The organism is Halonotius pteroides (genome assembly GCF_003605635.1).
Lineage (GTDB): Archaea > Halobacteriota > Halobacteria > Halobacteriales > Haloferacaceae > Halonotius > Halonotius pteroides.
In genome coordinates this window covers 57672-152400 of the sequence record NZ_QMDW01000005.1, presented here as the reverse complement: position 1 = coordinate 152400, position 94729 = coordinate 57672, and the positions used below count along the sequence as shown (strand labels likewise).

The 94729-nt window shown below is 57.6% G+C and carries 85 protein-coding genes and 3 pseudogenes (1 of these 88 running past the window's edge); 31 read left to right on the top strand and 57 right to left on the bottom strand.

The annotated features are described in order from the left end of the window. The 9 genes and pseudogenes from DP106_RS05205 to DP106_RS05165 form a co-directional block, all read left to right on the top strand. Positions 1-1510: transposase (locus tag DP106_RS05205; protein WP_240625327.1), on the top strand; the 1510-nt coding region annotated here is incomplete at its 5' end. A 390-nt stretch (positions 1511-1900) separates the two neighbouring features. Further along, the gene (gene nrdR, locus DP106_RS05200) at positions 1901-2389 is read left to right on the top strand and encodes a transcriptional regulator NrdR (RefSeq protein WP_120083856.1); all 489 of its coding nucleotides are present in this window, start codon (positions 1901-1903) and stop codon (positions 2387-2389) included. Between the two features lie 133 nt (positions 2390-2522). Then, a complete protein-coding gene (locus tag DP106_RS05195; protein WP_120083855.1) occupies positions 2523-3533 on the top strand; it encodes a ribonucleotide-diphosphate reductase subunit beta in 1011 nt (336 codons plus the stop codon). A gap of 2 nt (positions 3534-3535) precedes the next feature. Further along, positions 3536-5230 carry a ribonucleoside-diphosphate reductase subunit alpha gene (locus tag DP106_RS05190; protein WP_120083854.1) on the top strand — a complete coding sequence of 565 codons (1695 nt, stop codon included), beginning with the start codon at positions 3536-3538 and terminating at the stop codon, positions 5228-5230. Positions 5231-5313: 83 nt separating this feature from the next. Next, a pseudogene (locus DP106_RS16525) lies at positions 5314-5657 on the top strand (ribonucleotide-diphosphate reductase subunit beta); the annotation flags it as partial. Positions 5658-5773: 116 nt separating this feature from the next. Then, positions 5774-7450 carry a transposase gene (locus DP106_RS16220; protein WP_120083852.1) on the top strand — a complete coding sequence of 559 codons (1677 nt, stop codon included), beginning with the start codon at positions 5774-5776 and terminating at the stop codon, positions 7448-7450. A gap of 462 nt (positions 7451-7912) precedes the next feature. Continuing rightward, on the top strand, positions 7913-9154 hold the full coding sequence (locus DP106_RS05175; RefSeq protein ID WP_165857825.1) for a tyrosine-type recombinase/integrase: 1242 nt from the start codon (positions 7913-7915) through the stop codon (positions 9152-9154). Positions 9155-9539: 385 nt separating this feature from the next. Further along, on the top strand, positions 9540-10424 hold the full coding sequence (locus DP106_RS05170) for a ParA family protein (RefSeq protein WP_112077660.1): 885 nt from the start codon (positions 9540-9542) through the stop codon (positions 10422-10424). Beyond that, complete coding sequence (locus DP106_RS05165) at positions 10421-10903, top strand: hypothetical protein (protein ID WP_120083851.1); 483 nt, start codon at positions 10421-10423, stop codon at positions 10901-10903. The genes DP106_RS05170 and DP106_RS05165 overlap by 4 nt, the downstream gene beginning before the upstream one ends. A gap of 509 nt (positions 10904-11412) precedes the next feature. On the opposite strand, the gene DP106_RS05160 is transcribed toward DP106_RS05165, so the two are convergent. After that, a complete protein-coding gene (locus DP106_RS05160; protein ID WP_120083850.1) occupies positions 11413-11958 on the bottom strand; it encodes a hypothetical protein in 546 nt (181 codons plus the stop codon). A gap of 303 nt (positions 11959-12261) precedes the next feature. Here DP106_RS05160 and DP106_RS05155 point away from each other — a divergent pair, with 303 nt between their 5' ends. Then, entirely contained in the window at positions 12262-13488 is a 1227-nt protein-coding gene (locus tag DP106_RS05155; RefSeq protein WP_120083849.1) for an RNA-guided endonuclease InsQ/TnpB family protein, read from the top strand. A gap of 32 nt (positions 13489-13520) precedes the next feature. Here the strand turns inward: DP106_RS05155 and DP106_RS05150 are convergent, their stop codons facing one another. Continuing rightward, positions 13521-13931, bottom strand: a complete 411-nt coding sequence (locus tag DP106_RS05150) for a hypothetical protein (RefSeq protein WP_120083847.1) — start codon at positions 13929-13931, stop codon at positions 13521-13523. Then, entirely contained in the window at positions 13928-14272 is a 345-nt protein-coding gene (locus DP106_RS05145; RefSeq protein WP_120083846.1) for a hypothetical protein, read from the bottom strand. Before DP106_RS05145 ends, DP106_RS05150 begins: the two co-directional genes overlap by 4 nt. Positions 14273-14370: 98 nt before the next feature. On the opposite strand from DP106_RS05145, the gene DP106_RS05140 reads away from it, so the two are divergent. Further along, positions 14371-14847: a hypothetical protein gene (locus DP106_RS05140; RefSeq protein ID WP_120083845.1), complete on the top strand. Its 477-nt coding sequence runs from the start codon at positions 14371-14373 to the stop codon at positions 14845-14847. Positions 14848-14892: 45 nt separating this feature from the next. On the opposite strand, the gene DP106_RS05135 is transcribed toward DP106_RS05140, so the two are convergent. The 26 genes from DP106_RS05135 to DP106_RS05000 form a co-directional block, all read right to left on the bottom strand. Further along, on the bottom strand, positions 14893-15483 hold the full coding sequence (locus DP106_RS05135) for a DUF6884 domain-containing protein (protein ID WP_120083843.1): 591 nt from the start codon (positions 15481-15483) through the stop codon (positions 14893-14895). Between the two features lie 167 nt (positions 15484-15650). Next, positions 15651-16232 carry a hypothetical protein gene (locus DP106_RS05130; RefSeq protein ID WP_120083842.1) on the bottom strand — a complete coding sequence of 194 codons (582 nt, stop codon included), beginning with the start codon at positions 16230-16232 and terminating at the stop codon, positions 15651-15653. Positions 16233-16249: 17 nt separating this feature from the next. Then, complete coding sequence (locus DP106_RS05125; RefSeq protein ID WP_120083840.1) at positions 16250-16483, bottom strand: hypothetical protein; 234 nt, start codon at positions 16481-16483, stop codon at positions 16250-16252. A 99-nt stretch (positions 16484-16582) separates the two neighbouring features. Then, positions 16583-17785, bottom strand: coding sequence for a DUF6610 family protein (locus tag DP106_RS05120; RefSeq protein WP_205738885.1), 1203 nt, complete (start codon positions 17783-17785; stop codon positions 16583-16585). A 76-nt stretch (positions 17786-17861) separates the two neighbouring features. Next, entirely contained in the window at positions 17862-19232 is a 1371-nt protein-coding gene (locus DP106_RS05115) for an XF1762 family protein (protein ID WP_120083839.1), read from the bottom strand. 45 nt (positions 19233-19277) lie between these two features. After that, the gene (locus tag DP106_RS05110) at positions 19278-19574 is read right to left on the bottom strand and encodes a hypothetical protein (protein WP_114450749.1); all 297 of its coding nucleotides are present in this window, start codon (positions 19572-19574) and stop codon (positions 19278-19280) included. After that, positions 19574-19849 (bottom strand): hypothetical protein, encoded by a 276-nt coding sequence (locus DP106_RS05105; protein WP_120083838.1) that lies wholly within the window; start codon positions 19847-19849, stop codon positions 19574-19576. The genes DP106_RS05110 and DP106_RS05105 overlap by 1 nt, the downstream gene beginning before the upstream one ends. Before the next feature lie 262 nt (positions 19850-20111). Beyond that, complete coding sequence (locus DP106_RS05100) at positions 20112-21173, bottom strand: homing endonuclease associated repeat-containing protein (RefSeq protein ID WP_114450751.1); 1062 nt, start codon at positions 21171-21173, stop codon at positions 20112-20114. A gap of 330 nt (positions 21174-21503) precedes the next feature. Next, positions 21504-22268 carry a hypothetical protein gene (locus DP106_RS05095; protein WP_120083836.1) on the bottom strand — a complete coding sequence of 255 codons (765 nt, stop codon included), beginning with the start codon at positions 22266-22268 and terminating at the stop codon, positions 21504-21506. A gap of 84 nt (positions 22269-22352) precedes the next feature. After that, positions 22353-22760: a hypothetical protein gene (locus tag DP106_RS05090; RefSeq protein ID WP_205738884.1), complete on the bottom strand. Its 408-nt coding sequence runs from the start codon at positions 22758-22760 to the stop codon at positions 22353-22355. A 252-nt stretch (positions 22761-23012) separates the two neighbouring features. Further along, positions 23013-23876 (bottom strand): hypothetical protein, encoded by an 864-nt coding sequence (locus DP106_RS05085; RefSeq protein WP_120083835.1) that lies wholly within the window; start codon positions 23874-23876, stop codon positions 23013-23015. Between the two features lie 17 nt (positions 23877-23893). After that, positions 23894-24238, bottom strand: coding sequence for a hypothetical protein (locus DP106_RS05080; RefSeq protein ID WP_120083833.1), 345 nt, complete (start codon positions 24236-24238; stop codon positions 23894-23896). A gap of 57 nt (positions 24239-24295) precedes the next feature. Then, complete coding sequence (locus tag DP106_RS15775; protein WP_165857824.1) at positions 24296-25513, bottom strand: deazapurine DNA modification protein DpdA family protein; 1218 nt, start codon at positions 25511-25513, stop codon at positions 24296-24298. Between the two features lie 123 nt (positions 25514-25636). Continuing rightward, a complete protein-coding gene (locus DP106_RS05060) occupies positions 25637-26014 on the bottom strand; it encodes a hypothetical protein (protein WP_120083829.1) in 378 nt (125 codons plus the stop codon). Further along, a complete protein-coding gene (locus tag DP106_RS05055; RefSeq protein ID WP_120083827.1) occupies positions 26011-26424 on the bottom strand; it encodes a hypothetical protein in 414 nt (137 codons plus the stop codon). The genes DP106_RS05060 and DP106_RS05055 overlap by 4 nt, the downstream gene beginning before the upstream one ends. Then, positions 26421-26756 carry a hypothetical protein gene (locus DP106_RS05050; protein WP_120083826.1) on the bottom strand — a complete coding sequence of 112 codons (336 nt, stop codon included), beginning with the start codon at positions 26754-26756 and terminating at the stop codon, positions 26421-26423. The genes DP106_RS05055 and DP106_RS05050 overlap by 4 nt, the downstream gene beginning before the upstream one ends. A 100-nt stretch (positions 26757-26856) precedes the next feature. Then, positions 26857-27156 (bottom strand): zinc finger domain-containing protein, encoded by a 300-nt coding sequence (locus tag DP106_RS05045; protein ID WP_120083825.1) that lies wholly within the window; start codon positions 27154-27156, stop codon positions 26857-26859. Then, positions 27153-28058, bottom strand: a complete 906-nt coding sequence (locus DP106_RS05040; protein ID WP_120083824.1) for an N-6 DNA methylase — start codon at positions 28056-28058, stop codon at positions 27153-27155. Before DP106_RS05040 ends, DP106_RS05045 begins: the two co-directional genes overlap by 4 nt. Continuing rightward, entirely contained in the window at positions 28055-28996 is a 942-nt protein-coding gene (locus DP106_RS05035) for a hypothetical protein (protein ID WP_120083822.1), read from the bottom strand. Before DP106_RS05035 ends, DP106_RS05040 begins: the two co-directional genes overlap by 4 nt. A 421-nt stretch (positions 28997-29417) precedes the next feature. Then, positions 29418-31427, bottom strand: a complete 2010-nt coding sequence (locus DP106_RS05030; protein WP_120083821.1) for a hypothetical protein — start codon at positions 31425-31427, stop codon at positions 29418-29420. A gap of 168 nt (positions 31428-31595) precedes the next feature. Beyond that, a complete protein-coding gene (locus tag DP106_RS05025; protein ID WP_165857823.1) occupies positions 31596-34589 on the bottom strand; it encodes a VWA domain-containing protein in 2994 nt (997 codons plus the stop codon). 97 nt (positions 34590-34686) lie between these two features. Then, positions 34687-36291, bottom strand: a complete 1605-nt coding sequence (locus DP106_RS05020; RefSeq protein ID WP_205738883.1) for an AAA family ATPase — start codon at positions 36289-36291, stop codon at positions 34687-34689. Positions 36292-36477: 186 nt separating this feature from the next. Continuing rightward, on the bottom strand, positions 36478-37011 hold the full coding sequence (locus tag DP106_RS05015) for a hypothetical protein (RefSeq protein WP_120083819.1): 534 nt from the start codon (positions 37009-37011) through the stop codon (positions 36478-36480). A 5-nt stretch (positions 37012-37016) separates the two neighbouring features. Next, positions 37017-37604 carry a DUF7437 domain-containing protein gene (locus DP106_RS05010; RefSeq protein WP_120083817.1) on the bottom strand — a complete coding sequence of 196 codons (588 nt, stop codon included), beginning with the start codon at positions 37602-37604 and terminating at the stop codon, positions 37017-37019. Positions 37605-37662: 58 nt separating this feature from the next. Continuing rightward, a complete protein-coding gene (locus tag DP106_RS05005) occupies positions 37663-39219 on the bottom strand; it encodes a hypothetical protein (RefSeq protein ID WP_120083816.1) in 1557 nt (518 codons plus the stop codon). A gap of 329 nt (positions 39220-39548) precedes the next feature. After that, on the bottom strand, positions 39549-40427 hold the full coding sequence (locus DP106_RS05000) for a DUF6166 domain-containing protein (protein ID WP_120083815.1): 879 nt from the start codon (positions 40425-40427) through the stop codon (positions 39549-39551). 168 nt (positions 40428-40595) lie between these two features. Between DP106_RS05000 and DP106_RS04995 the strand changes: the two genes are divergently transcribed. Further along, positions 40596-42068, top strand: a complete 1473-nt coding sequence (locus DP106_RS04995) for an IS701 family transposase (protein WP_120083814.1) — start codon at positions 40596-40598, stop codon at positions 42066-42068. 279 nt (positions 42069-42347) lie between these two features. Here the strand turns inward: DP106_RS04995 and DP106_RS04990 are convergent, their stop codons facing one another. From DP106_RS04990 to DP106_RS04950, 9 genes are all read right to left on the bottom strand, one after another. Next, positions 42348-43583 (bottom strand): RNA-guided endonuclease InsQ/TnpB family protein, encoded by a 1236-nt coding sequence (locus DP106_RS04990; protein ID WP_120083813.1) that lies wholly within the window; start codon positions 43581-43583, stop codon positions 42348-42350. Between the two features lie 5 nt (positions 43584-43588). Further along, positions 43589-43723: an AbrB/MazE/SpoVT family DNA-binding domain-containing protein gene (locus DP106_RS04985; RefSeq protein ID WP_120083811.1), complete on the bottom strand. Its 135-nt coding sequence runs from the start codon at positions 43721-43723 to the stop codon at positions 43589-43591. Between the two features lie 337 nt (positions 43724-44060). Next, on the bottom strand, positions 44061-44309 hold the full coding sequence (locus DP106_RS04980; RefSeq protein ID WP_120083810.1) for a hypothetical protein: 249 nt from the start codon (positions 44307-44309) through the stop codon (positions 44061-44063). Then, positions 44309-45325: a DNA polymerase sliding clamp gene (locus DP106_RS04975; protein ID WP_240625326.1), complete on the bottom strand. Its 1017-nt coding sequence runs from the start codon at positions 45323-45325 to the stop codon at positions 44309-44311. The genes DP106_RS04980 and DP106_RS04975 overlap by 1 nt, the downstream gene beginning before the upstream one ends. Before the next feature lie 182 nt (positions 45326-45507). Beyond that, positions 45508-45717, bottom strand: a complete 210-nt coding sequence (locus DP106_RS04970; protein ID WP_112077698.1) for a hypothetical protein — start codon at positions 45715-45717, stop codon at positions 45508-45510. 105 nt (positions 45718-45822) lie between these two features. Next, entirely contained in the window at positions 45823-47001 is a 1179-nt protein-coding gene (locus tag DP106_RS04965; protein WP_120083809.1) for a transcription initiation factor IIB, read from the bottom strand. A 120-nt stretch (positions 47002-47121) separates the two neighbouring features. Then, positions 47122-47622 carry a hypothetical protein gene (locus DP106_RS04960; RefSeq protein ID WP_120083808.1) on the bottom strand — a complete coding sequence of 167 codons (501 nt, stop codon included), beginning with the start codon at positions 47620-47622 and terminating at the stop codon, positions 47122-47124. Positions 47623-47655: 33 nt separating this feature from the next. Further along, entirely contained in the window at positions 47656-48183 is a 528-nt protein-coding gene (locus DP106_RS04955) for a hypothetical protein (RefSeq protein WP_112077701.1), read from the bottom strand. 69 nt (positions 48184-48252) lie between these two features. After that, the gene (locus DP106_RS04950; protein WP_120083806.1) at positions 48253-48741 is read right to left on the bottom strand and encodes a hypothetical protein; all 489 of its coding nucleotides are present in this window, start codon (positions 48739-48741) and stop codon (positions 48253-48255) included. A gap of 406 nt (positions 48742-49147) precedes the next feature. Between DP106_RS04950 and DP106_RS16640 the strand changes: the two genes are divergently transcribed. From DP106_RS16640 to DP106_RS04940, 4 genes and pseudogenes are all read left to right on the top strand, one after another. Further along, positions 49148-49402, top strand: a complete 255-nt coding sequence (locus DP106_RS16640; protein WP_449405082.1) for a DUF7837 family putative zinc-binding protein — start codon at positions 49148-49150, stop codon at positions 49400-49402. After that, on the top strand, positions 49399-50391 hold the full coding sequence (locus DP106_RS04945; protein ID WP_120083805.1) for a transposase: 993 nt from the start codon (positions 49399-49401) through the stop codon (positions 50389-50391). The genes DP106_RS16640 and DP106_RS04945 overlap by 4 nt, the downstream gene beginning before the upstream one ends. A 40-nt stretch (positions 50392-50431) precedes the next feature. After that, a pseudogene (locus DP106_RS16635) lies at positions 50432-50491 on the top strand (DUF7837 family putative zinc-binding protein); the annotation flags it as partial. A gap of 67 nt (positions 50492-50558) precedes the next feature. Beyond that, positions 50559-50981 carry a TRAM domain-containing protein gene (locus DP106_RS04940; RefSeq protein ID WP_112077703.1) on the top strand — a complete coding sequence of 141 codons (423 nt, stop codon included), beginning with the start codon at positions 50559-50561 and terminating at the stop codon, positions 50979-50981. Between the two features lie 221 nt (positions 50982-51202). Here DP106_RS04940 and DP106_RS04935 read toward each other — a convergent pair whose 3' ends face one another. The 4 genes from DP106_RS04935 to DP106_RS04920 all read right to left on the bottom strand — a co-directional run bounded on the left by DP106_RS04935 (position 51203) and on the right by DP106_RS04920 (position 55297). Further along, positions 51203-51979, bottom strand: a complete 777-nt coding sequence (locus DP106_RS04935) for a DNA-binding protein (RefSeq protein ID WP_240625325.1) — start codon at positions 51977-51979, stop codon at positions 51203-51205. Between the two features lie 70 nt (positions 51980-52049). Continuing rightward, entirely contained in the window at positions 52050-53000 is a 951-nt protein-coding gene (locus DP106_RS04930; RefSeq protein ID WP_120083804.1) for a replication factor A, read from the bottom strand. A 196-nt stretch (positions 53001-53196) separates the two neighbouring features. Next, positions 53197-53499, bottom strand: coding sequence for a hypothetical protein (locus DP106_RS04925; protein ID WP_120083803.1), 303 nt, complete (start codon positions 53497-53499; stop codon positions 53197-53199). 55 nt (positions 53500-53554) lie between these two features. Then, positions 53555-55297 (bottom strand): hypothetical protein, encoded by a 1743-nt coding sequence (locus DP106_RS04920; protein ID WP_240625324.1) that lies wholly within the window; start codon positions 55295-55297, stop codon positions 53555-53557. Positions 55298-55905: 608 nt separating this feature from the next. Between DP106_RS04920 and DP106_RS04915 the strand changes: the two genes are divergently transcribed. Beyond that, a complete protein-coding gene (locus DP106_RS04915; RefSeq protein WP_120083802.1) occupies positions 55906-57702 on the top strand; it encodes a hypothetical protein in 1797 nt (598 codons plus the stop codon). A gap of 526 nt (positions 57703-58228) precedes the next feature. Continuing rightward, positions 58229-58687, top strand: a complete 459-nt coding sequence (locus DP106_RS04910; RefSeq protein WP_240625323.1) for a DUF555 domain-containing protein — start codon at positions 58229-58231, stop codon at positions 58685-58687. A 167-nt stretch (positions 58688-58854) separates the two neighbouring features. Here the strand turns inward: DP106_RS04910 and DP106_RS04905 are convergent, their stop codons facing one another. The 7 genes from DP106_RS04905 to DP106_RS04875 form a co-directional block, all read right to left on the bottom strand. After that, positions 58855-60252 (bottom strand): Cdc6/Cdc18 family protein, encoded by a 1398-nt coding sequence (locus DP106_RS04905; protein ID WP_120083800.1) that lies wholly within the window; start codon positions 60250-60252, stop codon positions 58855-58857. Positions 60253-61370: 1118 nt separating this feature from the next. Next, on the bottom strand, positions 61371-62051 hold the full coding sequence (locus tag DP106_RS04900; protein ID WP_120083799.1) for a twin-arginine translocation signal domain-containing protein: 681 nt from the start codon (positions 62049-62051) through the stop codon (positions 61371-61373). 948 nt (positions 62052-62999) lie between these two features. Further along, entirely contained in the window at positions 63000-64607 is a 1608-nt protein-coding gene (locus DP106_RS04895; protein WP_120083798.1) for a hypothetical protein, read from the bottom strand. 377 nt (positions 64608-64984) lie between these two features. Continuing rightward, positions 64985-65317 carry a hypothetical protein gene (locus DP106_RS04890; protein ID WP_120083797.1) on the bottom strand — a complete coding sequence of 111 codons (333 nt, stop codon included), beginning with the start codon at positions 65315-65317 and terminating at the stop codon, positions 64985-64987. Positions 65318-65430: 113 nt separating this feature from the next. After that, positions 65431-67566, bottom strand: a complete 2136-nt coding sequence (locus tag DP106_RS04885) for a phage NrS-1 polymerase family protein (protein ID WP_120083796.1) — start codon at positions 67564-67566, stop codon at positions 65431-65433. 603 nt (positions 67567-68169) lie between these two features. Continuing rightward, entirely contained in the window at positions 68170-72444 is a 4275-nt protein-coding gene (locus DP106_RS04880; RefSeq protein WP_133305100.1) for a hypothetical protein, read from the bottom strand. Positions 72445-72693: 249 nt separating this feature from the next. Continuing rightward, positions 72694-73230, bottom strand: a complete 537-nt coding sequence (locus tag DP106_RS04875; protein ID WP_120083793.1) for a hypothetical protein — start codon at positions 73228-73230, stop codon at positions 72694-72696. 11 nt (positions 73231-73241) lie between these two features. On the opposite strand from DP106_RS04875, the gene DP106_RS04870 reads away from it, so the two are divergent. Beyond that, positions 73242-73496: a hypothetical protein gene (locus DP106_RS04870; RefSeq protein WP_120083791.1), complete on the top strand. Its 255-nt coding sequence runs from the start codon at positions 73242-73244 to the stop codon at positions 73494-73496. 69 nt (positions 73497-73565) lie between these two features. Here DP106_RS04870 and DP106_RS04865 read toward each other — a convergent pair whose 3' ends face one another. From DP106_RS04865 to DP106_RS04850, 4 genes are all read right to left on the bottom strand, one after another. Beyond that, a complete protein-coding gene (locus DP106_RS04865) occupies positions 73566-74300 on the bottom strand; it encodes a DUF192 domain-containing protein (protein ID WP_120083790.1) in 735 nt (244 codons plus the stop codon). Continuing rightward, positions 74297-74800: a hypothetical protein gene (locus tag DP106_RS04860; protein WP_112077719.1), complete on the bottom strand. Its 504-nt coding sequence runs from the start codon at positions 74798-74800 to the stop codon at positions 74297-74299. Before DP106_RS04860 ends, DP106_RS04865 begins: the two co-directional genes overlap by 4 nt. Beyond that, positions 74797-77121: an Ig-like domain-containing protein gene (locus DP106_RS16050; RefSeq protein WP_205738882.1), complete on the bottom strand. Its 2325-nt coding sequence runs from the start codon at positions 77119-77121 to the stop codon at positions 74797-74799. The genes DP106_RS04860 and DP106_RS16050 overlap by 4 nt, the downstream gene beginning before the upstream one ends. A 124-nt stretch (positions 77122-77245) precedes the next feature. Then, complete coding sequence (locus DP106_RS04850; RefSeq protein ID WP_120083789.1) at positions 77246-77788, bottom strand: hypothetical protein; 543 nt, start codon at positions 77786-77788, stop codon at positions 77246-77248. 340 nt (positions 77789-78128) lie between these two features. On the opposite strand from DP106_RS04850, the gene DP106_RS04845 reads away from it, so the two are divergent. From DP106_RS04845 to DP106_RS04790, 12 genes and pseudogenes are all read left to right on the top strand, one after another. After that, complete coding sequence (locus tag DP106_RS04845) at positions 78129-78791, top strand: hypothetical protein (protein ID WP_120083788.1); 663 nt, start codon at positions 78129-78131, stop codon at positions 78789-78791. Then, complete coding sequence (locus DP106_RS04840) at positions 78788-79093, top strand: hypothetical protein (RefSeq protein ID WP_120083787.1); 306 nt, start codon at positions 78788-78790, stop codon at positions 79091-79093. Before DP106_RS04845 ends, DP106_RS04840 begins: the two co-directional genes overlap by 4 nt. Continuing rightward, entirely contained in the window at positions 79090-79581 is a 492-nt protein-coding gene (locus DP106_RS04835) for a hypothetical protein (RefSeq protein ID WP_120083785.1), read from the top strand. Before DP106_RS04840 ends, DP106_RS04835 begins: the two co-directional genes overlap by 4 nt. Further along, positions 79574-81193, top strand: a complete 1620-nt coding sequence (locus tag DP106_RS04830; protein ID WP_133305099.1) for a DUF7139 domain-containing protein — start codon at positions 79574-79576, stop codon at positions 81191-81193. Before DP106_RS04835 ends, DP106_RS04830 begins: the two co-directional genes overlap by 8 nt. Further along, complete coding sequence (locus DP106_RS04825; protein WP_120083783.1) at positions 81190-83514, top strand: VirB4 family type IV secretion system protein; 2325 nt, start codon at positions 81190-81192, stop codon at positions 83512-83514. Before DP106_RS04830 ends, DP106_RS04825 begins: the two co-directional genes overlap by 4 nt. After that, positions 83514-85364 (top strand): hypothetical protein, encoded by a 1851-nt coding sequence (locus DP106_RS04820; protein WP_120083782.1) that lies wholly within the window; start codon positions 83514-83516, stop codon positions 85362-85364. The genes DP106_RS04825 and DP106_RS04820 overlap by 1 nt, the downstream gene beginning before the upstream one ends. Before the next feature lie 277 nt (positions 85365-85641). Beyond that, complete coding sequence (locus tag DP106_RS04815; RefSeq protein ID WP_120083780.1) at positions 85642-87231, top strand: ATP-binding protein; 1590 nt, start codon at positions 85642-85644, stop codon at positions 87229-87231. Between the two features lie 433 nt (positions 87232-87664). Further along, a complete protein-coding gene (locus tag DP106_RS04810; RefSeq protein WP_120083779.1) occupies positions 87665-88750 on the top strand; it encodes a replication factor A in 1086 nt (361 codons plus the stop codon). A gap of 4 nt (positions 88751-88754) precedes the next feature. Next, a complete protein-coding gene (locus tag DP106_RS04805; protein ID WP_120083777.1) occupies positions 88755-89465 on the top strand; it encodes a DNA-binding protein in 711 nt (236 codons plus the stop codon). A 74-nt stretch (positions 89466-89539) separates the two neighbouring features. Continuing rightward, entirely contained in the window at positions 89540-89917 is a 378-nt protein-coding gene (locus tag DP106_RS04800) for an HNH endonuclease (RefSeq protein ID WP_120083776.1), read from the top strand. A gap of 17 nt (positions 89918-89934) precedes the next feature. Then, positions 89935-90282, top strand: a pseudogene (locus DP106_RS04795) (hypothetical protein); the annotation flags it as partial. A 94-nt stretch (positions 90283-90376) separates the two neighbouring features. Continuing rightward, the gene (locus tag DP106_RS04790; protein WP_120083773.1) at positions 90377-91009 is read left to right on the top strand and encodes a hypothetical protein; all 633 of its coding nucleotides are present in this window, start codon (positions 90377-90379) and stop codon (positions 91007-91009) included. Here the strand turns inward: DP106_RS04790 and DP106_RS04785 are convergent. The 4 genes from DP106_RS04785 to DP106_RS04770 all read right to left on the bottom strand — a co-directional run. After that, positions 90982-91272 (bottom strand): ADP-ribosylglycohydrolase family protein, encoded by a 291-nt coding sequence (locus DP106_RS04785; protein WP_165857822.1) that lies wholly within the window; start codon positions 91270-91272, stop codon positions 90982-90984. The two genes, DP106_RS04790 and DP106_RS04785, sit on opposite strands and share 28 nt — an antisense overlap. Positions 91273-91385: 113 nt before the next feature. After that, complete coding sequence (locus DP106_RS04780; protein WP_120083770.1) at positions 91386-92171, bottom strand: hypothetical protein; 786 nt, start codon at positions 92169-92171, stop codon at positions 91386-91388. A gap of 358 nt (positions 92172-92529) precedes the next feature. After that, positions 92530-93693, bottom strand: a complete 1164-nt coding sequence (locus DP106_RS04775; RefSeq protein ID WP_120083769.1) for a hypothetical protein — start codon at positions 93691-93693, stop codon at positions 92530-92532. Beyond that, on the bottom strand, positions 93686-94729 hold the 3' portion of the coding sequence (locus DP106_RS04770; protein ID WP_120083860.1) for a DEAD/DEAH box helicase. The gene runs 711 nt beyond the window's last position; the window shows 1044 of its 1755 coding nt (coding positions 712-1755); the start codon falls outside the window, past its right edge; its stop codon occupies positions 93686-93688. Before DP106_RS04770 ends, DP106_RS04775 begins: the two co-directional genes overlap by 8 nt.

Sequence of the window (94729 nt, the reverse complement as noted above, 5' to 3'; positions counted from 1 at the left end):
CCACGAGTCGGTCGAGAACTTCGTCTGTGCACTTCCGCTGGCGTATTTCGAATTCGACACGCACGACCGCTACGCAGGGTCGACTCGCTACGAGATGGACACGCTCTTTCGCGTCTTTATTTTGAAAGAGCTCCACGGGTGGGACCACGAAACAGCGCTGATCGAGTATCTCGAATGCCTCCCAGCACTCTGGGAACAGTTGGGCTTAGAAAGTGTCCCGAACCAGTCGACGCTGTGGCGCACCTGGCACAAACGGTTCAGCGCCGAGCTTCGCAGTACAGTCGAGACAGTTGCGCGGACCATCTTGATCAAAGCCCAGAACGCAGGTGTCTCGGTCCCGTGCGAACCAGAACGGCAACTACCATCTCACGATGACGACGTGGACGAATCAGACCCAGACGATCAGACAATCCTCGACGAAGCGGCACCGATTACGGATCACGTCAGCCGCGTCGTCTTCCCCGGATTCTCCTTGGACCGAGGTGAGAGCTGTGAGATTCACGAGAACGCCTACTGGGGATTACAGACGTATCTGGGGCTCCGTGAGAATTTAGCCGCTAATGAGGGTGCTCGGAGTTTCACCTATGAGACGACTAGAGATCGGACACCGTTAGGTCACGCCCATCGCGAGCAGGTTCGCGATCTCTCAATCGTGGAGATTCGTGAGATGTACCGACAGGCCGTTAATAGGCTCCTGAACGAGATCGCGAAGACAGAGCAGTTCTTCCGAGCTGGCATCGTCGCCATCGACATCACCGAAGCCGATCCCTTCACCGGCGACAGGACTGGGCACGAGGACGAGATTATCGGGACGAAAGAAAAGACCAACGAGTACGCCTATCAGTGGGCGACCGTCCAATTAGTAGGGAATGCCGTCCCGATCGTGCTGGACGCGAGACCAGTTCAGAAGGGCGAGTCCCGCGCAGAAATCGTTGAGGATCTCTTGGATTCGGCTGAGGAGATGGTTCACGTCGATAACGTGCTGATGGATCGAGAGTTCGACAGTCAGCACGTCCTTGAGATGCTCAGCCAGCGCGGCCTTTCCTACGTCGTGCCCAAGCGGATGCAGACCAGCGAGAAAGCCCAGGCCAAGCGGTTACTCCAGCGCGACCAAGACCGGTACGAGACCGACCGGAAGCTCCACCTCGGGAAGAACGAATGGCACGAGACGACGCTGATCTATCGGCGGAAAGAGAATTCAGAGCATAACGATCATCGGCAATACTCAGTGTTCATGACGAACCGAGGGAGTGGCCTTCTCACTGAGTATGGCTACCGGTGGGAGATCGAGAGTGGCTATCGGTCAATCAAACGGTTCATGGCTACGACGACGTCCAAGGACTTCGGACTCCGGTTCTTCTACTTCGCGTTCGCGTGTCTCCTGTACTCAATTTGGCGAGCGGTGGATCTACTCGTGCAGGTCGAGTTGACCGGTGAGTACGAGCATTCGCCGATTGTGACGGCCGATAATACGCTAACGCTGCTGAAGAAGGAGACTGGGGTCGGATAGTGAAGGGGCTCTCTCCGTGATAGCGCGTCGTCTGAGTGGCTACGCTATCGAGAGTCATCGAAATTCGCGCATATGGTTGGGAGTCCAATAGGATTGGCCGTCTGGAGAGTACTCTAAGTCGGGTTCTGATCACTGGAGCGGCCGAAACCACGCATCACAGCCCCGCTAAACCCACTGTAGTCTCAACTTCCAAGCAGATCCAGTAGTTGAGACTGGGTCACTCAATGCATATGATCCCAATTATCCACGCCCACTAATCAAGTTTAGTTGTACTACATCAATTCAATTGGGTAAGCTTTATGTGACAGTCCTCACCACCAGATATTGCGGTCGAAATCGAGAGACCCCACATCTGGGGTTAAGACCCTGGAGGATTAAGTAGTGACAACTATGAACTGCCCGGACTGCGGGAACGAGCGAACACGCGTCATCGATACAGGGACCAGTGCCGACGGAACCTCCGTCCGACGGCGCCGCGAGTGTCAACGCTGTTCGTTCCGCTTTACGACCTACGAACGTCCGGAGTGGGAGTCACTCCAGGTGAAAAAACGCGACGGTACCATCGAATCGTTCGACCGACAGAAACTCCGCGCAGGGATCGAGCGAGCCGTTGAGAAGCGAGATGTGACCGAGGCAACAGTGACCGCTCTCGTCGACGATATCGAGAGCGAACTGCAAGATCGAGAGGCACGTATCGTCTCTTCGAGTCTTATCGGCGAACTCGTCTCTGAGAACCTCCGTACGCTCGATAAGGTAGCCTACATTCGATTTGTCTCCGTTTACAAAGCATTCTCTGAGCCGCAGGAATTCCTGAGAGAACTTGACGCAGTCTTGGATGCAGAACTCGATGACTTCGAAGCCTCGAACAGCTCACTATGACACAAACATACGCAGCTCAAACGAATGTTCGGTCAATCCTTGACCGGGCGAGCATGACCCACGTCCAGACGTACAGAGAACAACGGAAACAGAAACCAACCAACAGAGGACGATTCCTCCGGGGTACGTGCCAATGACTGAAAACAAAACCAAAGGCGGAGATCCGGAGACAGACATCTTCTCCGAACGAACGCAGCTCAAACCGTACGAGTACCCCGACGTCCTCGAGTACAAAGACGCGATACGGAACAGCTACTGGGTTCACACGGAGTTCAACTTCTCAGGAGACGTTCAAGACTTCAAGGTCAACACGACTCCGGCCGAGAAAACCGTCATCAAGCGGACGATGCTGGCCATCGCGCAGATCGAGGTCCAGGTCAAGACCTTCTGGGCAGAAATCTACGACGAGATGCCCAAAGCGGAGATCGGAAACGTCGGCATGACCTTCGCGGAGAGCGAGGTCAGACACATGGACGCGTACAGCCACCTCCTCGACATCTTGGGGATCACGGAGGACTTCGAGGAGGTGACTGACGTCCCCGCAATCGAGGAGCGGATCGACTACCTCGACGAGTACCTCGAGAAGAGCGAGAGCGACGACAAACAGGAGTACGTGATGAGTCTCCTGCTGTTCTCCACGTTCGTCGAGCACGTCTCGCTGTTCTCGCAGTTCCTCATCATGACGAGCTTCGACAAACACGAAAAGAAATTCAAGGGAATCGCGAACGCCGTCGAAGCGACCAGCAAGGAGGAGCAGATTCACGGACTGTTCGGTGTCGAACTCTTGGAAATGATTCGCGAGGAGAATCCGGACCTCTTCGACGAGGACTTCGAAGAAGAGGTCCAAGCGGCCTGTCAGCAGGCGTTCGAGGCAGAGATGAAGATACTGGACTGGATCTTCGGTGAGGGCGAACTGGAGTTCCTTCCCCGGGCGCACGTCGACGCGTTCCTCCGGGACCGGTTCAACCAGAGCCTCGAGAACGCCGGTGCCGAGCCGATATTCGACCCGGACGATGACCTGCTCGAGGAGACACGGTGGTTCGACGAGGACATCATGATGACGAAGGATAACGACTTCTTCAGCAAGCGGTCGACCACGTACAACAAACACGCACAGAGCGTCACCGCGGAGGACATGTTCTAACGATGGCACAAACAGAACCAGCACTCGACGAAGTCAACCAGCAGCACGAGGAACCGTTCTACTGGCTGAACGAGGACAGCCGGGCGTTCCTCGACGAGGGGTACCTGATCGAGGGCGTCACCGCCGAGGAGCGGGTCAGGGAGATCGCGGAGCGGGCCGAGGAGATCCTGGACGACGACGGCTTCGCGGACAAGTTCTACGACTACATGAGTCGGGGCTTCTACAGCCTCGCGAGTCCGGTGTGGTCGAACTTCGGTCTGGACCGAGGCCTGCCCATCAGCTGCTTCGGTAGCTACATGGAGGACAACATGGAGAGCATCCTCTACACGCAGGCCGAAGTGGGCGAGATGACCAAGCTGGGCGGCGGGACCAGCGGGTACTTCGGCGAGATCCGGTCCCGAGGCAGCCCGATCACGAACAACGGCAAGAGCAACGGGAGCTACAGCTTCACGGAGTTGTTCGACACGATCATCAACGTCGTCAGCCAGGGCGAGACGCGGCGCGGCCAGTTCGCGGGGTACATAGACGTTGAACACGACGACCTGGACGAGTGGCTCAACATCAAGACCGAGGGCGATCCCGTACAGGACATCTACTACGGCGTCATCATCGGTGACGACTGGTTCCGGGCGATGGTCGACGGCGACGAGGAGAAGCGAGAGACGTGGGCAGAAATCATTGAGGCGCGGATCAACATCGGTGTCCCGTACATCATCTTCCGGGACAACATGAACGAAGGGAAGCCACAGGTCTACAAGGACAAGGGCTACGAAATCAATGCCTCCAACCTGTGTACCGAGATTGCACTGCCAGCCACGCTAGATGAGAGCTTCGTCTGTTGTCTCTCATCGATGAACGCGCTCCACTATGACGAGTGGAAGGATACCGACGCAGTGGAAACGCTGACGCGGTTCCTTGATGCCGTCATGGAGGAGTTTATTCAAGAGGCGGAGGGGACGCAGTTCATGGATCGCCCGGTGCGGTTTGCGAAACGGCACAGGGCGATCGGCATCGGCGTCCTCGGCTGGCACAGCTACCTCCAGAGCGAGATGATTCCGTTCGACAGCATGGAGGCGATGGAGAAAAACGAGGCAATCTTCCGCACCATCAAGGAGCGAAGTTACGAGGAGAGTCGTCGACTCGCCGACGAGTTCGGCGAGCCGGAGATGCTCGAGGGCTACGGTCGCCGGAACGCGACGACGATGAGCGTGGCCCCGACGAAATCCAGCAGTGTCATCCTGGGGCAGGTCAGTCCGAGCATCGAACCGCTGAAATCGAACTACTTCGTCCGCGACGGTGCGAAGCTGAAATCGACACAGAAGAACCGGTTTCTCGAGGCAATACTGAAACAGCGAGGCAGAGACGAGCGCGAGGTCTGGGACAGCATCGCACAGAACGACGGGAGCGTGCAACACCTCGACTGCCTGACTGACGAGGAGAAGGAGGTGTTCAAGACCTTCGCCGAGATTCCACAGATGGCGATCATCAACCAGGCAGCGCAGCGGCAGAAACACATCGATCAGGCACAGAGCCTGAACGTCTCGATCGATCCGAGCGAAGTGAGCGTCAAGGAGATCAACCAGCTCTACATCGAGGCTTGGAAGAAAGGGGTGAAGAGTCTCTACTACCAACACAGCGTGAACGCCGCACAGAAGTTCAGCCGAGACATCCTCGAATGCAAGGCCTGTGAGAGCTGATCTCCCATCGGCCGGTATGATAGAGTGGTCCATGTAAACTACGCCACCCTACCCCTCGGCGTATGCGTGCCTCGGTTCTTGACGGCTTCGGCGTGGATTTCATCAAACAGATTTGGTCGGAGAATCCCAGGGTGTGGACCGAAGAGCTCGGCGACGAGGTAGTCGACCTGATCACCGAAGCGGTCTAGTTAGAGAAAATCACACCTACGAGGCGTGTCCTGACGAAATGCTTGGCATGAGTACCGAGCAGTTCGCCGAGTACGTCGAACCCATCGCCGACCGGCGTCTTGGACAACTCGACTTACCGGAACAGTACGGGACTGACAATCCGTTCCCGTGGATGTCCGAGTAAGTCAACCTGAACAAGCAAGAGAATCCCTTCGAGATGCAGGCTACCGAATACCAGAGCAGGAGTAGCCTCGACTGGCAGCATCCGACCGCGTTCCGCATAGCAACGTGGTCCCCTAGCTGTCTTCGGAGCATAGCTGTATCTCCTGACTGAGGAGACCTTACAGCGTCTCTCGCACGAATTATTTTCGACTAATGACATCAACAGAGCAATCGCGACGGGACGTCTTTCGAACCATTGCACAGTTACAGCACGTCGATTGGCCTGTATACGGGTCGACACCGCTGTACGACCGCAGTTCGGTATCTGCTCTCCAATCAGACATTCGAACCGTCGCCAGAGTCTGGTTCGAACACGACATCCACGACTCGATTGGAGAGTTCGTTTCTCAGTACCCGCTGGAATACGTCGATTTCGGGTCGCATGACGAGTATTCTGGCTCCACGCGGTACCAGATGCCGCAGTTGGTGCGGTTGTTCTTGCTCAAAGAGATCCACGGTTGGGACCACGAAACGGCACTCTTGACGTTCCTTCGACAGCGACCGGAACTCCGTTGCGATCTCGGTTTCGAGCGTATGCCGGATCAATCGACTCTATGGCGCAGTTGGCACCAGCGTTTCACGACCGAACTCCGCGAGACAGTCGAAACGGCAGCTCGAACGATCCTGATCAAGGCCCAGGATGCGAGTCTCATAGTTCCACGAGAACCAGACCGAAAGCTCAGCTATCGAAACGATGATCAAGATGACTCAGCACCGGACGATCAGACCGTTCTGAAGCGGGCCAAGAAAATCACCAACCACTTCAGTCGTATCGTCTTCCCTGCATTCTCACTGAATCGCGGTGAGGGATGTGAGATCCACGAGAACGCCTACTGGGGCTTGCAGACCTATCTCGGGCTCCGTGAAAACTTGGCTGCCAACGAGGGTGCTCGGAGCTTCATTTACGAGTCAACGAGAGAGCGGACACCACTCGGACACGCTCACCGTGACCAAATTCGCGGTCTTTCGATACCAGCGGTTCGGGAGATGTACCGAGAGGCCGTCGGTCGGCTGCTGGAAGAGGTTGCAGAGACTGAGGAGTTCTTTCGAGCTGGAATCGTTGCGATCGACATCACCGAAGCCGATCCGTTCACGGGCGACCGAACGGGCCACGAAGACGAGATCATCGGGACGAAAGAGCAGACCGACGAGTACGCCTATCAGTGGGCGACGGTCCAGTTGGTCGGGAACGCCATCCCAATCGTGCTGGACGCGCGCCCGGTACGGAAAGGAGAGTCACGAAAGGATATCGTCGAGGACCTGCTGGATTCGGCTGAGGACCTCGTTCATGTCGATAACGTCCTGATGGACCGGGAGTTCGATAGCCAACACGTTCTGGAGATGCTCAGCCAGCGCGGGCTTTCCTACGTCGTTCCGAAACGGATGCAGACCAGCGAGAAAGCGCAGGCGAAGCGATTGCTCCACCGTGATCAAGATCGATATGAGACTGACCGGAAGCTCCACCTCGGGAAGAACGAGTGGCACGAGACAACGCTAATCTACCGACGGAAAGAGGACTCTGAACACGAGGACCACCGGCAATACTCGGTGTTCATGACGAATCGGGGGAGCGGGCACCTCACTGAGTACGGTTACCGGTGGGAGATTGAGAGCGGCTACAAGAGCATCAAGCGGTTCATGGCCGCGACAACCTCGAAGCATTTCGGACTCCGGTTTTTCTACTTCGCGTTCGCCTGTCTGCTGTACTCAATCTGGCGAGCGGTTGATTTGCTCGTCCAGGTCGCATTGACCGGCGAGTACGAGCATTCTCCGATCGTGACGGCCGACAATACGCTCACGCTGCTAAAGAAGGAGACCGGAATCGGGTAGATAGCCGCTCAGTCTGGGCCAACGCAGATTCTCTGAGTGACAACGCTGTCAGCATTCCCAGAAATCCACTGATATAGTTGAAAGTATGATATGATGTGTCGCTTGAGAGGCGATCCGAAGCAGTTTCTGATCGCGGATTCGGTTGAAACCACGCATCACAGGCTCGCTATCTCCGGTGTAGTCTCAACATCCAAAGCAGATCGAATTGATATAGCAGCATACAGTTTATAAAATGAATTGGTGAGCCTAAGATGCGGTATTTATCGGTTAGAGGCTCTGTATCGTGCGTATGCCACGCCACGGTTTCCAGTTTCGAGTGCGTACTCTTAGTGCGATAAGAGTACGTACTTTCAAGCAGGTGGCCGCCGTCTACCAAAGCGAATCCCATGACTCCACCCGACATCCCGGGTATTCCCGCCCAGATAGCCCTCGAAGCACGGTTCCACAGAGGCGGTGAGTGAGATGAGTTCTTCTGGGAACGGCCAGGACCACACGGACGGCCAAGATGGTCGGCCGGTCGAGATCGCGGACGTCGTTGAGGATTACCTCACGGACAAGGGCAAAGGAGCGGAAGGAAAGAGCGGGACGTACAGGAGGGATGCAAAACGCGAACTCGACCGCTTTCTCACTTTCCTCGAAGATGAGCGCCCGCGTTCGCCCACGACATTCGAGGAGCTGACTATCCGAGATATCCGCCAATACGCTCGCCATCTCGCGACACAGGATTGGACTGAAAACACGAAGCAGAACTATTACGCCCACATTTCGGCGTTCTGCGGATGGGCAGTACGCGAGGGATATCTCGACGAGAATCCGGCGTTAAAATCACGGGCGAAAGAGCCACTTCCAGAAGACGACGGACGGAAGACCGAGCGCCAACAGGCGTGGTCACCCGAGCAGCGAACGGCACTCCTGGAGTACGTCGACGAACAGGCACACGAAGCCATCGACAAAGTAGGTGAGAACCGCTACGAGGCGATCAAAGCGTGTCGCGACCGAGCGCTCGTCTATCTCCTGTGCTTCTCGGGTGTTCGCGGCGCGGAAGTCCTGTCCGATGTCGCCGACGCCCGACGAGGTCGTGATGGGCTTCGCTGGTCGGACGTCTCCCTCGAGGACAACACAATCACCGTCCTCGGGAAGAAGGGTGAATGGAGCGATAGGGCTGTCCCACCGTCTGCGATCCCGTCACTCGAACGCCTCCGGTCAGTACTGAACCCATCGAGTGACGACTGGCCCGTGTTCACGACGCTGTCGTATCCAACCCTCGTCGAGACGTTCAAAGACGAACTCGTTGAGCGGGACTATACGCGCAAAGAGGCTGAGAGTCTGCATCGCGAGCGGGTGAACGATGGGGACGTCTCGATTATCGAAGTCTGTGTCGAGTATGATGTCGACCCTCCGGCGTTGACGACCCACAGCGCACGGCGGATTTTGCAGCGACTCACAGAGGAAGCAGACACCGAATTGGATGACGACAAACACGGCTATCTTGCCCCGCACGGCGCTCGTCGGGGAGCCGGCGAAGTCATGGTTCGGGAGTTCGGGTACACGGAGGCTGCACGACACCTAGATAACTCCGAGGAGGTGGTTCGCGAGCACTACTCACATATCGAGGCGAGTGAACGCGCTCAGATGGCTGAGACGGCGTTTCAGAACCAGCGACCTAGCCAGAAAGATGTGCCCGACCAGGACTCCGACGGGTAACACTCATCTATCCACTGTGCCCCAGTCGGTAGCGGTCTTAATGTCCGTCATAGTAGTGCTAACATGTTGAATGTTCAAAAATGTAGTTACCGTGAATAATGGAAATAGTGTAACAAATAGTACTAACAGCAATAGCCTTTTTAACGGTAATATCGATGATAACGGTACTACTGATCATAGTAGTAATAATGGTAATATCGCATATACTGTTGAAATCGGTATTACCGTTATTATTGTCGCATCAGAATAGGCCCTACATAGGTTAAAATGCCGAATTGGAGGAATAGAAGCAGATCAATAATAGCATTATTAACGGTAGTACCGTTCTGAACGGTAATCGTCTGACGAACAATTATAACGGTATGAATTCAATTTGAGGGTAGTTATGACCGACACCTACCCAGAAGTACTCGCCATCTCGTTTCAGAAGGGTGGCACTGGCAAGACATTCACCTCGTTGAACATTGCGGGCGGTCTTGCAGCTCGCGGCTTCAACGTGCTTGCCATCGACCTTGACCCACAGGGCACTCTCACCGCAAACCTTGGGAAGCGAGACCTCTACAAAGACCTGGACGCGCTCTCACTAGATGAAATCCTTTTAGATCCGAAAAGTTGGGATAATGTGAACGACCTCATCCACACCGATCACGAAGAGTTCGATCTTATTCCCAGCAACCAGAGTTATAATGGAAATAAAACACCCCTAGACTCGGCTGATGCCGGCGAGAACCGATTGGGGCGACTCTTAGAACGACTTGAAGACGACTATCACTACGTTGTCTGTGATTGCCCACCGGATTTCTCACCATACGCGAAAAACGCGGTCACGGCCGGCGAGAAGATCGTCGTGCCGATGGAGCCGGAGACGGAGATGCCGCATTCGACAGATCTGTTGTTCGACCAATATGAGGTCCTTGGAATGATGCACGATCTCGAGATTCAGTATCTCGCATTCCTGATGACGGTTAACTCGACGAAGATGACCAACGAGAACAAGCGAATGGTCGAGTGGTTCAATGAAACTTTCGACGAGAAGGGCGTTATTACTGACCATCGAGCGGCGTTCGCGAGGGCCAAAAAGAGCCAGCAGTCAATCTACGCTCACCCAGAATCGCTCCGGAACGACGAAGTCGAACGATACGACGAACTCCTTCAATTGATTCTTAAGCAGACATCACCACCGACGCTCGGATTGGATGTTGAAGCGGCAAAGGCGATGACCGTCGAAGATATTCGCGCTGCGGCGGCCGACCAAGAGGTGGAAGCATGAGTGACGATCCCTCTGAAGACGACTTTGAGGCACAGATGAGCGATGTTTCAGAGCGGGCACAGAAGCTCGGAGTCTCCGGTTCGGACCCAAGCTCGAGTTCGGGCGCTGAATCGTTGCCCGAAAATACCACGGGTGACACTGAGGAGATAGCCGAAGTGGATTCTGATGATCCATCGGCTGCTCAGCAGGCAGTTGAACAAGAGTCACGCACGACTGGAGGACCTGATACCCACGAATACCCGAACCCAGATAGGGAGCTGGGAGCGCTTGCTGATGTCTATGCAAATAATAACGTATTCCTCTCACCCGAGGTCGTCGACGCCGTTGAGGGCCTCTGGGATGACATCGAGTATGAATGGAAGAAATCTCACGACACGGAACTCAACAAGAACTGGGACTTCTACATGGCCTGCTTCCGGGTCATCTTAGACAATCCCAATCTCATCCGTGACGAACTTGGTATGGACACTGAGGAGTAATCTCAGCGTTCTCTCCTGGCCAATAATATCACTTGTTTATATGTTCGGTATATAGGTGTGAACACTCATATTGGTAACAGTGGTAGTAACGTTAGTATGATTAATACCGTAGATACCGCAAACAACTAGGCGGCCAGTGAGTTAGAGACTTCGCGAATCGATATCGAGATCTCGGGTTGTAGAGGTGGCGATAGGCATTCTAAGTGAGTCCCACGATCATCAACCGAGTCTCGTCGATCCTCCCCTGGAACAGCCTATCGGCTGTCGATTGGGCCAAAGGATATACCATGTGAGTCAGTATATTCAACTCCGACAGGACTACGACACCCGGTCAGGAACGTCTGCGCGGATGAGTGACAGGTTCGCTCCCGTTAGAATGGGAATGGCCATCGTCACTCAGGCACTTCTTGGAGGGTGTTCCCCTGTGGCCGGTGCTTTTGGAGGAGTACGGGCCACTACGCAGCAGACGTCTCCGGTAAGTGTCGTAGTTTTGAACCGTGTAACATGGTTTAACCGAGGTCTGGCAATAGTATACTACCCTCGTCAAGATTGTATGCCTCTGAAATGCCGACCTCCAGGAGAACCTCGACAAGGAACTCGATGTCATGAATCTCTTGGTCAAGCCGTGTGCGCTCGAGTTCGCGAGCGAGGAGGGCATCGAGAAGGTACTGTTTGAGAATAGTGGCCTCTGCTGACCGAACCGCGTGAATTTCTTCGTCGGTCAACGCTGATTGAGTGGTATTGGGAAGCTTCCCATCAGGTCTGGGGACGAGGCCGGCTTGAATGTCAGTACGAACGCGCCTGTAGTGTTTACAGTCATTTTCCGGTGGCTCATCGGGGCACGTACAGGTTCGTTGGAGTGCGTCGACCTCGTAGATACCCCCGGACGCCGATCGAACCTCGTAGATGCCACCCTGTCGGAGCAACGAGACGTCCATCTCCTGAGTCTGAGCCCGGCCCTCACGTCGGATTGCGGCGTTCTCAATAGACGGTGTCGATTCTTCTACTGGGTTGGAATCGGATGCTGCTGTTGCCATCGGGATATCTGTCTCCATGGGACGACGACACGTCGTGATGCTGTACACGACTGGCAGGTGCCTCTGGTGTCGCCCCTCTACGCTCTCGGGGGGAAATAAAATCGGCCAAGTAGAACTGTACGTTTGATTGGCGGAGGGTATATCCTACGTTACAACCTCATTGTGTCATTGTGACTATTGCGTAGGACTACTGGCATCTGCGACGAACGAGCGGTTTTACAAGTGGTCGAGGAGAATGCCCCGGGGCTTGACCCCGGGGTTGAATCCGACAACTCGTGATACAAACGATTAAGCAAACACATCTATAATCAAAGGACAGCGATGGAGTACAGTCACCGCTACCCCGCATATCCGACACAAGAGGTAGCGGCTGAACTGGAACATCACGTCGACGTTCATCGCCAAGCGTACAACTACACCCGGTACGAGTACGAGAACGTGGACTCCGACAACATCGGGTCCGCGTACAAACACCACTACCGACTCCCCGACTGGAAAGACGAGTTCCCCATCTTCTCAGAAGTCAACTCGAAGGCTCTGCAACGAACAGTCACACGGTTCTACCAGAACCTCGGCGGACTCGCCGAGCAAAAGGAGAACGGACGGAAAGTTGGGAAACTCAAGTGGAAGTCACCTCGGAATTTCCAGAGTATGACGTACTCGCAGTCCGGCTTCGAACTCAAAAACACGAGTGGCCGACACGCGACACTCTGGCTCTCCAAGATCGGGGACATCAAAATCCGCTATCACCGCGACATCCCGAACGAAGCGGACATCAAACAAGTCACAGTCAAAAAGGAGACGACCGGCGGGTGGTTCGTCTCCTTCGGCCTCGAAACTGACGACGCTGGCCTGCCCGAGAAGCCCGACGTGGACTCGCTTGACGCGAGCAACAGCGTTGGAATCGACCTCGGTATTCTCAACTACATCCACACTTCGGATGGCAAGACCGTGGACTGGCTTGAGTTTGAAGACGAGTACGAACGACTCCAGCGCGAGCAACGCAAGTTGTCTCGCAAGGAGAAGGGGTCGAACAACTACGAGAAGCAACGTCGGGAAGTGGCGAAGGTGAAACACCACATCAAGCGGAAGGTGCTGGACTACCAGCACAAGATCACGACGTGGCTCATCCGTGAATACGACGCCGTGTTCGTCGAGGACTTGAACGTGAAGGGGATGCTCGAACAGTCGCACAACGCCCGCAACAAGCAGGATGCGGCGTGGCGACAGTTCATTAGCCTCCTCGAATACAAGGCCGACCTGTACGGCTGTCACGTCACGCAGGTTGAACCCGAAGGGACGACCAAAGAGTGTGCGTCGTGTGGTGTGAAGACGGTGAAGCCAATCTGGGTCAGGGAACATTCCTGTCCGAGTTGTGGGTTCGAGTGTGACCGTGACGCGAATGCGGCGATGAATGTTCTCCAACGTGGCTTTTCTGAGCTAGGGCTGGAATGGCCCGAAGACACGCCTGTGGAGACTGCGCTCCCTACGGACACCACTACGGTGTCTGCAAAGCGCGTCGTAGAAACAGGAAGCCTCGGGGCTTGACCCCGAGGCGATTCACGGTTTGCAAACGGGAATTAGAGCTCATCCCACATAGGTGAGTCAAATGATGAAGCAATCTCCTTGTCTGACTCACTCCCGAGGTCATGGATATACGCAAGCAACTCTTCCGGTGGCGACATCGCTGAGACCGTCTCGGCTTCATCAACGGGCACGATGTCTCCTTCATGTTCGCCTTCCATCTCCTGTTCTTGACTCTGTTCTCCGGGCAGGATCTCGCCGTTCTCCTCGTAGATACCGTCGATTCGGTCAGTGAGATGGCGGATGATACCCGCTCTGTCACGGTTCGCCCGCTCGTGCTCGAGGTATCGTTCAACGGTCGCAGCCTCTTCGATCATCGTAATTGCGGGCGTGATGACCCGGACATTCCGCGTATCGAGGAGTTTCTCGGGCGGGAGCTGTTTGAGGAGCGATTCATCGTAACTCATGCTTGACCAGGGAGTGCAGGTGGCTCGAAGCGGTTCCACGCATCGAGATGGGAACAAATGTCTGCAACGACGTATTCGATCGCTTCCGTCGTCGACGAATCGACGGGAGGCGTCTCGACGATTACAGCGAGTTCCAGGCCGTCCTCGAATTGGATGAGGGGGTGGGCGTCGTAGAGTGCTTTAACGACGGCCTTCGCAAGTGCATCCATATCAAGCGTTTGGGGGTCGTCGATAGCGTCTCGGGCGACAGCAGTGAGGTGTTGCATACGGCGGGTGGCGGCGATACTGGCGTCGATGTCGCTGCTGGTGGAGATGCGCTGTGCGGTCGTGATAGTGTTCATCGGAATGAGTCCCTCCACCGAAGCGGGGGACGACAAACGGGGAGTGGTGAGCCGGCCCTACGTTACATTATTAGTACGAAGGTAGCGTAGGATAACGCATGCCCGAACCTGACCCTGACGCTGGCGCTCCCACCAGCCCTGAAGAAAGGGGCGCAGAGATGCCTGCACCCCCGGAAGGGCTGGCAAAGCGCGTATGGGAGCCCCTGCAGGCACAGACTGTGTACGATCTAGAGCGAGTCATCGACTACTGCGAGGAACTTATCGAGCACAAGGAACGGCCGGTGTCTCCGAGTGAGACGGCCGGAGAGGGTGAAGTCGCAGACAAGAAACCACCGCAGAACCTCTCTCGTGAGGAGCAGCGTGTAGCGAAAGAAGAGCTCGAAGAAATGAGTACGGACGAGATGAAGGAACTCTCAGAGGATGAACTGACCCGATATGGACACGTCCAGATACGGAAACTCCCGTGTGGGCCAGGATGCGATGGTTGCCCCCATGGACCCTATAGGTACATCGTCTATCGAGATAGCCGAGGGAAGGTGACCTCGAAGTATGCGGGGAAGGCTGATGGGGGGTAGCACGATCACCGTACGGAACCCACGGAAGACGAGAATCCTATAGAGTCACCTGTGGTTTGCAGTCTCGACGACGCACTCGGAATCACGACACGCGGCGAGCCACCCATTCTGGTAGCCGATCCCCGCAAGGTCGTCGAATGGAAACCGGATCGTCACGTGCTCAGGAGTGACGTCGGGAAGTTGCACACGGAGCGCGTTGCCGTCCTGGTCGGCGGCCTCGAGGTAGCCACTCCCAGCGAGTGCGTAAAGTTCCCAGACGATGTCCCGACCGTCCTTGGCCGTCTCGGGCCACTCCACATCAGAGAGCGCCGTGCGGACGTCCTCGACCCACTGAGCGGTGTCCACATCGTCGTCGGTGATGGCGACGTCGTAATCGTCGATGACGCGATCGGGATAGAGCAGTCCGAATTTCGCAGAAAGGATCCACCAGCGAGCACAGAGTATCTCAGCGAAATCGCGCTTGAGGCCAAAGTATGTCGAACGGTATTTTTCGCGAGCAGGGAGCAAGCCGTCGTGTTTCGCGTCGCCACACCCGACGAGGGCAGTTCGGCGAACGAGGAGACCACTTCGAGTACTATCCTCGCGGCCTCCACCGTCAGTCTGAATCGTCTCGATTGTGGTCTGTCTCGTTGGCATCTGTCGTCTCGGAGCGGCGTGAGTCACCCCCGCCGGGACCTGTGTGTATCAGTCGGTGAGATTTTGACACCCGTTAGGGATGAATCGGCCTCCGCGGGCCACTCAACGTCATAGATAATCGGGTGACTGTGATAATAACCATGATTCGTTTGACAAGGGAGTGAGGATTAGTAGTGGACGTCGACGGGCGTCAGGTAAAACGAGGACTCGTCGTTCCCTGTATCATCGGTCGCAATCTCGTCAAGAAGTTGTTCGTATTCGGCTTGGCTCCGAATTGCGGTTCCGTATTCGTTGTAGAGGTAGTAGACCGGGCCGGCGTATTCACCGACAGAGTACATCGCATACCGGACGTCGGTTGAGTAGGAGTCGATGAACTCCTCTTCGCTTCGGGTGGGGCCGAGAGGGTTCCACGGTTCGACGTCGGCTTCAATACGGGGGCTTTCGAGGAGTTCCTTGTCGGTGTACTCTTCGAATCCCTTGCGGATGACAGCCATTCGTCGAGCAAGTTCGCGAGTGGTTGATACCCAGGCGCCCTTGAGGAGATCGTTCCCGATCTCGGAGTCGGCACGAGCGGAGCCCTCTTCACGGAAGATGTCAGGGAGTGACTCGCTCCAGCGACCACCATCGGTCATGAGTGTGCCGTAGTCGAACGTCGGGTAGAGCGGCGCGTCAACGCCCTCAAAGAGGCCGTGGGCGATGCCGGTCGCGTCTTCGGCGTCGTAGGCTTCGGAGACGACTCTGATGAGCATGTGCATAATGAATTTGGTCAGGGGTAGAGGGCGAACGCGGTATCGTCGGCGTCGATGCCGAATATGGCGCCAAAAGCGTTCCCTTCGGGATCAGCCGACGGGTAGAGGATCGTCCCGGATTCGAGTTCGAGAACGACCGTCGATTGCCAATCATGGGCTTGCCAGCCTTCGCGTTCAAGTTCTTCGCTGGTCATTTCACGAACGTCGGCGATGCGCTGTCCGGCGATATTGTCGTCTGTGGTGGATTCCATTTTGAGTGGGCCTCCACCGCGCGGGGGCCAGACAAATCAAGTCCTACGCTACATTCGGATACCAACAATTCGTACTGTAACGTAGGACAGGGGCGGCCGTCACGTCCGTTTATCCGCGATCTTGCCCTTGAGTCCTTCATAATATTCGACGTAGTCGCGCTCTGTCTGAGTTCGATATGCAAGTGTGCGCCCGCCTTCGTAGGTGACGACGATGGCCTGCTCGATGGGAAAGGGCCCGTCTTCGTCCGCGTAGTCGACAAGTTCTGCCCACTCATCGGGTGACCCAAGCGGATCGGGATCGCTGAGATCCCCTCCGTTGGCAGCCCAGATCGGGTCGTCCGGTTCTTTGACGGCGGGCTCGAGGCGTTCGATTGGCGTCTTCCCCTCGGCCGGCCACACTCCACGTTCCTCCCAGAATGCTCGCATCTCACGGAGGCTTCGACGGACAGTCCCACGGATGCTGAGGAAGTCAGCGTCTTGCCACCCGTCGCGTGACCAGGATTCGCCTTTGTAGGCGATACCCTGCGGGCCGTTCCAATCGAGACCGATGATGTCCGCAGGCGGGTCCCCTGTGAGATTCGGTTGGGTGAGCTCCTGGATGACGCGCCATTGCTTCGTCGGGCTGGCTCCAAGGAGATGCACACGGTGACCGCGCCAGTTGGCGATATCCGAGAAGTGCCACGCTTTGATATTTGAACGCCCCATCGCGTATCCGAGGACGAGCGATTCCCCGGGGATATCAGCGTTGGCGACGATATCGATGGCCTCGCGACACTTCGGGACGATGATGATGGTCGCGTCTGGGTAGTCGGATTTGAGTTCGCGGGCGGCGTCGACAAACGTGTGTGCTTCCTCAGGAGTGCGGGCATCGCCAACGACACCGATTTCGGGCTCAACCTCACGGAAGCGGGTGAGATACCGATCGAGGTCGGGCCGATTGAAGTCGTTGTCGAGCATGAGGATCGGGACGTCAACGTTGCGGAGATGGCTATCCTGAATCCGACAGTCCTCGCGAGCGCCGGTAACGAATCCGAGGGCGTATGCCTCAGTCGCAAACGGGGCTCGATGAAGGAACCCGATGTACTCGGCACGACGAGCGACTTCGATAGGAAGCGCGTCCTCTTCGCGTTCTCGTTCGGTGTTGCTGTCGGCCTCGATCTCGGACCGGTGGTCGGAATGCTCGCCTCCCGAGGCCCGGTGTCTGTCCTCGAGTGTGTCAAGAGTCGCCGGCGAGAGGTACGTGGAGAGGTCGAGTTGGCCGTGGCCGATGCTCTCGACTGAACTGGTATTGGAACTCACCATAGGAAGTGGCCGTCAGGATGGTCAGCTGGCGGCGCACGGCTCCGCCGCCGACAAAAACTGGCGGACGAAACCTCGCCTACGCGGAAGACACAGAAGGGGAGCTCGACGACGAGGATGCTCGTTCGGATGGCTCCACGGATGGGTCACGAAGATGGTCGTAGTCGATCTCGAGGCCAGCGATTCCCTCGACTGCGGCGGTCGCGACGTTCCCGGTGAGGCAGTTCTCGACAGTCGCGTAGCCGTGGAGCCGAGCCCACTCACAGGCGTCGGCGATGAGTCCCCGAAGCACGTTCACCGGGTAAGCGAGGGCGTCGGTCTGGACGCTCGCAGTGGACAGCGTGACGGCTTCGGTGTTGTCCCGGGTGTTCTGCTCCCCGGAGTGGTCTCGAAGGCAGAGTACGGCAACCAGGGAGTCTTCTGGCGTCCGGTAGGCGAAGCACGCGACGAGCGGTGCGGTGTCGTCAGATTCGCCACAGTCGTACTCATCGAGGAACGCCCGGGCGTCGGGGGTGAGGGTGGTTTCTCGACGAGCCAGACGCTCCTCCCGGGTCTGGACGAGTTCCCCCTGAGCAAGCGTGCGGGCAGAGGCACACGCAGGTCCGGCTGGTGTGTTCTTGTCGGTGAGGCGGGCCTGATCGGGACTGACGCGACCGGCGGGCCGTCGAGCCTCGATCGAATGACTGGCGAGGACGTATCTGTAGCGCCATTTCCGGTACCGTCCACCCCCAGCACGGCCCTCACGAGAGTGCCAGTCACTCCGGTCGGCTATCGTCGTCCCGAGAAGCTCGAACCCAGCGGCCTGGTACATCGTCCCCACGTTGTTGTTCTGGACACCGGCGTACGTAAGCAGGCGATCGTATCCTTCCAGGCGACTCCACGCACAACAGCGTGAGAGGAGCCACGAGCCGGTATTCACGGGCCGGTCAGGGTGGGCAGCGAAGCGATACAGTTCGACCGTCCGACCGTCGGCGTTGTGTCGCCCCCGCGGGCGTCCGAGGACCGCCATCGCAACCTCTCGGTCCTGGTAGGTGGCAGTGAGTGCGATTCGGAAGGGCGTGGTCACTGGGTCGTGCTGATACGCGACGTCGGGGTGCTTCAGGAAGCCGTTGACACGCTCACGGACTCTGGACCCACGCTCAGCGCGGAGCGATAGGTGCCCCGTTGACGACGCACCACCGGGCGAGACGAGACGGGGGTCACAGTCGCGGTATGTCCGATAGGCGTGGTAGGCGGCAAGGGAGTCGAATTCCGTCTCGAGTATGACGATCTCCCCGGAGTCGATCATCGCATCAGTCTCGTCTTGATTGGGGAGGCGACCGATACTAAGTGGGCCCCCTGGCGGGACGTACCAGTTGAAGGATCCGATGGAGTCGTCCCCAGTGCATCGCCCGATAGCGTTGAGGTAGGGGAACGCGATGATGTCGCCGGCGCGAAGCGGCCGTATCACTCTGGACGAGGGGTGGTGACGAGTACTCACGGGAAAGGAGAGGCGTTAGGCGGATGCCCAGCCAAAGAACAGGTACGTGTCTTCTTCGACGTGAATACATCCAGCAGGGCCCCACTTGCTGTCGATTCGAGAGTCCTGTTCGTCGATAAGCTGGCTGGCGTACTCGGCGGGGTCGGTGTCGCCTACTTCGTCGTCGGGAATACGGGTGAACGAGGTTTTCTCCGCGATGGTCCCGGTGTATCCACCCTGGCCGTAGTGGTACTGGGCGTCCTCGACGGCGTCGCTAAACGCGCTCTTGGCGTCCTCGCCGTTCGCTCGGGTGAAAAACGTGTGAGCGCCCATCAGCGGTCTCCCTCTAATTCGTCTTCACTGAGGTGAACCGCCTCGGCGTCGTCTGGAACAAGTTCCTCATAGGTTCGGAATTCCTGGCAATCGACACAGAAGACTCCGTTCTCACCGATATCGGAGTCGGTGATGGGGCCATTCTTTGTCACTTCGACATCGATATGTCCGTTCGCAAAGCGATGCACAGCTCCGAACTGTACTTGACGGATGATCCACGAGAACCGTCCGTTTCCACAATCTGGACAGACAAGCAACTCCGATTCGGAGTTCATCTAACGACCTCGTATATTCGCCGGTTTGTACTGCGGCTGGTGGTTGCCATCTTGTTTGGACTCCTCCACCGTCTCGGGGGCCACAAACAGGGTAAAATCGATCTCGTATGTGAAAGGAGTCATAGAATCGTTCACAGCCGATTTACTGCGGTGCAAGCGGTAGAAAATGTTGAATTATATGCATACAGAAGCCGATGCAAGATACAGAGCTTATATTCAGCAGCCGATGATCTATGCAGATTTCGCCGCCCGCGGTAGGCGTCTACTGTGACTCCTCATCGCCGAATCCGTCCAGTCGCGTTTGAGCCGTCTGCCCGCCGCCAGGGTCTGGATTCGGTGCGTGCCCCGTATCAATTTTCGTATGGCACGCCACACAGACGGTGACGAGATTCGGCATATCGTTGCGCTCCCGCGGGTCCTCGACGGTGCGCGCCGGCTCGATGTGGTGAACGGGCAGCCGCCGGTCGAACGCCGCTAGGTGAGTGTCCTCGTCAAGCCCGCACCGCTGGCATTCCCGGCCGTCACGCTCGCGGACCGCGCGCTTCTTTGCATCGTCGAACCCCGGCCCGTAGTCGATGGTGTCCTGGGCGTCGCCACCGCCCGCCCCAGGCGAGTGGATCGTGTCTGTGACGCCGTGGTTCGCGCGGGTGTCCTCGACGTCGAACCCGGCGGCCAGCAGCGCCTCAATCCAGCTACCGAACTCTTGTTGGTACACCCGATGGTACGGACCGTCGGCGGCGTTCACTTCCGGCGCCGAGGGCGGCCGGCACAGGGTATCGCCGAGGTCGCGCAGGTGCTCGCGCAGCTCCGCGCGGCTGTAACCCGGCGTCGGGACGTCGGCGGCCGCGAGGGCGTCCGACCAGCTCCCCCACCGGGTCTTGTAGAGGGTCGCGGAGTACCGGCCGTGCTGGTCCATGTACTGGCTCGACGGCGGGTGTCCAAGCTCGCCGGTGAGCGCCTGCAGGTGCTCTAGCAGTTCGGCGTCGGTTGCATCCCGACCGTGGGACGTGCGGGTGACCTCGAGGTTGGCGGCGCGCAGCGCGTCGTTATAGGATCCGAACCAGTTGCCGTAGCTGGCGTGACTGGGGGCCCGCGGGTATGCGTCCAGGTCCTCGGTGGTGGGAGTGTGTCCGAGATCGTCGGCGACCGCGGCGAGGACTTCGAGCATCGCAGCGTGGACATCGTCGTCGGAGTGGGCGTTACTCGCGTGGCTCCAGAGCCCGTTGGGCGTGACCGGCGTGCCGCAAATAGGGCACTCGACGGTGTCGTCGGGCACGGAGACCAGTTGCTTATGAGGCGGTACCACTGGGTCGGGCTTAAGCATTTGTACGAGGGTCCTGGCTCGCCCCGTCACGTCTTTGAGGCGAGAGCGGTGTGATGTGTCTTTCGCGGTTGGTTATCTATTCTGCGCCACGCCATTCAGCAATTGCTTAAAATCCTCTGAGCCGAGTTTGGGGTCATTTATCCAGTAATCCACGAAACAGTGCAGAGTCCGCCACCCCTCCGAAAAGTTGGGGTCCTGAATCAAGTCCCTGTATTGGTGGATTCACTCATTGGTGGCCACGAGATATGCGCGCTGTATCTTGCACGCGAGTCTTGACAAGACTTGGATAGACAGAGAGCGCGGAGCTTTCTATGACAGGCTCTCTCGTAATCAACCGTCAGTAGTAGGATGGACACTCAGGGTGAATGCCGGGACGATCCATAGCTCCTCGTCAGTACTGCCGTACTCGGGCTGAGTGTAGTCGCTGGGATCATCAGGGACGGTGTAGCTGTCGATGAGGTCTATGAACTGCCCGGCGCGGCAGATTGCGGTTCCGTCCTCGTCGTAGAGGTAGATGTCAGGTTCGGGTTCGAAGTCAACTTCAGGGCCTTCAGAGAGGTGATCACCCCAGTTGGTGCGGTTGTGGGCTTTATTAAATAGTTCGAGGCCGCGTTCGCTCGCGACGGGCACGGCTTCAGGGAGTGCGCCCCAGCCGATAGTGAAAGGACGGATATCGGGGTCGTCGGCTTCGTGGAGGAGCTCAAAGGTCATCCCGTCGAAGCCGGCGAGCTTCTTGGGGGCGTTCTCTCGAGCATCGAATGCAAGGGTGGCCTTGACGATCGCCTCAAAGCGAGATTTCGCCGGCACGACGGCGAACGCGAGTGCGTCAATTCGTTTCTCGTAGGTCACGGAGACGTCGTCGTGAATAGGTCCATAGGGATTCTCCGATTCGAGTTCCGTGTCGCGCTCACATTCCTTGCAGAGGGCCCGATCGGGATCGACGGGGCGATAACACTGGGTACATCGCGGGGCTTCGTCGACGAAGAATTCGCCGGCGTCATTGGGGCCGTAATGCTCGTCTTCAAAAGATGTGTCTCCGAAGTCGTCCTTGCCGTAGAATCTCCGGTCGTCGTCCCAAGGGCTTTCGGCGGTCATGGAGGGATTCCTCCCTCCTTCATAGATTGTTCTCTAATATAAACGAGCGCAAGCACTAGCGGCGAGCTTGAAGCAAAAGGGGGTTCACTGATAGGGTACGCGAGACGCGTCCTGTTCGCGAGAGTCCGCTTGTTGGCGGCGCTGGTCGGCCTCGAACATGAAGCGAGCGCTGGCTTTGTCCCCATCGAGGGTGCGCTGATCGACGGCGGTATCTGCAAACAGCGTCCTCTGGCGTCCGAACGCGTCCTCGGGAACCGTCTTCTCACCGTTCTGAGCACGGATAGCGGAGAGAGAACGGTTGTCGACGAACTCGTCGGAGCCGCCGGTCTCGATTCGTGAGGCTCGCTCCCGGGTATCAACGTTGACTCCGTGGTGAAAGAGCGTGGTCTCGAAGGGTTCGTCATCGAGGGCAAGCAAACCGGCCCCGTCGATGGTCTTCGTCTCGGTATTTTCGGGGTCATCTTGAGCTTCGTCTTCGTGTTCAGTTGTCACGAAAACAGACTGGTGATGCACAGTGAACGAGCGGTGTCGGTTCGGTACGCTGGCGCTGGTGTCGGTATCAGTACTCATAGATCGTAGTTCCTGTAGGAACGGGTGATTCGCCTGATATGATTCTCACGTCGTGCGGATTAGTGGGGTTGATGAGGCAGGCGATCCCCGCACCGCGTCCGGGGGCGACAAACGAGTAGGCCGTGGGCAGGCCGGTCTTGGATTTCTATTGATGAGTTTAGCCATGACGGACCACTATATCCCAAATTCAATTGTGTCTGTAGAATTAAACTCGCCGAGGTTCTCGTTCCCGTTGAGGAGGATGATACGAAGCGTATCGAAGTCTCCATCGAGGCTCCCCGTCACCGTAACAGGCCCGTACCAATACCCCTCTTCGTCGCGAACCTCACTCTCGGAGCAGGCAGGGTCGTGGCTGTACGCGAGGTAGATCGTCGCGGTGGGCCCCCTAACATAGAGATGATTGACGCCAAAGTATCCGCACTTGTTTCTGTAGTGGAAGCCGCCCTCTGCCGTGAACGCACCGTCGCCGTCGACGGTGAGCTCTAGCCCATCCACCCGGTGCATCGTGTGGGGCGGGCTCACGACCCAGTCCTCGATGGTCGAATTGTGGACGGCAACGTCGGCGAGTTTCTTCCCAGGCTCGGGATCATCGTAATGCGGATTCCAGTCGTTCGTGGCGGGCGAGGTGATCGGCCCGACATAGACGCGGTCAATTGGGTCGAAGCGTTCAGGATATCTGGTGTACGAAGGGGGGAGGTCGCCAGGCATCACGCCGGGACCGTTCGGCAGTCCACCAGGTCTATCGTCGTCAGGGTCAGGCTCGGGCGTTGGTTCGGGGGTTCCGTCGCTGGTGTCGGGTTGGTTCGTCGTCGTGAACGTTCGAGCAGGAGTCTGCCCACCACCGCTCCCGGGTCCGTCTTCGTCAGTCGCGTTCTGCTCGCTGTTGACGGGTTCTGCGCCGAAGACGCCGAGACATCCGGCGAGGCTGGCGAGGCCAACTGTCCCAATACCGCCGAGAACAGTCCGACGGGTTACTCGTCGAGTGCTGCCGGGAGTGACTGCTTTCGATTGGGAGAGCGGATCTTGAGGAATCATCATAGAGGGCGGTCCCGCTTCTACACCTGTTCGCGTTCGTCGGCGGACTGTTCTCCTTCTCGTGCTCGTTTCTCTCGGAGTTGTCGAGCCTCACATTCGGTGAGGGCTTCTTCTGGGACGCTGAGATAATCGAGCGCCCACTCTTCGATCTCAGGAAGCGTCATCGGGTGAGGGAGTTCGTGATGCCCGACGGGACGGGCGAGGAAGGAGCCATCATCGTCGCGAAGATCCTCATCATAGTACCCGAGAAAGTATCGCTCGAGGCCGTTCACCCCTGGACCATCCATGATGGTAATCATGGTGAAGGAGTCCGCCTCGAACTCTGATTCGAGGCTGAGGGTCGGATATTTGGAGGTAATATTCACAGGTACAGTAGGACTGGTCTGCTCATAAGTGAGACTGAATCACATCAAATGTGGCGGCTACAGTTCTTTCGAAGGACATGGCTCTTCTGTCTCAGCGCCGTCGGTGTCGTCCAGACAGAACTGCCTGTTCCATAGGTTGAACTGGAGTTGCTCGCAGAATCGACACCAGGCGGTATTTTCCTCGTATGGATGCCGATTCGGGTCGATTAGGTTCCCACAGATACACTCAACCAACGGGTCGGCAACGTCAGGACGGCTCGGCTTCCCGGCAGCGAACGCGCTGAGGGGGACGACTCGCAAGCGCCCGGATGCGGTTGCTGCGTCTGCCGGCTCATCGGCGTAGGCAGCCGCGATGAGTGCGTCGACGGCATCGCCGTAGTCCATGTACGCTTGGAGAGTGCGAATCCAGGCGGGGACGCGGTCAGCCCACTCAGGGTCAGTCACACGAGCGTGAGCGGCCTTCGACTGCCACGACGTCGTATCGGCCGAATCGAGTGCCCGGAGGGTCTCGGCGTCCTCGAGAACGGTCTTCGAGATCCCGAAGCCGTGGAGCGCATACTTCGAGGGGATAGCGTCGCGCAACTCCTGAATGATCGCACGAACTTCATTGGTTTTGTTCGGGCGAAGAATTGACCCGATGCCAAGCGTTGGTGAGGCGAGGCCGTGCTCTTTGAGGTAGTCGAACGACCACAGATACTCTTCGATGTCGTGCCCCTGCAAGACGGCAACGGGTTCGGCGGTGAGACCGGCTCCCTCCGCAGCTTCCAGGCAGTAGACGTGGTCGCGTATTGACCACTCCTGGTGGGTGCGGACATCCCGGTCGGCGTCGCGAAGAAGATCGTGGGCACACGCCCAATCCCGGAGGGTGTACTTTTCGATTTGATCGTCGTACTCGCTCAAGTAGGCAACATAGTCGTCAATGCTCGTCGGGTAATGGTTGAACTTCTTCTGAACGCTGTACCCGCCGGAATCGATGAACCAGTTCGGCCCCTCGAAAGGGCGATTGTCCCGGCGAGCGTAGGATATCATCGCATATCCAGGGTGTGGGATGGCGTTGAGGTCGACACCAGCAGTGAGAAGCGCTTCCAGGTCGTCGAGATCGAGTACGTCGGGATTTGTGGCGGCAAGTGCAGCCGTCCCGATGGCTTTTCGCGATGATCCGGACCCGACCGTGTAGTGGAACTTGAACCGCTCACTCTCCTGTACTCCGGGCGATAGCGATTCACCGTGAGAAGGCGATCGCTGACCGGGACTGGCGGGTGCTTCTGAGGACATCGTCTCTGATCTCGCGCACCCTCCAGCGAGCGACAAACGGAGGCAGTCGGGTGGCTTGGCGGCCGAGCAATTCGGGGTTAACGAGATGCACAGTTTGTCGCGGATTGAATCGGAGTCGAAATCTCAGCTATTTGGTTCGTCCAGGAGTTCGATGGTGACGGCCGCCTCAAGATGATGCCACAGTAGACCAGACCGAAACGTCTCAGTAAGGGTTGTTGCGCAATCAGGGAATTGAGCAGGCTCTTGGACGTCGTGGAGATCGTACACCCGAGCAAGGGTCTGGAGCGTATAGGCGATGACGACGAGATCGCTTCCAAAGGGGTCGCGGTCAGTATGGAGGAGATCGTCAAACGCCGAGTAGCGAGCCTCGAGCAGTTGGTCGGAATTCACTATTTCGAGCGAGGTTTTCATCTCGTCGAGTTCACCGAGGACATCGTCGACGAGAGATTCGACGAGCGGTAGCGGTTCGGGGACCGGTGTTGGAATGAAGGTCTGAGTCATTCGGAGACTGCCTCCCCATCATTAGTGCCACCGTCACCTTTGGCCTCGGCTTTCTCACGGAGGCGAGCTTTCTCGGCACAGTGGTCGGCATACACCCGAGAAAAGCGATTTCGCTGACTCTCGAGGGTCATCTGGGAGCTCCGGGCTCGGCGAGCTCGGTCGAACGCGAACGGGTCACGATACTGCAGATGCGTCGGGATACTGACTTTGGCGAGGTCACCCCCGGATGAGACACCGAGTTCTCTAAGATAGCGTCGGAGCAGCGCCTCCGTAGAGCCGATTTTCGACCGCAGTGCTCGAAGCGTGCGCTCGTGACCGGATGAGAGACCATCACGCGCCTCGTAGTCGATAGCATCGAGGTCGATCTCCTCCCACCGAGGCACGTTATTGGGCGTAGAGTCACCGGTCATGCACTGGCTTGCGCTTCGTCCGGGATATTCGCGCTCGGTGCGTCTGGGGTGATGGGTGCGCAGACGGCGGGTGGGTCGGGATCGGTGTCGTTGTTGTTCTGAAAGCGACGGGCGATTCGGTCGTGGAGTGTTGTGCGCTCCCGATCGTCGTCCGTGTCATCGTACGGACGACCGGTAGGGAGGGCGATTCGACCGGAGATTGTCCCGTCGCCGTGTGCGGTGAAGAGGACGTGGTCGGTGGCGTAGCCAAACGTGTTGACCGCGAGTTCGTGGAGCTGTTCTACTTCACTACGGGTGCGTTCAGGCGCGTCTCCTGCGACTTCATAGGTCATGTTTGTACGTCCCTCACCGGCACGGGGGGCGACAAAACTGGTCCTACTCTACGCTCGCGTCCGTACTGTAACGTAGGACGCTGAACGCCGGAGGAACAATTCAAAATGTTCCGATCGAGACCTGTTCGATAGTATCTCCATCTTCCTCGGTGGGCGTATCCGGTCGATCTATGTCTTCGAGTGCTTCAGCGCAGATATCGAGTGGACACGTTCCGTAGTGGCCTTCGTCGACAGCGAGGCGGTCACGCTTTCCGTGCGGATGAACGAAATTACCGGCGTGCCCCGACGGGCGCTTGCACTTCGTGCCGATAGGAGCGCTACACGATGGGCACCCTACCTCAAGCACGGGATCGCGGAGCCACGTTCGATCACAGCCGTCGCGATTGCAGGAGATGGTCATGCGAACTCGTCGAAACCAGCCTGGGAGGTATCACTCGGGTCGAGCGTGACATCGAGGTTCGGTGCGGGTGTTGATTCTTCGGGTGTCGGTTCCGGGTCGACGTCCAGCTCAGATTCGGTGTCCGGTTCCTCTTGTGCGGCGCCGGCGTCGGTGTCGTCGTCGACGAGGGATACACCGAAGAATCGGGCGAGGACGCGGTCACGCTCGCTCGTGTCGAGTTCTCGTACAGGATGGTCGCCCCCTATGAGTTGGGCAGTACTGATGAACCACACCCGGTGGGCGTCGAGTTTCAAGGCGTCACCGAGGAGGACGTACCCGGTCATATCGTTGAGCACGAAGTTGAGAACGGCCATCTTCGCGCAGAGAGGATCTTTGTCGTATCCGAGATAGACGGCTGGAGCCTTTGGTGCGAGGTCCCGGAATCGATGGGCACTGTCGACGATGAGTCGACCGCTCCCGCACCCAGAGACATCACCGATAACGAGCGGCCCCTCCGGCGTTGCCTCACGGATACTGTTGGCATCAGGGAGGTTCATCTGGGCCATCGCTCGGCTCACTGCTCCGGGCGTGAAGTACTGGGCGAAATGCTCGCTTGTCAGACCGTAGTGCTCGTAGACGCCGCCGAGGACATCTTCTCGTGTTTCCTCCATCGCAAGGACGAGACCCCCGAGGGCGTTGGCGTGCAGCGTCGCGATTTCTCGAATCGTCTCCTCGTTGCGACCATCATCTCGATATCGATCAAGAGGTTTCTGATAAGCGTCTTCGTCGCCGGAGAAGCTGGCGACCGCCATACTGATCCAATCTGAGAAGACTTGATAGGGAGATTCGCCCGTCTGCTGACTGATGTCGTCAAGCGGGTCAGTGACGTGTTCGCGGTGTTCGGGGTCAAAGAGTGTCGTCATGGCGACGGGTGACCTCTCGCTGTTTGCGGCTGGTGAGAAACGGCAATTTCGGGACTAACGAATCGACGAGCGCGGTGAGGGACGTGGATACCCCGGGTGAGAGGGATGAATATTGAGTCGTGGTCGCCGCAGACGATGCTCGCGAGAAGTTCGTGTTTACACATCACGCGGAAGGGAGCGGATTGCTTGTACGGGCACGAACAGGTGAGGGCGTCCCCCCACGGGATGAATGGGTACTGGCTCCCGCTGTCGTATTCTCCGACAAGGACGGGTGCGGGGAGTTCGATACCGTAGTCAGCGAGAGCCACTGGTTCGTCGGTGTTCGCGTGTGAGAGCGCAGATTCGTGGAGGACGTACACCGAGTCGAGGTCATGTTCTCGGGCGATTGCGTCGGAGTTGGTGTCGTCGTCGACGAGGACCATCCCTACGAAGGTGTTGTGCTCGAGGAGGTGGTTGGCGTCGGGGGTGGGTCCAATGCACTTCTCGATCAGCGACCCATAGGACGACTCCTTGAGGATCTGGCGGAGATTCGCGCCGGGGATGAGTTCCTGATACCACTTCTCCCGGTCCTTACGCACCTTACGGACGGCTTCGTGAGGGTCGGATTGCTCACTAGCTTCACGGATACGTGCGGCAAGGTAGGCAGGTGCGTCGACCAGAACAGTGTCATCGTCGGCGTGTTCGTAGAACATCTCCTCTTCGCGAATCCATACATCACACGATGCTTCGGCGTAATCGAGGCCCCTCGGCTTCTGTTTTACCCCTCGCCAGGGATGGGTTGCGGGAGTCTCGGCCTTGTACGACCAGGGATTGTAGTCTCCGAGGAGCTGGTCGCGACGAATAGCCCCACCGAACATGAAATCAAGGCGAATCTGGTGTTCGATGGGTTCGACGTTCGGTGGATCGCGATCAACTTCGTAGTCGTAGTCACGGTCCATGTGGGCGAGTGCGCCTGGTGGCAACGCTAGGTGGGGCACACTGCCGTCGGCTGAGTGGATGGTTCGACAGGACATGATTGACGAAGGACGGAGTGCGGACGCAGGTCGTCTGCTGGACGCCCCGCTACCGACGCGGGGGGCGACAAATTGGCTCAGATGACATCCTCGGAATAAGAGTTACACGCTAATCCTACTTCCGCGGTTTAGCAGGTCGCCGTTTTGGGCCGGTTTCGCGTAGTATAGAGAGGGTCTCTCTGTAGCGTCTGTGTCGTTTGAGCGGTGGTAGGCTCCCACGCCGGCTCCACAGTGAAACGCTCCAATCCGTGATGTATTCCCAGGTAGTCAATCAAAACCGACAGACAGCACCGCCTCTCTGGAGATCGTGCTACTCGTTCAGATTAAACCGCGGAAGTAAGACTAATCAAGAACCGATTATTTCGTCCAAGTCCTCAACAAGGCCTACCCTTTGCCTATCCTTGACAGACACTTCGTGACGAACACCGTAGTCGTGGGGGCCACCGTAATCACCGTAATAGACACGCTTCAGATTCTCCCGGTATAACGGGTCTGTCCGTTTTCCAGTGAGATTCTCACTCAAACAGTGCAGCATCAACTTGCTATACATCCATTGGAGCGATCCTTTGTCGTATTCCCGTAGGTCAAGCAAACATAGAAAAATGGTTTCGGTGATATAATCCATGAACTGAAGGGGGATTTCCTCGGTCGTGAGGATCTCCTCATGACATGAGATGAGAATAATCACCGTCATTTCCGGAATGTTTCTCTCCATTCTCATCGTGCTAATATTTCCTAACCGAATGTGATCCCCCACCTCAGCGGGTTCTCGTTGTTTTTCTTCAGCATCTGATTCATTTTCCGTTTCTACCTGTTCTTTATTCTCACCAGACTCATCATCCGAGTCTTCTTCTTCATCTGACGGGGGTTCAGTTTCCGAGCTATCGGTAACCGAACTAACTTCAAGGACAAAAGGCGGTCCATTCAGATCACTCTTAGTATCCGGCTTGAGTTCTTCCTCCAGCATCTTGATCCACTCCCGCATGTTTCGGACAATCTCATATAGGAAACGAGAGTAATCATTCGGCCACTCTGCATCCGGATCACTGTACTCTGTTATTTCGTAATTTCGGCAGATTTCACGAGTGAACGACTCATAATAAGACAGCCACACATGCCAATCAACTTCTTGATCAAAAGCTTCTCTCACCATCACGTCGAAAAACTGGATCCCGACATATACTGGATCTTGGAAGATATAGTCGTCCCGGATACGAGTATCTGTGAGACGCCGATCATGATACTTGTCGAACTCCCCCCTTCGCTGTTCCCGAATAATCTCTTGAGTTCGATCTCCTATCGGTTTATACACGTTCAGGTCCTCCGCCCGTTCGAAATCTGAGAACAAAGCATAAATGAGTCTGTTATTTTCTTTAAGATTGTACCGGTACAAATCCTCCATCTCTGTATTCTGTTCGAGATCGCGGTATAGAAGAGTGTTCTCTGTCTCAAGTTGTGCTTGTAAATACCGATGCACAACATCCTGTCGGGGGACGTTTTCTAGTGAGTCATCACAAAGTATTTTGAGTCCCAATTCCGAAGCAAGATCGGAATACAACTCGCTAAAATCTGGATCAAGCAGAAGGGTTTCACTATACTCTGACGCGTTTTCCGCCGTGTTATCCACTCGGTATCGCAACCTCGCCACATAGTACCTGAGCAAGCGTGATTTCTGCTGGATTCGTTCACTCCAATCTTCTACCGTGCTGCTCACCCTGTCTCGTAAGTTCGTCCAACGAAACCGGAGGGTTCGTCTCGTCTCCCGAACCAGTCGTCTCCGCGCCTTAGGTAGTTCCTCTTTTTCTTCCTCTTCGTCCTCACCTTCGTCTTCCTCCTGTTCAAGATCCTCCTTGTGATCCTCGTCTACTTCAACGAAGAGCGAAGATACCGTCATCAGCGATTCTGGATGAACAGGACTGGAAGAATGATTTATTAACGGTCGATAATTGTCTTGAAGAAGATTAACTAATGTCGTGTACTCTTCTCGATTGTAAAGATCACGTAGAATTTCCAGTAGGTTATCTTCGTTACGAATCCGAACATTTGGCTTGATGAACAATATCGCAATCGGGATGACAATTAGGAGTACAGCAATCAGCTGGACAGATTCAACGTAGAGCAGCGTAATCGTAGTTGACCAGTCAAGGAAACTGACATCAAGAGTGTTCTGTTCCTTACTCTGAACGAGGACAGAGACCCAATAAGTTGTGATAATCAATATAAACATTAGTCCGATAAAACCGAGTCTGCCCTTCGTCCACAAACTGTATCGAACTCGTAGCTGTCGATGCTTCGGAAGTATTGGGTAGATCGCAGCGAGAGCGGCAAGAAGGGTGAAAACTAGCAGCTCGGCCATTATTTCCAGTAGCGATTATCAACCTGTTAAATGTTCCTTCATATGCTACACTACTATCGGCGTGTGCAAGATACGCACGATATATTTGTAGTGGTATTCGGCAAGCTGGATCTATTAGTCACAGAGCGATAATAACAGTGATATTATGAAATCTTCTGCTAACCATTATCACAACCCGGCTAGCAGGCTCGCGAACTGGTCGAGTCTGTCGTCGAGACGCTCGGGTGTGTAAACGGCTTCCTGACGTTCGTAGTACTGCGAGAGTTCGGAGGCGCTGTCAGAGAGCGACCCGGGCTGGCAATCGGTCGCGATAGTGAGCGAACACACGGGGGCGTGCGACCGCCGGATCTGGTCGATGACATCGTCCGTCGAGGAGGGGTTGTCATCCGTCACAGTGATTATCAGCGGCTCGTCGCGTTGTGCTTCGACGAGTTCACGGGCGAGGCTAACCGCATCCGCGAGGGGCGTCCCGCCACCACACGTCGTGTCAAGAAGATTCGCCTGGACGTGGCGCGTTTCTATGCTGAATGGCTTCACGAGACGTGCCTCGCCACGGTAGAAGTCAGTGATGGCGACGCGAATCCCGAGGTTCTCGGCGGCGAGTGCGAACCGGGCAAGGGCTTGCGTTGCGATCTCGATCTTCGGCGGTGACCCCCGCCGCATCGATCCAGAACGATCGAGGATGAGGACGAGCGCGTACTGCTTTTCGTCCCCAAGGGTTCGGGATTTGCACACGCGGGGGTCGCCGATTACGAGACGGTGGCCGGCTCGGGAATCGTACGCCCCGGAAGAAAGTCCACGTCTCACGTTTTTGCGGCGGTCGAGTCGAAGGTACATTTCGAGGGTGTCTGCGACCCGATCCGCCCCGTCTTCGATAGCGCCCCACTCGCGATTGAGGGCGAGATCGTCGCTGATGGGAAGGATATCGAGATCCTCAAGAGTTCCAAGAGCGCCCTGCTGCCCACCCTCTCCGTTGTTCTGATCTTCCCCGTTCTGTGCTTGCTGGCGAGCGGAGCGTTCAAGCTGGTCAGCAAGCGCGGAGAGTTCTTCCTCGAGGGCCTGTTCGTCGATACCTTCGCGCTCGGATTCACCGTGGGCAGCGCGTTCGTCTCCGGCAAGGGCATTCTCGTAGGTGGCTTCGTCTTCGTCGGGCGACCTCGTCGAACTCTCGGCATGGGCAGGTCCTTCCAGGATGTCTTGCCCCGATTCAGAGTCTGATTCTGCTTCGGGTTCTGAACCGGACTCCGATTCCGAACGTACGTCGGTGTCGGTGTCTCCCGGCGCGCTGCTGCTCGCCGTCTCGAGCGTCGGGGTATCCGCTTGGTCCGACTGGCATGCCTCATCTAATCCGTCCGAGGAGTGCTCGTCGTCGGTCTCGCCTTCGCTCGTATCGGGATTTGTGCCCTCGTGATTATCCTGGGAATCGCCGCCGAATTTCCCGAGAGTGAGCTGGTTCTGGTTCTGTTGCTGAGTGTCGATGGAACTCGAAGCGGCGGACCTCGGGACGTCACCCATGTCCTCCTCGGGTGATGGTGACTTCGACGGCGCTTCTGTCTCGGTGTTCGTCTTCTGGCCTGGATTCCCACTCTGTTGTTCCTGCTCGCGTTGTCGGGCACGGTCAGCGGCCTGCGCGATGGCTTGAGCCCGACTCAACGGTTCGGATTCTGACTCGGCCTGTCCATCATTCTCTCCCCCCGCCTTGTCTTTGACATCTCCCTCACCATCACTGTCGCCTCCCGTGTCCTGAGCGGCGTCAGTTCTCTCCTCGTCGGCTTCTGCGTCACCTACGTCTTTACCATCGCGGTGGTGCCGCTGTGCGCCCTCGCCAGTGCTGGGGGCCTGCTCGTCGTTCTGTTCGTCCTCTTCCCCATGATTGTCGATCTCGCCGACGTCGGTGGGGCTGGGATCGTCCGTGACCGGCGGTTGTTCGAAGACGTTTTGATGGGGGTCACTCGTTGCTTCCCGCGATAGCGAGACGTCGGTCGGATCGAAGTCTTCGGGGAGTTGTGTTGGGGGCTGGGTCTGTGACAGCCGCTGTGAATCCCCATCTGTACTAGCGCCCTCTTCAGCGTCCTGTAGCCCTTCGTTTCTACTGGAACTGTCGTCGCCTGCACCAGAGTTTGATGGCGTTTCCGGCAGTTCTGCGGCCTCGTCACTCCCATCCCCGCTGGACTGGTCTTGATACCCGCCTTCGTTCTCACCACCGACCTGTTGGTTGACCTGGACGTCCTGTTCCTGCTCTTCTTCGTCCTCTTTGTCGGCCTCGAGGACGGGCTGAATGTGGTCGGTCCATGTCTGGATGACTCGTCGCGCTCGACGGATCGAGGCGGTCTTGTCGTGGTTGTGAGTGATGTCTGATCGGTCGGCGCTCCGAATCGCGTGTACGTCGTCAGACAGCGTACACAGTTCTGTGTGGATCGCCTCGAACGCATCCCGATCCGCATCACTCTTGAATTGTATGCGAGAATCGTTTTCGTCGAGAAGAACATCGGTCGTTCCCGTCGGATAGATGGCTTCGTCGTACAGACAACTCGTCACAGCGTCCCAGAACGAGTAGCGAATTTCCTCACCGTCTGGGATGTCCTCGGGCGTCTGCGAGTGGAGCCGTCGAGTGAGTTCGAGCCGAATTCCGGCGTTATCGCTGAAATTCTCGCCGTGGATGGCTTCGGACTCGATAGCGCCATCCTCGACGATGTTGATGAGGTCGTGAACCTGGGCATGGTATTTGACATCGACCTCGGTCTCGAGGAGTTCTGATATCGCTGTGATGGCTGTCTTGAGTATGTGGAGCAGTTCGTGAAAGGCAAGGCCGAACTGGTGGGCGTGGTCGGCGGTGAGCTGGTCGTTGAGCGGGATGCGGGTGAGGTCGGCCTCGGTCCCAGTCACCATCACCAGGTAATCGGCGTCGACGCCGGCGAGCAACTGTTCGGCCTGAGCGCGTTCGATTTCGGTCGCATCTGAAGAGACGATGGCATCGACATCGACGGGGAGAACGGCAGCGGTCTGGACGCTGGAGGAAATGACGACGTCGACGGTCAGACCCCTTGGCAGGTGACCGAGGATGAACTCTCGGAGACGGTCGGCCCGCTGCGGAGAAATTCGCGATATCACAGCGGCGTTGGGTTTGAGATCGTCGACGATCTGGTGGTGTTGAATTGACATGGTTGGAACAGGACGGAGGCCGGGACGGGCGAGTAATGGACAGAGTGTGCAGCCCCTCGTCGTCACGGGGGCGCACAAACGAGCGCTGCTGGTTCCTCTAGAGGTAGTCATTCAGCGTTTCGTAGGCGTCCTCGGGGTACTGGTTTGGTTCGGCAACTCCCCAGAGCACCCCCTTGACGGCGGCCTTCGGGTACACTCCGTCTTCGATGTGTTCACAGAGGATCGTGAGATTCCGCGTCGAGAGCGTGGGCCAGGACTCGTTCTCTCGGGTCTGGTGGGCGAACTGGACGATTTTCTTGAGCGTCGGTCGGTCCACGACGGGGTCGTTGCTGTTCGCCTGCCTATCGAGTGTCTCCACTTCTTCCTCGATCTCCTGAATGTAGGGCTGCTCGAACGAACGGAAGCGGCCTCTCGTTGCCGAGTTCATCGGCTCCGAATCCCGGTACTCGCGTGTCGGCGGGTTCATAGTGATGACCATTCGAGCCGACGGGTGCGGCTCGACGAGTTCACCGTGGCTCTTCACCAGGAGTGTCCCCTCGTTCAAGAGCCGGTGTAATGCGATGGCAGCGCCGGCCTGCATGACGGGAAACTCGTTGATGACGATCGTATCGCCGTTCAGAAGACCCTGTTTCACGGCGCCGTTTCGGGGAACGATGACGTCGCCATCGGGAACGAGCGGGCCGAAAAGATCCTCGGGTTCGGTCGCTCGGTCGACATCGATGGACTGGTACCCCCGGTTCGTCTTGTGGCACAAATACTTGATGAGATAGTTCTTCCCCGACCCACGCGGCCCGACCACCCGAATCGGGACGAGGCCACGAGCGAGTTTCTTCGCGATGAGTTCATCGAGGGGGACCTGGAAGCGTGGGTCGATGGGGACGGCTGGTGGGACGACCTCGCCGTTGTCGTCGACCGGGAGCGCGTCATAGGCTGCGTCGGGGTGAGTCGCGGTCTTCGGGACGCTCGGGTAGTCGGGATCGTCGAGGAGGTGCAGGCCTGTGGTGACAGGACTCCCGGCGTTGCGGCCGATATCGGAAACGTACATCCCTCGCTCGTCGTCGGGCTCCCACCCCTCGGAACGGTACAGGGGTTCTCCGACGGAATCCGTGACAAGCGAGAGGTCGGTGACGCGAGCGGCGGCCCGTTCGGTGTCGGGATCGATCCGTTGGCCGTAGTAGGTGGCAGCGGTCTTTGCGAGGCGGAGTCCAACGGGGACGTGCGTGCGGGCCTCTTTGAGGAGGTTCTCGGCACGGCTCTCGGTGAGCGTACTGGTGAGGCTGGCGATGTCGTCGATGCTGGCGTCCGCGAGCGATGCGAAGTCGTCGTAGCCGGCGTCATAGAGCGCGTCATTAATCGAATCGGTGACGACGCTGATCACGCGGAAGTCGACGTCAGTGTCTTGCTGGAGTTCGCCGAAGGCGTCGGTGATTACCTTCGGTTCCGTCCCCTGTGGTGAGACGCCGGTAATGGTGGCGTTCCCGCCCGAGGAGCGATCTAGCGTGTAGATGCCGGCGTCAGCCCCTTCATCGATAAGATCTGCGGCATCTTGATCGGAAAGGTCGGCATAGTCGGACACCCGCAGTGCCACCCGCTCAACGGGGACGTTGCCTCCTTCACGCTGGAGGAGTCGATTTACGAGATGTGAGAGGACAACCTGGCCTTCGGGAATGGTGTCGCCACTTGCGGTGGATGCTGAGGACATGATTTTCTGGCAATCGAGGCGTTCTATCTGGGTCTTTCCAGCCCCTTCACCTGTCGGGGGGCGACAAAAATGGCGTTCCACCGTCAGAGAGCGTGCAACGGTCGGTTTCTAGAATCGAATTCCGAATAGAGAGACGAGGCACGGCTCTCGATTATTACTCCATTCGTCTAATTGTTGAAAGAGTGGTTATTTAGAGAATTGATATCTGTTCTCGACGGTATCCGCGAAATCGAACGCCTTGACTAACTGAACGTGATTCTCGTAGCTGTGTTGAGAGAGTGCTCGCTCAATCCCACGGAATGCGGCTCTGTCGTTCGTGTAGATCGCTATCGAGTTTGTGAGTCCGTCTTCCAAGAGCGTAGCAGCCGCCCCACCTACTTCTGCATCGGCTTGCTCTATCGTATGCTCGGGACGCTCGGTTGCGGCGGAGATATAGTGTCGAACCATATCCATCGTGGCTGAAACGACGGGGTTCGAGTAATCAACTTCATCCAAGACCTGCACCCAGCCGGATTCTATCGCATCGTCAATTGGAGGTTGGTCGTAGGGATAGGACTCTGGCGTGAGTTCTTCGTATACTCGCTGCGGGGCCAAGAGAACGATATCGTGTTCGGTCACTGCTCGCTCAAGCAGGTCAATCGTCTCGTGGCGCTCGAAGCGAATGAAGAGATTCGTGTCAATGAGGTGGCTCTCGACATCGGGAAAGAGGTGTTCCGGCACGGTTACTACTCGCCGATTTGCTCGTCTACGTCTGCATCCAACGCCTCGATATCGATTTCCGTCGAAATCTCGTCCTCTACATCAAGGAGGATTTCCTGGAGTTCCTGGAGGATTGTTTCGGCTTCGAGGACGGGGATCTCCTGCTCTCGAGCCATGATCCGGGCAGTCATCTCCGATTTCGTGTAGGCCCGAGCGTATTCGATTGCCGTCGCCAGACCACTGACTCCGTGGCGTTCGATGTAGAGTTCGATATTGTCGTTCGAGTCGTGTTGAGCCAAGGCGACGAGGAGTGTCGGGGTGATTTGAAACGTCTCCTTCCCCGTCTGAATGGTCATATCGACCCATCGAGCGCGGTAACGATGTGGCTGAGAGTCCGTCACGCGCTCGAGGACGCCAATCTCGACGAGGTGCTTGACATCCTCATAGACCGTGGTTTTGGAACTCGCAGAACGGCTTGCGAGTTCCTCTACAGTGGGAGTGTCGAGGTCGAGTACCCGAGCGTACAAACGGGCCAATCGGTCGTTCTGGATCACGTCAGAGACGGCCAGCATCGTATCCAGCGGGTGCGAATTCGAGAGAGCAGATTTGGCCATGTATTTTAATTTTCGCGGAATGCATAAAGTTATGTCGGTGAGTTTTGTTCACGGCGAATCAGAAGATGTCACCGAGTCGTCTTTGAACCCGATCCTGCACCCGGTGTGCTTGCTGATCCGAGAGGTCGGCCTCGGTATCGACGCTGATGCCCGGGATATCGACGATGTCCTCGAGGGAGTCACTGAGCGTCTGCTGGTTCTCGGGGAGGACGCGTTGGGAGTCATCGTCCGTCCGGTGGTCGTGCTCTTGCATCGCGAGTTGGATCATCATCGCCGGCGTTCTGAACAACTCACCAGCGACCTCGAGGTACTCCTGGTACGTGTCCGAGGCCATCGACCCCTCGTATTCCTCCAACACGGAGATGAGCAATGAGAGCTGGAGGTTGAACACGGTTGGTCGTGTGGAGGGGTTGGCGATCGAGGTCGCCCTGTCAGCGGCCCGCTCTGCGTATTTGAACGCAATCCCCCAGTAGGTGTAGCAGTCTTCGACGGAGAATGGGAGGTCCTCGAAGTCGTAAGCGATGGCCCGCGTCCGACGGATGGCGGTATCGACCTCGATCATCCGAGTATCGATATCGTCGTAGATGGAGCGCCACCACTCGCTGATCGGAACACGCCCCTGACTACGTTCGTGATCGGCATTCGTGGCTTTCCCATAGTGCCGTCGTGTGTACCGCTCACCCATATCCGGGAGAACGGTTCCGCTGTCGGGGAAGAAGAGGATGGGTCGCGCCCAGAGCGTTTGCGTGCCACGGAAGTCGTAGCCGGTCTGGAAGCCGCCGTAAATGACGGTCTCCGGGTTGTTTTCGTTGTCTTCTCCATCGGAGTCGCTGTCGTTACTGACGGCGCTGGTAATGCCGTCTTCGTCGATTGTGTTCTCGAGGTCCTCCTTGTCGCCGGACACGACGTTGCGAAGGCTCGGGCAGATGACGACCATCTTGAGCAAACCGCCCCAGTCACGGTAGGACACCCACCCGAAGGGATTGGTTTCACCACGCTGCTGGAGCGCACTGATGATCGGGAGATACGCCTCCTGTGGGTTGATGATGGAGTACGAATCCGAAGCGATCTGCCACCGGAATTTTACATCGTAGCCGAGCGCGTTCAACGCCTTTCGGCGGTCGTCGACGATGTCCTGGTGGTCATGGACACGCACGACTGCGTCCGCATCGCTCGAGGCGGCAAGGTCTGCGATCGAACTTCCGGTATAGGATTCGAGTGCGTCGACGTCGAGACCATGCACACGGCGGATGGCGGCAGTGTCGACACGCCCGGATGTCTCGACGAAATCGTTGTTCGCCCAGAGTTCACCGGAGCTCGCCTTCGGGAGGGCTTGGATTGCTTCCTTAAACGAGCGGGAGTTCGCTGCCGAACACCGGGTTTCCGGTGGAACTTCATCGGGATATTCCCGGGAGTCGTTCTCAGTGAGGCCGACGAATTTTCGGTCTGTCTCTCGGGTTAGGAGATCGGCAAGCGGAAGGGGCGGGCGGTCGGTATCGGTGCGACTGGCGCTAGTATCGTTCTCGTCCCCACTGGTGTTCTCGGTCTCGTTCTCGTTCGAGTCGGAGCCGGGGGAGCGAGGCTGGCTGGAACTGGATTTGGATTCTGTTGACATGGGTGAGTCCTCGGTATCGAAAATGCCGCGGGAGTACGCACACGGCTGGGAGTGAACGGAGAACACGCAGAGACTCGACGGCCGATCCCGTATCATGGGAGTTTGCCGCACAGTACTACAGCTACGAAGGGGAGTGGAGCGTGGAGAACCGCTAGAGCCGAGAGGAGAAAGATGGGGGGGTGGTGGAGAGCCCGAACAGAATCCGTCCCGGTGGTCGTCAATCGACGCGCGGAACGCTTGGAGTGTTCTGTTTGGACATCCGATCCCCCTACCGAACAGGGGGGAACAAACAGGTGAGAGGGAAGCCGAGTCGGTCGGGCTGCTGTGGGTTACTCGTCTGCCTCACTAAGAGTACTTGTGAACGTCTGCTGGGCGGTGTCGCCCCGAGTGTTGGACATCTCCGAGAGCGACATTTCACGGCTGTCGTGCTCGGGGATGTGCTCTGTACCGCCGAAGTACTGGACGAAGCCGGGGCGAGCGTTACGGATTTTCTTCGCGGATGCGTCGCTGATGCCCGCGAGCTGGGAGTGATTGCGCCCATAGCAGACCCAGGCTGCGAGTTCGCCCATCGAGTCGAACTGCTTGACGACCGTACTGCGGGCGTTCGAGGGAATGTCGAGGCCTTGAATTCGATAAAGTGTCCCCGAAGCGACGGCGTCGCTGGCGGGATCTTCCTCACCGCTCCAGATGGCTTTCAGCCGTCGAAGGTTCTCGCGACGGTTCCCCGACTGCCACAGAACCTCCGCGTACTTCTCGGCGAGAGCGATCTCCGCGGCGTACGTGATGGACTCGAGGTCGGCATCCTCGAGATCGGGAACGTCTTCGGGGCCGGGGGCGGTGTTTTCGGGGTAGTCGCGACCGTCGATGGCCTCGACGTACTCATCTGAGCGGTAGTCTTGACGTTTGATTTCCCAGGTATCGTCGGTTAGTTCACGCCGGACGAAGTTCTCCGCGAATAGGTGGTAGTGTTCGACAGCGTAGTCCACGCCTTTGAGCGGGGCGAGGAGTGCGATAGCGAGTTGACTGGCCTTCTCGTCAGAGGCGTCAGGTCCCCAGTCGAATCCGCCGGGAGCGAGTCGGTGGACGAACAGATGCTTGTCGAGCAGGTTATCGCCAGCGTGGACGAAGTTTCCGCCAACGCCTCGTTCGCCTTGGTACGGTTCGTTCTTCCATTTCGTTTTTCGCGAGTAATCGGTTTTTTTTGGCATGAGAGTAAGTCTGAAGGTGGGTTATCCATCAGCGGATTGGTGGGACTGCGACGGGTCCGAGGCGGGTCGTGCCTCGGTCGATGGTGTGGGACTCGGTTGTGATTGCTCTAGCACTACTTCTGGGGGTTAATTCGGCAGGCTGATTGTGGCAGCTGAAGAAGTAGTGCGATGAACGAACTTGCACACGATCACGGGGACGCGGCAGGCTTTCTCAGACAGTACCAGGCGTGTTTCGCCACGAGAGCCGACGGCTCTTCGTGGCCAAACTGGGAGACGACATGGCGCCGTGGGACGCAGTATTTTCGCGGACTCATCCGACCCGGGAGCAACAAATCTATCGCAGGGATTGCAAGCATGGTAGACATCAAACAGGAGAAACTCGAACGATTCGTCCGAGAGAGCGCCTGGAAGTACAAAAATGTCGAGGAACACCTCCGACAGACAGCGCCCGAGGCGGCTCAGGGAGCCGCCTCTGCGCTCATCCTCGATGGGATGGGAATTCCCAAAAAGGGACACGACAGCGTCGGTGTAGGCCGTCAATGGTGCGGTGCAACTGGCAAAATGGACAACTGCCAGGTGACGGTCAATCTCACCCTCGCCTCACCGGGACAGCACCGCAACGCAGACCAGATCAGTTGGCCACTCGGGATGCGGCTGTACACGCCCAAGAAGTGGATCGGCGACAACTCGTCCATCTACGATAGCATCCAAGAACAGCAGCAGTACGCTAAACGGCGGAAAGAAGCCGGGATTCCTAACGATATAGAGTACCAGCCCAAACACAAAATCGGCGGTGATCTGGTCGAAGAGGCCGCTGACAGCGGCCTTGACTTTGGCTGTGTTCTCGGTGACAGTAACTTCGGGAAATCTACCCAACTCCGCCGCAGACTCCGGGCCGAAGCGATTCCCTACGCGCTGGAGCTTGTGCCATCGAAGTTTCCGGTCATTGACGAAGAGACACCACTGCAAGAAGAGTCTGAATCGGGGTCAGATGACCCCGATGAGACTCGCTGGGAGATCTCAGAGGACGAAGAGATCTTCTCACCAGAAGATCTCGCCCAAGAGGTCGAAGACACCGACACTGAGCGGGAATGGGAACACATCCACTGGGCAGAAGGAACCAAAGAAACGCTGAGCGGGGAGTTCTACCGCACGCGTGTACGTGTTGTCACCGATAGGGCAAATCGTGAAGTTGGCGAAGAAACTGGCTGGTTGCTGATCGAGAAAACAACCGATGACGATGAGGACGACTCAACGGTGAGTGTCAAGGCATGGATCTGCTGGAATCTCGATGAGTCCTCGCTCGAAGAATTGGTTCAATGGACACACCTCCGGTGGTCCATTGAACGCTTCCACGAAGACATCAAACAGCATCTTGGAGCTGATGAATTTCAGGGACGATCCTGGGACGGATTCCATCGCCATCTTGCGGTTGTGATGTTAGCTCACGCGTTCATTGCAACACACCGCCTGGAGGCTGGTCAAGATCTCTCGTCGTTCGAGGTGGTAATGCAGCGGATCGTCCGCGAAGCGGCGATCCAGCAACTGATGGAGAATCTGAACTTCGACCGAGAGACGGCGACCGACGCCGCTGAGGAGATGTTGCAGGGATTCACTGACTGGCGCATCCCTGATCTGTAAGCTGGCAGCCAACGCAGTGACTGCCGCTTGCGAGCGGCAGCACTGCTCACAGAGAGCCACTGTGAAGTGTTCCCTCGGATTTTGATCGCTTCGAGCATACGTCTCTCTCAAACGAGAGTCAGAACGTCAAATCTCAGATGGAATCTCGCTAAACCGTAACAGATTCCGACGAGTTGGGCGTCACTCGTCGATACTCAACTCCAGGTTTCCTCGTCTCCGGTCTAAACCCCAGAAGTAGTGCTAGGTTGGTCGGAGACGAATGGTGAACCTGCCCCGAGGTCAAGCCTCGGGGCTTCCTGCTTCTACGACGCGCTTTGCATTCACCCGCGAAGGAGTGAACGTAGGGAGCGCAGTCTCCACAGGCGTTGATTCGGAGCGTCCCGCCCCTAACTGCTTGCAACCGCGTGAAAGGATGTTCTTCGCCGCATTTAGATCCCGGTCCTCCTCGTGACCACACGCCGGACACGAGTGCTGCCGAACCCAAATCGGCTTGTCCGTTTTGACACCACACCGCGAGCATTCCTTGGTCGTCCCTGCCGAGTCTACCTTCACGACGTGCGTGCCGTGCAACTCTCCTTTGTACTCTAAGAGCGTCAAGAACCGCGACCACGACGCATCCTGTTTGTTCTTGGCCGATTGAGACGTTTCCATCATCGGCTTCACGTCGAGGTCTTCGACAGCCACCATGTCGTACTCCCGAACCAGCCACGTCGTCAACTTGTGCTGGAAGTCCAGCACCACCCGCTTGATACGACGCTTCGCCTTGGCGACCTTCTGACGCTGTTTCTCCCAGTTGTTCGACCCATACTCTTTCCGGTCGAGTTTCCGCTGTTCGCGTGCGTAGCGATCGTACTCGTCGGAGAGGTCGAGCGTGTCCACAGCGAGGTTGTCGCTGGTGTGGATATACGACTGGATGCCGAGGTCCACGCCTACCCAGTCGGCTGGAGACAGGTCGTCGGGATTCGGTTTCTCGGGGAGGCTGTCGTCCGGGCGTTCGGTGACGAGACAGGCGAACCATTCGCCCGTCACCTCCTTTTTGAGAACGACGCGCTTGATGCTCTCGGTCGGCGGCAGGTCGCGGTGTGCGCGAATCTGAATAGTGCCGATTTTGGAGAGTCGGAGTGACACGTATCCGTCGCGGCCCGTGGTGTGATTCACGTCGTAGCCTTCGGACTGATACGCGACCGATCGCCGCTCTCCGCTCCCCTGCCATTTGAGCCGTCCAGTTTTACAGCCCTTGTACCGCTTTTCTCGGAGGATCTTGATGTTCTTGTGAACTTCAGAGATGGTTTGTTGGGCGGCATGTGCGGACACGTCCTTGAACACGGGCCACCGCTGTTTCCAGTCGGTGAGTTTGTTGTGCTGATCGAAAGAACTCGGACGGTTGCCCGGTTCGTGGGAGTAGTAGTCGCGGACGGCGTGGTTGCGGATCTGCCGGTGAAGTTCTATGTGACGCCACGCTTCGCTGGCGGTTTCCTCATCAGGGCAGGCGCGACAGCGAAGCGTGACGTTCATAGGTGTTACTCCAGCCGTTCGACGGTGAGTTTGACTCTATCCCCGGATTCGATGCCGAGTGTTTCTCGGACTTCTTCGGGGATGGTGACTTGCCCCCGGTCGCGGACGGTGGGGTAACATTCCATCTCTGTCTGATCCATACTGATTTAATCGTACCCAATCCAATTAATGACGCCGATTCGGTGGGCCTGTGGGCCGGGCGAAACTCATCGTCGGTTGGTTGGCTATAGTCGGGATTCACCCTCGTCAAGCCCCGAGGCACTCTCCCTTGATTTCTGTAGATGAGGTACTCGTCGTCATCGGCAAGTTCCTCGAGAACGCAGGACGCACAGCCCGCGTAGTCGTCTAGCCAGCTGTCGAGTCTATAGAGTGAGTTCGTCTCCCAGCGACAGTACGGACACTTCCGCTGGGTTTCAGTTCTCGTATCGATAATCGAGAGAGGAGCCGCGTAGCGTCCAGGAGCCATCGATCGAGTAACTACCCAAGAGCCAAATCGCTGCTCGTGGTCGGGTCAGTCCCGGTATGTGCCCCAACGGTGGTCTCGTCGTTTGCTCCGTCAGGACTGAGATCGAGGCAGTGTTCGCCGATGGCGGTCTCCGGTTCGTCCGGGTGGAATACCCGGATAGTGAGTGCATCCTCGGAACGATCGACAGAAACGATGAACGTCTCGCCAAGCCGTATATCTGCATAGGTATCGCCGTCGCTGAGGGAGGTTAGCGAAGTCATTAGTTGGACCGGATTCGTGGGGCAATCATCGAGAGAATCTCGCACTCGCCGTCTGCAAACTCGTATTCGATCATCATTGGAAAGTCAGTCCCGAAGGTGATGCTGATTGCAGCGTTCTTCGGGAATTTCCGGGAGATGTCCTTAACGTAGTCAAGCGAAAACAGCGCCTCCGCGTCGACGGCGGTCAGCTCGGTATACTCCTCCTCCGTAAGTTCCAGGGACACGTCGTCGGTGTCGCCTTGGGCTTCGATGAAGACGGCCTGCTCGGTCTCGTCACAACGGATTTGGATGTGGTCGGAGACCATATCAGCTGCTTTCACCCCCCGCCTGATCTGCGATTCATCGACAGTGAACGACGCGGGGAGATCCATGTCCGGAATTTCGGGTTCCGACCTGATGCTGTCGGGGTCGATACACGCCATCGTGAACTCGACGCCATCGATGTAGATGACGAGTTTGAACGTATTCGTGTCGAACGAGAGTTCGACGAGATCATTCTTCTTCGCGAGTTTTAGGACCCCCTCGAGACGTTCGAGATTGAGGCCCAGAACACCCTCGGAGGCGTCGTAGGACTCGAAAGCCCCTGCGGACAGCACACCGTCGTCCATCGCGACGTTTGCGGGATCGACCGCACGGACCTGAATGCCATCAGGCTCAACATTGAACTTCGCCTCGTCGACGATGGCGCGAAGCGTACCGACGAACTCCTTGATGTCACCGCCCATGATGGCGGCCTGGAACTGGCTCGGCGGTCCGGTGCTGACATCGGCCTCTTCTTCTGCGTCTTCCTCGACGTCCTCGTCGGCTTCACCGTCGGTGTTGGATTCTTGCTCCGGTTCAGAATCTGGTTCCGATTCCAGATCTGGTTCGGGCTCGCCTTTGGGTTGGGTATTTTCAGCGGTTTCTGCGGTGGTCGCGTCGTCGACGTCCATCTCAGATTCTACGTCTGAGGATCCGTCGTCGGGTGTGGTCGCTGGCTGTGCGTCCGCGCTTTCGGATTCGGTGTTGGTACTCATGTTTGAGTGGAGTCGTGGTCGCGATACTGTCGGTGATCGAGCTGCTCACGAAGGGAGAAAATCGAACCAATAATAGTAATAATAACGGTAATACCGTTATGAACGGTAACCGTCATGAACTCTTCTACCTCCCCCCATCCCCGTGGGGAGGGCAAAACCGAGCATGATGGTCGTGACCTCGGTCACTCGGGGAAGTCGATAACGTCGGGGTTGGTCGAAAGCTCCCTGGCGACGCGGTCGAGTTCGACATCGTCGAGAGTGATTTTGATGAGCGCCTCGAGTGCATCGTCGTAGGCTTGCTGTACTTCACTCTGATTCGAGGCAGCGTCGAGGCGCTGCTGGAGTGCGGTCTGGAAGCGATTCGCTGCACGGTGGCGTGCGAGTGAGCCCATTTCGAGTTCCCCCACCGTCTCGGGGTGCGACAAACACGGGGGGTCGCAGGTGCCGCGTCCCGAGTGCTAGTCCTACGTAACGATTCGATGGTGTGATTAGGACTGTTACGTAGGATATGGGGGTGTCATCCAATCCGTCTCGTCGCCTACCACCGTTCCACAGGCTAACGAGAAATGGTCGAGGTTGCCGTCCGGATCGGGAAGTTCTCCGTCATCGGCAAGGCCTTGGAGCTCCCTCCAGAGCTTGCGAATCGTTGTCGGGGTCGTGTAGCCTTCCTCGGCAAGAGTTTGTTGGGTAAGTCGGAGGTTGCTTTGCCCACTCTCTTTGAAGGCGTGATAGAGACAGGCAACGGCGACGCCGTTCGGTTGCCGGCCGTTCGCGAGGACACCCACAGCGTTCGATCTGGAGAGCTGGTAGGCACGGCGTTCGAGACGAGGGGAGGCATCAACGGCACTCGCGAGTCGTGGGATGTAGTCCTGCGGGAGTGGTGGAGGCGTTGCGAGCTCAAGATCTTGATTTAGGCACTTGTAGTCCTGATTGATTTCTTTAATATCGACACGAGCGACTTCACCAATCTCTTTGAGCGTGCGTGGCAGGCGTTCGAGACGGCAAGCAGCGTACACACAGGCACTCGCCATACCTTCGACGGAGTTGCCGGCGAGCATCCCTTCTGCGCTAACCTCGCGGTAGAGGTCAGCGGCGCGGTCGTGGATAGAGCCGGAGAGTTCGAGCGCACTGACGAGGCGAGCGATTTCGCCGAGGCCGGTGCGGAGCGAGCGGTCGCGACTCGAGCCGGTTTTCGATCGACTATCCCACTTACGGAGTCGACGGAAACGCCGTTTGGTCTGACGCGACAGCGGGCGGTCGTACCCGTCACTGTTATATCCGATCTCCGTCGGGAGCCCCTTATGATGGAGGCGATGTGTGGTGGGAGCGCCGCCACGTTCGGGTTCACGGCCGTCCCCAGTATCGACCCAGCGAAGGCGCCGATCGAGGATGTCACGGAAGAGTACGAGGCCACATTCCCCACAGTAGGTTTCCTCCTCGTCAATGACGAGGTACTCGTCGGTTGCGCACTCAGGACACTGTATTTCATCGGTCGATTCCGAGTCCGTGGCTTTCGACTGCTCGTCTTCGGAGGCAGTCTCGCTGGAAAATGACTGAGTCTGCTGCTGGTTCTGCCTGAGGCGCGTCGAGACGGGAGTGGGAGACCCCGACCCGGCGGAAGACGAGCCGGTACTATGGGTCGTAGTGTCAGTGTTCTCGAGGGCATCTTGAGACATATGGAACGGGGGTGTAGACCCCCCAGTTCCTCCGGGGGAAGACAAACTGAAGGCGAGGAATCTGGTCGTAAGCAACCGAAGAGCACGATTCACGGTCCTTCGAGTTCGCTGTGTTCGTGTTCACTCATCGACGTCATCCCCGGAGGAGCGTGTCTGGCGGTGCTCACCGATCGGGATTAGTGGCTCGTCTATCCGAAGGATGAACATCCCCTCACTAGTAGTGATGACGTCGTCGGCGGGGGTCGGCTCATCGCGAGGGTAGTGCTCGATCTCGTTGCCGAGCAGGATACGGTGGGTGTCCGAGTCGTGGACGCGCAACTGGCGTTCGTAGCCATCGTCAACGTGGGGGCCGGCGAGGGCGAGGACGAACCACCCCGAGTCGGGTGAGCCTCGCGTGGCTTCGAGAACACGATAGACACGGCCGGTGTCCTCGTCAAGGAAGTACACAGTCGGCGGGTTCTCGCGGTCGATATCGTGGGCTTTCGAGAGCGTCTGGAGAACGCACTCGTCGTCGAATTGATCGCGAAAATCAGCGAACGTATCGGGAGCAGTGCCTGTGTCAGTATTCGTTTTGTTCGCACTTGAGTCTGTATTTGCGTCTGGGTCAGTGTTCTGGGTCATGGGTTCGGGAGATTGCATAGTTTCGGCTCTTGGTCATCCGGGTGGCCCGTGCGCGGATTCGAGAATCCCGAGGATGTCTGGGTCGTGCTTGTCGTGGAAGGCATCGAGGACATCCCACTGCCACTGGAAGTGACCAGGATCGCCGAATTGGTTGACGCCGAGGCCCTGCGTACGGGCGAAGTGTTCGAGGTCGATACAACGGATAGAAGAGACATCACCACCCTCACCAGGCGGAACGTTGGCGGCTTCGGGAAGCGGGGTCTCGATCCAAGCGTCGAAACACGCGTCGTTCGAGGACGTGACTACGACACCGTCGGTCGCCCCAGCGAAGAGTTCGGTGGTGATTCGACCGAGATTCTGGTACACACCAGCGGGAATTGCGAGGAGGTTGCGATCGTGGTCGATGGTAGCGTCAGTGCGGATCTCCCGGGGGTGACCTCGGACGAGCCACTGCTCGTCGTCGTTGAGCCAAGCGCCTCGCCTGAGGCGTTCGATGGCGGCGTCAAGGTGGTCGTGCGTGCGGTACTGGAGGTAGCCGGAGATTCGCGCGTAGAAGCTCATGCTGGATGGGGGATAGGAGATGGAGGCGAGTTGCGGCGAGCGTCGTGGCGAAAGATTCGAGCCGACTGCTCATCCCAACTGGATATGGTCAATTTCTCCATCGGGATCGACGCGGTACTGGTAGCCGACGTGGGGGAATCGACATTTCTCGTAGCCGACGGTCTGGATGACAAAGGGCTCGGTGAGGAACGGCGAGAGTTCGCGAAGGAAGTCCTCGGTGTGCTCACCGGCGTAGTCCCAGAGGAGTTCCTCGGTTTCGTCGTTGATGACGACCTCGCGTTCGTCTTCATCGAGATTGTCGTCGAGGCCCTCGAGAACGGCCTCGCGAACGGTCGGCCGATGCGTCGGGGAGAACGAGGCATATCCGTAGAGCGTGAGGTGCGGCGGGTCTGCCTCACCGGTATCGGGATCGCGTTCGGGAACCGCAATCTTCACCGTGATGTCGTCGAATGAGCCCGTGCCGATGAGCCATTCGTCGAGAAACTCGCGGAGTTCATCGACCTGAGTGGGGTCGATAGTCGGTGCGTTCGAGACGGTGCTGAGCTGGAGTGTAGCCATTTCGTGTTGAACCCTCCACCATTTCAGGGGAGCACAAACGGGGGGGTCAATAGTTCTGTCACAGTACCCTTAGCCGTCACTAATTTTTTGACTATCGGCTTGCCTCGCGTCGATATCGAACCGATCTATCCACCGCGCGACGATGGTCGCACCGCAGCCGCGGTGTTCACCGATTGCCTCTCCGGAGAGAGATTTCTCCCAGTGTAGTTCGTACAGGAGATTCGGATTGCGTCACGGGGCCTCAGAGTAGTCGTGAGACCGGGGTTCGATTCTATGCCGTCTCAACCAGGAGAGTGCCGTGTTCTGCGCACAGCCCATCCGCTTTTCGGCGACTTGTTCGACAGAGAGGGAGTTCTCGGCGCAGAGTTCGCATAAATACTGCTCATCACCGGAGATCGGGTTGCGAATGATTTTTTGCGACTACGCTCGTCTCAGGTACGATTCCACACAAAGCTTACACCGAAACATAACTCTACAGCCAGTTGGAGGGGAATTGTCACACGCTCCCTTCCTTCTCCTGATAACCTACGATACTCCGAAACACGGGCAATGTCCGGAGTGTGATGAGAACATTTCTGCTGCACACGTCTTGGTTGAATATGGAGGGTGTCATAGAACGGTTACCACACCAAAGAGCAGGGTCTATGCTGAGGTGGTATGAGCTCAGCGACCCTGCAAGATGATCCTTCGGTAGAGTCGTTCTTCAATGTCGCGGAGACCGAGACGTTAGCGTTGTTTGAGCATCTCTCCTTCGAGTTTCTCGCAGAGTTCGACGTGTTCGCCCCGGCGGAGACGGGGCGAACACGAGAGCATGAGCCACCAGAACTGATGCGTGGATTCCTCCATTGCTATTACCACGACACCTACGGCATTCGTCCGATCGAACGAGAGCTACAGAACACGTTCGTCTGGCTTGGCTGTGGATTCGATCGACCGCCGTCGAGAGACGCGGTCGATCGGTTCCTCACCGACCTCGAACACGTTGTTGACGATGTTTTCGACCACCTCGTCGAGCAGGCCGCCTGCCGCGGCCTGCTCGACTTGACGTATTGCATCGATTCAACGGATGTGAGGGCGATGCCTGCCGATCAAGACGCCTCGAAGTGCTACGATCCAACGGCCGAAGAGTACTACCACGGATACGGCTGCACGATCATTTCGACCGGGCAAAAGATCCCGATTGCAGCCGAGTTCACCGAGAGCAAACAAGCGCCAGAAGAGACGGCGATGCGCGTCACGCGTGACGCGCTCGCCGTCGCCAAACCGATGTGGATGGTCGGTGACAGCGCCTACGACACGCTCGACTGGCACGACCACCTGCTGGCCGCAGGGGTCGTGCCAGTCGCCCCGTACAACGCGCGAAACACCGACGATCCAAAAGACATCGAGTACAGGGTCGAAGACCGCATCGACGAACACAGCGAGGACGTTCAGCTGAAGCAATCGACGCTAGACGAGACGTACAACCGCCGGACAGGAGTCGAACGAACCAACGAATCAGTAAAGGACTGCGGCCTCGGGCGTGCGTTCGCCCGAGGCCGCGTCCACGCACGAGCGCAGGTATTCCTCGCGCTGTGTTTGCGTCTCGTCGTCGCTATCACCAACTACGAACGCGGAGACAATCCGGGAAGTACCGTGATCACGGTGTGAGAACTCTTCTATGACACCCTCTGAATATGAGTAAAACAACGGAACGACTGGTATCTGGGCAGAGTGTCCCATCTGCGACGATGTCGTGAGTCCCGAGTGAATTCTGAGCAACGACACGACAGCAGAGTCAAGTGTTCTGCACTATTACGCTGCCAGGAGGCCGACTAATGAAGATTTCTGAAGAACTCCAATGTCTGTTTTCAGCTTCGATTGAGGAACAGGACGGGTCGTACGTGATCGACGTTCCAGAGCGCGAGCTACAACTGGGTGATCTACAGCAAGGAGAAACATATCGCGTCGCACTCGTGTCTTCCCCGACACAGAGCGAGCCAGAACAGAGCGAACAGGCTGAAACGGGATCACAGTCCCAGCGTGAGCCACAGGAACCACCAGTTGAGGAAAGTGAGACTCGAGAAGTCGAGATTGAGGACATCGGCGAACAGGGTGATGGCATCACTCGGGTCGAACGTGGTTTCGTCGTGATCGTCCCGGATACGAAAGAGAGTGAGCGAGTCAAAATTGAGATTACCGATGTACGGCAAAACGTCGCTTTCGCCGAGGTCGTCGAACGGTTGAGTTACTACGAGTAATTCCTCGATTTTCGGTGCGAGAAGAGGACGAACAGACACTCGCAGTTATTGTACGAATAGGTTGTCCGTAGAGTCAAACTGCACTTACAGCTCAGGGAAGGTGGATTTCGGCGGGGAGGAACGAACGACGGAGTGGGGCGGGGTGAAAGCCCTCCCGAGAGAGTTGTGCGACCACGTTAGAAAGTGTGGCCGGGAGTGAACGGAGGTGTTCCTACTTGGGCTTACTCCTCAAACCTGGCGTTTGCGACGGCAGCGGCGATTTCTGCCTCCTCAACCGTCGCTTCCTTGGTGACGCCGTCTTCATCTACGCTGACGTCGTCGTTCTGGTTCTCGGTCGTGGTCTCACTATTGGATCTGTCCGACCGGTGGTCCATGTCCATTCCGAGGTCCTCACGAGCGTCGTTGACGGCCTCCCGATAGTTATCGAGGTCGAGACTGTCGCCGTACTGCTCGCGGCTCATCGCGGCGAACTCGCTGTCACTATCGGGGAAGGCGTCGAGTCGGGCTTCGGTACATTCGATGGTCTCGGAAACCCACTGATCACGGGTTTCATTATCGACGCGGGTGGTGGTCTCGGGCCGGAGCGAGACGTACGTCTCGCCATCGCTCTCGAACGCGGATGGCTTCGCGGTCACAGCGACGTACGCCGGGGGTTCGAGGCTGGAGAGGAGCGCAGCGGCCTGGGGCTGGTACTGCCCGGCGTAGACGAACATCGTGCCCGTAGGGTCGACCACGCGAGCCTGCAAGTATTCGTCCTCGTTCCCGACGTCGTTGACTTCGGTTATCGTGCCGACGAGGAAGTATCGGTTGGCGACCTCGCCCGACGGAAGCAGCGCGAAGTTCGGGGCTCGTTCCTCATCAGACTGTTTGAAGACGTGGGTAGCGTCGTTGATTTCGGCGGCGAAGGCACGCTTCGCTACCTGGCGGCCGTGCCAACCGCTGTCGTTGTTCTCGGTATCGGTGCTACTGCTGGATGATTTTGAGTTGGATTCGCTCATGAAGTGCTGAGTGACGGTTGTGGAGTCAGAAATCGTGCTACCCGGGTAGCGTTCTGGTGCGGATTCGAGATTACCCGTGTTGTTCTGCCTCGTTCACGAGCAGATATCGACCGACGATAGAGCCTTCCACCTGGTAGTATCGGCCCACGAGCGCGTCGATAAGGGCGTCCTCGACAACGCTGGTATCGAGAGCGTCCATCGCCTGCTCGATCGCCTCATTGAGCGTGATACCCGCGATGGCCTCGGTCGCTTCGCGGTCGAAGATTGCGTACTGGACGGTCTCACCGTCGTCGAAGACCGCTTTGATGCGAAGGTCGAATTCCCCTTCAACGTCGCCGTGTTCTGCACACCGACCATTCTGGAGGACGCGCGTGCAGTCCTCGTCGGGACACCGCTTGATGAGTCCCGACCCGGACTGGATTGCAACCATCGGGACAGAGAGTTGAACATCTTCGATATCGGCTCTAACGTCGATGTCGCCGTCGACGGGTTCGATGGTCGAGCGCGAGTTGAGGTTGATGCTGTATCGCCCCTGGTACTCGCTGGTGATGACGTTCGAGAGCTTGTAGACGCTACCCTCTTCGAGGGCGGGGAGTTCGGCCTTCGTCCATTTGGTGAACTTGAGGCGACCGCTCTCGTCGCCGATGAGCCCGACCTGGTCGATGCTGTCGTGGGTGGGGTCCCAGAGTTCGACGATTTTTACGGTCACGTCCACCCACTGCTCGTGCTGGTTGATTGAGGCGAGGGTGACGTCGCCGGCGCTCTGGCCAGGGAACTCGAGGTCATCGTATTCGAGGCCGAACACGTCGCGATAGTGGCTGACCGCGGCGCGGCGGGCCTCGTCAAGAGGAACCTTGTACTGGTTGGTCATCTTCTCGAGACGGCTCGCGATTTCCTTTTCGCTAGGAAGGTCGCCATCAAGGTCGTCTGGGAACTGTTCGAGGATGCCGGTTGCAGCCTCCGAGAGGTCTGTGTCGGAGACAGTTACGGCTAGTTCTGCGGATTTTGTGTTGCTTGACATTTTCTGGAAGTGGCGCGATTGCTGTCGCTGGCTGGAATGGTTCGACTGGGTGAACGAGACTAGATAGAAGATGAGATTCGAGTGGGAGTGCCCAGAGGACGGCTGCTGGAGCAGCACCCAGGATGTTTGCTCCTCCTCCGATTCCCCTCACCCCCTTGGGGGAACCAAAACACAGGTATTGGTGGCCGATCGCGATTCACCAGACTTCATCGAGGTTGATGGTTTCCTCGGCACTGATCCAGCCGCCGACGTTCCCGCGCTCGATGAACGCCCAGGTGCCGTCGATGAGCCTGACGAACCGCATCGTTCTTGGAAGGGGACCGGGTCCCGACGGGTACGGGTTGAACTCGTTCTTGTCGTCGGTGACGGGCCGGCTGGGATCTTCGCCGTCGACGATGTCAAGATGGAAGTCGACATCGTCGTCGCCGGTGAGTTCCTCGTTCGTGGGTGGTTGACTGTGACTGTTCGTCGGACCGTGGTCGGAGTTGTTGGTTGACATCGTTCTATTGGAATAGTGAGACTGGATGCACGGAGTGAAGTGCTGCTTCTGTCGACTAGCTGTCTTCGCGCCATCGCTGGCCGCAATTCACACAGGAGAGGAGTCTCGTCGGTGGTTCGTCGATGGACCGGAGTTGAACGAGGCGATATTGCGCTCGATCGTGATCACACTCTGGACACCGGCACGTGGTCGTTGGAAGTCCAAGACCCGGCTTGTCGTCGCTCGCCACGGTAGTCTCCGAGGTGTCGGGGGTTGCAACGCCAGTGAGTACGCTCTCGTTCGTGTCGTCCACTGTCTCCGTCTCTACCTCTCCCTCCTTGTCGTCATCAAGGGCGGTTCCGAAAAGGTCGAGGTCACGGATAAGCGCCCAGAGACGACGCTTACCCTGGGGAACGGGAGTAACGGGAACAGGCGTGGATTCGGGACGGCCCGTCGAGACGACCTCCCGGATGGCCGCGCCGATCTCGTCCCCTTCGGCGTCGACGTCGACGATTAGGGAGACCACGTTCGCTTGTTCGCGCCACCAAGTTGGGAGTGGTATCTTGCTATCGTCCTCGTCGAATATCTCGGTGGCTTTGAGCCATTCGAGGGCGTCCAGCTTCTCGCCCTTCTCTTGGTCGAGTCTGTCGACGGGAGCATGCACGGGACGGGAGACTTCTTCGACGCCGGGAGCGCCCAAGGGGGGAATCGTACACGCGCTGTGCACTTGGAAGGGCTGTTCGATGCCCTGTTCGCGGTGACGCTTGGCGTATTTCTCCCAGTCTACGTTCGGGATGTCGCCTCTGGGAGCGGGTCCGTCGCCACGCTCGAGAACTTCGATATGCGTCTCGGAGTCAGCGGCGAGAGTGGCCTGTCCCTGGTACTTCCCGACTTTCCCGGCACGAATCCGAACGAGATCGCCTTCGTGGAGGATGACACCCTGTTGAGAGCGTGTCCACACGGTGAATTTGATGGTATCGCCGGCGTCGTCTTTGATGAGGCCGACCTGCTGTTGGCTCCCTGATTTGGGTTGCCAGAGGGTCGTGACTTCGCCCTGGATGTCAGCCTCGACGTTGTACTTCGAGGGGATAATCGGCACGGACGAGATAGGTTGGATGACGCTCGCCTCCTGATAGAGCTGGTCCAACGTGTTGGACTGAGCGGTGAAGACGTCCTGACCGCTCCGGACTTTGCGTGCGAGCAGGTGTTGGAGTACTTCGTCACCGGGGCCGGTGATAAGGTGGTCTTCGATTCGAGCAGCGGCCTCGCGGACAGCCTCAGCCTCGTTGTCGTCGATATCTTCGAATGCGTTGTTGCGGATGATTCCCTCCCCGAGGACGCGCTCGTTGCGCTTGGACTGGCGTTCCTCGCGCTCTTCGACGAGCTCCTTACGACATCGTGTCTCGCGGTCGATGCCGACCACGTGGGCGGCCAAGGCCTTCTCGCGCTGGCGTTTGCGTTCCTCACGGAGTCCGTGCAGGCGTTCCTGGGCTTCGAGTGGGAGTCCAGTGAGGTCCTCGTCGGCGAGGTCGATAGGATCGACGTCGCGACCTTCGGTAGTGCGAAGGCTCGCACCGATCCAGTATGCGTCGAGTTCGTAGTTTCCATTTCCTTCGATTTCGAGGCCGAACTCGTCGTATTCGGGCTCACGACGGGCAGCCATCATGAGCTCGCCAGCGTTCTCGAGGCGGATGCCGAGGCAGTCGCTTTCGAGGTGCGGTGACTCGTAGAGGCCGCGCATGGTGAGTTCGTCGAACCGGTCGTCCTGTTCGACATCGCCGTTCGTGAGCTGGTCGTCTCCGTTGTGGTAGTACGTCATCTGGTAGTCACTCCATCTGGGTGAGGTCTGAGGCGATCTGAACCGACAGCGGCGCTGCTGTCGACCCTCTCTCACTCCCTCAGCCCCATTTGGGGTCCAAAACTGAGCGCAAGCTAGCCAATCGCGTCTTTAGGAACGTGTCACGTCTTCAGGTGTCCCCCGGTCAGTTCCCGCCCGCATTCGCTGGGGGTAGTCGATGAGCGTGTTCGGGCGGGATTATGAGGGGTAACGTCCGAGGACAGGCTACTGTGCTATGGACTGGGTGGTCGGTAGCCGATACGATTATATCTACATCCTGAGTAGCTAATAGTGAGCCTTGAACGGCTCATCATAACAATGTGGGAAAGGCGACTCTCGTCTTTCCACTTCCACACTTCTTGAGCGATTGGGACGTTCTATAACGGTCTGTGAGGACGAATTGAGAGGCTATGGGCGACGATGAGTGTTGCTGGCGCGAGCGATCTAGTCGGAGGCTCTGTTAGAAGGGAGCGGTATTTCGGGGGTTTTCATCAGAAAACCGCATTACTGCGCGGTGATAGGCGCGATACAGTTATAGACGGTTCGAGCGTCTATGCGAATGGAAAGCAAGGTCGCTTTCCCACATTGTTATGAGTGGAAACACCGACAGTGTCCACCTCTCTGAGGCTGGTCACGAGAAGAACGGTAGAACCGAAATCGAATATGAGAATCCGACCCACATTGCCCGTCGCTACGATGGGTGGTTCGACGATCTCCGCTCCCTCGATCGCGAGGAACGCCGTCGCTTGGACGGTAACGTGGAGTCGCCGACTATCCGCTGGCACGCTGGCCTCGATGAGTCCGAGCGTCGCCTCGATGCGGACGACGTGGAGTCGCAAGGCGCAATCTCTGAATTCACGTCTGGCTCCGAACACGAGTTCGAGAGCGAGAGTTCCGATGATTACTACGGCTGGTACAACGACCAACCGATGGTCCCATCCCGTAGTGACGAGCGGAGGGCTGAGATGAACGCGAGAGGCCGTCCGGCTGACGCGATCACTGAACCCGACGCTCTCTCGACTGGCGAGTACATCTACATGGGCCACGACCGCCTGACCGACCCAACTGGCGATCAGTTGACGGGCACAGCGTCTGGTCTTGAAGAGTACATCCCCACGAGTTCGTCTACTGCCCCCGTACAGTTGGGACAGAAGCTCGAATCTGTCGAAACCCTCGACCTAGACACTCAACGGCTTCGTGAGCTGAAGATCATCCCCAACGATGAACAGACGCCTCGCGAATCAGAAGGTGTCACGACGTCCGAATTAGAAGTGCTGCTTCCCTATGGCGAAGTTGCCTCCCTTCGGAGCGTCGTGCCGAACCCCGAGGACTACTCTCGGTCGTCGATAACCGGAATCGAATTCCGCCTAGCGTTGGATGAAGAGCTCAAGCGGAGCTCTCATGGTATCGACGAAAACGGTCACATGACAGGTGTGGCTGCTCTCTTGAATCAACACACAGACATCCTTGCTCGTTTCCGCACGGAACACGATCGCACGCTTCCTGAGCGACGGGATCGAAACCGGCGGAGCTTCGAACAACGGTTCAAACAGCAGATCTACGACCGAGCTGCTCCGTTGCGCGAGCTGGGTAAGGAAGATCCCGATCTTCGTGAAGAAATTCTTGCCGAGACACGCAGACTGCTTGACGGGAATGCACTGCACGAAATTCGGAAACCACCGGTCACTGTCGCTTCCCAACTTGCACGCCGTGTGCAGGCTGGGACGGACATCACGACCGCGTTCCTTTCGCTTGTCGAAGAGGAGCAGACTGACCCGAGAAACGTCATCAGGATCAACGCGATTTTGAAGGCGAATCTCGCGTCCTCGAAAGGCTATGTCACGACACAGGGCGTCGTGAAGAAAATCTACTATCCACCAGTTCCTAGCCTGAAGTTTGCTATGATTCTAAAGGATGGTAACCGCCGCGAGGATGAGGTCCGCGTTTCCGTCTGGGAGTCCAGCGAATACGAAGAGACTGCGTCAACGGCTGACCCCGGTGATGTCGATGGCGAAGTCCTAATCTCGAAGAAGACCTTCATCGAACCGAACGAGGGCGACACTGTGCGTCTGGTGGATTTCAAGCTTCCACGCGAGAGATCCAAGCAGACGTATCAAGGTCAACCGAAGCTCGATTCACGATGGGCATCTGAAATCGAGATTGTCGAACGCGCTCCTGTCAAGTCATCCGATCAGACGTCGACGACTGTCAGACCGCAACATGTTGGTCGTTCGTCGAGTCCGTCTTATGATGGTGAACCAGTTCCCCGGAGTGAGGCTGCGAATTTCGACGGTGAAGTTTGTGTCTCCTGGCCCGAGCCAGCGATGACTGCTGACTTTATCGCCGATGAGCTCACCCGCATTGCCCAGACTGGTGATGCTACATGAGTACACGTGTAGTCCGTACTCCTTGGTGTGGATTCGATGACGGAATACCGTCTCCGTACTGTCACCCCGAAATGTAACGAACCCTAACAACAACCCGAGTTCCCCGACGAACTCAGAATACTAAATCTTCCTTTTCGAAAACCACAGAGCAAGAGGTCTTGCTACCGGTCGCAACCTCGCAAGCATCCATGCTCGGGATTTCGAGGCGACATCGAAAGACGTGGAATGTGGAGAACGTGACGGATGTGACGCTACATTGAATGTGAACGGCAAATCAATTTATAATGTTACAGCGTTGGGTGCGGTACGGTTGCGAACCGGGATGCTCAGTCATCCCGCCTGCTGACGCGACCGGTCGTAACACCCTCCAACAACACGGAATTGGCTCGGCTCGGCCCTCGTTGTGTCATTGACGTGGGCGGATCGAGCGGATTCTCCCTCCACCGATGACACCGAGACCTCCATCGACAGCGAATAGGAGACGGCGATACACAGTTGATGCCCGCGTAACTGGTCGGCGATTGCGATGACGAGGTGGCGCAGCGACGACGAGATGAGTATCGATGAGCAGTGGTACGAAGTTCAGTTGTCGGTCCCGTGGGTCGTCGCCGGCGCGAAGAGCGTCCAAGACGCAATCAACATCGCAGTTGCGGAAGTCGGTACGCGAACGAAGTCAACAGAAGCCCGGTCGTCGGAGATCCTCGTCCAAGATGTTGTCTGTCCCTCCTGTGGGTATGAAATGGAGGCGGCGCTCTGTACGACGGATTTTGCGCTGGTCGTACTGACTGTTATCGTCGAGATGTTGGCAGAGTCTCACGAGGAGAGCGAGCGTGTCGCGAAGCGCGAGTTGGGCGTCCGCATGAAGGACATCCCGCTCACGGTGTTGGAGACGCGACCGGTTGACGAAGCGGATGAAAAGCCAGAAATGAACTTCGCGGATCTTGGCCGCGACGTCCAATCCAGAAACGAAACAAAGCAAACGTGAGTTTAAGCGGGTTCAACCCGAAGGATTAGCATAAAATGTTCCCGAGAAGAACAGTATGCGTGAATAATACATTCTATATGGTTTTTACTGTAAATAGATCCTACCGGTTCATCATACTTCCAAGCCACTACACTAAATTCTTTTATCACAACCTCAAAGCGGTCTAATCAGGCGAACCGTTTCAGCGAGGATTTAGAGATTTCTCTAAATCGAGTATCCTCCATTACAATATCAAGGATAGTCTCAGGATTGTGGAGTAGCCGATGAGAGTTGTGGCGGCCGCCGCCTTTTCCCATATTTACCTCTTTAGTTTCAATTACCTGACTGAGTTGCATCTCATCGAGGATATCCCGGAACCGCCGTATCCCGATCGTGTCCATATCTATTGCGTTAGTGATCTGCTGGTACGCATCATATAGTTCACCTGTAATAACATAATCGTCGCGCGAGTAGAGCGACTTGGCAGAGATCGAGAGGCATGCGGCTTTCATTTGAGTTGGGGTTCCCTGGAGGAAGTCGCGGAATCGATCCTTTTCAAGTGTGTCCTGAGCGCTTCGGACATGATCTTCTCCAACAACGTCTGATCCCTCGCGATCAGCAAGCTCTCCCGCTGTCCTGAATAATCGCATTGCCTTTCGCGCATCTCCGTGTTCCTGTGCTGAGAAAGCCGCAACAAGAGGAATAACGTCATCGGTTAGGACTCCATCACGGAAGGCGTCATCACGGCCTCGAAGAATTTCTTGAATTTGATTTGCGTTGTATGGGTCGAAATTGAGTTCTTGGGTCTGGAAGGCACTCTTCGTGCGTGGGTTTAGCTCGTCGAAGAAATTGATTTGATTGCTTATTGCGATAATTCCAATTTGACACGACGTATCATTCGATTCGACAGCCTTCGCGAGACTCATCAAAACGTGGTCGCTCTTGAGAAGGTCGACTTCGTCGAGAATGATGATAGCCGAATCATAGTGATCGAGAATCTGCCAGAGGCGTTTGTAGAACTTGTCTTTCGGTAGCCCGGTATCGGGCATTTTCACGATGTCTTCATCCTCGTCATAGATATCCTCGTCGTTCAGCTGTTGCCCGATTGTCGAGATGACTTGAACTTCAGTTGAGGATTTCGAACAGTCTAGATACGTATGACCTATTCGGATATCCTCAACAGATGCATTGACAGCGCGACGAGTGACGTATCGGGAGACAAGAGATTTTCCCGTTCCTGTTTTCCCGGTAATTGAGATATGATTTGGGGCACCACCATAGACAGCGTCGTTCAGACAGCTGCTGATAGTGGAAATATAATCGTCACGTCCGACAATTCGATCGCCATCAGGTACCCAACCGACACGGACCATCTCCTTATTTTGGAAAATTCCCTTCCGTTGAGAAAAGAGCGGGTCATCAACTTTGAATTGTGTACCGTCCCCGTCGCTTGATGGCGGTTTTCCATTCTCGTCTGGACTCCCCTTCGGTTCCGATGTTTGGACGCGAGATCGGTCGTCTTGACCGTCTGAAGACGCAGATTCCAAATCTCGACTTTCATCGGAAGTCGAGGTCCCGTCTGACATAGAGGCATCGACGAAACCTGATTACTTAAATGTATTCCCACCTCGACTTCCGACGTAAATCTACCACCGAAGAGAATGTAGTGGAAGGACTACCTCGATCTCCGAACAACCACAGACCCCCAACACACACACCCCTTCGGTTCCGTCGTTACCGATGAACGTGTACCCCTCACAGGAAGCATAGGTACGATCACGGTCCAGAGGATAGAACGCGCCTCTACGGCGTTTCTGTGCGTTTCAATCTGTTACCGAATTTCGTCTCGAACAAATCAGTCGCTTCGCTTCTTCATATCTGGTACTTCGTCCTGCGGAGTTGTTCTAGCTGTATTAGTATAAAACTATGGGTGAACTAACTCAAATTTTACATGTTTTTATCGTGAGATAGGATACGAATCACCTCTAATGTTCTCAGTCTAGTTACCTGCTTTCGTTGCCGCTAACGTCGGAACCGGTGGGGTGTGTCTGATCACCCTATCCTCAATCTGGGTGGTCACCAATTCATCTAACGCCGGAACCGAAGGGGTGTGGGTCAACCATCGTGGGCTGGTAGAGTCTCCCGAGTATAACTCTCGTCTCTAACTTTCATATTCCATTTGTGGGATGCCGAATTATTCACTCTCAACGAAAGTTCTGAGGTAGTCTCCACCCATCTTTTCATCTTATTTGTTCCGCTCTAATACTAAGAGAGTAGATTCACATGCTAACGTCGGAAATGGTGCGGTATCTCATCTTGATCTCTGGTGAGCTAATACGATCTATCCTTCATTTACGACGGAAGTCTTGGGGTGTCTCTTTGTGTTAACGTCGGAACCCGTGGGGGCCGACCATCTCTCCTTACGACGGAACCGGAGGGGTGTCCCCTCTCTGAATTTTCTCTCCCCACGTTGGATCGTGGTATGTCCGATGTTCCGATTCACCTGTTCGTATGGAAGAGCGGGCCCCGTATGAGATATCACCTGCACTCCCCTGTCAGGCCAAGCACTAACCTCAACATCCGGGTCCTGAACGGCATAGCCAAAAATAAAGTTGCATATTGTTCTATCGCCAAGACGGGAAACTCTGAGCTCTCCCACTGCTGTTGGAGGACACAAACAAAGCGGTGTAGTAGCATTTCACTATTACTCTCGGAATTCCTCATCGAGGAGGTTGCGCTCGGCGGGATCGCCGTCGTACGTGAACGAGACGAGTTCGTGGAAGTCTTGATTCGTCCGATCCTCAAGATACACGCTGTAGTCCGTGTCCGCGTCGGGTTCGTCATCTTCGCCGTAGCCGAGGATGAGATACTCGGTCTCCGTCTCGTCGACGACGAAGTGAGACCGCTCGACAAACCACTTATTCTCGACTCTGTACCAGCCCTCGTGCTTATTGATATGGAAGATGCGGCCGTACTTTGGGTTCCCACCGTTTTTCGAGAATCTGATGGGATACATCGTCGGAACGACGTACTCGTCGGAACTCTTCCAGTCATCGATATCGACGGCCAGATCGAAGGTAAGGTCGACAAGCCAGACAGGGCCGTGATATTCGGTGTGATTCTCGTATTCGTTAATGATCCGGTAGAAATGGTACGGGTCGGAAACCGAGGCGGTGAGCGGGAAAACAGGCTCATCCGAGTCAGGCTTCGGGCTCGAACTCTCCCCACCATCATTCGTCCCGCCACTAGCGCTGGAGCTGGAGCAGCCGGCGATCGCCGTGATTGCTCCAGCGCCAGCGAGCGCACTGGCCTCCTTGAGGAATGACCGGCGACCGAGAGTACTGTTCGAGTGCTGTGCGTCCGCGGAGGTATTATTGGAGTTCATGACTGGAATGAACGAAATCGACCGAGAACAGCGGTTACGCCGCCTCTCCGACCTCCATCACTCCTCTTCAGGGCCCAATACTCACACGATGCCGAGGAAGGAGCTTGGTGGGTGTTCATAGTCAAAACTAGCAGTGAAATGTAGGCATAACTCTTCGCGAACCACATTCAATGTAGCCGCCACATTTCACGGTGTGCAGCGGGGTGCTTTGACCGCAATTGGTGACGTTGACGGTATCTCCAGATGAGATGGAGTCGTACGAAAGGCTCAAATCCTACGTTACAGTCCGAACGTAGATGCCGTTTGTTGTTGCGTAGGAAAAGAACGGAGCACCGGAACTGGCATCCGTCTGAAAACTGCTGGCGGATGGTCGAATGGTACAGAAAGTGACGATGCGAGAGCCAGGTGCGTCGTCAGACGTGGCATTGGCAATACTGGCCGACGTCCAAGGACCACGCTCTCAAGCGTATGGTCGGGTCGGCTGTGACTCTCGACGGGGACTCTGCGATGAGTTCGGTGGCGTTGCCAGATTGCTTTCCAGTGTTGCTATGAGTGGACACGGGCAGGACTCGTGCCAAGACTCCGGGAACGGAACCGATGGAAACAGAGTCGAACGGTCGGTGAGGGCTAGCGATTGATCGTCGTGAGGCCCGCGATCTTCGACGAAGGCAGTGATAAGCCGACCTCATCGATGAGGCGAGCATTAATCGATGGTCGAATCGCCCCCTCACCTCCTTCGGGGGGCAAAAACTGGAGGAAAGAAGCGCCAGAGGGAACCAGAAATGGGTAGAAGCTAGTCAAGGGTCAAGAGGCGATGCAACCGCATACCGCTTGAGACCAGCGAAACCGCAGTCGTACCGGGGGCACTCGGCAGATTTTCGATGCACAGTGACGGCGTGCCGGAGGACGACGTTCACCATAGCCGGGCGGGAATATCCCGCGCCGCCCTTACTGGGCGGGAGCTGGCTCCGACTCGATGTCGCTGCCGGCAGGCGCGAGGTTCTCGGCTGCCGCCTGGACTGCCGCTTCGATGGCCGAGATATCACTATTGTAGACGCTGAGAACGGCGTCCGCTGCATCCGATTCACCGCCCTCGAGCGCGCCTAGTCGCGCCCGGGTCGCGTTGATGGTTTCAACCATCCACGAGTCGCGAATCTCCCCGTCCACCGTCGAGATGTGCTCGGGCTGGATGGAGACGTTCACGCCGGCGTCCGTCTCGTACTGGTGGACCTTGCCGACCACTGCGACGAACGACGGGGTCTCGGTCGAGCGGAGCACAGCCATCGGCTCCTGCTGGTACTGCCCTGCGTAGATGTTCACAACTTCACCACCTGCCATGACGCGCCCCTTCCAGAACTCGGAGTCATCGCCGACATCCGAGGTTTCGATGAGAGCACCGACCACGAGCACGCGGTTGACCGCCTCACCCGAGGGGAGTAGCGTGAACTTTGGCGCACGATCGTCGCCCTCGTCCTCTGGGCGGGTGAACGAGTGGGTCGCCATGTTCAGCTCTTCAGCGAACACGCGCTTGGCGGGTTGGCGCTGCGTGGCGGCGTCTGCGAGGAATGCGTTACTGAGGCCGGCATTCTCTCCCGAGTAGGAGATCTCCTCGACCTCGTCGACGAGGAAGTACTCGCCGATGACCGGGCCCCGGATATCATACGTCCTGCCGATGAGCAACTCACGGAGCTCCGTTTCGACGACGCTGGGATCGAGGGCCTCGGAAGCCATCTCCATGGCGTCATCGAGACTCACTTCGGAGACTGCCTCAGTCATCTCAGCGTTGAACAGCGTGCGGACAGCACGGTTGCCATCGTCGAGGATGGCCTTCAGGCGAAGATCGAACACGCCATCGACGTCACCGTGTTCGGAGCAGCGACCGTTCTGGAGGACGCGCGTGCAGTCCTCGCTGGGGCAGCGCTTGATGAGGCCCGAACCCTCATCGAGGCCGACGAGCGTCCCAGTGGCGCGAATCGACCCGTCCGTGGGTTCGACGGCCTCCTCGGACTCCGTGACGCTGCTCGCCTTGTTGAGCGAGATGGAGTACTTGCCCTCGTACTCGTTCGTGACCGCCGAGGTGATGTCGTAGGTGACGCCCTCCTCGAGGGTCGGGAGCGAGTCGGTGTTCTTCGCCCAGACAACGAACTTCATTTGGGCCGTTTCGTCGGCGATGAGGCCGACCTGCCGCATGGAATCGGAGTGCGGCTCCCAGAGGTCGACGATCTGCGCCCGGACGTCCACCCATTCCTCGTCACCGAGGTTCGAGATATCCTCGAGAGCTATCCGGTCGAAGCCCCGGGAACTGCTGTTACCGGTGCCGACGAAGCCGGCAACCGCCTTGACCCCGTCCGAGAGGTCGTTGGATTCGAGGTCGTAGTCGTTGATGACGTTACGAACTGTCGTCTCGACCGCCGCCTCGATCGGAACGGAGAACTCCTGCATGGCCGCAATTCGCTCTTCAATGCTCGACACGGGGATCTCAACGCCCATCTCGCCGAACTCGTCGCTGATGTCTTCCGCGCGCTGTGCTACGTCTGTGGTAATGTTTGCACACATGTTTGTCACTCTCTGAGGGGATTTCTGAGAAACGGCTTCGGGACTGGGCACTCGACCGTCGCGCCCCACCCGCTCTCCCTCACCCCCTTTGGGGGCTAATACTCACGGGAGACGCAAGCAGGATAACCGGAAAGCGACGATTGGGACATCCCGACCGCCGCCGTATGGACTGATTCGCTCCGAGGTTGAACCCCGGATCTCGGCGAGAATGAACGCAGTCACCGCTGCGCCCTTCTCTGACTTCCCTCACCCCTCTTTGGGGACCAAAACTCACGCTGCGAGGAGCTGGGGAAACCGAGAGAATAGAGGCACTTTGCCCGTCCGAGCCGTCTAGTCGGAAAGCAGTACGTACAGAATCGCGTTCACATCCTCGACGACTAGAAGGTGTAGTCGTCGCGATCGCGAGCTTCGGCACACGCCTCGCAGAGGATGTCGAATGGCGGCCACCCGGTCAGTCCGTCGGCATCTTCGAGGAGCGTGGTCGGGACCAGGCCCGACATCCCACACCCACCGTCACACGACGCCCAGGAATGTCTGACCGCGGCGAACGTCTCGCCATGTGGGTCATGGTCGGGCTTCCTGAACTCGGGGCCATCGCCGGTCTTGAACTGAACGCTCACGGGTTCTCGCGGCTCAATTTTGGCTTCGGTCGCTGATCTGCTGAAATCGCTGTCGATACGCCGCTCATCGGGGTTGATGTTGTCGTACATCTCACTTCCCTCACCCCCATTTGGGGTCCAATACTCACGCTGCGAGGAGCGGGGGTACACACGGAACGAACGGCGCGATCAGCCCGCCGGCCGAACAGTTCGGAACAGCGCCGTTACCTGAAGAGACGCGAGAGGAAGCCCTGTTTCTTGCGTCGTTCGCGTTCTTCGGCCTTGATACGTTCGTTCGCCTCTTCGTACTCCTGGAGGACGGCGTCGATTCCTGTGAGTGTCTCTTTTGCCGTCTTTGCGTCTTCGCGCCGAATCTTCGGACGCATAATCTGCTTGACTCGCTTCACGGGGTCGTCTGGGAGCTCGGCAGCGTCTCTCGAGAGCTCCCCGAGGTGCTTGAGTTGCGTACGATACTGAGCGCGTTCCTCCATCAGCTCATCCATCGTTTCGAGGTAGACCCTGAGGACAAACCGGAGGCGTTCGTTCTCCTCGCCCTGCTCGCTGAGTTCGGCGAGTTCCATTGATTGCCGGTCGAGTTTCCGAGCGAGAATTCGCTGGTCTTCACGAGCGAGACGCATTGCCTGGTCGGTCGCGGAGTAGCCCCGGATCTCACCGATGGTCCAATCCGCTGGGTACTTCTCGTCATCATTGAGCGTCGGGTCGGTGCGTTCCCATCCCAGCCCGGCGTCGCGAGCGGACGCTTCCATCATTCGCTGGGTGCTCTCGTCGAGGTCGGAATCGGTGTCCACCCCACGCGGGTCAGCGGGTTCGCGACCATCCGTCGTCGGCGGCGCGGCCCCTGGCCCGGCCGTTCTCTGCCCTGAGACAGGACTATCATCAGCACTTGTCCCAGCTGTCGTGGAACCTTTGGGTGTGGTCGTCGACGAAGCGGCGTCATGACTATGGGCCCGGGCGTGGCTGTTCCCCTGTTCCGGTTCCTGCCTAGTTGCGTAGGCGTCAGCGACTGCTGCCGGGTCGCCATCTTCGTCGGGGTTGACGGGAATGAACTCTTCGTCGTCCTCGAGGTTAGGATGGACATCGGTATTGACGGCGGGGGATCCCCCGTTCGCCCCTTCGCTGTGCAGTGGGTTTGTCTCGTCCGTAGCGGCGTTGACAGTCTCGGACGGCTCGGAATCGGAGCCAATCTTGAAATCCATCGGCGGGAGATCGTGGTCGTCCGCACCCGAGGATGACGATGAATCCGAGCCGTTGGAATCGGCCTTCGAGAACTTCACACCATCTTTGCTCGGGACTTCGTAGTAATCGTCCACCCGGAGGAGTGCACGGGCGAGCGTGACATCGCCGTAGGTTGCGCCACTCGCGTAGTGACGTCGCTCCCACTTATCACGGTGCAGGCCGGATTCCTCGAACAGTGCGTTCATCCGTTTGGGGTCTTTCGCCGTCCAGAACGCGAGGTTGTGAGCGAGCGCCATATCTGCCTCGGACTGGCTTGGATAATCGGCGTCATGGGACCCCCACATCGAGGCGTCGCCTTCGTAGAGACGCTGCCTGCGGTCACCTCCCTGAGAGTCGAACATCCGCGTGAGTATCTCTTGATCTGATAGGTCCACACCGGGTCCCGCGAGGTCGGCGAACGTACTCGGACACTTGGAGGGAAGGTACTTCGTCGCGACCCGCTCGAGGGCCTCCTTGATTGCGGGGTCGTGGATGCTCTTGAAGGCGTCTCCATAACGCTCAATGAGCGAACTCGCACTCTGCTGCGCCCGGGCCTCGATGCCGCGGCGACCATCCGCGTCACCTCTGCTTTCTGAATCTTCAACTTCTGTCCCTCTGGTGAGAGTCGTCTGTCCATCTGGTCTCACGCCATCCTCGATGAACTCGCGGTGAACGGTCTCTATCTCATCCTGACGCTTCCGGATTTCTGTGGGGGTTCCCTCGACGTGAGCACCAGTCGTAGCGAAGTACCGTCCGGAGTCATACATCTCAATAGGGCCCTTCCGGTTTCCGCCGGGCGGAAGTTTCCCACTTGCGAGGATATGCACACCAGTCCCGGAAGCGGAAACCTCCGTATATGAGTCGACCTTGTCGATGATTGTTTGCGTCCATTCCTTGATTTCACCAGTATTAGAATCACGACAGTTATCGAGGTCGATACCGGCGATGGTGACGTCGTCACTGAAGACGAACCCCAGACCATCGGCGTTCACGCGAGAGTCGTTGAGTGAATCCCAGGCGGTGTCGAAGTCTCGGCGATGTTCGGGGTTGGTAACGTCGGCATTAATGTCACCACTCGTCCGATATGGTTTAGTCGGAATCTTGGTAGATTTTCCGTCACGCATACCTTCACGCCAGCAAATCCAATTCCTGATAGTGCGGATTTTGTCCGGGATCCCGTCTTTAGCTACGTCTACTTTTGGCATGGATATTACCTATTGTCAGTCCGCCTCGTCGCCTCGTTTCGTCGGGCGAGACAAACCGATTTCGTCGATTTTCCCCGACTCAGGGCGAAAACCAACAGACAGCACACGAATTGTGAGGGAATGATCCCCCTCCCGTATCCAATACTATGTAAAATCACTCCGGAGGTGTCGAATGGAGCGATCTGGTTGGTTGATAGCCTGTCTAAAGCGCTTTGCGCACGTGCGCTAAGTGCTGACGCTGAAGGGGTGTTAGAAAAGGCGGATTCTGACGATAGAGCTCCCATACTGCTGATGCGCGTCACACGCGAATTTTGCGCGAAGTTGCGAGCACTCGAAACCCCCGCAAACCCGGTGATTTCGCTTTGAACCTCAAAATGCCGTTTTAGAGCCTCTAAAACGCCTTGAACGCGCGCACTAAGTGCTGACGCTGAAGGGGCGTTAGAAAAGGCGGATTTGCGGGGTACAGCGTCCGTACTGCTCGTGCGCGTCGTGCGCGGACTTTGTGCGAATGCGTGGATGTGACTAGTCGAGATCATCGAGGAGATTTGGAGCGCCGACGAACGTCCACTTACCATCTTCACCCCAGATGGCTTCGGTGAGCTTCTCGTAGGTCCGCTTACTTCTCTTGGGGGGCAGTTCGTCGATCCGGCCAGCATTTGCGAGGGCTCGAGTGATATCCCATGCGACTGATAGATTGGGCACAATCCAGATTTTCATCTCGACGTCGAACCTGTTGAAGTCGTCATAGTGCTTGACCATCAGCGAGGGATGGACGTTTGAGATGACCTCTCCAATAATGACGGGATCTTTGCCATCGTAGCCGACCACGTCTGGCTTCACATCAGTCCCGTGAAGAGGCGTATATTTTTTAACAAAATAGTGATTGTTCGGGTCACGGGCGAGTGAGCGAGCGAACGCCTCTACCATCACCTTGTGGTAGGTCTTCTCGTTCACATCGCCCTGATCTTCGCCGGTAGCGACCTTCGCTCCACACGCTCGCTGGCCGTCGCGAGTCACAGTGTAGTAGACCCGCAGATTTTCGGTCCGCTTCTCGAGGTAGCCGAGTTCGATGAGCTTCTCTTCGTCTACCTCATCAAACTGATTCTTTATCCTCTCCATCGAGTTCACAACGTCGTAGGCAGGGTGGTTGCCGTTGACTGTGGTGACAATCGCGGTCAGGAAATGGCGTTCTTCAACTGTCAGACTCTTATTTATACCTTCTCGAGTCTCTCTATCCTTTTTGTCGGCACTCTCAGTGGCGTTCTCGTTGGGGGCATCAGACGCACTCTGATCGTCTGTATTGTCGGCACTTGTTCCCCTCTCCTCGTCGGTGTCTGCATCGTCGGTTTTGGACGGATCCTCGGAGCTAGGGTCAACTCCACCGTAGAGAAAGCCGTCAACTCGATCTCCCAGATTACTGTCTCCTTCATCAGCTGATCGTGGAACCCCGCCATCGGTCTCGTTTTCATCGTTCGTCTCTCGCGGCGGGCGGCGTGAACCGAGATCGTCTGTGAGGTCGTCTGCGGGAACTCGACTAGCTCCTGATTCGGCGTGTTCGCCGTGCTCGTTTGATCGGGGTTGTCCCTCTGTGCTGGGGGTGTTTGGACTCCCCGTGCCGAGTTGCGTCTGAGGGTTGGACCCAGTCTTCTTGCCTTCGCCGTTTGCGTCTCGGTTCTCGCCGGACACGCCAATCTCGAAGTCACGATTCTGGCTATTTTCACTACCGTTGATGCCGCGTCTGTGTTCGGCTGAGAGCTGCTCGTCGGAAGCGTCGGTGTTGCTTCCGGGTAGCAGGCAGTGGTCACGCCGCGTTGTACGGGTAATTTCTGCGTTGATGTCGCTGAAGACATGACCCTGCGTCGACACGGTCTTGTTGATCACGGGGTTGTCAGAATCGCTGTGACCGTCGGGGATATCGACGGGGAGCATCGTCACGATTTCGGGGATATCGGTCATGAACCCGGTGTCAGGGAGTTGAGCGACCCATTCTCCACGCGGGAGCGACGTGATCCGGTCGACGAGTTCCTCGTCCTCGATGCCTTCGTGGAACAGCGTCATCACGAGCTCGTCGTCGACGGCGAGTTTCCCGATGAGTTTCGTATTAATGTTCCGCAGAATTTCCTTGTACGAGGAGACGTCGAGGGCATCGGCCTTGACCTGCTCTGCGAAGTGGACGATGACTTCGAGGGAGAGACCGAATTCACGCCCGTCAGGAATCATGTCGTCGCGTACCAGTTCGGACTGGAGCATCGCCGCAGCTTCGTCGATGATGAGGTTGATAACGTATCCATCCTCGACCGGCGGGGTGTTCCTGAGTCGATGACGGAGACGAGCGCCCGACCAGATGTAGTCGAGCAGCATGAAGATAAACAGATTGCTTGAGGCGGGCCGGAGGTCACCCGTATCGACGAGGACGACCTTCTTCGAGGCGAGGACGTCCTGGATGTCGAACATCGGCGATTGGTTGGCGTAGCAGCCCTTCTCGCCGTTCCACTCGGGAACGAAATTGAGGACACGCCAGACAAAGCTCCGCTCAGCGAGCTTCGTGATGCGGTTCATCACAGCATCGATCGACGTTTGGAACCGCTGCTCGTCGGCGTGGAGATGCCGCGTGAGAGCGAGGCGAAGCGTCCGGTCGCTCACTTCGGGGAGTTGCCCCTGCTGCATCTCGTAGGCAACCTGGAACAGGTCTTGGATGGGCCATGCGTCCCGGCCGTACACGGGGTCGAACATCGCCTTGATGAGGTTGTTGAGGATCTCTTGGGCGACGAACGCCTGCTGGGTCATTTCTCGGCCCAGCACGTACACGAGGAGTTCGTTGTAGCGGTCAACTTTCTCTTGGACGGCGACCGTGCGTGAGACGCCGGCAGCGAGTTGCGGTCGAATGTCGAAGTACGGGAAAGCAAGCACCTCGTCGTTCGGCCCCGGGACGGGGACGTGGAGGACGTCATCGAGGTTGCCGAATTGCTTGAAGTGTGCTTTCTTGTACTCGTCGGCCATCGTCCCACCTTTCCGGTCGAAGACGAAGATGGGGCCGTCGAACGATTGATAGGCCGACAGCGCATCGTTGACCATTGCGGTTGTCTTCCCGCCGCCCGTCGTCGCTGCGCGGAGAATGTGGTGCGTCAGCTGCTCTGCACTGAGACGGATGGGAATGTCTCGCCGGTTGTCGACGGCGGTCTCGGCGTACCCAATGTGCATTCCGTAATCGTACTGCGAGAGCAGGTCTTCATCTGTTGCCGTGAGTGGCGATCGAGCGTCGGGTGACCCGCCCGATGACCCACGCGAGGCTCGCGGGAGGGCGTCCGTGTGCGGGACGACGACGAAGTTCGCGAGTTCGTCGGGAGAGGCACAGATGAGTGGGTCACCTTTACTGAAGCGCCCGGTAAAACCGCTGATGCTGGCCTGACGGGCGTGGCACAGGCGGGCGAACTCTTTGTTGTTGAACCCGAGGAGTTCCCCCTCGATGCCATAATATGGCCCCGAGAGCGACGTGAACGCGTTTGAGATACTCTGGACAGTCTGTTCGTCGCAAGCAGCTCGGAGTGTGAGGTCGAACGTTGTGGTGGGTTGTTTGCGGTCGATCTGTTCCATCCGCGACCCCGTGATCTTGTCATCATCGCCGGCGCTGACGGACCCTCCGACCTGCTCGGAGATGTCTCCACGGTGGATGTTTCGGCGTTCCTGGTCGGATGTTCCAAACATCTGCCGGGCAAACTCGTTTTTAAACGCGGAGAGCGTCCCGTGGTTGCCCATTTTGAGGTTCCGCTTGTGGGTTTCAGCCTCACTAGTCCAGTTAGAGCGTGGCCTGAAGGTGGCCTGGAAGATGAACGGATCGTCGGTGTGGACGGCCTGCTCAAGGAGCACACTGAGCGGCGAGCGATACTGGTCGTCGCTGTCGATAGCCAAATCGCTGAACGGCCGAAGCAGCGTCATCCAGTCGTCTTTTTTTGAGGCAATGCCTTTCCACCGGACGAGCGAGGGACGCTTCTCTTCACGGACTTCCTCGGGACGGAGCGGAACGCCTTCCCTGACGAGCTGTTCTTCAGCCTGCTCGGAAGAAAGATCATGTCCGCTTCCAATACTATGGTCCACAAAAACCTCGGGGTCCTCGAAGCCAGCGAGGTTCTCGAGGTCGATAATGTCGTCGAGCGTAGCGATACGTCGCCCGCCAACGCGGGCGTTCCCGTCTTCTGAGGCAAACGCCGCGACGGGGTTGAACGGGACGATTTCGAACTCGAAGGACTCGGGATACATCGCGGCGACGTTTGCGGCGAGCGTCTTGAACGCAGTCGCCTCGTAGGGCGTCACGGAGATATAGAAGTCGAATCGCTTCGTGTTCCGCGGCTTGTGGATGATAAACTCAAAGGTCTTCTTGTAGTCCTTGATGCCGAGGCTGGCTTTGAGATTGAACCGCGAAGTGCTCGTCACGCCCGCCCGGTATAAGCCAAAAAGCCCCGCGATGACGTTCCCGGGCGTGACTTGCTCACGGGCGGGTGAGATGTGGATATACGGCCGGGCTTCGATCGGATCACTGAGTTTCTTTCCCGGCCCAGTCGTGCCCTTGACCTCGTAGGGAGTGAGTTGTTCCTCACGCTCTTCGTTCTCCTGATCGACCTCGTTCTCGGTCGGAGGGACGCGGTCAAAGTTGGTCGGTTCTTCCTGATTCTGAGTGGGGTGGTCCCGTCCCGATTCGGTCGAGTCTTCTCCGCGCGTTGACGACAAAGAGTTGATGCGATCGTGGAGGGTGTCCTGTTCATGATCGTCCCGATTGGGGTCCGTGGATGGGGGAGTCATTGGCCCACCATCTTCTTGCGAGTAGACACACCCCTCCGCCGACACTGTACAACGGTCGAGTGCGTCCCAACCCATCGGGCGATTCGGTTAGATAGGCACACTATTGGACTGTTTGTTGTCATTTTGGATTGTGTTGTGTCGTTTGATTCAGCCGCTACTGGATTGTGACCTAATCCACCCACAATTGGAAATTCGGACACGAGCGGCGAGCGGGGAAGGCGTCCGTACCGTCTAGCCCGTCTAGACGGTTTACGGGGTGGCGATCCACTCCAAGACAGCCACGAAGATCGTGACGCCGAAGTAGAAAATCGTCATGCTCATTCCACCAATCATGAGCCACATCCCGTTCTCAGCGCGGTCGGAGTTTTTCCGGGCAGTGAACCACACGATCGCGCCAAAGGCGAGAGCCACGAGGCCAGCGTACTTCAGAACGAGCAGGACGGTGTCGTATAGATTGGTCATGATACCCTCGAAATCGGCTGGGGGCCCACTCTGCGCGGCGACTGGATCCACGAAAACGACTAGGACGAGGATTCCCAAGACGAGGGATGTGCTGTGCTTTCTCAGGAGTTTCTTTGTTCGGAGGGTGCTCATGTTACCCACCGGGAAGAGGTGAGAATCTATTATAAAGAAGAGTAGACTACATCTAATGTGGCAGATGTAGAACGGCGGTTTTAGGGTGTCAACGGGCGGGATTACGGGGGTTTTCACCGGAACAGTTATGTGGTTACCAATAGCACACCTAATTGTTGGACTTGGAACACCCTCCAGTGCCTCCTTGTCCATAGGTGATTGCAGTGCCAACAAACAGCTCCAAGCCCACCTCGAGTGATAACACCGACCGCGACCCCGAGACGACGATCAACGTCTGCCTCCACCGGGATACGCATACGCGGTTGACCGCCTACAAGAACGACAACCCCCTGATAGAGAAGTCGTATGACGAAGCGATCAACGAAATTCTTGAAAAAATCGACTTCCCACAGGCTGAAATGATCGAGAACAAGTACCTTCCGTCAATGTCCGACGCACATCCTAGCGACTCAGACTGAGACGAACGACCCACCTACAACACGTTCTTTTTCACGCTGGTTTCCTTTCCCCACTGACGTAGCACGGTATTACGGAGAGCTGGCCGTCGGGCGGCGTTTCGAATTGATCGGGACATCGTTGCGAGGGCCGCTACTGGAGGCTATCGATATCCCACCTGTTTCGGTGCGCGGGGGGCCCCACCGGAACTCGACGGTATCACCGACGTCGATGCCGTTATCGGTGGTCCAGTAGTAGGGGACTTCGAGGACGTATTTCGACTGGCCCCGGTACTCTGTGAGGGGATCCCTGCTTTCGAGTTCAGCGTGGTGGATCACGGTGATCCGCCCCTCCTTGTCGATAAAGATGATATCGATGGGGAAGGCCATGTCCCGCATCACGTAGGTGCGTTCTCGTTCTGTGTCGTGGAGAAAAATCATCCCGTGACCATCTTCGAGGGAGTCAGTATTCGAGAGGCCGGTGTATTGTTCTCGCCATGTGGCGGCGACATTTCCCTCGACGGACGCGAGGTAGTCGCCGCTCTCATCGTAGATGGTCGCAGTCCCGTAATCGGGAGAAGTCAGGTCTGCGTGAACAGTATAGCCGACCCATACGACCATCGGTACGAAAACGACGATGAGGATAGCGATGACCCAGGGGTTCTTGAGACGGTCAACAATTCGCCGAGCGATTGTGTCTTCAGGGAGCAACGGTTGGTTCGTGGGGCCGTACTCTTCTTGCTCCTGATCAAATCCCTGTTCTTGCCTGCGGTCGAGATTTCCATCACAATCTCTTCCGGCGTCCGGGCGTTGGCCGTTGCCGGTCATAGCAAAATCCACGCGAAAACGCTGAACACGTTGCCTCCGATGCTTCCACCGATGAGAGTAAGCCCCATTACGATCCCACGACGGCCGCGAGACTCGGCACGCGAATCGCGGCTGCCGAACGCCCACCACGTCACACCGATGATGAATAAGACGAGGCCAAGGCTGTGGAGGACGATGCTGAGAGCGGTGGCGAGCTGGGAGAGGTTGCTTTCGTGAACGCCGGTCACGGCGCCGTAGGGCCACCCATCCGGGAGGAACTTGCTTCCGAGGATGAACACGAGAACCTCGTAGATGACGTCGATAGCGACGATCGCTATGTAGCCGGCTCCGCCACCGACGGCCATCCCCCGGAAGCGGGCCATCGCTCGAGGACTTTTCGCGTAACCCCACCAGCCGATGATACCGATGACGAGCGCAATGAGGGTTCCGTAGCGCCCGATAATGGTCGCGATTTCGAGGAGTTCGATTGCGGGCTCAGTAAATTCACTAACCTTGCTCATCCTGATTTCCCCTTGCTGGTGCGACGACGCATCCGCACCCACCACACGGCGAAGATCCCGAGGGCGAGCCACTCGACGAAGATGAGAACATTGCTGATTGATGCCGAGATGTATTCCCCGACTGCGCCAACGGCCTCGAAATCGAGGGGTGAGGGCGGCAGGATATAGAGGAGTCGGTCACTCTTGTAGTAGGGGTCGCCGGGTGACCAAAACACGTCGCCGTCGTAGCGAGCGCGGAGAACCGATCCGTCCCACGCGATCTTGGCACGGCCATTATTGTCAGTCGTAACCGTCGATGTCGTTCCGTCATCTTGGGTGACAGTGATTTCCTTATTTTTGATGGAGTTGCCGTCAGTGTCCGTGAGAACGAGGACGCCATCGTGATCCGCGCCGGTAGATGAGACATTAACATCTGTCATCTGGAGGACGGTTGACTCGTATGGTTGGCTATAGACTTCGAGCTGGTCTTCGCCGGAGACTGTCTTCCCGTCGAGTGGAGCACCGAACGGATTCGAGGCGTCGACGGTGACAGCTTCACCTGTGTCGAGGTCACTCGATCTGACGTCGATGACGTGATGTGTGTAGAGGTCGGTCGGCTGATCGTTATCGGGATCGTTGACGTTGGCAGGAAGTGGTGCTCCCGGGAGCGTCGTCGAAACTTGGCTATCGACGGTTTTCGTGTATCCCCATACTTGGTTGTCTTCACCCTTCTGTGGGAAAGCGGCGGTGACGTTGGCGACGCCTGTCTCGTAGCGGTAGATGGCAGGCCAGCGGTCGTTGTGGGTGTGCGTCGCGTTATGAGAGGTTGACCCGCCTCCGGTGAGGACTTCTACCTCGTCGTTGCGGGAGATACCGTAGAACCGCCACGGAGAGGTGAGGTGGATGGTTTTGTTGTCGATATTGACACTGATCCTTCTCCAGGGGTCGCTCGGGAAGTCTTGATTGCCCTTCCACCTCACGGCGAGGCGGTCGTGACCAGCGCCGTCGATGTGAGCGACATCGATCTCGAGATTCGGGGAATCCCAGTCCGTGATGGTGACTGGGACGCTGTATTTCGTCGTGTGAGTGTTCGTGCTCACACTCGTTCGCGACCATTCACTGCATTTCGAGCTGGTGACACCCCACCGAGTTTCGACTTCGCTGGTGACTTCGAGGGTCGCCGTCAGGGTGTATTCCCCTCGAGGATATTCGAGATTCTTACTCGATATAGATTCAATCGCGATCCAGGTTACCTTACCGAATCGGTTCCATTCGGACTCGCCCGTGAATCCGGGACGATCGAGTCGGACGGACGTGACGTTCGCCGTCGAATTGAGGAGATCGTATTCGGCCCACTCGGTCTTCGGGTAGGTGTGAGAGTGTGTACTGTTTCCGTGCGTGTGCGATCTCGTACACGTTGCACTTCGACTGAAATCCGCTGGGGCAACGGCTCGGTGATCATAGGGAACGTACGCACCCCGGGTTGGGGTCGACCCGGAAACGTATCTGTCACGATACCAGGCACCGCCAAAGAGGTCGTTGATGCCGACCCATGACTCGCGGACTGTATTGAAGTCACTCTGCCCCCATTTTCGGGACATACTCGCGCCGCTCGAGGTGGGGTAAAGCTCCCTGCCGTTCATTTTCGGGATGGCGATCCGATCTGAGTCCTGTGCGTACTTCGTGTATTGTTCGGCCGCGTGGAGGTTCCGTGAGATGATGCTCTCGTGCTTGGCCTGGTGAACGAGGGCGTCGTCAGGGTTTGAGACGTAGAGTTCTTCCGCGTCTGGATCCCATTTCACGTCGGCGTTATAGACGGGCCGCCACTCACCGTACTGGTTAGTAGCACGCACGAACCACTCTCCGTCGTTACTTTTTGGCCCGTCGTAGGTGTTCTTCTCATGCACGTTGATGAATTGCGTTTCTGTGTAGAACGGCATGCTGGAGTAGGGTTTCCACTCATCCTGGATGGGAATCGCGTTGTAATCGGAGAGGTCCGTGATGTAGACATCGCTTGTTGTGGAATACCGAAGCGATTGCGAGGGTGACAGTGTAGCCCGCCCGAGGTCGACTGGGTAGGCCGGGTAGTCGTTCTCGAAGTAGCCGGTGTAACTGACATCCGCGGGATCGACATCCACGTCGTTGTTCGCGAGAACACGATAGGTTTCGTCGTAGGTCTTATCGACGCCAGGCTCAGGACTCGGAATGTCATAGATTGGGCCGATACCCGCGGCGTAGACAACGGTGACGGGTGCGATCACGAGGCTGGTCGCTAAGAGGACAGTCACGAGGATGCGGAATCCGTGTGACCAGCCCCGGAAAGCGTTCGCGATGGTCTTCATCCCTACATTATCTGTGGTGGTGAGTTTCGCTGAACACCCGGCGTAGAAGGCGTAGATACGTCCTCTGAGCCTATCGGCCCAACTGTCCTTGTGTGCCGATTCAGTCTCTCCATCCCGACGTGAATCAGCCTGAGAGGACATAGTGGATCAGGCTGATGAAGATCGGGAAGGCGAACCCAATTATCGTGAGGACGAACCCGGTTGTTGCCATCACGAACCCCCGACGGCGGTTGTTGATGGACGGGCTGATGAAGTACGCAATTATGCCGATGACGAGCGTGATAAGACCCGTCCACTTGATTGCGCTCCCGACCCAACCAGGGAGTGTAACTGCGGCCTTTAGATCGGAAATAAGGGTGCTGAGGTCGGGACCGCTCTGGAGTGGGATAACCGACGCCTGCTGTGTGTTGGTATGCAGGAGTGCGTTCGCCGCAGTATCAACGACCGGATATAGGAGGGGACCGTGGCTGTCCCCGACGAGTTCTGATAGTACACGCGTGAACGTGGAGATGGTCCGATACCCTTCGATCGGCACGAGCGGGCCGGTGATTGCTCGAATGTATGGACCTGTAAGATGGGCAACATCGGTACTTGCCGACAGTACTCCACCGACGGGAATGAGCCAGTGGATAAACAGTTCAAGGGCCTCTAGTTGGAGGGGGTTCATGAGATGGTGTTCTGTCGTCGCCAGCGGTGCCGACGACGCTTGGAGTGGCTAATCCGAGGCTATCTGCGACTAAATATTCTCTTTACCCACACCCTCTACATGCGCTACATTCGTCACAGTTGTTGTAGATTTGAAAAGTCCTTAACTGGCTGCTGCTTATGAAGGCCGATGGCAAGTCCTGTTAAACTCCAGTCGCTCACCGGTACGTCGCGTGACGGCTCGCCCCTCCAGGACGAGCGCGAGTCGCCTGCACGTGACGATACGTGCGGGAGTAACCGCATCTGTCCGATGAGCTCCAAACAGGGCCCGTCCTCTAGCTTGGAAATGTGAGCACCCTCCCATGCCTGAAATTCAAGTCGACTGGTACTCTCGGGAAGAAGCTGACCGCCTCCGCGATCTCCGTGATCGGCACGGGATGATATGGCGCGGCGTCCTCCTTGAGGGAGCCAAACACGCAGAAAGTATAGACCTCCTCAAAGCCCTCGTTGAGTTACACCCAGACCTCGCACACTCCCGACCGGGTGACCACGCTGGCGTTTCTGCCGAGCGAACAAGTGTCACCGAGCAACTGCACGAGCAGATTCGCGAACGGCAAAGTGCCCGCTCAACGACCAAGCTCCCACTGTCTGGCTTCACAGATACTGATATGGACGCTAACGCGAACGGCAGTAGTGACGTCGATAGCGAGGGCGACCGTGATGATGGTGAGGCCGAGCACTTTGACGTGAGTGCTGCCGTCGCTCAGGTGCCGGAGAATCGCAACCCCTCCCCCAACCATGTGCAGCGGTCGGTTGCGGCCGAACATACCCGGGAAAGAGATTACCAACGTTGGGATGCTCAGGCGGCACACGCCGAAGGCGGTGAAACAGTTCATCCCGCGGACGCACACGAGGATGTCGAAGATGTGCTTCGACACCCCGGCGACCACGACGAGTGGGATGTCGTCGACCCGCGCTATGATTACGAGGGCTACGCTGACGAATACGACGGTGATTTTCGATGAGTCGATCGTCGAGTCCCTCGGACTACAATACGCGAATCAATATCCGATCCCAAGAGGAGTATGAATGGTTAGACTCCGTTCGGAAAGGTCTCGGGCTGACCTGGCGTGGGATGATGCTGAAAGCCGAACAGCGACTTCTCGCCGCTGAACGAACATGGCCGCCGGCACTCCGATCCCAGCATGTGGTTTCGGCCCCTGCTCAATCGGACGCCGATATCGAAGCGGGACGCGAGACTGAGGCCGATACTAAAGCCGAGGCGGAGAGTGACGGTGACGCCGAGATTGAGGAGGTGGCGAGATGAGCCAGGACGTTCCGGTGGCATCTAACCTTCTCGCCTCGAAGATGTTCGGTGTCTCGGCTCGGAAACTGGCCGAGTCGATGGGGCCGCCACTTGTCATCCCGCTTATTCTCTACACTATTGGCCTCCCGCTACTGGTGACGATCCCGTTAGTGTTCGTCGGATTCCTCGTGGGACTGTTCATCTATAGCCGCACCCCGCCGGGACAGCGCCCCCTGCAATATGCAGCAGCAATGGCACGGCATCTGCGTGGGCGGACGGATTACGTCTGGAAGTCTCCGGAACCTAACAAGAACGATCTCGCGTATCACGAACCTTTCGAGGCGTGGATCACGGGACGCCCAAAGCCAGTCGTCGCCGATGCTGACGGAACTCGTGATGACAGTGACGAGACAGGCGCGGAGACGGAGACAGATGAACCAACGGACTCGGACGACGGCCTTGACGCGGATTGGCCGAACGCGACGTATGGAGGACAAACAAATGACTGAATACGAAGACGCCGGTTCGACGCTGGACCTCATGGATTTCAAGAATGTCCGTGATGGCGGCGTCGTGGAAACGCCTACCACCTATGCGATGGTGATGCAGATACAGCCCCGAGACTGGCTAATTCTCTCTGAAGAACACAAAGAAAGCCTCTATCTATCGTTCTTGACGTTCCTGCGCGGGGTTCAGTTCCCGACACAGATCCTCTCGATGACGACGGCATACGATCCCGAACCCTACCTCAAGCAGTTCGAGGAAGCGGAAAGTATGCTCATCAATTCGGGCGATGATGAGGAAGATGGTGACCCGCTGGACGAGTCTCCGTTGCTCGACTACGGCCGAAAATACCACACGGAGTGGCTCCGGGGCGTCGTCGATGTCGCGGAGATTCGTGACCGCGACTTCTATTTCGCGGTCGCAGTCGCTAAAGACGAGGAGGCCGACGATGGCCTCAAGGCCCAGATTCAGTCGCTGATGCCTAGCGGGAACGATGTCGAGGCCGACAACGAAGCCGAGTGTATCGAGGAAGTGAAGGCCCGCGCCCAGCGCGTGGCGTCGAAGCTTCCCCAGACGCAGGTGAAAGCCGAGATTCTGGACACCCGCCCGGCTGTCCTTGAGGTCCTCTACCAAGTCTATCACGGAGAGAAGCCGCCTATCTCGTTCGAGCAAGGTAGCTTCTCACTCCCGGCCGATAAGGCACAGGAGGTCGCCAACGCAGCCTATACCCCCGAAGAAGCGGCACAGGCCGAGGCAAATGAGAATGGTGACTACGAGTTCAATCGCGCTTCCGACGAACATCCCGAAATCGAACCCGAATTTGATTCCGACCCGCTGGCGGCGGTTGGTGATGGTGGGTACGCACACCCGGATTCCGTCGAGCGCGTCGCAGAATCGCGTATCCTGAGCTGGTACGCTCGGAATATCGGGCCTATTGGACACGGGTCACTCCCGGTCGTCCCGCGAGCGGTCTACGCGGGTGTCTTTCTGGGCCTCCTAAGCCTCATGCTCAGTGTGGGGGCGTTCGGCACGTTCATCTGGTCGATGAACATCGCCGAACGCGGTACGGACATCTACTGGCTGGCTCGGACCGTGTCGTTCGCGACGGCTGCGGCGAGTCTGCCTGGATTCGTGCTGAGTCTTGTCGTATTGTTCCCTTCGGAGCGAAGGACGAAGGGACTCGCAGTGGCTGGCCTCGCGGCGGCAGGCTATGCGCTCACTTTGTTCCTTGGGGCGTATCCCCAAGACTGGGACTCGAATCCCGCCGTGACAACGTTCACGCTTGAGGTGTATGCGGTGGGTATCTTCGCGCTGCTCATCGCTGTCGTCCTCGCGGTACGTTCGAGACAAAAGGTGGACCTCTCGAACCTAGTAGTCGCCCCTGACCCCGACGCGTCTGATGTGGCGACCGACGGTGGGGGCGCAGGCGTTCCCTTCAGCCCCGTCGACGACACTGACGATGAAGACGCCGGCGTCGACCTTGATAGGTGTCGTGACCCTGGTATCGGTGTTGCCGAGGTCGACACCGACGGTGTCGATATAGAGGGCCTGGATGCCGATACTGGCGCTGACACGGACCCCGGGACGACTGAAAATGAATCTGAGGCTACAAAATGAACCCCCTCGAGAAACTCCTCGGAAAGAACGAACCCGAGGAAGACGAGCCTGAACGTATTCCGATCGACGATCTCTCCGGCAAGGAAACCCAGGTCGCACTCGAATACCTGGAACTCCTCGATCGGGAAGCCACCCGGAAGAACATCGAGTGGGCGGCCTACCAGCTTCAGGCGGAAGAAGTCCCGCTCGTCTCCCCTATCGAGTCCCTCGAAGAGCGAGAGACGCTTGACAAGAAGCTGGTCGCGCCGCGAGCAATGGAGCGCCACCCTGAGTTCCAAGTCCGTGAAGAGAAGGTCACGCAAATCATGACCGTCACGGCCTTCCCTCGGAAAGTCAACCTTGGGTGGCTCGTACCGCTTACTATCGCGGACGTAAACCTCCGCCTCTCGCTACATATCACGCCACGAGACCCAGCAAAGACACGTAAACAACTCCAGCGCCGCTACACGCAGACCACGACGGCACTCACGCTCAAGTCCCGAAAGGGTCGGACGGACACCCACCAGGAGGAATTGGAGCGCGAGGACCTCCTACGGATTCTTCAAGACGTGATTCGCGGGACAACGAAGGTCTTTGACATCGCCATCTACATGGAACTCGTCGCGGACTCGCACGAGGAACTTGATGAAATGCGCGAGCGCGTTGACACCATTCTCGCAGAACAGGATGTCGAGACGACGGTACTGCACCATCAACAGATCGAGGGTAATGGGACTATTGTCCCTCTCGCGACGGACACGATCAAGAACGTCCACCCCATCCAGCTCGAGGCGCTCGGGACGCTGTTCAACCTCGTCGAGCCGCCGATCTACGACGAAGACGGCATCATGATGGGCTTCGACGACACATCGCGTCCAGTAATCCTCGATCGCTATGCCCACTCCGGATTCGGGATGACCATCTCGGGGAAAACTGGCTCTGGGAAGTCCTACGCTAGGAAACTCGAAATCTACCGCCGACTGCTGACCGACCCCACGGTGCAGTGCATCCTGTTCGACCCGGCGGGTGACGACTATCCACACTTCGCAAAGAAACTGGGTGGCGAGGTCATCCGCTTTGGTGGGTCGCAGAAAGTAAATCCGATGGATATCTCAGCACCCACGGGCGAGATTGGTGCGTCCGAGGATACCTACCCGCTCACGGTGCGTTCCGTGGTAGAGATGCTGAACACCCACTACGAAGACCGTGGCGGGCTCCCTGCTGCGGAAGAGGGTATGCTCATCCAAGCGACGCACTACGCCTACCTCTCGAAGGGCATCATTCTTGGCGAGTACGACACCTACGCGAATGAATCACCCATCATCGACGATCTCATCCAGGGTGTGAAAATCATCACAGAAGGTGGTTTCATGGAGGCGCTCGAATCGGACCTCGTCGACGAGGCGGTGTTCGAGCACTTCCAGGAGTTGGACATCCTCGACGAGGACGGCAACCCAGTCACGGAGACGCACATTTCTGTGCCGATGGCAGTGTTCACGCCCTCGAAGAAGCACCAGGAGGTTGCGAAGGCGCTGGAACCGAAGTTCGAGTCGTTCAAGCCAGGTGGTATCAACGCGAACCTGAACGGCCAAACGAACCTCGAACTGAACTCGCGTCTCGTCGTGATGGACATGAGTTCGTTTGCCGACACAGGCGAGATGCCGCTGATCCTCCATGCGATGCTCCAGTGGGCGTACCTCGAGGCCAAACGGTCGCCAGATCGCTTCGACGTGACCTTTGATGAGGCCCACTACCTCCTGGGGCGTGAATCGACGCGGGATCTCATCAACCTCTTCATCAGGCACGCACGCCACTACGACGCGGGCCTCACCCTGATGAGTCAGACGGCTCACGAGTTTATGCGGACGGACGCTCGTCGCGAAATCTATGAGAACTGTGACATCAAGCTCCTGTTCTACGCACAGTCTGTTTCGGACGCGACAAAGGAGTACTTCGATCTTTCCCCGGCCGAGGTGAAGTACCTCCAATCGGCTCCACGTGGACAGGATTCCGGGTACTCCGGATGTCTGTTGTCGACGACAAAGCACGGGCGACGCCGTCTTGAGATCCACTCCGGTGACTTCGAGCACTACATGATCGACGACGACCTCGACCCGTGGGACTACATCGAGGAAATCGAGGGATCGATGCGTCCCGATGACGCTGATCCCAATACGGAGCCCGATCTCGAGATGTCGGAAATGCCTCCGGTGTCGACTCGAGAGCTGGACATGGAACTGTCGAGTGAGCTCGCAGAAGACAGAACGTCGCAGGAGCAGTCCGAGAGTATCGCTGACGACGACACGACGAACCCCTTGACATCCGGCTCTGGTGATCGTTAATGGCGATACCGGTCGAACCGCTCCTGCTAATGACGTTCGTCCCCCTCCAACTCGGGCTGGGTGACATTCCTGAGGCGATAGCGGAGGCGCTCTTTGGGTGGATCGCGGACACGGCTGACGCGATTGCGACCGAACTATCGACGGCACTGACGGACGAACTCATCAAGGGTCTGCTGAAGGTCCCGAACCCGTATGAATCAGCGACAGCGGGCAACGCGTGGACCGGAATGTTCGAGATATCACTTGTCTTGCTTCCGATAATGATCGCGCTCGCGCTCATCGCGTGGCCGTTCAGCGAAGATCGTGAATCCGGGTTGTTGGATCTTGTCGTCCGTGTCGTGATGATCTTGCTGTTTATTGGCATCTCCCAGCCTGCATGGGGGTTCGCGATTGATGCGACAAACGCTGTAACGGTTGCCATCTTGAACCTTGACCCGGGTAGTGGTGTCAATTACGGGTACGAGAACGGGCTTGTTGGAGCCTCCACCACATTCGGTGTGTGGGTGCTGAAGTTCATCGTCTCGATAGTCGCCGCGATTCTCGCAATCCTGGCACTGTTACTGTCGATATTCTTCCTGCTTCTGCGCTGGTTCATGATCTGGATGGCCTACATCGGAACTCCGTTCTTCGCGGTTGTCTGGTTCGCAGGGCGCGGCCCGCTGAAGTCCGTCGGCAGCGTCGGCGCGACGTTCATGCGGATGGGTGTGTTTTCCCTGTTAGCCGGGCCGGTAATCGCCGTGATTGTGCTGACGTTCCAGGTCATTGAGCATGGCGCGATTCTCCAGACCGCAAAGAGTGGCATTATTGGGAACATCGGCCTTGTGTTCGCCGAACTTGCGCTAATGCTTCTCTTCCCAGTCTTGCTGATCGTGACGATCTGGAAGCTCATTTCGTGGGCCGGCCAGCCCATCGGGGCTGGTGAAGCCGCTTCGGTCGCGACGTTGGCTGTCACGGCGGCTGTCGGTGGCGCCGTTGTCGGTGCAGCAGGCGGTGGTGCATCCGCGGCCGGCAGTGCAGCAGGCGGTAGCGGCGGTAGTGGCGCGGCGGCCGGTGGAACTGCTGGTGGTGCATCGAGTGGTAGCGCGTCTGCGTCTGCCTCGAGTGCAGGTGCCGGAGGCGCCGGAAGTGCGAACGTGGGTGCAGGTGGGTCGGGATTAGCAAGTCGGATGACGACCCGGGCGAAGGGTGCGGTAGGAAAAGCGAAGAACGTCGCGGGCAAGCAAGCAGCCCAGCGTTCCAGATATGCCGGGACAACCCAGAAGCTCAATAAGGCGAAGTCCTCCCTGAACGAGGCGCAACAGGGTGAACAGGCCGCCGGTTCGCAGGCCAAGTTCATTCAGAACTCGATGGCGTCACGCGACATGGATATGGCCGAGGCGAATGAGCAGGGGTTCCTCGACGCCGAGCCCGTCGAAGGACAGACGCCGAAATTCAAGACCGACCCCGACACGAATGACGTGAAGATGAGCTACGTGGGCACGGACGGGGCTCCTCGCGCCGTCAACCTCACACAGAAGTACAAGTCTGCGAAGGCCGAGCAGCGCGATGCCGGTCAGCGTGTCGAGGAAGCACAGTCGCAGGTTGACGCGACGTCGGTCCGGAAGCGTCGAGTCGACAGGGGTAAGACTGTGGGCAAAGCTGGCGTCAAAGCCGGGGCGTTCACGACGAGGACCGGCGTGGCCGCAATGACTGGTGGTGTCGGTGGGAACTCGTATCTCGCACACTCTATGGGTCGTCGGTCATCCCAGCCGATGATCACTTCGGAGTTTGGCCGAGCATCTGGCGGGAAGGCGTCCACGCCCGACGAAATGGGTAATGAAGGCAACAACGACGACGGTGGAGGGCTCTAGCTTTAGCCCACCGCTGGTTGTTTTGGAATAGGCGTGTAGGACGTAAGCGAATCTCTCTTCGTGTTCGCATCGTTCGGGGGTCTCAGACCCGTGTAAGCGGCCTGCTGACGATCTGCTGACCGCACGCAGGCTTATATACCACCACAGGATATAATACGTGAGTCACTCTGTTCGACTGTGAATTTCACGCGGTTCACAGGTGTCTTCACTCGAAAAACGACGAATCAAGAATCGACCACCCCACCCAAACAAAGCAAGACATCGCCGAGATCAACACATGTCACTATCCGCTGCCACAACAGCCTACATCGCTGCCGACGTCGTCTACGGACTCGTCCGCAAGCGTGACGGATTCCCCACTTACGGTCGGCGTGGCCGTCTCATCGAAGCCTCGCTCATCGCGGCTGTGGTAATGGGCTGGGCGTGGGCGGTCGCACCACTCGTTCTTGATCCCTTTTGGACGGGCGTCGCGGGACTTGCGGTGTACGGCCTGCTGTTCATCCCCGGTTTCGCCGCTCTCTGGCTCCTCAAGCGACCGCTATACCTCCCGCTCGGAGTGAGTGGACTGCTGTTTTTTGTCATAGCACTCTTGCTCGTTGGGGTGAACGCTTTCCTCCCGAGCACGCCCGGCGACGCCTACTCGGACGCGCTCACGGTTCCGCTTATTACGGGGAATCTACTCGCCGTCATCGCCGGAACGTACGTTGCGACCACGCTGACGGACAAGCGGCGAAACGACCAGGAGAATGAGCGTGAGCGAGCACGAATCCCCTCCGGTCCAACTTCTCCCTCCTCGACCCGGAACACAAACACGGACAGGGACCCCAGTCCAAGCAGTCATGAGGCGAACGATGCTGTCGTCGCCGAGGATGTGTCCACTGACGGGACGCCGGGAACTCATTCCTTGACCGGGAGTAGCCCGTCCGAGGTACAGTTACGGAACTTGACGTACGACTGGCAGCACTCACCGCAGCGATTCAGCGACATCGGCGGCTACGATGAGGTGAAGGCCGATCTCGAACGCCGTGTCCTTGAGCCCCTCCTGGCGCATCGCGATGGGGATGACCGCTTCTCGCGGTTCAGTGTCGAACCTGAGAGCGGTATCATGCTGTATGGCCCGCCGGGGACGGGGAAAACGCTGTTTGCGCGGGCACTCGCTGGCGAACTCACCGTCCCGTTCGTCGAGCTCTCCCCGGCGGACGTGACGTCGATGTGGATCAACGAGAGCAGCGACCGGGTGAAGACGCTGTTCGACGAGGCGAAACAACTCGGGCAGTGCGTCATCTTCCTCGACGAGGCCGAGCATCTGTTCGGGGCTCGAGAATACTCGGGGAAGGGATCGCATGCTGAGGACCGGAAGGTGACCAGCGAATTCCTTGCCCAGCTCACTCACGAGGGGCGTGAGGCTATCATCGTTGCGGCGACGAACCGCCCGGGGGACATCGACCCAGCAATCCTTCGACCGGGACGGTTAGCTGCACACTTCGAGATCGGCCTCCCGGACGAAGAGGCCCGTGCTGCCATCCTCCGGACGCATTTGAGCGATGTGCCGTCATCGCTCTCGGATGATGAGTTTGCGAATCTCGCGACACACACAGCCGGAATGACGGGTGCGGATCTTGCCGACCTCGTCGCAGAGGCTCGTCGGATCGCAGCAGACCGAGATGCTCGCGTCTTGACGCGCGAGGACTTCCCGTCGACCGAGGACCTCCAGGTAATAGCGACAAGGCTGGAACCCAAGACGGACGACCTCCCCGTCGACGACGCCGAAAATGACGAGGAGCCCCCTCGAGATCCGGATGTCGCCGTCCGGTCGAAGGCAGATGATGACGGCGGGTCCGACGACTCGCCGATCGGCTACCAGTAGAAGCGCTTCTCACCCATCGGTCCTCTCCATTCCATCCTGTACTGACTGGACCTCACAGCGCGAACGGGACATCGCTAATTTTCCTACGTTACGATTTGTATTGTAGCCGCTCAGATTGTTACGTAGGACAATAATGACGCATCCATCCCCTCGCGGTGCTGTGCCTCGGGCGGTTACGGTAGAGGGGCGGTCTGTTCTCGACTTCGAGACGATAGTCGAGGGTGTGACACCCCGCTATCGAAGTGTATTCTGCATCTACATTCACACCTCCATCTGTGTCTGGGCGTTGTTTCAGTTGGTGGCGACACGCCGGTGATGTGACTTGTTGTAGAGTGGCGGAATTTCGGGGGTATCGGCCCAGAAAACGACGCTGAAACCGAATTAGCTGGATTTCTTTATACTACCAGAAAGCGTAGTTCAGGCCGTAGATCACATGAGCACCCTCCGAGAAGACGCGCAGTCACTCCATGAGCAGTTGGTCCCCCATCTGCCGGATGACTGCGCTGATGAGTATGACGTCGACGCGCTCGAGACGCTCTTTGACTCCTACGTCAACACGTACCGAGTACCGAGGACCCAGGCGTTCGAGAGTGTTCGAGGCCACGTTCTCAAAGAGGCGGGAATCGACACCGACGCGTTCTGGGCGGCTCAACGCGACGGCGAACGGGGAACGACCGACGATCCTCTCCCTCTTGCTGAGTGTACCACGGATAACGAGTGGGTCACAATCCGCGCGAAGGTCGTCGAACTATGGGAACCGCAGCACGAGTCTATTCACCAAGTCGGACTCATCAGCGATGAGAGCGGACGGCTCAAGTTTACCGCGTGGGCAAAGTCGGACCCACCAGACATCGAGGAAGACACGACATACACGTTCAAAGACGTCGTGGTTGAGGAGTACGAAGGTTCCTACTCGGTAAAAATCAACTCGCGTAGCGAGATTATTGAGCACGCGCATGATAGCGAGGAAGCCGTGACAGATGTCGGGACGATGACCACGACGCAAGAAGGATTCTTCGTCGCGATCCAGGGGCAGTCTGGACTCATCAAGCGATGTTCGGCTTCCGATTGCACTCGCGTCGTCACGGGCGGTGAGTGCAGCGAACACGGGGCCGCCGACGGCGAGTTCGACCTGCGTATCAAAGCGGTCATCGACGATGGGCGTACTGCCCAGGAGTGTCTGTTCACTCGCGGCGTCACCGAGGAGATCACGGAGATCGACCTGGAGGAGGCCAAGAAGATGGCGGCCGACACGCTGGATTTCACTGTCGTCTCCGACCGCTTCACCGACCTTCTGATCGGGCGGCGTTTCACTGTTGAAGGCCCGCTGCTCGGGCGGTATCTGCTCGTCGACGAGGTCGGAGAGACACCGGAGAGAGCATTCTCGGAAGGCTACCAGGAGGCCGTCGTGGAATTGCTCGCAGAACACAACTACGATGGGCCGGGGCTCACGGCTGCGTCCATCGAAGATCTCCCGCGTTCGTACGATGTACAGGCGGGCGGTGTGGGAGGCGACTGAAAGCATGGCAACAAGCGACTCTCAAACACGGCAGGGGGCGACCGTCCCAGACCGCGAGGTGGCGAAGCACGTCTTTGCCGCCGAGCTGAACGAAGCGACCTACACGTTCAAGACCTCGCAAGACGAGCGTGCCCCGGTTTATCTTGCCCTCCCCACCGGGGAGCGAGCGAATCGGGTGTGTGTTATGGGAACGGTCACGGACGTCGAGGATGTTGGAACCGACGATCAAGAGTACCTCCGAGTGCGTGTCGTCGACCCAACCGGGACGTTCTGGGTGTACGCCGGGCAGTACCAGCATGAGGCGCTCAAGAAGTTGAAGAAGATTCAGCCTCCCGAGTTCCTCACGGTCATCGGCAAGCCCCGGACGTACAAGACCGACGATGGAACGATTAACGTTTCACTCGTTCCCGAGGACGTCGGTATCGTCGATGTCAAGACGCGCAACAGCTGGGTATTCGAGGCGGCGCGGCGAACACTCGAGCGCGTCGGATCGGCACGGGAGACCTCACCGAAGGTGGCCGCACTCGCTCGCGAACAGTACGGCCACGATGGGTCGTACTTCGCGCATGTCGCGGCGTTTGCGCTCCAAAACCTCCTCGATGGTGACGACTCGGCGGCGAACCTCGACGAAGAGACGATTGAGGAGCGCCTCGAGGAGGCCGAAGCCAAGGGTTACGACGTCGACGGCAAAAAACCTGAACAGGAATCGAAATGACGCCCGGGTCGAGAGACTGTCCCTCCACGAACGAGGACTCGACCGCCGACACGTCGGGAAAGGACTAACGAGCGATGTTCGGGCGTAGTTCTGGAATCAACTCGAAATATGACGATCCCAGCACCTACGACAGAACGTACCCACCGGACTGGGACGCCCGCCGGAAAGCCGTCTACGAACGCGACAACTACACGTGCCAGGATTGTGGATTGCGGAGTGGGCCCCACGCTGGCGACAGCGGGGCGATTCTCCACGCGCACCACCTGACCTCACTCCGCGACGGTGGGTGGAACCACTTGGGGAATCTCGTGACGGTCTGTCAGTACTGTCACGACGGGATCCACGGCCACCCGACTGGGAGCCAGTACGGTGCCGGCGAACATAATGCCTTACGGGTCCTTCGAGTGGTCGGTCGGGCAGTCGTACGCGGTCTCAGATGGGTAATCCGGTAGTCATGGACGTGCCGCTCCTCGTCGAGTCGGGCGAATTGGCGATGGAGGGTATCGGCGACGTTCTTCCTGTTCTGGCGGAACAGCCCATCCTGACCGCCGAGGAGGCGGTCGGAGAGGCCGGACTCGCTGGCGTCGGCGACGACGAGGTGCGGGAAACGGTCGCTGAAGTTGTTGAGCGCAACGCCGAACAAGCCGAGGAAGAGGGTATGGGTGTGTTTTCGGTGCTCATAGGCGAGGCGATGGGCGCCTTGCGAGGTAAGGCCGACGGCGAGCAGGTGAGGAGATTTCGAAGCGGGCGTGGACTCGTCGCTTCAGTTCACAGAGCGAATACTGGCTCTTCTCATCACCAGTCGATCATTATCTGATTGGAACGGAGACGCCCGGATGTGAGATAAGAAAGGCACGGCATCGGGCCCCTCCCGTGAACACAGTTAACAACTCGACGTCACAACTGAGGGCATGGCTGAATACGACTCTGGGACGTACGAGATTCATCTCAGAGACGAGAACCGGAACGACCTCGAGGTGTTTCTCTACGACTATTCGGGCAAGAAGCTCACGGGGAGGGGTGCCAGCGAGAAGTTCGTCGAACACTGGTTTGACGACGACAACCACGACGGTCGATGGGGTGACGCGGTGTACGACCACTTCAATACGCCGGACAACAAGGCTGACGACGCGTCGTTCGTCTATCCACAGCAGAATAACAGCTCCCAACCGGACCCGCCACCGGGACACGAGGATTTCGAGTTCCTCGATAACAACGATTACGTCTCGAAGCCCCCGAACCCCGTGGCAGAACGGATCGCCAAGAGAGTCGAGCGTAACCTCTCCCCGTGGTACAAGCGCGGGCTGGTCTCGAAGATGAACGAGGACTCCACCACTGATATTCACTGGACGGATTACGCCAAGGTACCGTACATGACGGGAGTCCCCGACCTGCTGGTGTGGAACGAGGAGTGCCCCAGGGCCGAGACGGAGAAGTTCGTTGAGGTCAAGTCGGCAGACGAGGGGATTCTACGGAGCCAGGCACAGTGGTTCGCCGAGTACGACTACTTCGACAACTACACCGTGTGGATCGTGGACCCCTGACGACTTCGGGGATCCGGCATCGTCGGCGCGAATTCGCCCCGTGCGACAAGACTCCGGGCGATACAGCACGCGAGGTCGGTATCGTCTGTCAGCGTGTCCGGCAGCTGGTGGTGGACACCACCACCAACCATCTCGGTGAGTCGATCGTGCGCCTCGTTGATGGCCTGCACGGGCAGTCCCCCCACCGGACGGCCGCGCGCGTTGCCGCCGGCCAGGCCGAGCAGGGCGCCGGCACTACGGTTGGGGTCGACGGTCGTGTTCATATCCACCCGTGTGGTCGGGAGCGACATCAGGGTCGGGAGGTAGTCACCGCTGGTTGCTAGCTCGAAGTCCGGCCGGGAGTCATCCTGTCTTCGTTGATCAACACCCGACCGGCCTATCGGTGTCTCACCGCGCCGGGGATCGGCGCTGAGTACGGCCCTGGTTCTTCCATCACAAGCTCGTCGTGGGGAGCTGTACGGACGGCGAGTGACGGACCGGAGACCGAACCAATCGCATCCATGAATCCGGGTTCACTGCTGTAGATGGCGAAGGCGTCGATGACGACCCTGACGAGTTCGTCGCGAACGGGATAGGTGTCGATTCCCGCGATGAGTTCCTCCTCGGGCGTGGGCTTGGAGCCGGCGGGGACGAACTCAATTCGGATGTCTTCCTCGGGCGGGTGCGACGGTTCGGCCCACGGCGTGTGCGTAAAGCGGTCGACTGGGCCGACGAATTCGGGGACGGCATATCCCAGTGACTCCTCCAAGAGCGTTCGCACGTACGGTCCACTCAGGAAGAGAATGTCGTCGAAGTGGGTAGGGCCACGATCGGCTGATGGATTGCCCACGTCGACGTCGTCCACCGCGTCGAGCTCGGAGCCGACCGATTCATCAGCGTCGCTATTACTCGGGCTGTAGCGTTGTACATTGAGGTACTTCGAGCGGTCTGCCTGTTCGGTGAGCTGGCGTGTGAGGAAGTTCCCGTTGTACTCGGCCAAGAGCGCGAGTTGGAGCTCGTCGAGGGCTCGGACGGAGAGTGGCAGGTATTCGGGTGGGAGGCCGCGCTGCCCGACAGCAGCGTGGAGTGCAGAGACAGAGATCGGCGAGTACTTCGGTTCGCTGGAGGGTGCGTCTGGGGTCGTGTCGAATGGAGACTCGTTCCCATTGGGAGGTACAGTCATTTTGATTATACACGCACCCCTTCCCTCATTTTGGTATATAAACCAGAGCACGGGGGTGACCATTCACAGTTAGGGGGCCCTCCCGATGAGCTGAATCATCGAAAAATCTCGTCCCGCTTACCCGCTGGACCGGAGAGTTTGTACGGACAGTCGACTCCGGCGCTCTTGAGCTCCACCGTTTGTCGGAAACCCCCGCTTCTCAGGGCCTTCGGAGATCCATCTCTCGGAGGTAGGTGTCCCGGCATCGGGCTGCCACAACGAGCTCGGCCGGCGGAGCGTCGTACTCCCACGGCGCGAACACGCGTTCGACTCCGTCTGAATCCCTTCGATTCTGATTGTTCGTGTCAGAGCAGCCATCTTAGCGCTCTTTAGCACACCTCTGGCATTCGAGACCGTTCGAAATCTTTTGAACTGGGTCCTGTTCAGAGAGCTCCTGATCACATGACGCACATCGAACGGTCTCAGTCACCCCAATCCCGCTCCCGTATCCGAGAGTAACGGTTTGACCTCTGCTCCCATTAGTAAGCTCGAAATCGACCTCCCCCCGCTCGTATTCGACCTCCGTCAGAGTGAGCGGCGTGACCTGTACATCGAGTGAGTGCCGTTCTCGGATTTCTCGCTGGCGCTCGGGAAATCCACCGTCTCGACGCTCCCGTAGCTCGTTGAGCGTTTCGTTGAGTTCTTCATACTCCGATTTGAGTTCCTTCCGTTCCCGCAGCGCCTGAACGCGCGAGTCCTCGTCCCCGGTGTTGATTTGCTCGCTCAGGTCGTTAATCTTTGCCGACAAGTTCGAGTGTTCTTCCTGTAGTTCGGTGATGCGGTGCTCTTGCAGCTGGCGGTACTCTTCAACTTCAGAATCTGCCGCACGGGAGGCTTCTCGATGGATCTCGTCGAGTCGGTCCTGTATCTCGTTGATTACCAACTCACGAGCCGTATCCAGAAGCGGTCGCGCCTCTGTCTGTGTCAATTCCGCGCTGCCACTGGGGGCTTCGCTGGACTCTACCGAGGTCAGTTCGAGAAAGGATTCGGCCAATCTCGGTAGGTGCTCCTCTGACCGGGAATCCACGGCGACGGCGCGGAGGAACTCTTTTTGATATTCACTGACGGTCTCGATGCCGACACGAAAGAGCACCACGGCGGCTGTACGGTCGTAGTACGGGACGAATTGCGCGTTTTGTACTTCAACATCGCTGCGTTGGATCCACTTTGGAGTCTCAATGTCGGATTCACTCTCTATCGATAGCTTGCCGGTAGGTGACCGTTCTGCTGCCTCACGGAGGAGCCGTTGAAAGAACGCACTCTCTGGGTGTAGCCGTTTCGTGCTATCATCGTCGCCGTCTGGAGCGCCTTCCCCACGAACGAGCGTGTGTTTCCCGTGGGGAATCTCGGTGTCGGTTGTATCGGGTACAGACACCACCCAATAGTCATCGCTGTGCTCAATGGAACAGCCGAGAGAGCGGAGATATCGTTCCGTGAACTGCTCTACTGCGGATTGGGTAACAGGAACGGCGGCGTCAGTCATCGCTCTCCCCTAGATCAAACCCTTCGAACACGCCGCTGTTGAACTCCTCAAGTTTATTAGCGAGATCACGCTGCTCCTGAAGATCAACGGCCATCGCATCGAAGTCGTTCTCAAGATCGACCTCGGAACCAGCGTTCACTAGGCGTTCGAAAATCTCGTCTTCGAAGCTCGTCCCCGACTCTTCCAAGCGGCTCAGGATCGAGCTCAGTTCCCCGACGCTCTGCTGGAACAGATCGATCTTGTGGTACAACCGTTCCAGTACGTACTCTTCGACCGTATCATTCAACGCCATATTGAAGATGAATACGTCTCGTTTCTGCCCGATCCGGTGTACACGCCCGATACGCTGTTCAACGCGCATCGGATTCCACGGCAAGTCTAAGTTAACCAATATGTTACAGAACTGGAGATTACGCCCTTCGCTCATTGCGTCGGTTGAAACGAGGATTCCGCCCTCTTCTTCGAAGTCCTCGACAATTTGCTCCTTCTCGCTGCTTGAGTGCCCACCGTGGAACGCGTGAACCGTGTATCCCTCTGAGGCAAGTCTGTCGAGGATCTGCTGTTGGGTCGCTCGGAACTGCGTGAAGACGATTACCCTCCCCATTTCGACGGTATCACGGGCTTCCTCAACGATGTCCAAAAGTCGCTCCTGTTTGGTCACCGTATCAATCTCATCGATCAGATCCAGAATGGATTCCAGTTCGTCCGCGTGTGTGAGCTCCGACTGCTCGTAGAGTCGCTTCTCAATAGTCTGCTTGAGAGCGACTGGGCTGCTGACGACCTCCTTTTGTAAGAGCATTAGTACCAGCTTCTGGCCCTGGTCCTGGCTGTAGGCCCCTTTCACGTAGTTAGAGACCGCTTGATAGAGCTCGCGTTCCTTCGGCGTGGGGTCGAACGTCCGTGTGTCGATAGTCCGATCCGTAAAATCGATGTCCGTGTCTTCCCGTCGATTCCGAACCATCACCTTATTCAGTCTGTCTTGTAGTTCGTCCCGATTCACCAGCGTCTCCTGATTGCTGTTCACGAAGTAGTGGTG

Coding starts and splice junctions, on each gene's coding strand:
- DP106_RS04955 (WP_112077701.1), bottom strand. CDS start 48,183: ATGAGCTTCTACGCGCGAATCTCCGGCTACCTCCAGTACCGCACGCAC.
- DP106_RS04825 (WP_120083783.1), top strand. CDS start 81,190: ATGAACCCCCTCGAGAAACTCCTCGGAAAGAACGAACCCGAGGAAGAC.
- DP106_RS04965 (WP_120083809.1), bottom strand. CDS start 47,001: ATGTCTCAAGATGCCCTCGAGAACACTGACACTACGACCCATAGTACC.
- DP106_RS04985 (WP_120083811.1), bottom strand. CDS start 43,723: ATGGATCAGACAGAGATGGAATGTTACCCCACCGTCCGCGACCGGGGG.
- DP106_RS04980 (WP_120083810.1), bottom strand. CDS start 44,309: ATGACTTCGCTAACCTCCCTCAGCGACGGCGATACCTATGCAGATATA.
- DP106_RS16220 (WP_120083852.1), top strand. CDS start 5,774: ATGACATCAACAGAGCAATCGCGACGGGACGTCTTTCGAACCATTGCA.
- DP106_RS04960 (WP_120083808.1), bottom strand. CDS start 47,622: ATGACCCAGAACACTGACCCAGACGCAAATACAGACTCAAGTGCGAAC.
- DP106_RS05105 (WP_120083838.1), bottom strand. CDS start 19,849: ATGAACTCCGAATCGGAGTTGCTTGTCTGTCCAGATTGTGGAAACGGA.
- DP106_RS04875 (WP_120083793.1), bottom strand. CDS start 73,230: ATGGACAAGGAGGCACTGGAGGGTGTTCCAAGTCCAACAATTAGGTGT.
- DP106_RS05100 (WP_114450751.1), bottom strand. CDS start 21,173: ATGCTTAAGCCCGACCCAGTGGTACCGCCTCATAAGCAACTGGTCTCC.
- DP106_RS05130 (WP_120083842.1), bottom strand. CDS start 16,232: ATGCTCATCAGAGTCGTCTCCGAAGCCTACGACGCCGAAGACGCGACC.
- DP106_RS04850 (WP_120083789.1), bottom strand. CDS start 77,788: ATGAACCCCCTCCAACTAGAGGCCCTTGAACTGTTTATCCACTGGCTC.
- DP106_RS05155 (WP_120083849.1), top strand. CDS start 12,262: ATGGAGTACAGTCACCGCTACCCCGCATATCCGACACAAGAGGTAGCG.
- DP106_RS04780 (WP_120083770.1), bottom strand. CDS start 92,171: ATGACTGTACCTCCCAATGGGAACGAGTCTCCATTCGACACGACCCCA.
- nrdR (WP_120083856.1), top strand. CDS start 1,901: ATGAACTGCCCGGACTGCGGGAACGAGCGAACACGCGTCATCGATACA.
- DP106_RS04950 (WP_120083806.1), bottom strand. CDS start 48,741: ATGGCTACACTCCAGCTCAGCACCGTCTCGAACGCACCGACTATCGAC.
- DP106_RS04900 (WP_120083799.1), bottom strand. CDS start 62,051: ATGAACTCCAATAATACCTCCGCGGACGCACAGCACTCGAACAGTACT.
- DP106_RS04930 (WP_120083804.1), bottom strand. CDS start 53,000: ATGTCAAGCAACACAAAATCCGCAGAACTAGCCGTAACTGTCTCCGAC.
- DP106_RS05050 (WP_120083826.1), bottom strand. CDS start 26,756: ATGACCTATGAAGTCGCAGGAGACGCGCCTGAACGCACCCGTAGTGAA.
- DP106_RS04920 (WP_240625324.1), bottom strand. CDS start 55,297: ATGACGTACTACCACAACGGAGACGACCAGCTCACGAACGGCGATGTC.
- DP106_RS05120 (WP_205738885.1), bottom strand. CDS start 17,785: ATGGTGAGTTCCAATACCAGTTCAGTCGAGAGCATCGGCCACGGCCAA.
- DP106_RS05020 (WP_205738883.1), bottom strand. CDS start 36,291: ATGTCCTCAGCATCCACCGCAAGTGGCGACACCATTCCCGAAGGCCAG.
- DP106_RS05045 (WP_120083825.1), bottom strand. CDS start 27,156: ATGACCATCTCCTGCAATCGCGACGGCTGTGATCGAACGTGGCTCCGC.
- DP106_RS04975 (WP_240625326.1), bottom strand. CDS start 45,325: ATGAGTACCAACACCGAATCCGAAAGCGCGGACGCACAGCCAGCGACC.
- DP106_RS16050 (WP_205738882.1), bottom strand. CDS start 77,121: ATGAAGACCATCGCGAACGCTTTCCGGGGCTGGTCACACGGATTCCGC.
- DP106_RS05145 (WP_120083846.1), bottom strand. CDS start 14,272: ATGAACACTATCACGACCGCACAGCGCATCTCCACCAGCAGCGACATC.
- DP106_RS04910 (WP_240625323.1), top strand. CDS start 58,229: ATGACGAGGTGGCGCAGCGACGACGAGATGAGTATCGATGAGCAGTGG.
- DP106_RS04925 (WP_120083803.1), bottom strand. CDS start 53,499: ATGTCAACCAACAACTCCGACCACGGTCCGACGAACAGTCACAGTCAA.
- DP106_RS05055 (WP_120083827.1), bottom strand. CDS start 26,424: ATGACCGGTGACTCTACGCCCAATAACGTGCCTCGGTGGGAGGAGATC.
- DP106_RS05150 (WP_120083847.1), bottom strand. CDS start 13,931: ATGAGTTACGATGAATCGCTCCTCAAACAGCTCCCGCCCGAGAAACTC.
- DP106_RS05195 (WP_120083855.1), top strand. CDS start 2,523: ATGACTGAAAACAAAACCAAAGGCGGAGATCCGGAGACAGACATCTTC.
- DP106_RS05000 (WP_120083815.1), bottom strand. CDS start 40,427: ATGCCAAAAAAAACCGATTACTCGCGAAAAACGAAATGGAAGAACGAA.
- DP106_RS04880 (WP_133305100.1), bottom strand. CDS start 72,444: ATGACTCCCCCATCCACGGACCCCAATCGGGACGATCATGAACAGGAC.
- DP106_RS04995 (WP_120083814.1), top strand. CDS start 40,596: ATGAACGAACTTGCACACGATCACGGGGACGCGGCAGGCTTTCTCAGA.
- DP106_RS05010 (WP_120083817.1), bottom strand. CDS start 37,604: ATGGCCAAATCTGCTCTCTCGAATTCGCACCCGCTGGATACGATGCTG.
- DP106_RS05110 (WP_114450749.1), bottom strand. CDS start 19,574: ATGGGCGCTCACACGTTTTTCACCCGAGCGAACGGCGAGGACGCCAAG.
- DP106_RS05135 (WP_120083843.1), bottom strand. CDS start 15,483: ATGCCAACGAGACAGACCACAATCGAGACGATTCAGACTGACGGTGGA.
- DP106_RS05030 (WP_120083821.1), bottom strand. CDS start 31,427: ATGGCCGAGCTGCTAGTTTTCACCCTTCTTGCCGCTCTCGCTGCGATC.
- DP106_RS04895 (WP_120083798.1), bottom strand. CDS start 64,607: ATGTGTGCAAACATTACCACAGACGTAGCACAGCGCGCGGAAGACATC.
- DP106_RS04785 (WP_165857822.1), bottom strand. CDS start 91,272: ATGAACACGACCGTCGACCCCAACCGTAGTGCCGGCGCCCTGCTCGGC.
- DP106_RS04830 (WP_133305099.1), top strand. CDS start 79,574: ATGACTGAATACGAAGACGCCGGTTCGACGCTGGACCTCATGGATTTC.
- DP106_RS04845 (WP_120083788.1), top strand. CDS start 78,129: ATGCCTGAAATTCAAGTCGACTGGTACTCTCGGGAAGAAGCTGACCGC.
- DP106_RS05025 (WP_165857823.1), bottom strand. CDS start 34,589: ATGTCAATTCAACACCACCAGATCGTCGACGATCTCAAACCCAACGCC.
- DP106_RS04805 (WP_120083777.1), top strand. CDS start 88,755: ATGGCAACAAGCGACTCTCAAACACGGCAGGGGGCGACCGTCCCAGAC.
- DP106_RS04800 (WP_120083776.1), top strand. CDS start 89,540: ATGTTCGGGCGTAGTTCTGGAATCAACTCGAAATATGACGATCCCAGC.
- DP106_RS04820 (WP_120083782.1), top strand. CDS start 83,514: ATGGCGATACCGGTCGAACCGCTCCTGCTAATGACGTTCGTCCCCCTC.
- DP106_RS05170 (WP_112077660.1), top strand. CDS start 9,540: ATGACCGACACCTACCCAGAAGTACTCGCCATCTCGTTTCAGAAGGGT.
- DP106_RS05060 (WP_120083829.1), bottom strand. CDS start 26,014: ATGACTCAGACCTTCATTCCAACACCGGTCCCCGAACCGCTACCGCTC.
- DP106_RS04790 (WP_120083773.1), top strand. CDS start 90,377: ATGGCTGAATACGACTCTGGGACGTACGAGATTCATCTCAGAGACGAG.
- DP106_RS04775 (WP_120083769.1), bottom strand. CDS start 93,693: ATGACTGACGCCGCCGTTCCTGTTACCCAATCCGCAGTAGAGCAGTTC.
- DP106_RS04935 (WP_240625325.1), bottom strand. CDS start 51,979: ATGAGCGAATCCAACTCAAAATCATCCAGCAGTAGCACCGATACCGAG.
- DP106_RS04905 (WP_120083800.1), bottom strand. CDS start 60,252: ATGTCAGACGGGACCTCGACTTCCGATGAAAGTCGAGATTTGGAATCT.
- DP106_RS05160 (WP_120083850.1), bottom strand. CDS start 11,958: ATGGAGACAGATATCCCGATGGCAACAGCAGCATCCGATTCCAACCCA.
- DP106_RS04990 (WP_120083813.1), bottom strand. CDS start 43,583: ATGAACGTCACGCTTCGCTGTCGCGCCTGCCCTGATGAGGAAACCGCC.
- DP106_RS05190 (WP_120083854.1), top strand. CDS start 3,536: ATGGCACAAACAGAACCAGCACTCGACGAAGTCAACCAGCAGCACGAG.
- DP106_RS04815 (WP_120083780.1), top strand. CDS start 85,642: ATGTCACTATCCGCTGCCACAACAGCCTACATCGCTGCCGACGTCGTC.
- DP106_RS04810 (WP_120083779.1), top strand. CDS start 87,665: ATGAGCACCCTCCGAGAAGACGCGCAGTCACTCCATGAGCAGTTGGTC.
- DP106_RS04970 (WP_112077698.1), bottom strand. CDS start 45,717: ATGGGCTCACTCGCACGCCACCGTGCAGCGAATCGCTTCCAGACCGCA.
- DP106_RS05085 (WP_120083835.1), bottom strand. CDS start 23,876: ATGATGATTCCTCAAGATCCGCTCTCCCAATCGAAAGCAGTCACTCCC.
- DP106_RS15775 (WP_165857824.1), bottom strand. CDS start 25,513: ATGTCCTCAGAAGCACCCGCCAGTCCCGGTCAGCGATCGCCTTCTCAC.
- DP106_RS04840 (WP_120083787.1), top strand. CDS start 78,788: ATGAGTCGATCGTCGAGTCCCTCGGACTACAATACGCGAATCAATATC.
- DP106_RS05165 (WP_120083851.1), top strand. CDS start 10,421: ATGAGTGACGATCCCTCTGAAGACGACTTTGAGGCACAGATGAGCGAT.
- DP106_RS05095 (WP_120083836.1), bottom strand. CDS start 22,268: ATGACCGCCGAAAGCCCTTGGGACGACGACCGGAGATTCTACGGCAAG.
- DP106_RS05005 (WP_120083816.1), bottom strand. CDS start 39,219: ATGTCAACAGAATCCAAATCCAGTTCCAGCCAGCCTCGCTCCCCCGGC.
- DP106_RS05175 (WP_165857825.1), top strand. CDS start 7,913: ATGAGTTCTTCTGGGAACGGCCAGGACCACACGGACGGCCAAGATGGT.
- DP106_RS04890 (WP_120083797.1), bottom strand. CDS start 65,317: ATGTACGACAACATCAACCCCGATGAGCGGCGTATCGACAGCGATTTC.
- DP106_RS16640 (WP_449405082.1), top strand. CDS start 49,148: ATGATTTTTTGCGACTACGCTCGTCTCAGGTACGATTCCACACAAAGC.
- DP106_RS04915 (WP_120083802.1), top strand. CDS start 55,906: ATGAGTGGAAACACCGACAGTGTCCACCTCTCTGAGGCTGGTCACGAG.
- DP106_RS05140 (WP_120083845.1), top strand. CDS start 14,371: ATGCCCGAACCTGACCCTGACGCTGGCGCTCCCACCAGCCCTGAAGAA.
- DP106_RS04945 (WP_120083805.1), top strand. CDS start 49,399: ATGAGCTCAGCGACCCTGCAAGATGATCCTTCGGTAGAGTCGTTCTTC.
- DP106_RS04860 (WP_112077719.1), bottom strand. CDS start 74,800: ATGAGCAAGGTTAGTGAATTTACTGAGCCCGCAATCGAACTCCTCGAA.
- DP106_RS05125 (WP_120083840.1), bottom strand. CDS start 16,483: ATGGAATCCACCACAGACGACAATATCGCCGGACAGCGCATCGCCGAC.
- DP106_RS04865 (WP_120083790.1), bottom strand. CDS start 74,300: ATGACCGGCAACGGCCAACGCCCGGACGCCGGAAGAGATTGTGATGGA.
- DP106_RS05035 (WP_120083822.1), bottom strand. CDS start 28,996: ATGGACCGTGACTACGACTACGAAGTTGATCGCGATCCACCGAACGTC.
- DP106_RS04940 (WP_112077703.1), top strand. CDS start 50,559: ATGAAGATTTCTGAAGAACTCCAATGTCTGTTTTCAGCTTCGATTGAG.
- DP106_RS04835 (WP_120083785.1), top strand. CDS start 79,090: ATGAGCCAGGACGTTCCGGTGGCATCTAACCTTCTCGCCTCGAAGATG.
- DP106_RS04885 (WP_120083796.1), bottom strand. CDS start 67,566: ATGCGTGACGGAAAATCTACCAAGATTCCGACTAAACCATATCGGACG.
- DP106_RS05040 (WP_120083824.1), bottom strand. CDS start 28,058: ATGACGACACTCTTTGACCCCGAACACCGCGAACACGTCACTGACCCG.